Annotated in this window: 97 protein-coding genes and 2 tRNA genes; 56 read left to right on the top strand and 43 right to left on the bottom strand. The window is 50.7% G+C overall.

Annotated features, from left to right (window positions below):
• The first annotated feature begins 800 nt into the window (after positions 1-800).
• On the top strand, positions 801-1007 hold the full coding sequence (locus tag C7B82_RS21365) for a hypothetical protein (protein WP_106258419.1): 207 nt from the start codon (positions 801-803) through the stop codon (positions 1005-1007).
• Positions 1008-1409: 402 nt separating this feature from the next.
• Positions 1410-1718, top strand: a complete 309-nt coding sequence (locus tag C7B82_RS21360) for an RNA recognition motif domain-containing protein (protein ID WP_106258418.1) — start codon at positions 1410-1412, stop codon at positions 1716-1718.
• 416 nt (positions 1719-2134) lie between these two features.
• Here the strand turns inward: C7B82_RS21360 and C7B82_RS21355 are convergent, their stop codons facing one another.
• The 4 genes from C7B82_RS21355 to C7B82_RS21340 all read right to left on the bottom strand — a co-directional run bounded on the left by C7B82_RS21355 (position 2135) and on the right by C7B82_RS21340 (position 3408).
• Positions 2135-2470, bottom strand: coding sequence for a type II toxin-antitoxin system PemK/MazF family toxin (locus C7B82_RS21355; protein ID WP_106258416.1), 336 nt, complete (start codon positions 2468-2470; stop codon positions 2135-2137).
• 3 nt (positions 2471-2473) lie between these two features.
• Positions 2474-2692, bottom strand: coding sequence for a hypothetical protein (locus tag C7B82_RS21350; RefSeq protein ID WP_106258415.1), 219 nt, complete (start codon positions 2690-2692; stop codon positions 2474-2476).
• 202 nt (positions 2693-2894) lie between these two features.
• Entirely contained in the window at positions 2895-3215 is a 321-nt protein-coding gene (locus C7B82_RS21345) for a type II toxin-antitoxin system RelE family toxin (protein WP_106258413.1), read from the bottom strand.
• Positions 3196-3408 (bottom strand): hypothetical protein, encoded by a 213-nt coding sequence (locus tag C7B82_RS21340; RefSeq protein ID WP_106258411.1) that lies wholly within the window; start codon positions 3406-3408, stop codon positions 3196-3198. Before C7B82_RS21340 ends, C7B82_RS21345 begins: the two co-directional genes overlap by 20 nt.
• A 20-nt stretch (positions 3409-3428) precedes the next feature.
• On the opposite strand from C7B82_RS21340, the gene C7B82_RS31625 reads away from it, so the two are divergent.
• Genes C7B82_RS31625 through C7B82_RS21330 form a run of 3 tightly spaced genes read left to right on the top strand, consistent with a single transcriptional unit; the run spans position 3429 to position 4300 of the window.
• A complete protein-coding gene (locus C7B82_RS31625) occupies positions 3429-3614 on the top strand; it encodes a hypothetical protein (protein WP_146141234.1) in 186 nt (61 codons plus the stop codon).
• A 17-nt stretch (positions 3615-3631) separates the two neighbouring features.
• Positions 3632-3847 (top strand): hypothetical protein, encoded by a 216-nt coding sequence (locus C7B82_RS21335; RefSeq protein WP_106258410.1) that lies wholly within the window; start codon positions 3632-3634, stop codon positions 3845-3847.
• A gap of 18 nt (positions 3848-3865) precedes the next feature.
• Positions 3866-4300, top strand: a complete 435-nt coding sequence (locus C7B82_RS21330; protein WP_106258408.1) for a type II toxin-antitoxin system VapC family toxin — start codon at positions 3866-3868, stop codon at positions 4298-4300.
• A gap of 59 nt (positions 4301-4359) precedes the next feature.
• Here the strand turns inward: C7B82_RS21330 and C7B82_RS21325 are convergent, their stop codons facing one another.
• Positions 4360-7074: a tetratricopeptide repeat protein gene (locus C7B82_RS21325; protein WP_106258407.1), complete on the bottom strand. Its 2715-nt coding sequence runs from the start codon at positions 7072-7074 to the stop codon at positions 4360-4362.
• 19 nt (positions 7075-7093) lie between these two features.
• Between C7B82_RS21325 and C7B82_RS34380 the strand changes: the two genes are divergently transcribed.
• On the top strand, positions 7094-7225 hold the full coding sequence (locus C7B82_RS34380; RefSeq protein WP_281259030.1) for a hypothetical protein: 132 nt from the start codon (positions 7094-7096) through the stop codon (positions 7223-7225).
• Positions 7226-7432: 207 nt separating this feature from the next.
• Positions 7433-7567 carry a hypothetical protein gene (locus C7B82_RS34375; protein WP_281259028.1) on the top strand — a complete coding sequence of 45 codons (135 nt, stop codon included), beginning with the start codon at positions 7433-7435 and terminating at the stop codon, positions 7565-7567.
• Between the two features lie 82 nt (positions 7568-7649).
• Here C7B82_RS34375 and C7B82_RS21320 read toward each other — a convergent pair whose 3' ends face one another.
• Genes C7B82_RS21320 through C7B82_RS21310 form a run of 3 tightly spaced genes read right to left on the bottom strand, consistent with a single transcriptional unit; the run spans position 7650 to position 11550 of the window.
• Positions 7650-8048 carry a DUF2281 domain-containing protein gene (locus C7B82_RS21320; protein ID WP_106258405.1) on the bottom strand — a complete coding sequence of 133 codons (399 nt, stop codon included), beginning with the start codon at positions 8046-8048 and terminating at the stop codon, positions 7650-7652.
• A 40-nt stretch (positions 8049-8088) separates the two neighbouring features.
• Positions 8089-10650 carry an ATP-dependent DNA helicase RecG gene (recG, locus tag C7B82_RS21315; protein ID WP_106258404.1) on the bottom strand — a complete coding sequence of 854 codons (2562 nt, stop codon included), beginning with the start codon at positions 10648-10650 and terminating at the stop codon, positions 8089-8091.
• Between the two features lie 24 nt (positions 10651-10674).
• On the bottom strand, positions 10675-11550 hold the full coding sequence (locus C7B82_RS21310) for a hypothetical protein (RefSeq protein ID WP_106258402.1): 876 nt from the start codon (positions 11548-11550) through the stop codon (positions 10675-10677).
• A gap of 182 nt (positions 11551-11732) precedes the next feature.
• Between C7B82_RS21310 and C7B82_RS21305 the strand changes: the two genes are divergently transcribed.
• From C7B82_RS21305 to C7B82_RS32585, 3 genes are read left to right on the top strand one after another with little or no spacing between them, the layout of a single operon-like run.
• Entirely contained in the window at positions 11733-12968 is a 1236-nt protein-coding gene (locus C7B82_RS21305; RefSeq protein ID WP_106258400.1) for an LL-diaminopimelate aminotransferase, read from the top strand.
• Positions 12969-13027: 59 nt separating this feature from the next.
• Positions 13028-13207, top strand: coding sequence for a hypothetical protein (locus C7B82_RS32590; protein WP_181357601.1), 180 nt, complete (start codon positions 13028-13030; stop codon positions 13205-13207).
• The gene (locus tag C7B82_RS32585) at positions 13204-13590 is read left to right on the top strand and encodes a hypothetical protein (RefSeq protein WP_181357600.1); all 387 of its coding nucleotides are present in this window, start codon (positions 13204-13206) and stop codon (positions 13588-13590) included. Before C7B82_RS32590 ends, C7B82_RS32585 begins: the two co-directional genes overlap by 4 nt.
• A 27-nt stretch (positions 13591-13617) precedes the next feature.
• Here the strand turns inward: C7B82_RS32585 and C7B82_RS34765 are convergent, their stop codons facing one another.
• The 4 genes from C7B82_RS34765 to C7B82_RS21280 all read right to left on the bottom strand — a co-directional run bounded on the left by C7B82_RS34765 (position 13618) and on the right by C7B82_RS21280 (position 16052).
• The gene (locus tag C7B82_RS34765; RefSeq protein ID WP_106258399.1) at positions 13618-13851 is read right to left on the bottom strand and encodes a tetratricopeptide repeat protein; all 234 of its coding nucleotides are present in this window, start codon (positions 13849-13851) and stop codon (positions 13618-13620) included.
• A gap of 69 nt (positions 13852-13920) precedes the next feature.
• Positions 13921-14892, bottom strand: coding sequence for a tetratricopeptide repeat protein (locus C7B82_RS21290; protein ID WP_106258397.1), 972 nt, complete (start codon positions 14890-14892; stop codon positions 13921-13923).
• Positions 14893-14904: 12 nt separating this feature from the next.
• On the bottom strand, positions 14905-15453 hold the full coding sequence (locus tag C7B82_RS21285) for a caspase family protein (protein WP_106258395.1): 549 nt from the start codon (positions 15451-15453) through the stop codon (positions 14905-14907).
• Between the two features lie 77 nt (positions 15454-15530).
• Positions 15531-16052, bottom strand: a complete 522-nt coding sequence (locus C7B82_RS21280; protein WP_181357599.1) for a tetratricopeptide repeat protein — start codon at positions 16050-16052, stop codon at positions 15531-15533.
• A gap of 290 nt (positions 16053-16342) precedes the next feature.
• Here C7B82_RS21280 and C7B82_RS21275 point away from each other — a divergent pair, with 290 nt between their 5' ends.
• Together C7B82_RS21275 and C7B82_RS21270 are read left to right on the top strand one after the other, a co-directional pair.
• Positions 16343-17389, top strand: a complete 1047-nt coding sequence (locus tag C7B82_RS21275) for a glucokinase (protein ID WP_106258392.1) — start codon at positions 16343-16345, stop codon at positions 17387-17389.
• Between the two features lie 256 nt (positions 17390-17645).
• Positions 17646-18896, top strand: a complete 1251-nt coding sequence (locus C7B82_RS21270; protein ID WP_106258390.1) for a cation:proton antiporter — start codon at positions 17646-17648, stop codon at positions 18894-18896.
• 479 nt (positions 18897-19375) lie between these two features.
• Here C7B82_RS21270 and C7B82_RS21265 read toward each other — a convergent pair whose 3' ends face one another.
• Positions 19376-19621 carry a toxin-antitoxin system HicB family antitoxin gene (locus C7B82_RS21265; RefSeq protein ID WP_106258388.1) on the bottom strand — a complete coding sequence of 82 codons (246 nt, stop codon included), beginning with the start codon at positions 19619-19621 and terminating at the stop codon, positions 19376-19378.
• Positions 19618-20145, bottom strand: a complete 528-nt coding sequence (locus C7B82_RS21260; protein ID WP_245940026.1) for a putative toxin-antitoxin system toxin component, PIN family — start codon at positions 20143-20145, stop codon at positions 19618-19620. The genes C7B82_RS21265 and C7B82_RS21260 overlap by 4 nt, the downstream gene beginning before the upstream one ends.
• A 50-nt stretch (positions 20146-20195) precedes the next feature.
• Here C7B82_RS21260 and C7B82_RS21255 point away from each other — a divergent pair, with 50 nt between their 5' ends.
• The 5 genes from C7B82_RS21255 (at position 20196) to C7B82_RS21235 (ending at position 25501) form a co-directional block, all read left to right on the top strand.
• Entirely contained in the window at positions 20196-20687 is a 492-nt protein-coding gene (locus tag C7B82_RS21255) for a hypothetical protein (protein ID WP_106258386.1), read from the top strand.
• Positions 20688-20954: 267 nt separating this feature from the next.
• A complete protein-coding gene (locus C7B82_RS21250; RefSeq protein WP_106258385.1) occupies positions 20955-21989 on the top strand; it encodes an ABC transporter ATP-binding protein in 1035 nt (344 codons plus the stop codon).
• Positions 21990-22000: 11 nt separating this feature from the next.
• Positions 22001-22777: an ABC transporter permease gene (locus tag C7B82_RS21245; RefSeq protein WP_281259027.1), complete on the top strand. Its 777-nt coding sequence runs from the start codon at positions 22001-22003 to the stop codon at positions 22775-22777.
• A gap of 114 nt (positions 22778-22891) precedes the next feature.
• Positions 22892-24655 carry a GldG family protein gene (locus tag C7B82_RS21240; protein ID WP_106258383.1) on the top strand — a complete coding sequence of 588 codons (1764 nt, stop codon included), beginning with the start codon at positions 22892-22894 and terminating at the stop codon, positions 24653-24655.
• 156 nt (positions 24656-24811) lie between these two features.
• Entirely contained in the window at positions 24812-25501 is a 690-nt protein-coding gene (locus C7B82_RS21235; RefSeq protein WP_106258381.1) for a DUF4340 domain-containing protein, read from the top strand.
• A 100-nt stretch (positions 25502-25601) separates the two neighbouring features.
• On the opposite strand, the gene C7B82_RS21230 is transcribed toward C7B82_RS21235, so the two are convergent.
• Positions 25602-25955: a hypothetical protein gene (locus C7B82_RS21230; RefSeq protein WP_106258380.1), complete on the bottom strand. Its 354-nt coding sequence runs from the start codon at positions 25953-25955 to the stop codon at positions 25602-25604.
• A 301-nt stretch (positions 25956-26256) separates the two neighbouring features.
• Positions 26257-27792 carry a bifunctional aminoglycoside phosphotransferase/ATP-binding protein gene (locus tag C7B82_RS21225; RefSeq protein ID WP_106258378.1) on the bottom strand — a complete coding sequence of 512 codons (1536 nt, stop codon included), beginning with the start codon at positions 27790-27792 and terminating at the stop codon, positions 26257-26259.
• A 317-nt stretch (positions 27793-28109) separates the two neighbouring features.
• On the opposite strand from C7B82_RS21225, the gene C7B82_RS21220 reads away from it, so the two are divergent.
• From C7B82_RS21220 to C7B82_RS21195, 6 genes are all read left to right on the top strand, one after another.
• On the top strand, positions 28110-29834 hold the full coding sequence (locus C7B82_RS21220) for an iron uptake porin (protein WP_106258377.1): 1725 nt from the start codon (positions 28110-28112) through the stop codon (positions 29832-29834).
• A 170-nt stretch (positions 29835-30004) separates the two neighbouring features.
• On the top strand, positions 30005-30880 hold the full coding sequence (locus tag C7B82_RS21215) for a transporter substrate-binding domain-containing protein (protein WP_181357598.1): 876 nt from the start codon (positions 30005-30007) through the stop codon (positions 30878-30880).
• A 152-nt stretch (positions 30881-31032) separates the two neighbouring features.
• The gene (locus tag C7B82_RS21210; protein WP_245940025.1) at positions 31033-31917 is read left to right on the top strand and encodes an amino acid ABC transporter permease; all 885 of its coding nucleotides are present in this window, start codon (positions 31033-31035) and stop codon (positions 31915-31917) included.
• A 79-nt stretch (positions 31918-31996) separates the two neighbouring features.
• The gene (locus C7B82_RS21205) at positions 31997-32731 is read left to right on the top strand and encodes an amino acid ABC transporter ATP-binding protein (RefSeq protein WP_339375297.1); all 735 of its coding nucleotides are present in this window, start codon (positions 31997-31999) and stop codon (positions 32729-32731) included.
• Between the two features lie 8 nt (positions 32732-32739).
• Positions 32740-34503 (top strand): glycosyltransferase family 39 protein, encoded by a 1764-nt coding sequence (locus C7B82_RS21200; protein WP_106258374.1) that lies wholly within the window; start codon positions 32740-32742, stop codon positions 34501-34503.
• 471 nt (positions 34504-34974) lie between these two features.
• Positions 34975-35592, top strand: a complete 618-nt coding sequence (locus C7B82_RS21195) for a TMEM165/GDT1 family protein (RefSeq protein WP_106258372.1) — start codon at positions 34975-34977, stop codon at positions 35590-35592.
• A 54-nt stretch (positions 35593-35646) separates the two neighbouring features.
• Here the strand turns inward: C7B82_RS21195 and C7B82_RS21190 are convergent, their stop codons facing one another.
• Entirely contained in the window at positions 35647-36543 is an 897-nt protein-coding gene (locus C7B82_RS21190; RefSeq protein ID WP_219904619.1) for a tetratricopeptide repeat protein, read from the bottom strand.
• A 296-nt stretch (positions 36544-36839) separates the two neighbouring features.
• Between C7B82_RS21190 and rpsP the strand changes: the two genes are divergently transcribed.
• From rpsP to C7B82_RS21165, 5 genes are all read left to right on the top strand, one after another.
• Positions 36840-37088 carry a 30S ribosomal protein S16 gene (gene rpsP, locus C7B82_RS21185; protein ID WP_106258368.1) on the top strand — a complete coding sequence of 83 codons (249 nt, stop codon included), beginning with the start codon at positions 36840-36842 and terminating at the stop codon, positions 37086-37088.
• Positions 37081-37497, top strand: a complete 417-nt coding sequence (locus C7B82_RS21180) for a KH domain-containing protein (protein WP_106258366.1) — start codon at positions 37081-37083, stop codon at positions 37495-37497. Before rpsP ends, C7B82_RS21180 begins: the two co-directional genes overlap by 8 nt.
• A gap of 145 nt (positions 37498-37642) precedes the next feature.
• On the top strand, positions 37643-38602 hold the full coding sequence (locus C7B82_RS21175) for a PhoH family protein (protein WP_106258365.1): 960 nt from the start codon (positions 37643-37645) through the stop codon (positions 38600-38602).
• Entirely contained in the window at positions 38586-39767 is a 1182-nt protein-coding gene (locus C7B82_RS21170; protein WP_106258363.1) for an MSMEG_0565 family glycosyltransferase, read from the top strand. Before C7B82_RS21175 ends, C7B82_RS21170 begins: the two co-directional genes overlap by 17 nt.
• The gene (locus C7B82_RS21165; protein ID WP_106258362.1) at positions 39760-40047 is read left to right on the top strand and encodes an MSMEG_0570 family nitrogen starvation response protein; all 288 of its coding nucleotides are present in this window, start codon (positions 39760-39762) and stop codon (positions 40045-40047) included. The genes C7B82_RS21170 and C7B82_RS21165 overlap by 8 nt, the downstream gene beginning before the upstream one ends.
• Before the next feature lie 82 nt (positions 40048-40129).
• On the opposite strand, the gene C7B82_RS21160 is transcribed toward C7B82_RS21165, so the two are convergent.
• Positions 40130-41176, bottom strand: coding sequence for a zinc-dependent dehydrogenase (locus C7B82_RS21160; protein WP_106258360.1), 1047 nt, complete (start codon positions 41174-41176; stop codon positions 40130-40132).
• A gap of 364 nt (positions 41177-41540) precedes the next feature.
• On the bottom strand, positions 41541-41816 hold the full coding sequence (locus tag C7B82_RS21155) for a hypothetical protein (RefSeq protein WP_245940024.1): 276 nt from the start codon (positions 41814-41816) through the stop codon (positions 41541-41543).
• Between the two features lie 333 nt (positions 41817-42149).
• On the opposite strand from C7B82_RS21155, the gene tmk reads away from it, so the two are divergent.
• The gene (tmk, locus tag C7B82_RS21150) at positions 42150-42842 is read left to right on the top strand and encodes a dTMP kinase (protein ID WP_106258357.1); all 693 of its coding nucleotides are present in this window, start codon (positions 42150-42152) and stop codon (positions 42840-42842) included.
• A gap of 146 nt (positions 42843-42988) precedes the next feature.
• A complete protein-coding gene (locus tag C7B82_RS21145; RefSeq protein WP_106258356.1) occupies positions 42989-43975 on the top strand; it encodes a DNA polymerase III subunit delta' in 987 nt (328 codons plus the stop codon).
• A 20-nt stretch (positions 43976-43995) separates the two neighbouring features.
• Here the strand turns inward: C7B82_RS21145 and C7B82_RS21140 are convergent, their stop codons facing one another.
• A complete protein-coding gene (locus C7B82_RS21140; protein WP_106258354.1) occupies positions 43996-44643 on the bottom strand; it encodes a hypothetical protein in 648 nt (215 codons plus the stop codon).
• 237 nt (positions 44644-44880) lie between these two features.
• On the opposite strand from C7B82_RS21140, the gene C7B82_RS21135 reads away from it, so the two are divergent.
• The 4 genes from C7B82_RS21135 (at position 44881) to C7B82_RS21125 (ending at position 47940) form a co-directional block, all read left to right on the top strand.
• The gene (locus tag C7B82_RS21135) at positions 44881-45408 is read left to right on the top strand and encodes an outer membrane protein assembly factor BamD (RefSeq protein WP_181357597.1); all 528 of its coding nucleotides are present in this window, start codon (positions 44881-44883) and stop codon (positions 45406-45408) included.
• 73 nt (positions 45409-45481) lie between these two features.
• Positions 45482-46321 (top strand): DUF3153 domain-containing protein, encoded by an 840-nt coding sequence (locus C7B82_RS21130; RefSeq protein ID WP_106258350.1) that lies wholly within the window; start codon positions 45482-45484, stop codon positions 46319-46321.
• Between the two features lie 526 nt (positions 46322-46847).
• Positions 46848-47117 (top strand): hypothetical protein, encoded by a 270-nt coding sequence (locus tag C7B82_RS31615; protein WP_146141232.1) that lies wholly within the window; start codon positions 46848-46850, stop codon positions 47115-47117.
• Entirely contained in the window at positions 47107-47940 is an 834-nt protein-coding gene (locus C7B82_RS21125) for a phosphate/phosphite/phosphonate ABC transporter substrate-binding protein (RefSeq protein ID WP_106258348.1), read from the top strand. Before C7B82_RS31615 ends, C7B82_RS21125 begins: the two co-directional genes overlap by 11 nt.
• A gap of 182 nt (positions 47941-48122) precedes the next feature.
• Here C7B82_RS21125 and C7B82_RS21120 read toward each other — a convergent pair whose 3' ends face one another.
• The 5 genes from C7B82_RS21120 to C7B82_RS21100 form a co-directional block, all read right to left on the bottom strand.
• Positions 48123-48857, bottom strand: a complete 735-nt coding sequence (locus C7B82_RS21120) for a DUF928 domain-containing protein (RefSeq protein WP_106258346.1) — start codon at positions 48855-48857, stop codon at positions 48123-48125.
• 417 nt (positions 48858-49274) lie between these two features.
• Complete coding sequence (locus C7B82_RS21115) at positions 49275-51230, bottom strand: CHASE2 domain-containing protein (protein WP_219904618.1); 1956 nt, start codon at positions 51228-51230, stop codon at positions 49275-49277.
• Positions 51231-51672: 442 nt separating this feature from the next.
• The gene (locus tag C7B82_RS21110; protein ID WP_106258425.1) at positions 51673-52680 is read right to left on the bottom strand and encodes a TIGR04168 family protein; all 1008 of its coding nucleotides are present in this window, start codon (positions 52678-52680) and stop codon (positions 51673-51675) included.
• 227 nt (positions 52681-52907) lie between these two features.
• On the bottom strand, positions 52908-53219 hold the full coding sequence (locus C7B82_RS21105; RefSeq protein WP_106258344.1) for a hypothetical protein: 312 nt from the start codon (positions 53217-53219) through the stop codon (positions 52908-52910).
• Between the two features lie 512 nt (positions 53220-53731).
• A complete protein-coding gene (locus C7B82_RS21100; RefSeq protein WP_106258342.1) occupies positions 53732-54817 on the bottom strand; it encodes a S1C family serine protease in 1086 nt (361 codons plus the stop codon).
• 801 nt (positions 54818-55618) lie between these two features.
• On the opposite strand from C7B82_RS21100, the gene C7B82_RS21090 reads away from it, so the two are divergent.
• Positions 55619-56104: a methylmalonic aciduria and homocystinuria type D protein gene (locus tag C7B82_RS21090; RefSeq protein WP_146141231.1), complete on the top strand. Its 486-nt coding sequence runs from the start codon at positions 55619-55621 to the stop codon at positions 56102-56104.
• A 388-nt stretch (positions 56105-56492) separates the two neighbouring features.
• Positions 56493-56744, top strand: a complete 252-nt coding sequence (locus tag C7B82_RS21085; protein WP_106258337.1) for a hypothetical protein — start codon at positions 56493-56495, stop codon at positions 56742-56744.
• Between the two features lie 219 nt (positions 56745-56963).
• On the opposite strand, the gene C7B82_RS21080 is transcribed toward C7B82_RS21085, so the two are convergent.
• Both C7B82_RS21080 and C7B82_RS21075 read right to left on the bottom strand, forming a co-directional pair.
• Complete coding sequence (locus tag C7B82_RS21080) at positions 56964-57749, bottom strand: TrmH family RNA methyltransferase (protein WP_106258335.1); 786 nt, start codon at positions 57747-57749, stop codon at positions 56964-56966.
• 125 nt (positions 57750-57874) lie between these two features.
• Positions 57875-57958 (bottom strand) — tRNA-Leu (locus tag C7B82_RS21075).
• Between the two features lie 242 nt (positions 57959-58200).
• Between C7B82_RS21075 and murA the strand changes: the two genes are divergently transcribed.
• From murA to C7B82_RS21045, 6 genes are all read left to right on the top strand, one after another.
• Positions 58201-59607 carry a UDP-N-acetylglucosamine 1-carboxyvinyltransferase gene (gene murA, locus C7B82_RS21070; protein WP_106258333.1) on the top strand — a complete coding sequence of 469 codons (1407 nt, stop codon included), beginning with the start codon at positions 58201-58203 and terminating at the stop codon, positions 59605-59607.
• A gap of 321 nt (positions 59608-59928) precedes the next feature.
• Positions 59929-60804, top strand: coding sequence for a M48 family metallopeptidase (locus C7B82_RS21065; RefSeq protein WP_106258331.1), 876 nt, complete (start codon positions 59929-59931; stop codon positions 60802-60804).
• A gap of 292 nt (positions 60805-61096) precedes the next feature.
• Positions 61097-61543 carry a hypothetical protein gene (locus C7B82_RS21060; protein ID WP_106258329.1) on the top strand — a complete coding sequence of 149 codons (447 nt, stop codon included), beginning with the start codon at positions 61097-61099 and terminating at the stop codon, positions 61541-61543.
• Between the two features lie 302 nt (positions 61544-61845).
• A complete protein-coding gene (locus C7B82_RS21055; protein WP_106258327.1) occupies positions 61846-64209 on the top strand; it encodes a P-loop ATPase, Sll1717 family in 2364 nt (787 codons plus the stop codon).
• Positions 64210-64504: 295 nt separating this feature from the next.
• A complete protein-coding gene (locus C7B82_RS21050; RefSeq protein ID WP_106258326.1) occupies positions 64505-65041 on the top strand; it encodes a hypothetical protein in 537 nt (178 codons plus the stop codon).
• A gap of 397 nt (positions 65042-65438) precedes the next feature.
• Positions 65439-65520: transfer RNA gene (locus C7B82_RS21045), tRNA-Leu, on the top strand.
• Positions 65521-65596: 76 nt separating this feature from the next.
• Here the strand turns inward: C7B82_RS21045 and C7B82_RS21040 are convergent.
• The 11 genes from C7B82_RS21040 to C7B82_RS20990 form a co-directional block, all read right to left on the bottom strand.
• Positions 65597-67033, bottom strand: a complete 1437-nt coding sequence (locus C7B82_RS21040) for a sugar transferase (protein ID WP_106258324.1) — start codon at positions 67031-67033, stop codon at positions 65597-65599.
• A 151-nt stretch (positions 67034-67184) separates the two neighbouring features.
• Positions 67185-67967, bottom strand: a complete 783-nt coding sequence (locus C7B82_RS21035; RefSeq protein ID WP_106258323.1) for a WecB/TagA/CpsF family glycosyltransferase — start codon at positions 67965-67967, stop codon at positions 67185-67187.
• Between the two features lie 167 nt (positions 67968-68134).
• Entirely contained in the window at positions 68135-69319 is a 1185-nt protein-coding gene (locus C7B82_RS21030) for a glycosyltransferase family 4 protein (RefSeq protein ID WP_106258321.1), read from the bottom strand.
• Positions 69316-70191: a glycosyltransferase family 2 protein gene (locus tag C7B82_RS21025; protein ID WP_106258423.1), complete on the bottom strand. Its 876-nt coding sequence runs from the start codon at positions 70189-70191 to the stop codon at positions 69316-69318. The genes C7B82_RS21030 and C7B82_RS21025 overlap by 4 nt, the downstream gene beginning before the upstream one ends.
• Positions 70192-70217: 26 nt before the next feature.
• A complete protein-coding gene (locus C7B82_RS21020; RefSeq protein WP_106258320.1) occupies positions 70218-71120 on the bottom strand; it encodes a glycosyltransferase family 2 protein in 903 nt (300 codons plus the stop codon).
• Positions 71117-72370 (bottom strand): glycosyltransferase family 4 protein, encoded by a 1254-nt coding sequence (locus C7B82_RS21015; protein ID WP_106258318.1) that lies wholly within the window; start codon positions 72368-72370, stop codon positions 71117-71119. The genes C7B82_RS21020 and C7B82_RS21015 overlap by 4 nt, the downstream gene beginning before the upstream one ends.
• Before the next feature lie 5 nt (positions 72371-72375).
• Positions 72376-74286, bottom strand: a complete 1911-nt coding sequence (asnB, locus tag C7B82_RS21010; RefSeq protein WP_106258317.1) for an asparagine synthase (glutamine-hydrolyzing) — start codon at positions 74284-74286, stop codon at positions 72376-72378.
• A complete protein-coding gene (locus C7B82_RS21005) occupies positions 74271-75146 on the bottom strand; it encodes a class I SAM-dependent methyltransferase (RefSeq protein ID WP_106258315.1) in 876 nt (291 codons plus the stop codon). The genes asnB and C7B82_RS21005 overlap by 16 nt, the downstream gene beginning before the upstream one ends.
• Entirely contained in the window at positions 75146-76051 is a 906-nt protein-coding gene (locus C7B82_RS21000; RefSeq protein ID WP_106258314.1) for a class I SAM-dependent methyltransferase, read from the bottom strand. The genes C7B82_RS21005 and C7B82_RS21000 overlap by 1 nt, the downstream gene beginning before the upstream one ends.
• A gap of 29 nt (positions 76052-76080) precedes the next feature.
• On the bottom strand, positions 76081-77382 hold the full coding sequence (locus C7B82_RS20995) for an ABC transporter ATP-binding protein (protein WP_245940023.1): 1302 nt from the start codon (positions 77380-77382) through the stop codon (positions 76081-76083).
• Positions 77372-78202 carry an ABC transporter permease gene (locus C7B82_RS20990; RefSeq protein ID WP_106258312.1) on the bottom strand — a complete coding sequence of 277 codons (831 nt, stop codon included), beginning with the start codon at positions 78200-78202 and terminating at the stop codon, positions 77372-77374. Before C7B82_RS20990 ends, C7B82_RS20995 begins: the two co-directional genes overlap by 11 nt.
• 348 nt (positions 78203-78550) lie before the next feature.
• Here C7B82_RS20990 and C7B82_RS20985 point away from each other — a divergent pair, with 348 nt between their 5' ends.
• From C7B82_RS20985 to C7B82_RS20930, 12 genes are all read left to right on the top strand, one after another.
• On the top strand, positions 78551-81364 hold the full coding sequence (locus C7B82_RS20985) for a CHAT domain-containing tetratricopeptide repeat protein (protein ID WP_181357595.1): 2814 nt from the start codon (positions 78551-78553) through the stop codon (positions 81362-81364).
• Between the two features lie 230 nt (positions 81365-81594).
• Positions 81595-82458, top strand: coding sequence for a polysaccharide deacetylase family protein (locus tag C7B82_RS20980; protein WP_106258308.1), 864 nt, complete (start codon positions 81595-81597; stop codon positions 82456-82458).
• Positions 82459-82830: 372 nt separating this feature from the next.
• Positions 82831-83367 (top strand): DUF2808 domain-containing protein, encoded by a 537-nt coding sequence (locus C7B82_RS20975; RefSeq protein ID WP_106258307.1) that lies wholly within the window; start codon positions 82831-82833, stop codon positions 83365-83367.
• Between the two features lie 145 nt (positions 83368-83512).
• On the top strand, positions 83513-83653 hold the full coding sequence (gene rpmH, locus C7B82_RS20970; RefSeq protein WP_106258305.1) for a 50S ribosomal protein L34: 141 nt from the start codon (positions 83513-83515) through the stop codon (positions 83651-83653).
• Positions 83654-83679: 26 nt separating this feature from the next.
• Positions 83680-84090: a ribonuclease P protein component gene (gene rnpA, locus C7B82_RS20965; RefSeq protein ID WP_106258304.1), complete on the top strand. Its 411-nt coding sequence runs from the start codon at positions 83680-83682 to the stop codon at positions 84088-84090.
• A complete protein-coding gene (locus C7B82_RS20960) occupies positions 84080-84478 on the top strand; it encodes a PH domain-containing protein (protein ID WP_106258302.1) in 399 nt (132 codons plus the stop codon). Before rnpA ends, C7B82_RS20960 begins: the two co-directional genes overlap by 11 nt.
• 193 nt (positions 84479-84671) lie before the next feature.
• Positions 84672-86060, top strand: coding sequence for a membrane protein insertase YidC (yidC, locus tag C7B82_RS20955; RefSeq protein WP_106258301.1), 1389 nt, complete (start codon positions 84672-84674; stop codon positions 86058-86060).
• Between the two features lie 8 nt (positions 86061-86068).
• On the top strand, positions 86069-86560 hold the full coding sequence (locus C7B82_RS20950; RefSeq protein ID WP_106258299.1) for a Jag family protein: 492 nt from the start codon (positions 86069-86071) through the stop codon (positions 86558-86560).
• Between the two features lie 122 nt (positions 86561-86682).
• Positions 86683-87189, top strand: coding sequence for a YceD family protein (locus C7B82_RS20945; RefSeq protein ID WP_106258298.1), 507 nt, complete (start codon positions 86683-86685; stop codon positions 87187-87189).
• 68 nt (positions 87190-87257) lie between these two features.
• The gene (locus C7B82_RS20940) at positions 87258-88781 is read left to right on the top strand and encodes an AAA family ATPase (protein WP_106258296.1); all 1524 of its coding nucleotides are present in this window, start codon (positions 87258-87260) and stop codon (positions 88779-88781) included.
• A 40-nt stretch (positions 88782-88821) separates the two neighbouring features.
• Positions 88822-89286, top strand: coding sequence for an SH3 domain-containing protein (locus C7B82_RS20935; protein ID WP_106258295.1), 465 nt, complete (start codon positions 88822-88824; stop codon positions 89284-89286).
• 282 nt (positions 89287-89568) lie between these two features.
• Entirely contained in the window at positions 89569-89778 is a 210-nt protein-coding gene (locus tag C7B82_RS20930; protein WP_106258293.1) for a hypothetical protein, read from the top strand.
• 63 nt (positions 89779-89841) lie between these two features.
• Here C7B82_RS20930 and C7B82_RS20925 read toward each other — a convergent pair whose 3' ends face one another.
• From C7B82_RS20925 to C7B82_RS20910, 4 genes are all read right to left on the bottom strand, one after another.
• On the bottom strand, positions 89842-91806 hold the full coding sequence (locus C7B82_RS20925) for a protein kinase domain-containing protein (RefSeq protein WP_106258291.1): 1965 nt from the start codon (positions 91804-91806) through the stop codon (positions 89842-89844).
• Between the two features lie 280 nt (positions 91807-92086).
• Positions 92087-92224 carry a photosystem II reaction center protein K gene (locus C7B82_RS20920; protein ID WP_036531950.1) on the bottom strand — a complete coding sequence of 46 codons (138 nt, stop codon included), beginning with the start codon at positions 92222-92224 and terminating at the stop codon, positions 92087-92089.
• A gap of 373 nt (positions 92225-92597) precedes the next feature.
• Positions 92598-93680 carry a tRNA guanosine(34) transglycosylase Tgt gene (gene tgt, locus C7B82_RS20915; RefSeq protein WP_339375296.1) on the bottom strand — a complete coding sequence of 361 codons (1083 nt, stop codon included), beginning with the start codon at positions 93678-93680 and terminating at the stop codon, positions 92598-92600.
• A gap of 189 nt (positions 93681-93869) precedes the next feature.
• Complete coding sequence (locus C7B82_RS20910; RefSeq protein ID WP_106258287.1) at positions 93870-94328, bottom strand: hypothetical protein; 459 nt, start codon at positions 94326-94328, stop codon at positions 93870-93872.
• A 562-nt stretch (positions 94329-94890) separates the two neighbouring features.
• Between C7B82_RS20910 and cobS the strand changes: the two genes are divergently transcribed.
• Positions 94891-95646, top strand: coding sequence for an adenosylcobinamide-GDP ribazoletransferase (cobS, locus tag C7B82_RS20905; RefSeq protein ID WP_106258285.1), 756 nt, complete (start codon positions 94891-94893; stop codon positions 95644-95646).
• Between the two features lie 331 nt (positions 95647-95977).
• Entirely contained in the window at positions 95978-96208 is a 231-nt protein-coding gene (locus C7B82_RS20895; protein WP_106258284.1) for a type II toxin-antitoxin system HicB family antitoxin, read from the top strand.
• A 133-nt stretch (positions 96209-96341) separates the two neighbouring features.
• Here C7B82_RS20895 and C7B82_RS20890 read toward each other — a convergent pair.
• Positions 96342-96512: transposase (locus C7B82_RS20890; protein WP_146141230.1), on the bottom strand; the 171-nt coding region annotated here is incomplete at its 5' end.

Here is a 96512-nt window from a genome sequence, read left to right as displayed (position 1 = left end):
ACTACTATGAGGACATCCGACTTCCCATAGACCTTCAGGCTTCCTTCCGGTTTGCCGGTTGTGCTGCCCTACCCCCAAGTTGGAGGGGTCTATAGGATCTCCCGAGTTCCCGACTTTGCCATAGTGACGTGCCACGGTCTCAGACCCCGGTGGATCCTTGGGAGCCATGGCTATTGGCTCCTTTGGTGTTGCCTTCCGCTCCACTAACGGCGTCGGCATCCACAATTGATTCTGATATCGAGGCTCATTCCCTTCACGCTTTCGCATTGTGGCCCATCACCTCCTTGTGTACGCTTCGCTGGCTTCGTTACCGAGACCAGCGCAACACTCAGTTCCTGGTGCCTTGCCAGGGCTTCCAGTATGGGGACTTTCACCCCATCGACAAAGCCGAGCTTTGCTCGGCGCACTAGTGGTGCAGAAAACGGAGTGAACACCTCAGTTTTTGGCAAGCGCTTTACCCGGTGAGAACAGCAGTACTCCACGCGATCGCTCCTAAAAAGGGGCTTTAGAGGCCGAAAACGGCTTGAATTGCGACGCAAAGCAAAAAATGAGCATGAATCCTCTTGACAAGAAAACACTGTTTTTGATAAGCGTTTTGCCGAATTCATGCTATGCTAAAGAGGCATTTACATAACAATGAGAAAGAGCATCATAATTTCTGTTCTCTGCTCTCGAGAAAGAGTAAAAAGTGTTAGCTCGTTCTGATGCTTGATAGAAATTACGCTTGAAAACGCAGGGTCAAAACTTTTTGCTTTTGTGCGGTTATGTCATGGCTAATCTATTACTAAGTTGAGTCTTAATTGAAAATTCAAGCGTTAGATATTCAGATGGGCGATCGCATCATTGCATACTGCAATAATAAAATGCAGATCTGCACAGTGAGACAAGTGCTCGATCCGGGTCAGATCAATATCACCCTATCCGTTTCAACGTCAGAGCACTCTCGCAGTTCCTTTTCGCGTGTGATTCGCTTTCAACGCGATGCATTGGTTGATCTAGCAAGCTAAAACGCTTTCGTTGCGCAAAGCGGGTTAAAGCAGGAATCTACACCAGAGGGGCACCATGGCAAAAGAACAAAAGAGCAATAAAGAGTCGAAGAAGCAGAAGAAAGAGACTGATGGCGCGAAAAAGCAAAAGAAAGACCCCAAGCGGTATGATGGTTTGTCTTAGTCGTAGGGTGTCTCAAGCATTGCTGCCGTCCCTTTCAAGCGATGACTGTGTTACATATCGTTACAACGCCGCGCCCCATGTCGGCGGAAAACACTTAAGGAAGTGTTATAATAACGAGTGAGAATAAGTAATCGGTTGCAGAATTTGTTTCTAGTCTTGACGAGTTTTTCACGTTTTGTATTGGCAGGCTTCTCTCCGAAATCTCACTCTCTACGACCTTCTGATTTTGGAGCCAATCTATGTCGATTTATGTAGGCAACCTCTCATATGACGTTGCAGAAGCTGATCTGAGTTCTGTCTTTGCAGAATACGGTTCAGTCAAAAGAGTTCAACTTCCTACCGATCGCGAAACTGGACGCCCCCGTGGCTTTGGTTTCGTTGAAATGGGTACAGATGCTGAAGAAGCAGCTGCCATTGAAGCACTTGACGGTGCTGAGTGGATGGGAAGAGATTTGAAAGTGAACAAAGCGAAGCCCCGTGAAGACAGAGGTTCATCCTTTGGTGGCGGCGGCGGCGGTCGTCGTAACAACAGCTTTTCTCGCAACTAAGCCTTGATAGAGCTGGAGTTTTCCAGCCTTCAAGCCTTGCTTAAGAGAGTGTGGCGATCGCGCTAGTCGATTTTCTCACTCATCTTGAAGCTTAATAAAAAAGCTCAGACGTTAATGTCTGAGCTTTTTTTTGACCAGGTGAATTTGCTACTAAAACTGTTTGTGGACTGTAATTTTGTTTGTATTAGATCGGTTCATTTTAGGTGCCGTTGCCAGAGAGGCAAAAACACCACAGATTATTGCAGATCACAGACGATTCAATTGAGAGAACTTATCGCCAAGGCGTTACTTGCGTGACATAAAAATGGAAGTTGTAGATCCAAATAGCGAATTTTAACCGTTGAACGATCGTGGTTGTTGCCGCATCGAAGAGAGATCGATCGCCTGCTGTATCTAGCCCATGAAAGAGAGCGGGATTACCGGATGGTCTCAATCAGATTGCGCAGCGTTGTTTGAACTTGCTGAAAACCTGCGGCAGTGAGGGTTCCCAGTGAACGCTCGACTAATCGCTTCTCCAAGGTGGCTAATTTGTGGAGCCGAACGACAGAGGGAATTCTCAGTCCGGCTGCTTGCCATTCCTGAAGTTCTACATCGAATTGAGTTTGGATAAGCTGTCCTGTAATGCGGGCAACTAGGATATCGTCGTCTTCTGCATCAAGCAGGGTAAGGGCTGGACGCCGCTTTGCACCCACGGCATCGGAGAAGGGAAAAGAAAGCAGTAAAACCTCCCCAGGTTGATAAGTCGGTGCCATGCCTTAAAGCTCATCGTAGATGGCATCAACAGGGCTGTAGCCTGTCAAAAATTGAGTGGCGGTGAGTGCTTGCCATTGCTGTTGCTCTGCAACAGCATCTGTTTCGTCAATCAGCACAATGACTCTGACGGTCTGGTTGTTGAGCGATCGCGGCAGAACGCTATCGGGCAATTCTAGTTTGCCGTCAGTCGTAATGTGCGCTGGAAACTCGTAGGCTTTCATCATTAGCGCCGTTGGAAACTATTCTCATTGTACTGGCATAGATTAGCGCGATCGCCCTCCCTTCCTACACCCCACCCCCTCCTGCATCTCCCTCAACACCCCCGCGTCATTGGATCATCCGACAGTTCATCCGCGCGCTGCTCCTGGATAGCTTTTTGAAACACCTAGATCGCTTGAGTCAAACTGAAGCGATCTAGGTGTTTCAAATGAGTGGCAGCGTGATCGTTGTTGAACCAAGGAGCAAGGATTTATAGATACTGCCTCTGAAGTCAATGTCGTAGACCTGCAATGCATCGGCTTCTGAGTCGATCGTGAAAACCACTCTAACTTTCCCCACGCGCATTCGGAAGAATCCTTTCCAATCTCCCTTCAAGCTCTTGATGTCTAATTCATTAAACGGGATGATCCCTTCTGTTTCGAGCGATCGAAGGAGAGTGGCAAGTCTATCTTGGAGTTTCTCGGTTTCTTTGAGGGACAGTCTTTCTAAAAATTTGACAGCGGCTTTACTGAGGACGAGTTCCATTTTTTACCCAGTCCGTCATATTGACAAATTCTGTGTCTTTGTAGTCAGCGGGTGAACCCAATTTGGTTTGGATTTCTTGCATTTCTTTATCGCTGACGTAGGGAATGAGCACTTGACAGAGTTTCAAGCGTTCTTCTCGCAGCACTTCCCGCAGGCTGTCTTTGACCAGTTGTTTGAGTTGATTGGCTTCCACGAGATGATCTCCGATCGCGCGTGCTTTCTACTTTCAACGCTACACAGCTTCAGTCTACCTCTAGTGCAGCGACAGCGCCCTCCCCCACACCCCTCTCTCAACTCCCCCAACACCCCCTGCATCATCGGATCATCCGAGAGTTCATCCGTGCGCTGCTCCTGGATGACTTTTTCTGGCATTTTCAGGAGTTTGGTAGAATACGATAAACAGAAGCACATCCAAAATGGAAGTACTCATTGAGCAAATTTTGGCACAACTCAGCGATCTACCGGAACCGAAGCTTCGAGAAGTACTCCACTTCGTAGATCATATGAAACAATCTACCCTCAATGCTGAAACAATGACTGCCTCAGAAGAGCCGCTTCTGGCGATCGCAGGAATGCTTTCTGGAGAACCGCTATCGGCTCAAGCGATAGAAGCAGAACTCTATAACAGCTAGCGATCGCTGCCGTCCTTTATGCAGACTGATTCTTCGATTTTTATTGACACTTGGGGCTGGCTGGCTTTAGGGCATCGCGCTGATAATTATCATCAAACGGTCAAAGAAATTTATCAACACCTGCGCCAAACTCAGGCTCAGATGCATACGAGTGATTATGTGTTGGATGAATTGATTAGCTTGCTATTTGGACGTGAGCTTTTTCAAGAGGCAACGGGGTTCGTCGAAGGAATTTTTGCTGCTACAGAATTAGGTCAGCTTCAGATTCATCGGGTGACCTCCCAGCATTTTGCCCAGGCTTGGGGTTTGAGAAAACGCTTTCAAGACAAACCTTTGATATCGTTTACCGATTTAACGTCGATGGTGATGATGCAGGAGCAAGGCATTCTCTCGGTTTTGACTCAGGATGATCATTTTCTTCAGATCGGCATGGGCTTTGTGAAAGTTCCCTAGTGGACAGCGCGATCTCGTCCTCCCTTTATGCTTGATCGCCCTCCCTGACACCCCACACCCTACACCCCACCCCCCTCTTCCAACTCCCTCAACACCCCCTGCGTCATCGGATCATCCGACAGTTCATCCGATCGCTGCTCCTGGATGGATTTTTGGAGGAGGGCGCGAAAGTTTTTGGATGCTTCCTGTCTCCAGAAATGGGCTTCCTCTAACCTAGCAGACAAGATGGATAAGGATTGCAGGTACAGGGATTCTGCTTCACGATAGCGTCCTTGTAAATCGTAGAGATGTGCTAGATGACTCAGAACCCTTGCTGCTAAGGGATGTTCGGTAAAAAGCTGCTTTTGTAGAATGGAGAGCGATTGAAGAAAAAGCGGTTCAGCATCGCTGTAGCGTGCTTGCGAACGGTAAAGCCTTGCTAGATTGCTTAGACTGACTGCCACTTCAGGATGTTCTTGCCCCAAATGCTTTTGCCGGATTTCCAGTGATCGCAGATGCAACGGTTCGGCTTCCCCATATCGTCCTTGTAAAATGTATAAGTTTGCCAAGTTGTTCAGACTGACTGCTACATCGGGATGCTCTTGACTCAACTGCCGTTGCCGCATTTCCAGTGATCGCAGATACAGCGGTTCGGCTTCTCCATATCGTCCTTGAGAATGGTACAAGTTTGCCAAATTGTTCAGACTGATAGCCACATCAGGATGTTCTTGCCCCAAATGCTTTTGCCGGATTTCCAGTGATCGCAGATGCAACGGTTCGGCTTCCCCATATCGTCCTTGTAAAATGTATAAGTTTGCCAAGTTGTTCAGACTGACTGCTACATCGGGATGCTCTTGACTCAACTGCCGTTGCCGCATTTCCAGTGATCGCAGATACAGCGGTTCGGCTTCTCCATATCGTCCTTGAGAATGGTACAAGTTTGCCAAATTGTTCAGACTGATAGCCACATCAGGATGTTCTTGCCCCAAATGCTTTTGCCGGATTTCCAGTGATCGCAGATGCAACGGTTCGGCTTCCCCATATCGTCCTTGTAGAATGTACAAGTTTGCCAAATTGTTCAGGCTTTGAGCCACTTCGGGATAGTCGTTTCCCAACTGTCGTTGTCGGATTTTCAGTGATTGCAGATACAGCGGTTCGGCTTCTTCATACCGTCCTTGTGACCAATACGATTCTGCCAAATCATTCAAACTTGATGCTACATCGAGATGTCCTTGTCCCCATTGCTGCTCCCGAATCGAGAGCGATCGCACATAGAGAGGTTCTGCTTCCCCATAGCGCCCTTGTTCGTAGTGGAGTCTTGCCATCCAATGTAGACAGGTTGCCAAATTTAGCGCTTGTTCTGGTCGGGTTAACCGGTCGATAGCCGCTTGCAAGTGAGCAATCATCACTGTTGATTCCTGGATGAACGATCGCTCCGGCTTCTCTTGAACTCTCTCTGCCTCCGCAATCACTACCTGATAAAACGTCTGCTGCAATGCCGACTCATCGGCTCGGTGCGATCGCTTGGCGGCAAAAAATTCTCGCAGCAGTTGATGCAGTTGGTACATCCCCTGATCCACGCGCTTCAGCAGATGGGTGCCCAATAGCTGCCGATCGCGAAGCTCCTCCAACTCTTCCGCATCGAAAGCTGGCAAACACTGCTCTACCATCGTCCAGGGGATTTCCACCAGGGCAAACAGGCTCAACACAGCGGCAACTTGCTGTGCCGACGCGTCCAATGCCTGCCAGCTCAACTCAAACGCGGCGGCAACGCCCAATGATGCGGTCATGCCTGGTTCCGCTTGCTTAAAGGCGATCGCGTCCAGACGTTTGTCTTGCAACCGTTGCCACAGGGCGGCGAGGGAAAGATCGGGCTTGCGGGCTAAATACCGCCCCACCAGTTCCACTCCCAACGGCAAATAGCCCAACCACTCACAGAGTCGCTTTGCAGTGTCGAGACCTCCGAGGTTTTGGAAACCTCGGAGGTCTGGGCGATCGCGATCCACCAATGTTTGCAACAGCTCCAGCGCCTTCGCCTCCGACAACACATCCAGTTGTATATCCTGCACGGGTGAGCCAAAGTGCGATCGCGTGGTCAGTAACACCTTAAAGCCCGCGTCCTGCGGTGGCAGAAACAGTGCGATATCGTCGTACTGCTGCACATCATCAAAGATCAGCAGTGCGGCTCCCTCGCGCCACCGTCCCCAGCACCACCGCACCTTTTCGACTAATTCCAGGTCGTCTGGCGGCACCAACTCCAGGCACGATCGCACAAAGCTAATGATTTGCGTGCCTACATCCTCCCGTGCCCGCACCCAGCAGAGTCCACCGGGATAGTCACCCTCACGGCAGTGTTGGCGGGCATATTGCAACGCCAATTCTGTCTTGCCAATGCCGCCCATCCCCGAAAGGGCTGAAATTGCCACCGTCGTGCGCTTCGCTGCGGGACGCACTCGCTGCTGCAACTGCTGATGGATCTGCGCTAACTCCGCCTCTCGTCCCACAAAGGCAATCACACCACTGTAGGGGAGGTTCTGTGGCGTCCCGATGGTCAAGGCCTCTGGCTCAAGTGCGGTCAGTTGCGCGTCCAACGCTGCCAGTGCTGTTTCTTCAGTTTTGATTTGCTGCTGCAACCGAAACTGTTGGCTCGCGTCGGTTTCAATCGCTAATGCCTGACGCAACACACCCAACTTTTCTTGTCTCAGCGACCACTCGCTCTGGAGACGTGCTTGTTCCTGCAACTGTCGCTGCTGCTGAGCTGTAGGACGTTGGATGGCGTCATCGGGAGCGGTCATAATCGGAACCTACGATCGCATGGGTAGAGCAACGATTAACACCGTGCCCTCTTTCTTTTCTACAGGCAAAACCAAGCCTCTGCCACAGAGTGCCAGAATTTCTCTAGAAAGTGGAACCGTTGAAGAGAAACGCGCGATCGTTCTTGCTTAAAACGCGCTAGCGAAGCGTTCCAGCGGCATCGTTCTTGCTTGAGACGGGAACGATCGCGGTTCAAATAGCATCACTGTCGTTCAAAACACGATCGTTCTGCTCTCAAGCACGATCGTTCCTGTTTAAACCAGGAGCATTCCTATTTGAGATGAGAACGTTCTTGTTTGAAGTGGGAATGCTTCTGTTCGAGATAAGAACGTTCCGACTTTGAGCGACATCGTTGCAGTTCGGAACGCGATCGTTCCCATTTCAAACCGCATCATTGCCATCTTGAGTGCGATCGCTCCAACTTTAGGCAAGCACGATGAAAGCGACATCGACAGAAACCGGGTTTCTTTGTAAGTCTCTGTCGTCAAGTATCCAGGTTGCGTCCAGAAACCTGGTTTCTCTCAAGGAGCGATCGACTCCACCCACAATCACCCCTTCAAGAACCAACCTGCTTCTGTTGCTTCTGTTGCAAAAACTCTGCAAAGTTAAAGACTTCTGTAATTAAATCGTCTGGAAGTTCGTCCAGTACAGCCGTTAATTGTCCTCGTACACCTGTTGTGTCGCGCGCCGCTTTTACTAACTGCAACTGTTGAGGATAAGCCAGTTCTACGCCCAAGGTTTCCACAAACGCGCCTGGTTCGTCTGGGGTTGCCGTGACGAAATTTCCCTTTTCATTGCTTTTTACCCAACCATCGAAGAGTTCTACCAGGTAGGCTTCGCCCTCTTTCAGTACCTCAACGATGGCTCCCGGTGTACCTTCGGGTGCAAGTTCTCCGTTAGACAGCGCGATCGCCTCTGTCAACTTAACGGAATCAAAGAGTTGAAACTGAGCCATCCCTACCTCCCTAATCGTTCTCTTCTAGATTACGTTGGCGTCACGTTAAAATTGCGCCACCCATGAGGCGACGATAGCGGTAGTCTAACTCTTGCTGCATCAGTGTCCAGCGGCTCAAGGTTTCGTCCTTTGCCATCACCGTTTCGGCTGCCTGTCGTGCCAGTTCCAGGACATCTTGATCTTCCACCAAACTTGCCAGCGCGAAGTCGGGTAAGCCCGATTGACGCGTGCCCAGCACTGCACCAGGCCCCCGAAAGCGCATATCCATTTCAGAAATAAAGAAGCCATCCTGCGACTGTTCCAGCACTTTCAGCCGTTGTCGTGCGGCTTCGGTTTTGGAACTACTCATTAACAGGCAGAACGATTGCGAACCACCGCGTCCGACTCGTCCTCGTAGCTGGTGCAGTTGGGACAGTCCAAAGCGATCGGCGTGCTCGATCAGCATCACCGTTGCATTGGGGACATCCACACCCACTTCTACCACGGTGGTCGAGACGAGAATTTGCGTTTCGTTATCGCGAAACCGAGTGATAGCATCGTCTTTCTCAGCCGAGGTCATGCGACCGTGCAGCAGACCCACCGTGAATTCGGGGAAGACATTTTCTTGCAGTTCACGATGTTCGTCGATCGCCGACTTCAGATCCAGCTTTTCCGATTCTTCCACCAAGGGCAACACCACATACACCTGCCGTCCCTGGGCAATCTCGCGGCGAATCAGGTCATACGCCTGCATCCGTTCTTTCCCCGTGAGCATGGTGGTTTGAATGGCTTTACGTCCCGGTGGCAGTTCATCAATCTGGCTCACATCGAGGTCGCCATGCAGGGTCAGCGCCAGCGTCCGGGGAATGGGGGTTGCCGTCATGGTTAACACATGGGGATGCTCGCCCTTTTGCTGGAGCCGCGCCCGTTGCTGGACACCAAAGCGGTGCTGTTCGTCGATTGCCACCAGTCCCAACCGTTGAAAGTTCACCGTATCTTGAATCAGCGCATGGGTTCCCACTAACAGCGGCAATTCACCCGTTTCAAGCTGGGCATGAATGATGCGCCGTTTGGCAACTTTCGTCGAGCCGGTGAGCAGTTCTACAGGCAGATGCAGCAGGTTAAACCAACCAACCAACTTGCGATAGTGTTGCTCTGCCAACACTTCAGTGGGAGCCATCATCGCCGTTTGGTAGCCTGACTGAATCGCGGCCAGTAGTGCCACTACTGCCACCACCGTTTTGCCGGAACCCACATCGCCCTGCACGAGCCGATTCATCGGTGACGGCTTTTGCAAATCGTTGAGAATGTCGTTGATGACACGCTGCTGGGCATTCGTCATCTGAAACGGCAGGATGTCATAGAACTGTTCAATCAGTTGTCCAGTCGGCGCAATGACGGCGCTTGCCTGGATCTGTCGCTGGGTTTGACGACGCTTGAGCAAACCCAACTGCAAATAAAAGAATTCATCAAACACCAGACGACGACGAGCCGCATCCAGCGTGGTGCTATCGGGCGGAAAGTGAATGTGCGCGATCGCCTCCTGAATCTCTACCAAGCCATACTGCTCCCGCAAGGTCTCAGGTAACGCTTCTTGAAGTTGCTTGACCGCTGGCAGGGCGGCAATCACCGCGCGTCTGACCAAATCGGCACCAACCCCTTCTGTTAGTGGGTAAATGGGCACCACACGTCCGACCGTAAGGGAGTCGATCGCGTCTCCTGACTGCTGCAACACCTCAATTTCAGGGTTGTCCAGCGTCATTCCAAATTTGCTTTTTTTGACCAGACCAGAGGCCGCGATCGTGGCTCCCGGTGGATATTGGCGCTTTTGCTGCTCCTGCCAACCCCGACTGCTGTAGCGACTGCCTGCAAAAAAACGACCGAGCTTAATTTGTCCCGTGTGATCACGAACGATTAGCTCTAAAATCGTCAGCTTGGTATTGCGTGGGCTAGAGAAGCAGGTACAGCGCTTGACTGTGCCCACCAGCGTGACCGTTTCACCCTCGGTTAAATCGCGAATTTTGACCTGACGCGCATAGTCAAGGTGGTCACGCGGATAGTAAAAAAGCACGTCTCGCACCGTGATCAGCCCTAACTTGGCTAGTTTCTCCGCATTCTTAGGCCCAATCCCCGCCAGGTATGTGACCGCTTGATCAAGCGCCACCGGACGACTCGCATCCACCAGTGGCGTCGTTTTCGGAGTCTTCGCTGGCACCGTAGAGGCTGACTCCCCAACCCCTCTCCCCTCTCCCCTCTCTCCTTTCCCTTGCTCTTCCCAGGTTTGCCGTACCTGGTGCAGAAACCGTCGAGTGTCTGCGACTAAGTGCTGTCGTTGCGAGAAGGTTAATTCGGCGTAGGTTGTGAACTTAGACCCCAACTCCTGCCAGCGCTGTTGGTCGATCGCAGGCAACGCAACAGGTGCTTGGCTTAACGTCAGGCTAATAAATTCGCTAAAGCGGTGTTGTTTCCCTTCCACATCATTGAACCCACGATCAGCTTCGACAGAGAGGGCTTTTTGGAGGCGAATCCAGTCGGGCGTAGTGTGAGGTGAGAGGGGTGAGGCGAGAGGGGAACCGGGTGTTAGCGATTCGGGAGCCGCTGGCTCTTGGTCTGAGTGATTCATTTCCTACTCCCTACTACCCATTCCCTACTCTTCCGTCCAACTCGATCGCCATGCGGCCTGTGCTTCTGCGATCGACTGTTCATGCTGCTTTTTTTGATAATCCCGTCCCAGTCCTTGCAGTTGAGCAAACAGACTGCGAAGCTTACTGCGTGCTGCTGCGACAACGGGGTCAGCAAACTCAATTTCAGAACGGCGCAGGCAAATGGCAATAATCGGCATCACCGATCGCCCATCGGCTTCGTCTGATGGCTCGGTTTCAACCGTGTCATCGTCCGTTGCGACCAGCAAATTCAGCACATTGGGAGTGCCCACTCTGGCATCCGACATCTCAGCGTTGGTGGCGGCCTCCAAAATCCGTTCAGGCAACGTTTGGGGCAGCATCTGCGCTTGTTGCAGTAGACGATTAGCCGCATGAGACGCTGTTTTCAGCTCAGCCACGATCGCGTGTTCTAGCTCTTCGCGCCAGTATGCCAGATCGGTGGGAGTGAGCGATCGCGATTGAGGTGGCGGTGAAGCGATCGCCAACGGCTCATCGGGCGACCATGCTGAAATAGATGACTGGTCAGTGTCAGGCACAGGCTCTAAAGCCAGGCGATCGATCGGAGGGGCAATTGCAACGGGTTTGTGGAGTTGGGCAGCAATCTCTTCTTGCACGTGCTGCGCCAGCGTCCGCAACCGTTGCTGTAGCTGCTGGCGTTGGCTGTACGACAAACGGAGAAACGCCTCTGGATAGCCCTGAGTGCAAACGTGATAGCTGGCAAGAATCAACTGCTGACGCACTGCTTGCCCCAGCACCGCAAGATAGGTCGAGTACGCGCTATAAAATGCGTCCGCGATCGCGCTGGTCTCTTTGTCCAACGCTGCAATTTCCTGCGCAATCCGCTCAACCGCTCCGACCATTGCCAACCCTACTCTAAACAAGTCACTATACCCCAGGATAGCGAGTCCACTGAATCATCTGTCAGCCCCGATTGAGATGCGATCGTCAAGTGCTTGAACTTCCAGCACGCTCTGCTTTACTGTTTGAAGACGGCTTTACTGTTTTAAGGCGTTCAGATTTAAGGCGTTCAGAGCGATCGAACATGGCAACTATTAACGACAACTATCTCAAACTCAAAGCGGGCTATCTGTTCCCTGAAATTGGGCGACGAGTGACCGCTTTTGCGGAAGCGAACCCTGATGCGAAGGTGATCCGGCTGGGCATTGGGGATGTAACGGAACCCCTGCCAGAAGCCTGCCGTACAGCCATGATTCAAGCGGTAGAAGACATGGGCGATCGCGCCAGCTTCAAGGGTTATGGGCCAGAGCAAGGCTACGCGTGGCTGCGGGAGAAGATTGCGCAACACGATTTTCAGTCACGCGGCTGCGACATTGACGCGTCGGAAATCTTCGTCTCCGATGGCTCTAAATGTGACTGCGGCAATATTCTCGATATTTTTGGCAGTAACAACAGCATTGCGGTCACCGATCCGGTGTATCCCGTGTATGTCGATACCAATGTCATGGCAGGTCATACGGGCGATGCCAACGAGAAAGGCGAATACGGTGGCTTGGTATATCTGCCGATTACTGCCGATAACCACTTCACGGCCCAGATTCCGACTGAAAAAGTTGATTTAATCTACCTCTGTTTCCCCAACAATCCCACAGGCGCGACTGCTAGCAAAGAGCATCTGCAAGCCTGGGTGGATTACGCCCGATCGCACGGCTCTATCATCTTCTTTGATGCTGCCTACGAAGCGTTCATTACCGATCCAGCGATTCCCCATTCGATTTATGAAATTGAGGGTGCGCGGGAGTGTGCGATCGAGTTTCGATCGTTCTCCAAAAATGCAGGCTTCACAGGCACTCGTTGCGCGTTAACCGTTGTCCCCAAAACGCTTACTGCCAAAGCTGCCGATGGTGCCGATGTGGAACTCTGGAAGCTATGGAATCGGCGTCAGTCCACCAAGTTCAACGGCGTTTCATACATCGTGCAGAAGGGTGCTGAAGCCGTTTACGCACCAGAAGGACAGGCGCAAATCAAAGCGCTGGTCAGTTTCTATATGGAAAATGCCCGCATGATTCGTGAACAACTGACGGCTGCTGGATTGGCGGTGTATGGCGGTGTGAATGCGCCCTATGTTTGGGTACAGACTCCCAATGGGCTCTCTAGCTGGGATTTCTTCGATAAGCTGCTGCAAACCTGTAATGTCGTCGGCACACCGGGTTCTGGCTTTGGTGCAGCGGGTGAAGGTTACTTCCGCATTTCAGCGTTCAACAGCCGCGACAATGTGGAAGAAGCCATGAAGCGGATTACGGCAGCGTTTAAGCAGTAAGGCACTTGCCAGGAAACAACAAACTCAGTTATTACCTGCCTCATAACGGGACGTAAGGCTTGCGTCCCTACAGGGGTAACCTCTGTCTCTTATCCAATGAAATTACGATCGCGGTGAGGATGGTCGATCGTGCTGTGGCGATCGGCGGGCAGAGAAACCGGGTTTCTGGCTGCAATCTGGGGTCTCAAACGACCCGCGTCAAGAAACCCGGTTTCTGGCAAACCACGGGTCAGTCGTGAGCATCGAGGTTCTGAGGCTCATCGTTGAGCGTCTAAGCTTCACACACGAGGCTCTGAGGTTCGTCGTTGAGGTTCTGAGACTCGTGAATGACACTCTGAACCTCGTCGGTGAGTCTTTGAACCTCGTCAATGAGTTTCCGATACTCGTGAATGAGTCTTTGAACCTCGTCGTTGAGTCTTTGATACTCATAAACGAGTGTTTGATACTCGCTGCTGAGTCTTTAAGCTTCGTCGTTGAGTCTTTGATACTCGCGAACGAGTCTTGGACACTCATCAATGAGTCTTTGAGGTTCAATGACGAGACTCTGAGGTTCATCATTGAATGGTTAGAGTTCACCGTTGCCTGCTTGAGGTTCAAGTATGACCTACGATGCTTCCTCTGAGAACCCATCACCATCATCACATCGTCACTATTGCAGCGTCTTGATCTGATTCAACGCATTCTGATGCCACTCCGTGTTTCCCTGCTGTTGATAGAGATCAGCAGCTTTCTGATAATCCTCGATGGCGGCCTGCTTGTCGCCCAAGGCTTTACGGGCACTCCCCCGGCTGTAATAGGCATGAGCATAGTCGGGTTTGAGCTTGATCGCCTGGTTGAAATCCTGGATGGCGGCCTGCTGGTCGCCTAAGGCAGCGCGGGCAATCCCCCGGTTGTTGTAGGCAGTGGGAAGACCATAATAGCCAGAGCTAAAACCTCCCCAATTGTTGTTTACTTAAATTGCCTGGTTGTAATCCTGGATGGCGGCCTGCTGGTCGCCTAAGGCAGCGCGGGCAATCCCCTGGTTGTAGTAGGCAACGGAATATTGTGGTTTAAGCTTGATTGCTTGAGTGTTGTCGTCAATGGCACCCTTATTATCACCGTTTTTGATCTTACCCAGTGCTCGCTCAAAGAAGTCCTCTGCTGACATTTGACTGGTAGGAGTAGTCGCAGGACTATCAGATGGGCTAACTGACGGTTTAGGTTGAAGAGAATGCAGCGAGGAAAGAGAAATACCAATTGCTGAAACGACTGCAACACTGCCTCCTACCCAAATTAGAGGCTTGTTATTTCTACGGGCTGGGGCAGCATTGGACGTTGGAGCTTGTAATAGTTGAACTGGCTCAGGCGATCTGGTTGTAGCAGAGGGTATCTCTGTTTTTGCGGCTGGTGCAAGCTTGGGCCATCGCGGTCGGGGCTGCTGAGCCTTGGGGAGTCGAGCTTCGATCGAAGCAACGTTTTCATCTTGAAGTCCTAAAACCTTCTGGAAATACTTCAAGTCCTCACGCGTTTTTTCACTAAGCGATGATTCTTTCTGTAGCGCTTCAGCAAGCTCTTGCTCGTACCGTCGCAGTTTCTCCTCAAGTTCTCGATAAGGTCGCAAGACCTCACTCTGAATCACCTTTGCCTCTTCCGGTGACAGCCCTAATGTCTTTTGTTTTTCATCTAGCCCTTGGAGGACAATGCTAGAGAGCTGACCATTCCGTTGCTGTGCCAACTGCTCCACTTCCTTGCGGTACTCCAGCTTCGGGTCGCCCAGCGGTGCTCTCGCCCGCATGATCGTGTACCCTTCCTTTACGGCAAAGCTTTCTGGCTTCATCGCGGGTGCCGCTTCCTGCACTTTGCGCTTGGCATAGTCATGCAGTTCGTCAATGGTAATCACGCCGTTATTGTCCGTATCTGCTGCCCCTGTCTCAATGCCTTCCACAAGATAGCGTGTCTAAACCGCTGCTTCCTGTTGTTCAAACGAGACTTGCGTAGCGGTAGAAGAGGTCAGCACGGCACGACCTTCCCCGCCAAAGGCAGCAATCTCCACAGGTTGGTTAATCGATTTGGCCTTCATCCCCTCGGCAAAGGCACCGCTAAAGCAACAGTCCAGCACCAGCACTTGCCGTTTGCAAGGGCTGCGACTCATCCAGTTTTGCAGCACGCTGGCAGGCACGGCAGTTGATTGATAAATCTGGTGCGGCGATCGCTGCTCCGTGGTGCGCGTGACGAAATAGAGAGAGCCATCGTCATCCTTAAAGCCATGTCCTGAAAAGTAGAGCAGCACCAGGTCATCCCGCTGACGGTCTGCCAATAGCTTTTCGATCGCCAGTTCCATGCCACTCTTGTCAGGGTTCGGCAGCAAATCCACCTCGTCGAACCCGCCCATCTGCGGATGCTGCAACACGCGCTGCATTTCCCGGATGTCGGTCTGCGTTCCGGGGAGTGAGTTAAACCCAGACTGGTAGTCGCTAACGCCAATCAGCAGTGCAATCTTTGCCAAGCTAGCCTCCTATACAGTCGTGACAAGCTGTACATAGTTTAACAGGAGGAAAACGCCAGGTTGCGCGAACTATGACCTCACGACTGCTGAAGTTGCTGGAGTTGGTTTAACGCCCGGTCTTGCCATTTGCCGTTGAGCTGTTGCTTAAACAGAGTGGCAGCCTGTTGAAAGTCCTCGATCGCGCCTTCCTTCTCCCCCGCCTCTACCCGCAGTACACCACGCTCATAGCGAACATAGGCATTATTTGGTTTTAGCAAGATCACCTGACTGTAATCCGCGATCGCTGCACGTCGATTGTTGGTTTGAACGTACGCATAGCCCCGGTTGTAATAAGCAGGCGCATAGTCTCGTTTGAGCGTAATGGCCTGATTAAAATCCGCGATCGCGCCTTCAAAGTCCTTCTTGCTGCTTTTCGCCACGCCCCGTTTAACGAAATCTATTGGCGTCTGTGGCTCAGTTAACGGGATCACTGCCGGACTGCTTGACGTCGTCTCTGGCAGCGGCGATCGTTCCAGCGGTCGATCGTCTGCCGCAGGTGATATCACAGGTGCAATGATCACGAGCAGGGCGATCGTCGAGGCACTAAAATTCTTAGCCAAAAGTCTAAACTTCATTGATCGTCATCGCGGTGAGTGGATTGCAGTCAGGCATTCTGACTGGGGTTTCTTCATTCTATGCAGCAGGGCAGACAACGGATCCGGGGTTTGTCACGATAAGATACCGTTTGAGCGTTCAGGTCAAGCCTGGCCGTTCGCTTTTTTGCAAACCAGGCATTCGTTCTGATAGTTGGAACCCTTTGGTAAACGTATGGCTTGCCTTAGCCTGCATTAAGCTTGGGTAAATAAAATAGACGTGATGAAGCTAGTTCAGAGCATGGAGTAAGCAAAGCATGACGGTATTACTGGCTGGCGACATTGGCGGTACAAAAACAATTCTGCGCCTAGTTGAGGCAACGCCTTCAGCATCTGGAAACACGCTCAAGTCACTGCACGAAAACCGCTATCGCAGTGCCAGCTTTCCCGACCTGGTGCCAATGGTGCGACAGTTTTTGGCGGAGGCAGAGCAAGCAACCGGGAAGCCTTTTGCCCCAGAGAAGGCGTGTTTCGCGATCGCCGGCCCTGTGGTTGATGACACCTCTAAACTCACCAATCTTTGCTGGTCGCTCACGGCTTCACGCCTCAGTCAAGAGCTAGACATCGATCGCGTGTCGCTGATTAATGATTTTGCGGCTGTGGGTTACGGCGTGCTGGGGCTAGAAGCCGACGACTTACTGACCTTGCAAGTTGGCAAGCGCAATCCCCATGCCCCGATCGGCGTCATTGGCGCTGGCACAGGATTAGGACAGGGCTTCCTCATCTATCAAGAGGGCGATTATCAGGTCTATGGCTCTGAGGGTGGACACTCTGACTTTGCACCCCGATCGGGAATCGAATTTCAGCTTTCGCGCTACCTGCTCGAAAAACATAATATTCAGCGCCTCTCTGTAGAACGTGTCGTTTCTGGGCAGGGCATTGTTGCCATTTATCAATTTTTGCGCGATCGCCAGTCTGCTGAAGAATCGCCTGATGTAGGCAAAATCGTGCAAACCTGGGAGCGCGAAATCGGGCGCGAAAAGAGCGTCGACCCTGCTGCTGCGATCGCCCAAGCTGCGTTGGCAAAGAGCGATCGGCTCTCAGAACAAACTATGCACATGTTCATTGATGCCTATGGTGCCGAAGCCGGAAACCTGGCACTCAAGCTGCTGCCGTACGGTGGGCTGTATATCGCTGGCGGCATCGCACCCAAGATTTTGCCGCTCATCCAGGACAGTAGTTTCCTCAGCTCACTCATCGACAAAGGACGCATGCTGCCGTTGCTCGAAATGGTGCCTGTCCATATCGTGCTGAACCCGCAAGTCGGACTCATCGGCGCTGCCTTGTACTCTTCGAAACTTTGAGAAACGGTCTATAGCGGTCAGCTTTCAGCAATCAGCAGTCCGCTTCAACTCACTCATCTCCCAACTCAAAACTCTCTAGCTTGCCAGCGCAAAGCGTAGCCCAAAACTCAAAACTCACTACTCTCCCAACTCAAAACTCAAAACTCAAAATTCTCCTCCCTCCCGCCTCCCGCCTCATCCCCAAAATCCCCCACAGGTTGCATTACGATCGCCCACCCACTGCCTAAAGTTGAGAAGATCGCTTATCAAACTGTGTGTGGATATTTACATTCTTGACCTGTTAGTCCTTGGCTTGCTGTTGCTGCTAATCACACTGGGGTCAGGATGGATCGCGCGTTTACCGCTCTCCTATGCGCTCATCTATCTCATTGTGGGTGTGGCGCTCAGCCCCTATGGCTTCAACCTCATTCAATTACGTCCCGACGCAAAGTTTTTAGAGCGGCTGACGGAGTTTGTTGTGTTGATTTCGCTCTTTGGCTGCGGCTTGAAAATGAATCGCCCGCTTAAAGCATGGGCCTGGAATTCGACCATTCGGTTAATCGGCTTTCTGATGCCCCTTTCAATTTTTGCTGTGGCAGCGATCGCACACTGGTGTTTACAGCTAAACTGGGGCGCTGCTATTTTGTTGGGCGCAATTCTGGCACCGACCGATCCGGTATTGGCATCAGAAGTGCAGCTAGATGGTCTTTGCGATCGAGATGAATTGCGTTTTGGTTTAACCTCCGAAGGCGGCTTGAACGACGCACTGGCCTTTCCGTTTGTCTATTTCGGGTTACGGTGGCTTGAGAATGACAACTGGCAAAACTGGTTCGTGCAATGGGTTGGCATCGATTTAGTCTGGGCGATCGCTGCTGGTATGGTGATGGGTATTGCCGTTGCCAGAGCGGTTGCATGGATCGATCGACGTCTGCAGCGGTATCGTCCAGTCGATGATCTCATTGAAGACTTTGTTGCCCTTGCCACCATCCTCATTACGTACTCATTGACTGAGTTAGTGCATGGTTATGGTTTTGCCGCTGTCTTTGTAGCAGGTATTGCCATGCAGCGTCGCACAGACAACCCTGACAAATCCAACTCCCAACTTCGCTTTATTGCGCGCCTCGAAAAATTGACTGAGGTAGCAGCCATTCTACTGCTGGGTTCCATGCTGCGTTTAGAGCCGATCGTCCGCTTTGCGGCTCCAGCCCTCCTGATTGCAGGGCTACTGCTCTTTGTCATTCGGCCGTTAGGAAGCTGGCTGAGCACAATCGGCTCTCCGGTTCACCCTGCTACACGGTGGCTCTTCGGCTGGTTTGGCATCCGCGGCGTTGGCTCCCTCTATTACCTGACTTACGCCTTTGGGCATGGACTAAGTGGTGAAACAGGCGAATTAATTGCCTGGATTACCTTTATTACAGTTGTGCTTTCAGTTGTGCTACATGGGGTTAGTTCGACTCCTCTTATGAAGTGGTACGAAAAAAATATTGAGGGCAGTAATGCTTCAGAAAAAGTATTACTTGAAAAGTGAAGTGCTCACTCTAAAGTTTATTTGCTGAGCCCGATCGTGCTATTGAGGGTATTCCTAGAAAAGGCTAAAGCTGTATGTTTGACGCCCTGCTCACATTGGTGCGATCGCTCCTTCCTCCCAGAGACGCGCCAAATTTAGTTACCTGAGCTTGTAGTTACCTGAGCTTAAAATGTTTTGGTAAGAGCGATCGTGCAGAGGGGAGGAGTGATCATCAGAACAGCATCGCTAGGCGCTACAACAGAACGAGTTGTCGTTAGTCCAAAACAAGTTGTCGTCACATCCGAATTTGCTGCAATAACGACAGAACGAGCTGTCCTTACGTCTGCTCGATCGCATTAAGGTTACAACAAATCACCAATATTCTTTCCAGGCATGAACCGGGCTTGTCGCTATTCTAAGCGAGCGATCGCCGCCTTCAAAGGTGCTGGTGCGACGTCACCCATGATTCACCTGGCACCTCAAGCCATACAATCGAATGGTTAGCACTTTGGCAGTTGGTCGTAAGCTTCTGGCTCTACGTCAGGGACTTTCGTCAACACGGCTTCATATTTATCTCTGCTACCGCGTTGCGCCAACGCTTTCAAATAGGTTTCGGTTGTCAAAGCGGCTATCTTTTCCGCAACGGCTGTCGCGATGAACTGGTCAACGGTAATGCCATCTTGCTCTGCCAAAACTTGCAGATTTTTGTACAAAGAGTCAGGAAGCTGAACATTTACGTGACTCATAGCAACGCTCCAATTGCTCTCAAAAGTTCCCCAGGTGTAATTGCTTTGATGCCAAATTTCTCGGTTCCAACAAAGTCGCGGATATTATATGTCACTACGCTATCACATCCCGCCGTCACTGCCAGTTCCAACACCATATCGTCTTTTGGATCAGGGAGATACGGACGCCAAAGAAAGAAGATCCGATGTCTCTTTGCGACGGAACAGTGAAACTCAATGAAGTCCTCTATATCTATCGCACTAACATACAAGTTTGCTAATTCTCTCGATAGTACCTCTCGATATTCCAGCACTAATGGCACCGAAAGGTGAATCTCAAACTTTTTTGTGCCTACCAGGGTTAGTAACTGAAAAGCACTGCCTCGTCGAGAACGTAAGCCAGCAACGATGACGTTGGTATCAAGGACAACTTGTGGAATTGGCATAGAAGCGTCATGAGAACTCCAGGGGGAAGCAATCACCTTTTCACATATTTCATCCTCAAGCCAGTAAGTAACGGTTAAGCTTCGAGTATTGGACGGCAATGTCAGTTTCCAGTAGTTTGGAGAGATTGCTTTGCTGTATTCGTGACCTCATGCAAAAGACTCGTGCCTTCGCTCTCCTTGCTTCAGTACCAGAAATAGACTTAATGTCTGGGCTAGAAGCCATCGCTGCTCAACTGGATGCAGACGATTTGCCACCCGATCACTCACCCAAAGTTGCCTTTGGCAGCATGGCCTTTGAAGTGTTTGCGGAAGTTGAGAAACTGCGTGCTGGGAAGGCGATCGAGGTTTTCATCTACGCCGCCAACGCCAAAGGAGAGCAACCATTGAACCCCAAAGTGACCTGGCGTGGACTTTACATCGGTTCGGTCGGATCTCGGCGTGGTCGCTATCCCGACAAAGCCATCTTTCGTCCCAAATCGACAGCTACCGATCGCCCCAGTTGGGCAATTTTTTGGGAAGTGCAGGAGCTAGAGTTGCTCAAAACGCCGATCCAGATTGGCTCGTTGCGAGGGAAGAACAAGAAAGCAAATCTGCAGCCACGGTTCATCCCAGAAGAGCCGACGATAGTGGAATATCTTTAGGGTCTGGGGCGATCGAGTGAGAGCCTGTTGAAAATAGCGGTACAGGTTAGGATTGGCTATCAGCTATCAGCTATCAGCTATCAGCTTTTTTCTGACGGCTGACCGCTGACGGCTGACCGCTAACCGTTCTTATCACCCTGTAGCGATCACTTCCCCAACCTCACTCATTACCTCCAATGAAACTTAGCTTGTCCCTGTAACGCCTCAACTGATATAACCTGGGGTAGAGATGGGTAATATCAAGCTGCCCTGATTCGTGAGGTTCACATGATTGAAGTTGAGCACTTAAGCAAAGTTTACGGCTCAACCCCTGCCATTGAGGATGTCACGTTCGCGGTGGAACCAGGGGAAATTTTGGGGTTCTTGGGGCCCAACGGAGCCGGGAAGACGACCACGATGCGGATTTTGTCGGGTTACCTGCCAGCGTCAGCCGGTACGGCAAAAGTGGCAGGGTTTGAAGTCCACGAAAATTCGATGGCCGTGCGGAAGCATATCGGCTACTTGCCCGAAACGCCGCCGCTGTATACCGATATGACGGTCGAAGGCTTTTTGCATTTCGTCGCGCGCATTAAAGGCGTGAATGCAGGCGATCGCCCGAATCGAGTCCAAACTGCCATCAAACGCTGCAACCTGACCGAAAAGAGCCAGACGCTCATTCGCAAGCTGTCTAAAGGCTATCGACAGCGGGTGGGCATTGCACAGGCGATCGTTCACGATCCGCCTGCCATTATTTTGGATGAACCGACTGTGGGGCTAGACCCACGTCAGATTGCCGAAGTTCGGAGTCTGATCAAAAATCTGGCAGGCGATCATACTGTCATTCTTTCGACTCACATCTTGCCGGAAGTCAGCATGACGTGCGATCGCATTGCCATCATCAACAAAGGTCGAGTCGTGGCGACGAACACACCCGAAAACCTGATGGCACAGTTAACGGGTGGTTCTGGCTATGAACTTGAAGTCGAGGGCGATGCGGCAGATATTCAGTCTCGCTTAGTGATCTTTCTTCAGGGCTTACCAAACGTCAAGCTGGTCGAGCAAGCACCAAGTGACGTGCCGGAACACCACAAGCTGCGGGTGATTGCCGAATCTGGCACCGAGTTAGTCGGTCGAGATATCGCGAAGACGGTCGTTGGCGCGGGTGTGGGATTGTACGAAATGCGGCGATCGCAAGCCACGCTCGAAGATGTCTTTTTAGAACTGACGACTGAAGAGAAGCCTCTGGATGCCGCCACAGACCTGGAATCTGATGGCGAATCCGAGGGCGAAGAGGCTGAACCATCAGCGGGAGAAGCAGCTTAATGCGTGTGATTATGAGCAACATTCTGGCTATTTACCGCCGCGAGTTGCAGAGCTACTTTGCGTCGCCCCTTGCCTACGTGATCGCGGGTGTGTTCTGGCTTTTAGCAGGCTTTTTCTTTGTTTCGATTTTAGGCGGCATTACGCAACAGGTTGCCTATGCCGATAGTGCAGGCTACGCGTCGCCGATCGATGTGCCTTATCAGTTCTTGCAGTTTTTCTTAAGCACCCTGGGTTCGATTGCGCTATTCATTTTGCCGATCTTGTCGATGGGTCTGTATGCCGAAGAACGCAAGCGTGGCACGTTGGAGCTTTTAGCGACCTCGCCGATTACCAACTGGGCGGTTGCGCTTGGCAAGCTGTTAGGCGTGTTGACGTTTTTTGTGACGATGGTGCTGCCGCTGCTGATCTATGAGGCGATCGTCTTCAGCACCACTACACCGCCGTTCAGCTTTAGCATCGTGCTGGTGGCACATCTGGGCTTAATCCTCCTGGCTGCTGCCATTCTGTCTCTGGGGATGTTCATTTCCTCGCTCACAGACAGCACGATTTTGGCCGCGATCGGTACGTTTGGCTTAGTCCTTTTCCTCTGGGTTGTCGAAATTCTCGGTCAAAAGCTGGGTGGTCCCGCTGGCGCCGCGTTAGGACATCTGTCTTTGCTGAAGCACTACAACAATCTGACCCAAGGCATTCTCGACAGCAGTAGCCTGGTTTTGTTTGGCAGCTACATTGTCTTGGGACTCTTTTTGACGGCGCAGTCGATCGATGCGTTTCGCTTCCAGCGATCGTGAACCGCAGAAACTCGTGAACCGCAGAAACCGGGTTTCTTCACCGCACATGCCGCCAGTGCCCAATATTGCGCCCAGAAACCCGGTTTCTCTTGACTCTATTTTTCTTCTTTTGATATGAAAACGTTTTCTCCCAATCTGAAATACCTTAAATACCTCTTCTGGCTGGGGCCGATGCTGGTGGCTGCAGGCGCGATCGCGGGTCTGGTTTCTGGCTCCTTTAGTCCCATTCCGTTGGGGCTCGTCATTGCAGGCGTAGTCGTGGTTGGTCTATGGCTGGTGTTTCAGTCTACCTATGCTGAACAATCCACACAGCCGGGGTTTTGGAGCCAGCGATCGACTCAAGTTGGTGCAAATGCGCTGATCACGACGCTCTCAGTACTGGCGATTTTGGGGCTGATCAATTTCCTGGCAGCGAACCATGTGGGGCGGCTGGATTTGACGGAGAATCAGTTGTTCTCGCTGGCACCGGAAACGCAACAGTTGGTGAAGAATCTGAAGCAGCCGGTGAAGGTGTGGGTGTTTGTGCCACAGCCCAGTGCGCGCGATCGCGAGTTGTTGGAAAGTTATCACCGTCAGAGCGATCGGCTGAGCTATGAGTTTGTCGATCCAAATTCGCAGCCATCGGTTGTACAGCGGCTAGAAGTCAAGAGCAACGGTGATGTGATTGCCGAGATCCAGCCGGAAGGACGCAAGCAGTATGTACAGACGATCGCGCCCACGACGGGGGATAGTCTGGTTGGCGACGGGGGTTATCTGTCAGAAGTTAAGCTGACTGGCGCTTTGGAGCAACTGGTGAGTAATCGTCAGTCGTTTGCCTACGTGATTCAGGGACATGGTGAACACCCGATCGACCAGTCGCAGGGCGCAATTTCAGCCGCCGTGAAAGGATTGCAGGAGAAAAACTTCACCGTCAAACCGCTCAACTTGCTGGAAACAGCCACTATTCCCGCCGATGCGAATGTGCTGGTGCTAGCAGGGCCGCAAAAGCCGCTGCTCGCTCCAGAGGTCACTGCATTGGATGAATACCTTAAGAACGGTGGCAACCTGTTTTTAATGCTCGATCCTAATACGACTCCGGGTTTGGATAGCCTGCTCACTAACTGGGGCGTGACGGTAGACAAACGGGTCGTGATTGATGTCTCTGGCCGCTTATCTCAGTTGGGGCCGGCGTTTTCGTCAGTCAGCCAGTACGGCAACCATCCGATTACCAAGGATTTTGGCAATGCACTCTCGATTTATCCGCTAGCGCAGCCGATCGATGTGAAACCCCAAACCGACGTGAAATCCACACCATTATTGTTTACCAGTGAACGAAGCTGGGCCGAAAGCAACGTCAAAGCGCAACCGCTGAAGTTTGACCAGGCCAGCGATCGCCCCGGTCCCTTAGTCATCGGTTTTGCTCTCACCCGCACAGTAACGCCAGCGGTCGCGGCACCAAAACCATCGCCCAGTCCCTCACCAAGCACGTCTCCAAAACCGTCTCCCTCAGCCTCAGCGAGTCCGGCAAAGCCGTCACCCAGTCCTTCCAGTCCTTCCCCTTCTGCGTCAGCGAATCCGTCACCCAGCCCTTCTGTGGCCGCCAGTCCAACGACGACCGATCAGAAACCCAAAGAATCCAGGCTGGTCGTGATCGGCAACTCCCGCTTTGCCGAAGATGGGGGCGTGAATCAGGGCATCAATGGCGATGTCTTCATCAACTCAGTGCGCTGGCTTAGTCACGCTGATGACCAGTCCCTTTCCATTCGTCCCAAAGAAGCCAAAAATCGTCGCCTCGGCTTGTCGGGGCAGCAGGCAAGTCTGGCAACCTGGACCGCGATCGCCATTCTCCCGCTGATTGGGTTTGGCGCTGCGTTTGGGGTTTGGTGGAAGAGACGGTAAGTAGAAGGCAGAGGGCAGAGGACTGAAGGCTGAAGGCTGAAGGCTGAAGGGGTTGTTCATTGTTGGTTATTAGTGAGAAAAAAGCTGACCGCTGACCGCTGACTGCTCAAGCAGCTCAAATCTCAAAACTCAAAACTCAAAACGTTCCTTCCGGTTATGAAATTTCAAAAAACGCCGTTGATTTTGTTAGCGATCGCGCTGCTCCTGGGTGCGTTTGTCTATCTTTATGAGGTGCAGGGAAAACCTCAGCGAGAAACGGCAAAGGCTCAAACTGAGCAGCTATTTGCGTTTAAAGAAGAGGAGGTGCGATCGCTCACCCTCACCACACCGACGCAAACCCTGGCATTTGCCAAAACTCCAGCGGCACGATTGCCTGGTGCCAAGCCTGACCAGCCAGCGAAGCCTCAGCCAGCGTCACCAAAAGCGACACCAACCGAGACACTGACCTGGGCGATGACGGCACCAGAACAAACGGTGGCAAACGATGCCTCAGTCGCATATCTACTCAACCTGCTGGTAACCGGAAAGCGACAGCAAACGCTCACGGTATCCGCCGCGAAACAAGCAGAGTTTGGGTTGGACAAGCCGATCGCGATCGCTGACGTGAAGCTTGCCAGTCAGCAAACCCATCGCCTGGTGCTTGGTAAGCCGAACTTCAACCGCAGCGCTTTGTACGCTCAGGTTGATCCGCCTGCTCAGACGAAAACTGATTTGACAGTGCTACTGGTTTCCACCGATTTCGAGAATGCGGTCAATCGTCCATTAGCTGACTGGAAGGTTAAAGAACCAGCTGCCCAGTCGTCGCCAACCCCAAAAGTGACGCAACCTGGGTCTAAAAAGCCCTAAAGCGTCATGGCACGGACTTACATAGGGTCGGGACGTTACAGGTCACGTCCCGACAGAGACCAGGATGACTGGCTACTGACCGTTTATTTCTTTACACCCACTAAACTTTTCGACGAAACAGCCAACCAAAGTGTCTGCGACCGCGCGATTGATGCTGGCGACGAGCGACAGGAGTACCGTATTTACGAAACCTGGATCGTCGTTTTGGTTCGACAACTGTTGTGACCTCTTTTCCTTCTTCTTCTTCTTTTGTCTGCTTCTCTGCTTTAGTCGGCACATAGGATGCTTTAGGCTTGAGCCATGCTGCAATGATCCCGCTGGCAACGCCACCGATCGCCCCAAACGTAATGCTGAGAAGGGGACTGTACCCTAACACAGCTAAACCAAGCATGAACACTAGCCAGTACTGCACACCAGTCGCTAAGCCTACGTCGAAATCTGGTTTTTTGGACATCGCTGCTCAGTGGGGAGTGGGTGAAAGGAAGTAAGGGGAGAGGAGTGAGGGGTGAGGAGTGAGGGGTGAGGGAAGTTTTGAGTTTTGTATAGCCTTAGGCATGCAAGAAACGCTTCGCGTTTCGGTAGCGTTGGCTTCCCGCAGGATAGGAAATATTTTGAGTTTTGGGCTACGCTTTGCACCGACAAGCTAGAGAGTTTTGAGTTAATTTTGACTCCTGCCTTCTGATTCATTCTAAAAAACTTGTCTGTTCTTTCTTGTACGCCTGAAAGGCTTTAGGGCTTTAGAAGCAACAACTCCTTCAGCCTGCTGCCTGATCTAATTGTGCTTTCAGGTCTTGCGTTGTGTCTAACGTCGTAATGTAGGGTTGCTCATCGTTGCCAAACGTGTCCATACGTTGCTGTGGTAACAGGTCAGCCGTGGCATCAGAAATATCGTCGTGGCGTTGCTGTAGGCGTTCTTGTAGAACGGGTAGCGGTGCTGTGCAGTAGAGAATTTGCAGCGGTAAGTGGTGTGCGGCGGCTTGCGCGATCGCGGCTTGTCTCAGCGGTTGTCGATCGTACTTGGCATCGAGAATCACTGTGTAACCCTGGGTTGCCAGAGTGATGCCGAGTTGTAAGAGCCGATCGTACGTCTTTTGTGTCATCGCGGCGGTATAGAGATCATCGCTGCCTGGGGTGTCTAAAGGAATGCCTGCCAGATGTTTACGAACCGCATCAGAGCGAATTTGAATGCCTCCCAGCGTTTGGGCTAGATGGCGGGCTGTAGTGCTTTTGCCAGAACCAGATAAACCTGCCATCAAAATCAAGCGTCCTTTCTGTGGTTGTGTATATTCCCACGCCAGGCGGTAGTAGCGAGCCGCAGTGGCAGCAGCCTCTTGTTTGACGGGCTCTGGGACAGATGGATCGCTCAACAAAAAGGAGGTGACTTTAGCCCGCACGTAGGATTGACGGCTAAGGTACAGAGGCAACACCTGTAAGCCTTCCCAGTCGCCGGTTTGCTCAATGTAAGCATTAAGGAACAGATTGCTGAGATCGCGGCGATCGCGCGCATCCAGATCCATGATGATGTACGCAATGTCGAACATGACATCGACAAACCGAAACGGCTCGTTGAACTCGATACAGTCAAACAGCCAGATTTTTTCTTGCCAGAGAGCAATATTGCGTAGATGCACGTCGCCGTGGCATTCCCGAATCCAATTGTGTTCGATGCGGCTGTTAAAAAGGGCTTGCTGTTCCGCGAATAGGCGATCGGTGTACTGGCGCGTTTCGTCTAACTGCTGCTGGGTTTGCGGGCCACCGACGTATTGGGCCGTCTGGTCGTAGTTTTCGTCGATCGCAAGCCGAATGTTTTCGACAGTGCCAAAACTGCGGATGTAGTCATTGGTTGCTGCTTGAGCGTGAAAGTTTGCCAGCACTCGTGCTAACTGCTCCAGTAGCGATGCCGTCAACTCGCCGCGATCGAACAGTTCTGTAAATAAGCTGGACTGTGGAAACTGACGCATCTTGACGGTGTACTCAACTGCATCACCGATGCCGCCTAGCTGAAAGCGATCGCCTACTTGAGTGATGGGGCTAACGTCCAGGTACAAGGCTGCGGCACCGCGCTGGTTCAGGCGTAATTCTTCGGCACAAAAATGCTGTCGTTTCTCTAGCGTTGAGAAGTCAAGAAAGCCAAAGTTCATTGGCTTCTTTACTTTGTAGGCATAGTCGCCCGTTAGTAAGACATAAGAAATATGAGTTTGAATGCATTGAATCGGCTCCTTGACAGGATGAGGATAGAACGCTGGTGCCGTCATCTGTTGAATGAGAGCAGGAAGAAGAGCATCAGTCATGAGTCGTGATTTCGTTGAAAAGTGATCAAATCTAACAGATCTCTTGTGGTGCAAGCTTTTTAATCATAGGGTTCTCGGTTCTGATGTCAAATTTGTTTGAGTTAGGAAGCTTTGACAAGTTTCGCCCTGCTAGTTGGTTACATTTCGCAAAAACGTGTCTGGCGATCGGGTTTGTGTGTTTAATAAAAGGTTACTGAGCGCGCTTGCTCTGCGTTCGTGATGCTTTCTATGAGTCATCAGAAGTTTTAGTCATCAGCCGACCTGAATGAGACGGTGTTTGCTAATCAACTGTTTTTGTGGTGTGAGTGAGACAACATATGAAGAAGTTTTTGTTGAGCGCCCTGGGTGCTAGCGTGGCGCTGATGGGTAGTGGGCTGCTGCTTGAGCAAACAGCCTTGGCTGATGTAAAGCTGCCAGAACGTACGACTCGCCCGAATGCGGCTTTAAAGTCATCGGCAGCAGTCAGCCAGACGGCCAAATCCCTTAGTCCAGAGCCATCGCTTGAGGCAGTTACAGCGTTGCAAGAGGCCGATGCGTCGATCGCTGAGGTGGATCAAGTCACCTCTGTGTCTCAATTGACGGATGTAAAGCCGACTGACTGGGCTTTTCAGGCGCTGCAATCGCTGGTCGAGCGCTATGGCTGCATTGTTGGCTACCCCGACAAAACTTATCGCGGCAACCGTGCGCTGACCCGTTACGAATTTGCGGCTGGGCTCAATGCCTGCATGGATCGCATTAATGAACTCATTGCTGCTGGCACTGCTGATCTCGTTAAAAAAGAAGATTTGCTAGCACTGCAAAAGCTCCAGGAAGAATTTGCTGCCGAGCTTGCGACTCTACGGGGTCGTGTGGGCGCGCTTGAAGCCCGTACTGCGACTCTAGAGAAGCAGCAGTTTTCAACTACCACGAAAGTCGGCACAGAGTTGATCACCTATCTTGCCGATGCCTTTGGTGATAGTGCTGGCCCACGGAATAACGCAGCCATTGGCTACCGTCTCCGTCTCGACCTTGACACGAGCTTCACCGGCAAAGATCGACTGCGAACGCGACTGCAAGCCACAAACTTGCGGAAGTTTGATGTGGGTGACGTGTTTGGCGTGTCGCCAGTGGGTAGGGCCACCAGTGACTTGTCTGACGAAACGCGTTTTTTGGCTACCAGCACGAGTTCTAACAGCAATGTGACGATCAACCGCTTGCAGTATCGCTTTCCGGTGGGCGAGAAACTGACGGTGTTTGTAGATGCAAACACGATCGACCCCTCGATCGTCACTGATCCCATCACTCCGTTCAATGACCAGGCAACGGGATCGCCGTCAAATTTCGCCCAAATTGATCCGGTTTGGTTCCCGATCGGCAACCAGGCGGGCGTTGCCGTCAACTATGCCATTAGCCCTAATTTCCAGTTTGACTTTGGTTATCAGGGTGAAGGCGATAGCCCCAACAACCCTCAGCTTGGGCTCTTTAAGGCAGGCTATAGCGCCTTTGCTCACCTAATCTTTTACTCCGGTACGTTCAAGCTGGGCTTCTTTTACATCAACTCTTACTCGCCACAGTTTGGGGTGGATACGCTGGCTGGCAGCAACGCCGCAAAAATACTGGGAGCGGGGCCAGTGATCGGCAATGGCTATAGCGTCCAACTGGACTATCGCATCACGAGTTGGTTTGAAATCGGCGGTTGGGTGGGGCTGACCCAAGCACGCGCACTGGGCTCAGGCACTAAAGGCGATGCCGATATCTGGAACTTTTCGATCGATCTTGCCTTTCCTGACTTGGGCAAAAAAGGCAACCTCGGCGGCATTGTCTTTGGGATGCAGCCACGGCTAACCGGTACAAGCAACGCAGCGTTTGCAAGCGCGATCGGGCTTCCTGCTGGGCAACGTGAAGATCGCAGCACAGGCTACCACATCGAAGCGTTCTACCGTTATCAGCTAACAGACAATATTTCGATTACGCCCGGTGTGATCTGGCTAACGGCTCCTAACCACGACGATCGCAACCCAGATGCTGTGATTGGTGTCATCCGCACAACCTTTGTGTTCTAGGCCGTCTCTTTAAGGCACACTCGCCCCTGGTTTAAAGTTTGGCTGAGGCTATTTGTGACGCTAAGAATTATGCCAGGGGCTTTGCAAGCTGCCACGATCGTGTGAAATTTGCCTGATAGATTGACAGACCCTTGAACGCCCATACGACTCTTTGATAAGGAAAAAATTTGATGAAACGTCGATCGCTTTTAACACTGTTATTGACAACAACCGTTGCTGTCAGCGCACTGGCAAGCTGCGAACCACCCCAACCAGGGCAATCGCCTACCTCAAGCAGCGGCAAAAAGGTGCTGACGATGGTGACATCGCCTGACTATCCACCCTATGAGTTCTATGACACTGCCAGCGGTGAGCGTAAAATCGTTGGCTTTGATGTGGAGATTGCCACTAAAATTGCAGCTGAATTGGGCTACGAATTGAAGATTAGCGAATCGGACTTTAATGGCCTAGTGCCTGCATTGCAAGCGAAGCGGGCTGATTTTGTCATGGCGGGCATGACACCCACACCCGAACGCCAGAAGAACGTTGATTTCTCGACCATCTACTACGATGCCAAAAACACTATCATCGCGCTGAAGACAAGCAATCTGAAGACGACGAAAGATCTCGCAGGCAAGACGGTAGGCGTGCAGTTGGGTTCGATTCAGGAAGGCGATGCGAAAAAGATTGCCGAAAAAGTGTCTGGTATGAAGGTCAAGCAACTCAACAAAGTGCCTGATATCATTCAGGAAATCAAATCCAAGCGCATTGATGCCGCGATCGTTGAAGATACGGTTGCAAAAGGCTTTACCGATTCCAATAGCGATCTGGTCTTTAACGTCATTCCACCCGAAGGCCCCTCTGGTTCTGCCGTTGCGTTTCCTAAGGGGTCGCCGCTGGTTGCTGATTTCAACAAGGCGCTAGAAAAAATGAAAGCGAGTGGTGAAATCAAAACCCTTGCGGCGAAATGGTTCGCCACCAGTGTCCCGCCATCGCCATCGCCATCACCGTCTGGCTCTATGTCACCCTCTGGTGCCATGTCGCCTTCGCCCAAAAAATCTCCCTAGTCATCTTACAGGGATAGTTCAACGCTGTTCGTGCCTTCTGTAGGGACGTTACATGTAACGTCCCTACAGAAGCAGTTGTTTATGTCCCTCGTTTGCCCTGTTGTCTGCTGCATTGAAAGGCATTTATGTTCCTACGCTTCAATAAACGTGCTGTGAGATTCCCTGTTTTAACCCACCTGCGATCGCGCTGGGCGATCGTTGCCCTCCAAACCTTCCTAGTGATTCTGCTGGCAGGTCATCTGGTGGCACAACCGCTGCCGTCGATCGCGCAAAGTGCTACAACTGCCATTGAAAGCATTGCTACGAATGATCAGAAGACTACGATCGTCGCCCAGGCACCGCCGCCGCCCACTGATGCCCCTGCCAGCAAAGGCGGTTTCGATCTCGATTTTAGACGCATCGCCCCAGATATTCCCTTTATTCTGGCAGGCATCCCCGTCACCCTCATTTTCACCATTTCGTCTGTGCTGCTGGGTCTGGTGTGGGCTTCCGCGCTCTCCCTCTGCAAAATTTCGGGTGTCAAGCCGCTCCAATGGTTTTCGTTTATCTATACCACCATTTTTCGGGGTACACCGCTGCTGTTGCAGTTGTCGCTGGTCTACTTCGCGACCCCACAGTTGACGGGTTACAACATCACGCCCTATCAGGCAGGCGTGCTGACCTTTACGCTCAACTCTGGCGCGTATATGTCTGAAACCATTCGGGCAGGCATTCAGGCTGTGGATAAAGGACAAGCAGAAGCCTCACTGTCGTTGGGCGTCCCCTACTGGCGGCTGATGTGGGATGTGATTATGCCGCAAGCGTTGAAAAACATTCTGCCAGCTCTGGTGAACGAAACCATCAGTTTGCTGAAAGATTCTTCGCTGGTTTCCACCATTGGCGTTGTGGAAATTCTTCGCGCTGCACAAATTGTCGGTGCCAACAAGTACATCTATTTTGAGCCGCTGCTGTTTGCTGGCTTGATCTACTACGTTTTAGTCATGGGGCTGACTTACGCCGCCAGTCTACTCGAAACACGGCTAAGACGTAGCGAATGACGCAGTAATCCGTGCGATCGGTGCGCCATCCTAGTAGCAGACGTTACGCTTAAACTATTTAGATCAGGAGTTTAAAGCCGTGAGTGAAACCATTATTAAAACGGAAGGGCTGTTTAAGTCCTTTGGCAAGCTGGATGTGCTGAAAGATATTTCCACCGAAATCCGCCAGGGTGAAGTGGTGGCGGTGATTGGGCCGTCTGGCTGTGGGAAATCGACGCTGCTGCGCTGCATGAATCTGCTGGAAACACCGACTCAAGGACATATTTACTTTAAAGGCGAGGATATTACAGCGCCCAAGACCAACATCTCAAACGTGCGTCAACATTTGGGCATGGTGTTTCAGCAGTTCAACCTGTTTCCGCACATGACCGTACTGCAAAACGTGACCTATGCACCGATTAAAGTCTCAAAGCTGTCCTCTGACGAAGCTAAGCAACTGGGCATAGAACTGCTGGAAAAAGTCGGGTTGCAGGAGAAGGCGGACGTTTACCCGTCCCGGCTTTCTGGCGGGCAAAAGCAACGAGTCGCGATCGCCCGTGCTCTGGCAATGAAACCCGACGTGATTTTGTTCGATGAACCGACCTCTGCACTAGACCCCGAAATGGTGCAAGAAGTGTTGGAAGTAATGAAAGGCTTAGCAAAAACGGGAATGACGATGGCGATCGTGACCCACGAAATGGGCTTTGCGCGTGAAGTTGCCGATCGCATCTGGTTTCTCAATGAAGGTTGTTTAGCCGAAGATGCAGAACCCGACACGTTTTTCACTAATCCACAGTGCGATCGTGCCAAGCAGTTCCTCGAAAAGATGCTTTAGAGGTTGGGATGTTCCGTCAGACAGCATCGCTGAGCCAGGTTGACCCAGGTCGTCCGCTGTCTCCTGCCTGGTTACACTGGTTGGTCATTTTCCTGCTTGTTGTAGGAGTTGTCTTTCGCTTCGTCAACTTGAACCATAAAGTGTATTGGCATGACGAAGTGTATACGTCACTGCGAGCTTCTGGCTACACGGTGCAAGAAATTGGTCAGGAGATTTTCCAGAACCAGGTCTTTTCAGCGAAAGACTTACTGCGGTTCCAACAGATCAAACCAGGCAGCACTCCAGCCGACACCGTACGATCGCTAGCACTGGAAGATCCGCAGCATCCACCGCTCTATTTTTTGCTCGATCGCTTTTGGGTTCAGGCGTTGGGCGCACCAATGCAAGCGATCTTTGGCAGCCCACTCACGGCATCGCGACTGCTCCCAGTGCTGCTGAGCCTGCTATCACTACCCTTCATGTACGCCCTCGCCTGGGAACTATTTGCTTCTCAAGCGGCGGCACTGTTGGCGACGGTCTTTCTGGCTCTTTCTCCGTTTGACCTGTTGTTTGCTCAAACGGCGCGGCAGTATAGCTTGCTGACACTCGCCGTGATCGCCAGTCACTACTTACTGCTGCGAGCCATTCGGCTGTCTGGCATCCAAAAAGTTTGTTCGCGTGACGTGCTCAAACGCCCACCTACTGTCTGGAAACACTGGGGTTTATATGCCCTGGCAGTCACGCTGGGTTTATACACTCACCCTTTTTTTGCCTTGACGCTCATCGGTCATGCGGTTTACATCATTCTGGTCATAGGCACTCACAGACAGACAAGTCGTCAAAGCATCCTTCAGTTCTGGCTGGCGCTGGCGATCGCTGGTCTCCTTTACGCGCCATGGCTGTTTGTGATGTTAACGGGCTTCCAGCGCACCCTCAACACAACCAACTGGGCCGCAAATGTGCCGGGTTCAGATTACCTGGTCAAGCTGTGGACACTCAGCTTTACAGCCTTATTTTTTGATCTGGATGTTGGCTTTGACAATCTCTGGACGTTTGTACTGCGAGTCCCCATTGTGGTGCTGATTGTGCTGGCGTTCTACACGCTTTACCGACGCTGCGATCGCGGGATCTCGCTCTTCGTGTGGACGTCGACGGTGGTACCCTTTTTGGGGCTGGCACTGCCTGATCTTGTGCTGGGCAGCAAGCGATCGGCGGTGAGTCGCTACTTGATCTCCTGCTATCCCGGCGTGCAGTTGGCGGTCGCTTACTTTTTGGCAAAGAGGCTTTCACCAAAGCCCCATTACCTCAGCAGTAAACCTCAGCGGACTGGATCTTCCCGCTTTTGGCGTCTCACGCCCTATACTCTGACGTTTCTCAACCGTTGGTTTTGGCGGCTCGTTTTGCTCACTCTCTTTACTGCCAGCCTTGCATCCTGCACGGTGAGCGCAGCCTCCTTTACGTGGTGGCACAACGTACCGAGCTACTTTAACGCGGCCGTTGCTGATCGCCTTAACGCTGCACCGTCGCCGCTGCTTCTGAGCGATCGTGGCGATGATTTTACCAACCTCGGCGACTTGATTTCACTGAGCTATCGGTTGCATCCCAATGTGCGGATGCTGCTACTAAGCCAAAATGTCAATTGGGTTGCAACTCAATCATTCGCATCACAAACAGACGGTTCTACCATCTTTGCCTTCCGTCCTTCAAAACCGCTCAGAGTGGCACTAGAGCGATCTCGCGGTACACTTCAGCCCATCCTACCGGCTGCTCGCGTCTGGCAAGTGCCAGAATAATCAGTCTTTCCCCGGTTTCTTACACTATGGATCACTTGTACATAGGACTTACGCATTTGCCCCCAAACCCCCTTTCTTGTATGCCCGGTAAGGACTATATTCTGGGGGCTTTAATAAGCTCAGTTCCCCCAATCTTGGGGGCTAGGAGGCGAACTTCGACAGCTTTTGCGCAAGTGTCCTGGTACAATAGTAGTGTCCGAAGGGGAGTAGCTGCTGGTGTACCGCCAGCCCATTTGAGTCAACATACTGGCGATGAGCCTGGCTCAGATGACAAAAAGTTTTTAGTACTCAACTTTTAGCGCTCAGCTTTGATGATTGAATCATTTCCAAAGCTGAGTGTTGAAGGCTGACCGCTGACTGCTGTTTGCAAGCGAGACCTTCACTAAGTTCACATGAGTTGTGAGCTTGGTGAAGCTATTGCAGTTCTCATCAAGCTCACTTAGATAGCAAAAATCTGAGGAGTTTGATGAAATGCTGACAGCATTTACGGCTGGATTATTGTTGATTACGATGTCGGAGCTGGGCGATAAAACGTTTTTTATCGCGATGCTTTTGGCAATGCGGCATTCTCGTCGTCTGGTGTTTATAGGGGCGATCGCCGCATTAGCAGCAATGACTGTGCTGTCGGTCTTGATGGGGCAGGTCGTTTCGCTGCTGCCCAAAGCCTTGCTGCATGTCGCTGAGATCGTGGTGTTTATCGGCTTTGGCTTAAAGTTGCTGTACGACGCGAAGCAAATGTCCAGCAATGCCCTTTGCGATGAGGTGAAAGAAGCCGAAGAAACCATTCAACAGGCTGATACGGTAGCCGCAAAACAGGGGACACGACGAGGGGTTGTTATACAGGCGTTTGCGTTGACGTTTATGGGAGAGTGGGGGGATCGCACCCAGTTTGCGACAATTGCACTGGCTGCTGCAAATGATCCCTGGGGTGTTACAGCCGGTGCCATTTTAGGTCATGCCATCTGCGCAGCGATCGCAGTTGTTGGCGGACGCTTACTCGCCGCACATCTCTCAGAAAGGCTGATCACAACTCTAGGCGGACTGCTCTTTATCGTGTTTGGCATCATTGCCTGGATGGAAGGAGCGTAAGAGAAGTGGCTGTCTGAGAGCCGTTACGGGTAACGGCTCTACGGATGAAAAGCCTCAAGGAGTCCGTGCCGGAGCGCTACTTGGCGTTGGGCTCGGTGCAGCGCCCGGTGTAGCAGTCGGTGCTGGAACACTTGCTCCTGGTGAAGACGCATTGGCAAGCTGCTTAATCTGATCTTTAAACTGAGCGGGCGCTAGTTCGGCAGCGCTGGCAAAGAGTGGCTTAGCAGCATCCGTTTTGCCTTGTTCCTTCAAAATCAGCGCTTTGCCAAGGACTGGACGGAAATCTTGCTTATTGCCTTTGGTTGCTTCGTCAAAAACTGCGATCGCTTCATCAAAGCGCTTCTGAGACGCATACACCTGTCCCAAAATAACCTGCACAGACACGACATCCACGCTACCTGCCTGAATTTTGTTCACTTGAGGTGCGGTCTTGATGGTGTCTTGCAACAACCCAACTGCCGCTTCGGGGCGTTTTTGTTGCAACAACAGATTAGTCAAGCCTTGTAGCGCATTGCGATCGCCCGGTTTCGTCTTCAGAATATCCCGGTAGGTTTGAGCCGCTCCTTCTGGATCGTTGGTTTGCTGTTTCGCTTGCGCTAACAGGACGGCATACTCGGTTTCATTTGGGTTCAGTTTCGCCAGCTTCTCAAGTGGGGCGATCGCGCCCTTTACATCGCCTAGCCCCAGTTTTGCTTCCAGCAGTCCTCGCAGCGCTGTCGGGTTCTCGGGCTCTCGTTGCAGCACTAATTCATAGCCCTTCGCTTGTGCCTCTAGCTCCTCTTTCTTAGGAACAGCACTAGCAGATTGCGTCGGGGTTGGGCTAGCAGCTGTCTGACTCTGGTTGCCCTTAAAAGCGGCGTCAATCAGTGGGATCAGCGAAAAGCCCACGAAGGCAACGACTGCCAGAATTAGAACGACATTGATAATCCACCGATTGCGCTTATCAGTCACAAAGCTGCCTCGAAACTCTACTGCCATTATCGACGACAATTGCCCTTTACGATGGCAAAACGATGGCAAAAACAGGTGGAAGGTTTTAGAAAAGAGAAGATAACGCAAAAAAAGTTAGACGCCGCTTGGAAACCCGTTATAAAATATGGGCTGCGCTAGGGCATTAAAACTTGTCCGTGATAGGATGATAGGTTCCAGTAGTCTGTCGATTTTTTGCCGTTGGCTAAAGGTTGACCGCTCCCCTGAATTTCAAGTGATCCTAGACATTAAGTAATAGAAAGAATCCGCACAGCACCATGATCAAACTGCGATTGAAGCGATACGGCAAGAAGCGTGAGGTTAGTTACCGGATTGTGGCGATGAACAGCCGCGATCGTCGGGATGGACGCCCGTTGGAAGAATTGGGCTTTTACAACCCCAGAACTGACGAAACTCGGTTAGATGTACCCGCGATCGTCAAGCGATTGAAAGATGGGGCACAGCCAACCGATACGGTACGCAGCATTCTGCAAAAAGCCAACGTTTTTGAACAGGTCAATGCCTGAGACGAACGCCAAATCTGCTACCTCTGAAGCAACTGAGCCGGACTACGCAAGACTGGTCACGTTTTTGGTAGAGCCATTTTTGGAGCTACCGGAGTCGCTTAAGGTAGACTGCGAAGTGTCACCCAGCCGGGGCAAGGTTTGGGTGCGCGTAGCGTTTGAGGGTGCTGACAAGGGGCGTGTTTTTGGCAGAGGTGGTCGTAACATCCAGGCTATTCGCTCGGTGCTAGAGGCGGCGGCTCGTGCGGCTGGTTACTCCGCTTATTTAGACGTATTTGGTAGCTCCGCTCAGGGCGGTAATGATGGTGAGATCGATCGCGAGGATGTGATCGACAAGCCACCACCACGACGGTCTTCGGGAGTCAAAGAGCCACCAAAGTTGCGATCGCGCAGTAGCCCTCCCGAGGTCTAACCTTCATTGGTCACGCTGACCAAACCTGAATACATCTAACACAACGCCTGCAAGATCCAAACCTAAAGGAGCCAGGCGTTTTTGCCTTCTCATAAGCGTTGCGGATTACTCAAATTGATTGATTGGCTAACCCAAAATTGATTGCATGGTAGAGGCTGTCACCATTGAATTGCCGAGTATTGCAAGCGCGATCGCCCTCGCTGGTGAGCGAGAAGAAAATCTGAAAACGTTAGCGCGACAAACCGGCGCAACGCTAGTGCTGCGTGGGCAGGATCTACGCATTTCAGGTACAGAGAATCAAATTGATCTGGCAACGCGTTTAGTGAGAGCCCTTGAAGACGTTTGGATTGGCGGCACCGCCATTTCGGGTGTCGATATTCTGACTGCTCGTCATGCGTTGGATACCCAGCAGCAGGATGAGCTACATGAACTGCGGCATGACGTGTTGGCACACACTCGTCGTGGTGAAGATATTCGCGCCAAAACCTTTCGGCAGCGACAGTATATTCAAGCCGTTCGCACCCACGACCTGACCTTTTGTATTGGCCCAGCCGGTACGGGCAAAACCTTTCTAGCAGCCGTTCTGGCTGTGCAAGCGCTGTTGGCAAACCAGTACGAGCGCCTCATCTTGACGCGTCCGGCAGTAGAAGCAGGCGAAAAACTGGGTTTCTTGCCAGGAGACTTGCAGCAAAAAATTGATCCTTACCTGCGTCCGCTCTACGACGCGCTTTACGAGTTTATCGATCCAGAAAAGATTCCTAGCTTGATGGAGCGGGGTGTGATTGAGGTCGCACCGATCGCCTACATGCGGGGGCGCACACTCAACAACGCGTTTGTCATTCTCGATGAAGCGCAGAACACGACGCCATCGCAGATGAAGATGCTGCTGACGCGCTTGGGCTTTCGCTCTCGGATGGTGGTGACGGGTGACCTTACCCAGACGGATCTTCCCCAGCACCAGTCATCTGGCTTAGCCGTGGCACAAAAAATTCTGCAATCGGTAGAGGGCGTGGCGTTCTGTCACCTTTCCAAAGCAGATGTTGTTCGCCATCCTCTAGTGCAACGCATTGTGGCTGCTTACGAACAGCATGAGCAGCCACAGTAAGCCTCTCCGCATTGCACTGCTGACCTACTCGACCAAGCTCAGGGGTAGCGTTGTGCATACGCTGGAGTTGGCAGAAGCACTACACGCGATCGGTCAGGATGTTTGCGTCTATGCGTTGGATAAAGATGGCACCGGGTTTGATCGCCCCCTTTCATGCCCTCACACACTCATTACTGCCCAACCCGCGCCTGCTGATATTGAGGCCCTTATTCAGCAACGCATTCAAGAGTTTGTCGAGCATTTCAGCCAATCCAGCGAAACCTACGACTGCTACCATGCTCAAGACTGCATTGGTGCAAATGCGCTGTCCCTCTTGAGACAGCGACAACGTTTGACTCACGTTGTTCGTACTGTGCATCATATTGAAGCCTACAACAGCCCTTATTTACAGGCGTGCCAGGAGCGATCGATTCGTGACCCCGACCTATGTCTTTGCGTTAGTACGCGCTGGCAAACGGAGCTACAGCAGCAATACCAGATTCAGGCACCGAGGGTCATCAATGGTGTGGATACTTTACGGTTTTCTGCTGAGCAAGATGGTTCAGAACCACTATTGAAGCAGCGACTAGGCATCAAAAATGGGCTATTTTATTTAACAGTGGGTGGCATTGAACCCCGCAAGAATGCGATCGCTCTCCTGCAAGCTTTCGTTCAGATTCTGGCAGATCACCCGCAAGCCCAACTGATGATTGCGGGTGGCGCCACCCTCTTTGACTATCAGGAGTATCGCCAGGAGTTTTTTGCCCTGGTAGAGCAAACGGGTGTTCGCATTGGTGAATCGCTACTTCTACCAGGCGTGATTCCAGATGCCGAGTTGCCTGCGCTCTATCGCCTTGCTGATGCGTTTGTCTTTCCGTCAGTGAAAGAAGGGTGGGGCTTAGTGGTGCTAGAAGCGATCGCCAGTGGTATTCCCGTTATCACTGCCAACCAGCCACCGTTTACCGAGTTTCTGACCGCACAGCAGGCCTTGCTCGTTGATCCCAGGTCGCCAACGGCGATCGCTCAGGCAATGCGATCAGTTTTGGCACCAAGACTTGCCGCTTCTCTAGTGCAGCACAGCCAAACCATTCTGCCTCACTACTCCTGGAACGCTTCTGCACAGATGCATTTGGTTCATTATCATAAATTATTGACTTCTAACAACCAACCATTAACCAATGCCTGAAATCCGTTTCCAGATTGAATTACCAGATGGATCGCAAGAGGTGTGCTACTCGCCGTCACTGATCGTGAAGGACTATTTCACGTCAGGAAGTGAATATGCACTGACTGATTTTATTGATCGATCGCGCACTGCACTCAATATCGCCAGCGATCGTGTGCGGGCAAAATATGGCCGTCCTTGCGGCTTGGCGCTGGGTCAACTGGCGCAAATCGAAGCGATGGCAAGCAAGTATAGCGACGTGACTAAGCCCAAAGTCCGCCTGCTCAAATTCATTGAGTGAGGCAAGAAACCGGGTTTCTGAACACAATCCACGACACAATATTGTCTGTGGAGAAACCCGGTTTCTGTGTCAGCTTCATAAACTAGGGATAGATCAGGATTTTGTAGGTTTCGGGGCCGGGCGAGACGGCCTGTTCGACAGCGGTTGCTAGTTCTTTGAGTGGATAGCGATCGCTCACCAGGGCATCCACATCAATGCGTTTGTGAAACACAATATCCGCAGCTAGCGCCTGCACCCGATATGAGGAACTGTAGCTGCCCATTAAGTCAATTTCACGTCGATAGAGGATGTTGGGATTAATGGGAATCTCCAACTCATCAGGAAATTCGGCGAAGAATAGAATTTTGCCGCCTTTGCGGGTGCAATCAAGTGCCTGGAAAAAGGCTTTGTCGCTCGGTACGGCTAAAAGACTGGTATCCACCCCCATGCCTTGTGTGAGCGCGTTAATTTTGGCAGTCAGATCGGGATCGCGGGCGTCGAAGGCAGCGTCTGCACCCACACTGAGCGCTTTTTCAATGCGGGTGGGTAACAGGTCAGTGGCGATCGCCCGTGCGCCAAAATACTTCACCAGCATGATAAACATTAGCCCGATCGGCCCTGCGCCTGTCACTAGAACGGTTTGACCAGGAGCAATTTGCGCTTTTTTCACCGCTTTGAGGCAGCAGTTAGTCGGTTCTACAAAACTTGCCTGTTCAAACGTCACATCGTCAGGAATAGTGACCAAACCACCACTGCGGACAATATGACCCGGCACTTTAACATATTCAGCAAAACCACCACCGCTGGGAGCAAAGCCTGCAGTCGTAGTGATGTTCTTATAGACGTCGCACATCGAAAAATTGTCGTTCAGGCAGTACGCACAGTGCATACAGGGAATGTGATGCAGTACCACCACCCGATCGCCAATTTGCCAATCCTGCACGTCCGACCCGATCGCCGCGATCGTGCCTGCGGTCTCATGCCCAAAAATGCGTGGCGGGTTGTAAAGGGGATAGCGAATTTTCTTAATATCTGACTGACACAAACCCACTACCCGTACCTGCACCAGCACCTCATCGGCAGCAATCTCTGGTACCGGAATTTCTTCGTAACTAAGCTGATTGACGCCTCGAAAGACCTGCGCTTTCATGTGCTTATTCCTCAAAACCCTCCAATGCAGACTCTAGCACTGCTGACGCCTTTTCATTGCGTTGCCTGACGGTTGTAGAGCAGAAAAGAGGCTTCTCCACAGTTTCTCCGTAGTAAAGATGTATCGCTTCCGCATGACTGCACAACAAAAGTAGAGGCGCATAAATACGCCTCTACTGGTATAGAGCGTGAGGATTCGTGCTCACCTCTAACGGTACTAAAGGGACATGGCGTTAGCATGAAGCAAACGTCACGATTAATTCAGTAAAAAAGTACCGTATTCAACCAGAGGCTTTGGACATAAACAATCAGTAGCCCAGCTGCATTGCGTCGAATAGCATCAGCGCTGATCCGTCTGTTTCGTCCTAGCCTGCGACTGTATCAATCAAGCTCCACTGGCGATTATCGGCGATCGCTTGACTCACTAACTCGTACATCCGCCGACAATGGTTATTAATCTGAAGCGGTAATTCTTCGTTTTTAATCACAAAGCTCATGCGCACTTCCCGATCGGTGGCTAGCGTTTTATCAACGAGCACTTCTACCGTCACTAGTTTAGAAAAAGCAACCTTGCCGGGTACTTCACGTGCCATCAAATAGTCGCCCGTTTCGTAGATAATATCAAAATTGCAGGATTCCAAAGTCTCGCTCAGCAGGCTCTGGACGTTTCCTACGGATGCTGCAACTGTAAATAGGCAGGTATAACGAGCCATGACTAACCCCGGACGCGTGACATTAAGACTTCGCTATCATATCGTTCATTCAGCATAACAAGCTTCATCGTTTAGCGTTGTACCAGAATACTGGGTTCGACACGTCACATATGTAACCTTTAGCAAGCATAAAGTATGCATGAGCAAGACTAATTATTCAGCGGTCAGCAGTCAGCATGAGTCGTTCAGCCAACATGCCCCTCTAGTGGCTCAAGTTGCTGATCTTAAATCCCCTGTCTAAAACCTGTTTGGCGAGAAAACATGCGCGGTAAGCTGATTGTGTTTGAAGGTGTAGAAGGCTGTGGCAAAACAACGCAGCTGCGACGATCGCAGCAATGGCTCGTGGATAGCGGTTGGCAAGCGTTACTGCAAACGAAAGATTGTCTCCAGCAAATTGCCGTGACACGTGAACCAGGCGGCACCGAACTTGGTTTGAAGGTGCGTCAACTGTTGTTAGAGCCATCCACCGCCGAAGCGATCGAGAGTCGTGCCGAATTGTTGCTCTACGCGGCTGATCGCGCTCAGCATGTGGATGGCTACCTACATCCGTATCTGCTTCAAGGCGCACTGATTCTGTGCGATCGCTACACCGACTCCACCATCGCTTACCAGGGCTACGGACGCGGTATTGATCTAAATCTGATTGCCCAACTCAACCACATCGCCACCAACGGACTCGAAAGCGACCTCACCCTTTGGTTAGATTTGGACGCCGCCACTGGACTAGCCAGAACGCAACGACGGGGAGCTGCCGATCGCATCGAACAGGCTGATCTCTCCTTTCATCAACGCGTTCAGCAAGGCTTTACCGCACTAGCCCAACAGCACCCTCAACGCATCGCCCGCATTGATGCGTCTCTCAGGGAGGCTGAAGTTGCCCAACAAATTCAGACGGTTTTAGAGCAACATTTTGCTGAGTGGTACGGCGTCGAAAGGCCAAAGGATGAAGGATGAGAGATGAAAGTTAAAAGTTTTGAGTTTTGAGTAGCGCTTTGCGCCAACAAGCTAGAGAGTTTTGAGTGCCAAACAAGCCTTTGCCTCCCCTGCCCTCTTGACTCCTGGCTTTTGACGCTTCTAACGAACTAATAACGCCTTTCCCCATGCCTCCTTTCGCCCCACTCATTGAGCAAACCCAGGCAGTTGAGCTGTTGACCCAGTCAGTTGCTAAAGGCCGCATTGCGCGCATTGCGCCTGCTTACCTTTTTGCAGGACCGCCGGGTGTGGGGCGACGGCTGGCAGCGGAGTGTTTTCTGTCGCTTCTGTTTAGTCCCCCCAACGCGACGATCGCCCAAACAAACGCATTGCAGCATCGCCTACGAGCGCGCAATCATCCCGATTTACTGTGGGTCGCCCCGACCTATTTACATCAGGGGAAACGGTTGACGATCGCTGAAGCAGCAGAGGCTGGTCTTAAGCCCAAGTCACCGCCAGTCGTGCGGCTGGAACAGGTGCGCGAGATTGCGCGTTTCCTCTCACGTGCACCCCTGGAAGCATCGCGATCGATGGTTGTCATTGATCATGCCGAAACGATGGCAGAAGGGGCGGCGAATGGATTGCTGAAAACTCTGGAGGAACCGGGTCAGGCAACGCTCATTCTCATTGCACCGGGTATTGAGTCGTTGTTGCCCACGCTTGTGTCACGCTGCCAGCGGATTCCGTTCTACCGTCTGACGGTTGAGGGGATGGCGCAGGTACTCCAGCAAGCAGGACAGTCTGAAATTCTCCAGCACCCTGAGATTTTGCAGTTGGCTCAGGGTAGCCCAGGGGCTGCGATCGTGCATTGGCAACAGCTTCGGGCCATACCACCAGACCTTCTCCAAGCCATTACTCAGATGCCGCGCACCGCTCGAGAAGCGCTCAGTCTGGCTCGTGACATCGACAAAGCATTAGAGTCAGAGGCCCAACGCTGGCTGATCGATTATCTGCAACAAACCTACTGGCAGCAAAGCTGTGTCACAGCCTCACAGCTACCAAATGCTGCTCCTGTGAGTCTTCTAGAGCAAGCACGCCAGTATTTGATGCGCAACGTTCAGCCGCGACTGGTTTGGGAGGTGACGCTAATGGGCATGGTGCAGCAATCCCTGTAAAGATCTATCTGCTTCAAGAGCTATCTGGGATAGATGATGATCTGCTGCTCGGAACGGACGGCGGGCGATCGATAACGAACGCCATACTGGGGATCGATATACACTTCTGGCTCTGGGCGTGTGGTCGTTGTGATGGTTTGAGTGTTGTAGTAAGGCGATGGATAGTACGGTGTCGAGTAGTAAGAGCCTAAAGGAGTGGTGACGATCGTCGGATTGATCAACGTTGAGTTGCGAATGGGGCTGTTGATCACCGTGGGGTTAACTAAAACCGAATTGTTGATGCCTCGACGCTGAATGACGTGAGGCTGCCCATAACTATATCCCGATTGGTAAACACCTGATGGATAAACGTTAGGGGTGCCAATCTGCACCGAAAGACCGCCCCCAAAGCCAGGATGGATGGTTGTCTGAACGGGACTGTAAATTGAATTGTTGAAAGGAACTACAGCCGGGAAATTGATGACTTGCCTTTGAGTGCCATAGCCATTGCCTTGCACCGGGACACTCTGCACCTGAATATAAGGTCTAGCGCTGGCGGCAGGCATCCATGCGGCTAGAACCGCGATCGCCATTAATAGAGATGCACCAGGAAAAAAGCTAGCCCGACGCGCTCGGTGGAATGTCTGTAGAGATTCTGCGTCACGGAACTGCAAAGGTGTTTTAGCCATCGTTTTTACCACTAAGGAAGGAAGACATGAAGCGGTTGACGCAGCCTTTTAATGTCCGATCTATCCCTGTACAAAAAGGATGTCTTCGCTGAGAATCCTCTTAATCCAAGACTCCTTTCTAGCCTAACGTGTTCCGATAGAATGGAGGGAGTTTGTCCTTCTTCTCAGCTTAGACAAGGCGCTTCCACTCGCACAACTGTCAACGTATTTTTCAAGACTGTGAGTTCAGATCAAACTGTGAGTTCAGATCCACTTGACGCCGCTAAAGCAGACTACCAGGCTGGAAAAGCGGCCTTTGAACGCGGCGACTATCGTAAATCGGTGCAGTATCTGGAGTCGGCCAAGTCATCGGTGCTGCCCATGTCTCGCTTTGGGGGCGAGGTGCAAATCTGGTTGGTAACGGCTTACGAAGCCATGGGGCAGAGATCGGACGCACTGACCCTTTGCCGTGAGCTGAGTCGCCATCCCGATGCGCAAACCCGCAAACAAGGTCGTCGTCTGCTGTACATTCTGGAGGCACCCCGCTTAACGACTCGCCCAGAATGGCTGACCCAAATTCCCGATCTAACCAATCTGGGCGATGGTGATGCCCGCGATCGACCAACAGCGGCAACCATTGCATCCGCTAAGCAGCCTGAAAAGCCTGCGTTCCAGCTCGAAGCTGTCGTTGATCCGGAACAGGTGAATGTAAAAGATAACCGCTTTGTTTGGGTGGCGCTGGGAGCGATAGCACTCGTGCTGGGTGGCTTGCTCTGGTTCATGTAGCGGCACCGTTCTTTTCACGTCATCTTCGCGTATGCTGAATTTCCATAAGCTTTCGTTTCTCCCCCTGAAACTGATGACGCGAACGATCGGTGCTGTCCGATACCAGAAAACCTCTCGCCGTGATCCATTGCTCCGCCAGATAGCGCAAAGCTTGGTACAGGCGTTTCAGCGATCGCGCCAGGTTTGGCTCATGCTATTTATCTCACTCCTACTCTCTGGATGTGTTCGCTACGACGTTGGTATAAGGTTTGACAGTCCCAATCGGGGAGAGTTTACGCAACACATTCAGCTTGAAGAACGATTGCAGCGCTTTAGTGGCAGCACGGCTCAGCAATGGTTGACGTTGATTGAACAGCGAAGTCAGCAATTAGGCGGCCGGCGCGATCGCTTGCCAGATAACGATCTGCTCGTGACCATTCCGTTTACAAGTAGTGGCGATTTGCAAACCAAATTCAACCAATTCTTCAGACCATTGGAGCAGGACAGTGCAGCCGCAGCCGCCATTGCGCTACCGCCGATCGCCTCTCACTTTACCCTGGCAACCAGCAATCTACTGTTAGTCGAACGCAATCATCTTCGCTATGAATTGGATCTGCGATCGCTGGGCGTACGGTCTTCTAGCGGCAGTTTATTGCTCAGTCCTGCCTCTCTCATCGATCTGGAGTTTCGGCTACAAACCCCCTGGGGGGCTAAAAGCATCCCATCTGCCAGCAACCAACCCGAAGCAGCGCTCTCTGGCAACACGTTGGTCTGGCAATTAGTTCCTGGTGAATTGAATCATCTAGAAGTCGTATTTTGGTTGCCCAGTCCTCTAGGCATTGGCACGCTGACGATCGTCCTGCTCGTTCTGGTAGGGCGCTTTTTGAAGTACCCAAGCTCAATGGTTGCAGTGCCAGACTCGTTGCCTGATTGATTTCAGCACTGAAGCACCGCGTCTGGCACATGAGGGATCGGCTAGCAGAAAAAGCTGACCGACCGCTGACCGCTCTTTTAAACCATCAGCTTCTTTTCTAAAAGCTTCTCTCCTAATCTCCTCTTTAGGAGCGTGGATTAAATTCTTGTTCCTTAGCAACTGAAGTTTAGGCTAAGGACAGGCGGAAATAGCTCAACTCTTGGCTGGCCTTGCATGGCCTCGAAAAAAGCAAAGCAGTCAGAGTGTAAGCAGACTGTTTAGCGAGCCTCTCCTCAGGAGAAATGAGGCGTTTGTGCTACGTACACGCAACGCAACAATGACCGGGTTTAATTTTTAACTTCTATACGTTGTCAGAGGCGTTTGCATTTGTGCTTGACAAGGTTCTCTCAGTCTCTTTTGCTGAATCAAACCTGCTTGTCTTCTTTCCTTTGCTATGCCATACTGACGAAAATACGGTAAACCAATCGAGTTAATATAGTATTTTGGCATACGATTGCATCCAGACAAGTTGGTAGGAGTAGAAAGCATGACGATCGCAGGAAATCGTAGAGCGGTGCCCCTTGAGTTTCGGCTCGATAGTGCCAGGAGGCGACATACTCACGGCGTTGCAAGCAGGCTGTTGGCATGTGTTGCTGTGCTGAAGTGGAGTTGGTGGCACGCAAAATCCTATGTGCCGATCGCGGGTCTTTTACTGTTGGCTTTGGGGAGTTTGGTGGTACTGCAAGGCCACTGGTTGTACCGACGCATCACGCACCTTCCCCTGCGGCCAAAAGAAGTACTCAAAAATGTGGGTTGAATCGGCTTCGCCAACGCCTGCAAAAACGCTGAAGGCATTGACAATCGTTTCGTACCTGGCTCCTAATTGGTTCTGGTTTTATGAGGCGATCGCGGCTTCCATCAGTCAGGCCTTGCAACGTGAAATCTCTCTCATTCAGAGTTTCCACGATCCCTTGCATGATCCGCTACTGCAGCAGGATCAGGTCGATCTTGCTTTCATGTGTGGGCTACCGTTTATCCGGCAGCATCAGCGTGTGCCTCAGCAGTTCCAAGCGGTAGTTGCGCCTGTAATGGCATCGCCTCGTTATCACAATCAGCCGATCTACTTTGCTGATGTGATTGTGAATGCTGCTAGCGCCATCACGACGTTTGAACAACTGGCAGGAAGCACCCTTTGCTACAACGATGTGGGCTCAAATAGTGGCTACAATCTGCTTCGTTATCGGTTGCTTCAAAGCCATTTACATTCTTTTTTTAGTAAAACCATCCCATCAGGTTCCCATCAGGGATCGATCCAGTGGGTCGCTGATGGATTAGCGAGTTGTGCCGCGATCAACAGTACTGTGCTAGAACAAGCACTGCGAAATGATCCTCACTTGGCTCAACGTTTACGGGTTGTTGAGACGCTGGGTCCTTGCCCCATGCCGCCGTTGGTTGCAGCGCAACAGTTGGGCTCAGAGTTGATCGCTCAACTCCGGTCGTTGCTGTTGGCTCCAAATTTGATGTTGCAAGAGGCAATGGAACAGGCGCACGTCCAGGGGTTTGCAATCGTGACAGCAGATGAGTATGAAATACTTGCTGAAATGTATAGTGCCACCCTTCGAAGAGGGCACCAATTCTGAATCTAAGAAGAGTTTCAGAGAACTAATTACCTACTGCTTTTTAGTCTCACGTAGGGACGCAAGACCTTACCCTCCTACCGGAGTAAAACCTTTCTCATGCTAATTTAAATTGAAAAGGGGACACATCTTTTAGGGGCATGACAATTCTATTTAATCCACGATCCTAAGCGGTAACGTCAGGGTTATTTCTTCGTGGGTTTGGCTGGGCAAGACGCTGTGAGTGGCTCTTGGGCATAGTCTTCTAGCTTCACAGATTGCAGCAGGTGTGTCCAACTTGTGATGAGGTTCTGGTCTTGGGGATTGGTACAGCGTGCCTGTGCAAGGGTGGCGATCGCATCCTGCCAGATACCGTTAGTGGCGTAAATGGTTGAGCGATCGCGGGCACTTGCCTTTTTCAGCTGGTTCGTTAAGGTAGTCGCCGGTTTAACTCGTTGTACAACACCTTCTACAAATGGGTTAATGGATGGTTGATTGGGATCGCACAGAATAGAAAACTGCCAATAGTAATCCTTCCCAACCGTTAAGATTGATGCCGCGACACTTGTGGGCAAGCTGAAACTGAGTACGCCTGCGGCTTCCGGCAAGTTAAGCGTGGTTTTGTAGAGCGTGCGATCGGTTTCATCGAGCAGCGCGAACTCGGCTGTTTGAGCGCCTGTTTTGGGTACGTACCAAAAGAACGTAGGGCTGTTCGACACCGTTGCACTAAAACTATCGCTTGGTGTAAGGGGCATGAGTAGTTTCGGTCCACGCAGGCAAGTGCCTCGTGTTCCAGCACCTTCGCGCCGTCCAGGGATGCCTCGTTTGGGTGGGTGATATTCTTGGGCGATCGCCAGCAGTGGCACACCACATACTGCGACGCTGAGAGCACTAGACAAGCAGACGGTCAATAATTTTCGATAATCGTTTTTCTGAAGCATGTGTCGTTCGTTCTAACCGTGACAAATAGATGGCTTTATAAATGCACTGCAATAAGTCGCGTGTTTTTAGCTACTGGCTCTACACCTTAGCTTACGGAAACATTTGTCTAATTCTGCCTGATCGCTTGTAGGTAAAGCCTGTGAAGCGGTAATCTCTTACTGCTTTGCTGATGGCGATTAACGCTTCAATGTTCCCCTTGGGAGATTTCCAAGCAAAAATTTACCCTTGGGTACGGGCAGGTTTTGCCAGAATCTTGCTATCTAGCCTTTAACCTTGGGATCAAACCTACTCCTACCACGGCCCCGACTAATTGTGTGCCAAACAGCCTTTTTTGCCGTAGTAGCAGCGTTACAGATAACGGTTCTGCAACCAGTTAAATTTTGAGACAGGCAATCATCTTCAATAGGTTAAACAAGTTAAATAAGCACATCACTGGCATAGCCTAGCACCCGATAAACATCGATCATTTGCTGTTTGCCTTTGAGCGCCAATGGCCCCCACGGTTCAACAGCAAATCGGTCTTGCAAATGCACGAGCGTATCTTTGGCAATGAGGATACGACACACTTCTAACTGCTGGTCTTTGGCGTAGCTTTCTAGGCGCGAAGCGATGTTAACGCTGTCGCCAATCACGCCATATTCCAGGCGATCTTTACCACCCAGACTTCCTGCAACGATCGGCCCTGTGAAAATGCCAACCCGCATTTGGGCGGTGGGTAAGTGGCGCTGCTGCCAATCCTGGTTCAGTTCTTGCAGGCGATCGCGCATTGCCAACGCACATTCAACTGCCAGGCGCGCATCTTGAGACACTTCAATTTGTGTCAAACGGTTCATTGGCACTCCGAAGACTGCCAGCAAGCCATCGCCTGTGAATTTGTTAATAATGCCTTGATTAACTCTTACTTCCTCGGTAATCGCGCTCAGATATTCGTTCAGCCACTCCAACAAATTCTCAGGGGGCATTTGTTCTGAAAGGGTGCTGAAGTTGCGAATGTCGGTAAACAACATGGTGGCCGTTAGCCGTTGCCCTGGAAGTTTGCCAGATTTCAGCAGGCGATCGCGGCTTTTCCACAAGGCTCTGGCAATTTCAGGGGAGGTGTTTTGCCCCAGCAGCTTCATCATCATCATTTGCTGACGCTGTGCCTGTTGTGCCCGGTACGATACCACCAAAATCGCGACCGTCATGACACCGATCGCGGGTGTGGCCGTTGGTACCCAACCTTGATGCAAAAAAAGCAGGTAGCAGGTTCCTAACAGCGCTGTAATGGTGACTGTAATTGCCAGCCCTAGACCTAGTGGATGGCGAATAAACCAGGCGAGGCTGCCACCCATGACCACCCATGCCCCAATCCAGAGCACCTCCACCCAATCAGACCAAAACCAAAATAAGGGTTCGTGGTTCAAGGCCGCACCGAGAAATTGACTCACCATCTGAGCATGGATCACCACTCCTGGCATGGAGGCAGTCTGTTTTTCAGCCGTACTGTAAGGAGTGAGAAAGATGTCCCTCGCACTCCGGGCAGTCGTACCCAGCAAGACAATCTTGCCGTTCACCCAACTGGGATCGATCGTACCGCTTAACACCTGAGTGAGCGTTACCTGCCGTGCCAATTGGCTACGAGCACGATAATTCAGCAAGATCTGATAGCCGTTCGCATCGACAGATTGGTAAGCTCCAGCGGTAGGTTCCAACGGGATGAATTCGGTGTCGCCAAAGCGTAAATTACTGGGATTGAGCAGACCTGCCTGGGGTGAAATACCTTGCTGATGCAAATAGGCGATCGCCAGCCGTAGTGAAAAGGCATACAGCGTTGTTTGGTCGGTATCCACAAACAGCAAGCCGCGACGAATCACACCATCCGGGTCACTGGTAACGTCGTTAAAGCCAATGCGATCGGCGGGCACACCGGGCGGCGGCGCCACGCCTAAATCATCCGCATCCTGAACTTTGGTAATGGCAATGACGTTCGGTTGCTGCAATTGTTTGGTCAGAGCCGCCTTCCCTGGCTCCTGAGGCAGATCACGGTAGAGATCCAACCCAATGACGCTGGGCTGGAATTGCTGGAGCTTTTGTAATGCTGTAGCGATCGTCCAATCGGAAAGGGGCCAATGCTTCTGTGCCTTAATGTCTGACTCTGTAATTGCTACAAGGAGCAACCGTGAGTCAGCGTCTCGATCGGGCCGCAGACGCACCATCAGGTCATAACTAGCAAGCTCCAGAGGTTGCAGCGCACCAACCTGACGCAGGCTCAGCAAGCAGCCAGTAACGACAGCACTCGTCGTGACGATCGCCAGCGGTAAAAGCACGATTGTCGGCAGAGCCGCTAGCTGTATCCACCCGTCGCGGCAGCGTTGAAAGAATTTAGCAGTCACAGGTGCACTCAGCGTTGTGTTACCGAGGTTGAAGGTTGGGCAGACAGTGTTGATTGATTCACTCAAGACTGCTAGGCATCTAGCTAAGAAGCCCTAAGCCTTTTAATCTCTAACCGCTTTCCGTTCAAACTCCATGCAGTTGAGCGATGCACCTGGATATCTGTGAGGATGCACCACCTTCTTCTAAGGCAATACACTCTCTTCTCCACAATATCCTGACAATATAAAAAGCGAGACGACATGCTGAGCAATTCTCAAAATACTTTTCTTTACGTGCACACGAAGATTACTTGAGCAGTTGCGGCATCAATGTTCCAGACATTGCTTTGAGCCTTGGCAATTAAATATCAAATTCCTGGAAGACGGTTGAAATGTCCTTTTTCCCATTGCGCGATCGTCGCATGACCAAACTGACACACAACACTGTTCAATTAACGCTGAACTACACGATCGCTTCATAACTCTGATGAGGCTGACTGGAGAACGCTTGATTACGATAAAGCACCGTCTCTGAAACCAGCGTCATATCCTGGTCAAGCCAGACGATCGACGCCTGAGCCACAGAGCCAGCCTGGAGTGACACCAATGAGAAGTTACGCAGGCAGTTGGTGTCAGTTTTCACGATGCGGGGCACGCTGGCAGCGTTGAGATAAATCGTGCCGTTGGTCGCAACGAGGGGGACGCGCTGGTGCTGCCTGGTGTGTCGCAACTGATGGTGCATGTGCCCAAAGGCAACGAGCGGAACCGTTTTGCCCAGTTTCCGAGTGGCTTCGATCGCATCAGCAAAGTCAGGATCGCCATGATCACCGCCTGGAGGACTCCAATCTTTCCCGCAGGTGTCTTCAGCACGATCTCCCAGTCCTTTGGGGCCACAGTGTCCCAGAAAAATGACCGTATCAAGCGTGCTACTGCTGGCGGCTTGAACAATCCGTTCGGTGGATTCGGCAAAGCTGTTGATGCCGTAGCGCGATCGGTAGAACGCGTCTGTGTTCTTCCATTCTGAGCCGCCCCAACTAAAGGGACGACTGCCTACAACAGTCAGATTCAACTCTGGGAAATCGAGTTTGCCATAGCCGACATGGGTTTCTCCGAGCAAATCAAGCTGTTGCTGTACCCGGTCTTCTTTTGTGCGATCGTACGGACATTTCTTGATGCCCCATTCGGTCGCGCTGTACCAGGCATCGTGGTTTCCCAGCACGGCTGCTTTGGGGATTTCAAGTGCTGCGATCGCCCGGACGACCTCGACAGATTCGTTACCAAAATCGCCGACTAGCAGCACCAGATCTACGCCTAAGTGGTTGAGCGCGATCGCATCATCGGCATCCCAGCGATCGTGAACATCGCCAATGACGGCAATGGTAATCGCAGCAGTTGCATCTGCTGGTAAGGAGTGTCTGTTTGTCTGTGCGGTCTGTGTTTGTGGGGGTTGATTGTCCGGCAGCTGAGTCATGCGTATCCCTTTGCCCGTCTCTTCCAGCATAATCAGATTTAGAGGCTGGCGGATGTTAAACCAGTTTCTAAAAAGCGCGTGACCCATCAAACGCCTGGCTGCCTGACAGGCGTCAATACTGCCATGCTTGGGATTTGCGTCACCTCAAAGCGTTGGCCGTGAGCGCCTTACTCTGTAGCGGCCAACTAAGTTTGCCGGTCTAGGAACCCTCTGCGTCGGGCCGCGCATCATTTGCGATCGCACGCCCCAGGTAACGATGACCATTCGACAACTTGACACTTGACCGCTTCTTTAACGACATGAAGCGCTGTCAAAATAGTGGCATCAGCATCAACAATGCTGCCAGCGCCAATTTCTGAACCCGAATACAGTGTGACAACGGCATTTGCCGCTTGCTGACAATTGTGATAAGCATTGGCAGGCGTTGCTGACGTGCCTGCAGCTACTTGAGCGATCGATGGCAAAGGTAGACCAACGGCTGCAGAGCCATAAAGCAGCACAGAGGGGGTGAAAAACAGCAGTAAAGACTTGAATTTCATGTTGGTTGAATCAAGAGTTATAGCAAACGTCATCTGGGTGAGGACGGTGTATGGGGACAACTCCCTGCAAGCCCTTTCATCCCAAAAGCCTGAATACGTTGGCGACCGCTATAGGACATCACAATCCATATCGTTACCGTAGCGTTCCAAAGCAAAACATGCGATGCTTCAAAACGCAAAGATACTTAATGAGAAAAGATGGATGGCAGTGCCGTTGCGTTAGATGCAGCTTCGATGGCTTTCGTAGGGGCGTTTTGAGTTTCTTGTCTGTTGCAGCCTATCAGCCCCTACAGCAGGGATACAGGTTCACAAAGCAGTCCCAGATTTAGCCATGCCATGCCTCACACTGGCGATCGTGTTTCCCAGTCTGTCCAGCTTGAATTGCCCTGATGCTTCAACGTCCAATACCGTAAACCAGACACGTTGAATGCTATAAGCTGGACAATGATGACACCTGTGACTGGGCTATTGCAGGCATGACGCTGAAGCAGCAGCCGAGGTTCCAGTTCAACTTAGAAACGCACCTGAACGCTAGCGACGTTCTGACCACGAGCGATCGTGAACAGCGCTTGGTCAGGTTGGCGATCGAGAAATGACTGCAAAGCAGTAAAGCCGCCAATGCGGTTGCCGTTGATTGCCAGCAGTTTATCGCCCGGCCGAAACCCGCTGACCGCAGCGGCTGAACCTGGCTGCACCCGTTGCACCACCAAATTGCGGATATCGATCGTCATGCCCAAACGCCTGCCTGCTGCGGGACGATTTGTCGATGGAGCGCTCGGCTTGACTACATCCGGTGACGGTATTGGCTGCTGAGCGGGGGCTTCGGGAGCCGTCCACGTCCACTCTGTTGCAGGAGATTCAGCGATCGAAGGTGAAACGAGCGGGGCAACTGCAAGAGGCTTGGCAGCAAAAGAAGAGCCGAGTAAATTCCTGACCGCCTGTACATTGGTAGCAAAGCTAATACCTGTGTTTCTGCCCGATGGCGACTCCAAAATGGCTTTGTTGACACCAATCATCTCACCCTGTGGGTTGAGCAAAGGGCCACCCGAATTGCCTGGATAGAGCCGAATACTGGCCTGTAAGTCGCCATTGTTCCTGACCAGGCTCAGCGTACCTTCACTCAGAACACCAGGACGACCGTAAGGACTGCCGATCGCACAGACCGACTGACCAATTTCTACATCACTAGTGCTTGCCAACGGCACAATTGGAAACTGGTTTTGGGCCTCTAATTGCAGTAACGCCAAATCATTGTGGGTATCGGTTTTGATCACGCGCCCTCGATATTGTTCACCATTAGCCGTGCGAACGATGATCGGCTGACCACCTCGATCCTTGATGACATGGTTGCTGGTAATAACCAATCCCTCTGGGCTCACGATGCTACCAGAGCCTGTTTCATTGCCAGCATAAACTGTTAGCACCGCTGGGCTTTTCGTTTGACAGTTACGGTAGGTGTCTGGTGCTGTGTCTGCTTCAGGCGTGAATCGAGTCGCTGTTGTCAACCGACTGACGGCTCGGATGGGAGCCGCTATGGAAGCAGTGACACCAACTAGCCATACGGAAAACGCAAGTAGGAGTAAGTATTTAAATTTCATAGATGGCACGCGATCAAGGTTCGAAAGGGTCAAATTCGAAAGGGTCAAAATTTGGCGAGCAAGTGCATGCCCTAACTGCTGCTAGACCGCCAAAACAAGATGGCGATCAGTTAGATCAAGGTTTGCGTAGATCAATGTTTACGGGCGATTACAGACGCGGTCTCTCGAAGTCTTGTGAGTGCGTCTCTTAGGGGTACCAATGCGGGTACCACCAACTTTCGCCACTAAGAAAACAGCATCCGGATGCTTTCAATACGCACCAGCTGTGATCGCTCAAATTGTGCTCACGACGCCAAGGATCGTGGATTAATTAATCTGAACCATTTCCCTTCTGTAGGGACGTTCCATGGAACGTCCCTACAGAAAGAATTGCACCTTATTAAATCTGCGTTCCTAAGGATCGTGAATTAAATAAAACCAAAAAATTATTTGCCGTAGGGGCGCACGGCCGTGCGCCCCTACGGCAAATGCCGAGATTATTAAATTCTTGTTCCGAAGAATTGGGTATAAAGATAAGTTCATAGTTTGGGTAAGGAGGGGAAGCGGTCAGCGGTCAGCGGTTAGCACCCAGCGGTTCATGATTAAGGGTCAACGGTCAAATTTACACACCGCTGATCACTGACTCTTAACAACACCTACGTTTGAGTTATGGCCACCCTGGAAAGTTCTGCTCACAAGGGCCCTGCAATCAAGCTCTGCTTTGCTTTGGGATCGAGGTTGCAATGAGGACAGCACCAAAGTCTATGCTTCTACATCACATACTCCTGCGTAGAATGGAAAAAGCGCTTACCTGGAGTATGTGTGAACGGAGTCATCGAACAAGCACAAACTCAATACTCCGTCCATCCGCCCAGTCGGTTCGTTTGTAACCATCGGGATCAGCTGCTGCCAGATTGGTCATGTCCGGCACGATCGATGCTCATTGTGCTCCAGCCGTGCGACTGCGATTTGTTGAAGCGATCGCCCATTGCCGAAGCGCAGAAAGATAAATTACGGCGACGGTTTCTCAAGCTTGGCTATGCAATCGCTGTTCAAATCAACCGTTTGGGTTACGCCGCAGCCATCTTTGATCCTCGGACAGGCTTACCGCTGCTGGCTCGTCCTGGGAAGCTACGGTTAGATGACGTAGCGATTGTGCAAGCGACCTTAGGGTATCGCACTACTTGCAGCCACGGGTGCTCCATCGTGCTTCACCCAACATGGGGACGAGCAGTCTATCCTTCAACGCTGGTTTCATCGGCAGAACCAGCGCTGGTAGAACAAATTTTACGTGAGATAGCGGAGTAGAGAACTTGCCCTGCAATGCATCTATCGGGGTTTGTGGTTTACTCAGGCTATCTTTCCACGCCCATCTTAAAGAGAAAAGGTAGTGGTCGATCGTGACCGTTTGGTCAAACTGACTACTTGCAGCTGGCTCAAAAGCGCCCTTGACGCTATGGTAATAGTTGCCGATTTATGTCCTTAGCAAAACATGGCTTTAAATTGGGCATATTAAGGCTGAAATACTGACGACCATTTAGCTAAAGCGTTTAAAGGCACTGTTAGCGGTCGCTTACCATCATGCATACTGTCGTCACCCAACGTACTAACGAAGTTCGTGTGCTCAAACGGACAGCCCGCTACGGCATTCGCCTAGTAGTCCGGTCTTTTGATCCTTGATTTTGGAATAGCACTTATGAATCAGCGTCAGCAAAACCTACGGTATGCAGCAGCCAGAGCATTCATAGAATCGCTCGACCAGTTGCAAGAGACGCTTCAACCCGCTGATGAGGTTGTATCGCCAATGGCTCCTGAACACAATAACCCCAGTTCTACCAATGCATCCGTTGAGGATCAGTTTGACCTTAATAGCCTTGAGCAGGCCGTCGCTGATATTGAGCAATTTATTCAGAAGCGGCAGGAAGATGGAGAAGAGAGGGGTGCGTAGGGAGGGGATTCACTCAGAACCCACGGCCATTAGTCAGCAGTCCGAATCAACTAAAACTTCACCCTCTTTCCTTAGAATCGTGGATTAAATAAAATCGACAAATTATTTGCAGGTAGGGGCGCACGGCCCGCCCCTACGGGAAATGCCGGAGTGATTAAATTCTTGTTCCTTAGCCCTCTCTTGCAACTCAAAACTCAAAATTCAAAACTTTCTCACTCCTTACTCCTCACTCCTCATCCTTTGCCGTTTCGCTTCGTATAACATCAGCGCGGCCGCGATCGCCACATTTAAAGACTCCACGCCAGGGTTCAGGGGAATCGTTACTTGCTGATCGGCAATTGCAGCCAGTGCTGGAGACAAGCCTCCACCCTCATTGCCCATAAGAATCAGTGTCGGCTGTCGTAAATCAACCTCCCAGTAGGTCAGGTTTGCGGTTGGTAGGGTTGCCACAATCTGCATCCCCCGCTGCTGATAGTGAGAAAGTTCTGTTTGCAGATCAAAACTCGCCGCCATTGGCAGCTGGAACCATTGACCAGCCGACGCCCGCAACACTTTAGGATGGTCAAAGTCAACGCTATCAGCACTGAGCAATAAGCCATCGGCACCCGCGGCGGCAGCGGTGCGAATCATGGTGCCTAAATTGCCAGGATCTTGAACCGTTTCCAGCACTAAGCCAAAGCTGGTAAACGCTGGAGCAGGCGTTGAGGTGCGTTCAATCGTCGCCACAACCCCATCCGGCTCAACCGTCGTGGCGATCGCGCGCAGTACGTCCGCGCTGACTAATTCAACCCGCTCTGCCAATTGCTGCGCATGTTCCCATAGCAGGGGATATTTTGTTTGCCAGGCAATCGTATGGCAAAGGGTTATTAATGGGCGATCAACAGCCAGTGCTGCTTCTAAGAGATGAGTTCCTTCCAGCAAAAAAAGCTGTTGCTCCCGCCGTTCTTTGGTCTGGTGCAGTTTTCGGATCTGTTTAACCAGAGGGTTCTGAAGACTAGTGAGCACTTAAGATTGACTCATTAAAGTTTTATTACAAATCCTGTTCAAAGATAAGTAAAGCTGAGGAATACACGCAGTTAAAGTGATACCTCGGTTGCTGAGTTGACCCATATTATCTGTCATGATCTCAATGCGGAACCCGGGACTTGAACCCGGAAGTCCTTGCGAACACTAGAACCTGAATCTAGCGCGTCTACCAATTCCGCCAGTTCCGCTTATTCGCAGCCGAGGCCGCGATTCATAATCATGGAGTAATCGGCGACGTCTGTCAATCACTTTTGGGCAAAAATGGAGCATACTTCTGTGGTGCCCTTAACCAGCGGAGCGATCGCACTGATGACGAAAAACTGTACATTTTGAATCTTTCCGGTAAAATTTCGATGTTCGTTTTTTTAAGTCATTAGAAATGGTGGCTTCCAAAAGTGACGCTTCACGTTGACTCGTAACCCAGTATTTATTGGAGGACAGACCAATTACTCTCTCGCCTAGCCTCTCCAACACTCATTCTTCATCGGAAGAAGACAAAGCCGTCCTGCAAGTCTCGGGCGGCGCCTCTTTGCATGGTCACGTCGGTATCAGCGGTGCTAAAAATTCGGCACTGGTCATTATGGCCGGGGCCTTGCTTTGTTCGTCGCAAGATTGCCGCATCCGCAACGTGCCAGCTCTGGCGGACGTTACCCGCATGGGCGAAATTCTCTCCGCGTTAGGAGTGAAACTAGAACGGCAGGGAGATAGTTTATTAGTCAATGCCTCTCATATTGCTCAGTCGAAAGCACCCTATGAGTTGGTGAGTCAGCTTCGCGCCAGCTTTTTTGTGATTGGCCCTCTGCTGGCTCGTCTGGGTGTGGCGAAAATCCCTTTACCAGGCGGCTGCGCGATCGGGGCTCGACCAGTTGCTCTGCATGTCAGAGGCTTGCAGGCAATGGGTGCAGACGTGCAAATTGATCACGGCATTGTGAATGCTCACCTGCGCGGCAGAAACAAACGCCTGCAAGGGGCCAAAATTTATTTGGACTATCCCAGCGTTGGCGCGACTGAAACGTTGATGATGGCGGCAACGCTGGCAGAAGGCGAAACCACGATCGAAAACGCGGCACAGGAACCAGAAGTGGCTGACCTGGCAAACTTTTGTCGGGCAATGGGTGCCAAGATTCGCGGTGCTGGTACGAACACGATTACGATCGTCGGTGTGCCCAGCTTGCATACAACCGATTATGCGATCATTCCCGATCGGGTTGAAGCAGGCACCTTTCTCATCGCTGGTGCGATTACGCATTCTGAAATCAGCTTGTCCCCTGTCATTCCCGATCATTTAACGGCAGTGATTGCCAAGCTGCACGCGATCGGTGCGCAGGTCATTGAAGACGCGCCCAACCGCCTCCGCATCTTGCCTGGCTACCGCCATCTGGCAACCGATATTGAAACGCTGCCGTATCCTGGGTTTCCCACTGATATGCAGGCTCCGTTCATGGCCCTACTCACCTTGAGCGATGGCGACAGCGTGATCACCGAAACCGTGTTTGAAAATCGTCTCCGCCATGTCGCAGAGCTCACTCGCATGGGCGCAGATATCCGCGTCAAAGGCACTCATGCGATCGTCCGGGGTGTCCCGATGCTCTCTGGTGCCCCTGTCGTCGCCACTGATTTACGCGCCTCGGCGGCTCTTGTGCTGGCGGGACTTGCCGCTCGTGGTACAACGGTTATTCAGGGTTTACAGCACCTTGATCGCGGCTATGAAAACCTGGAGCTGAAGCTGCAAAAGCTTGGCGCTAACCTGAAACGGCTACCGTCTGTAGAACACCTTGAAAGCCCGTTGATCGTACCTGAAACTACGATCGCCGTTCCGGTGGCAGAACCCAGTTAAGTGCATTCCCAGTCGAACAGAGCCTCTTAGGACTTGTAAAAAAATAACTGCATACGTTTGGCTTCGCTATCAGCTATCAGCTATCAGCTATCAGCTTTTCTCTAATGGCTGACCGCTGACCGCTGATGGCTGACCGCTACAGTCCATAGCGTTATTTCTTCACAGCCCCTTAGCGGTTCGACTGCGGTAGAACCGCTAAGGGGCTGAAACATCATTGATGGGAACACCAACGCAGGATAGCAGGGGTTCTCGTTATACTGTCGGTGAGCAGTGCACGATCGCTGACTCAGGCTCCTCAACCCATCCTTGTCTTCTCACCGCATGTCTTTTCTCCAAACGCCTCTCATTGGCTTAAGAGCCGATCACTTTCGACACCCTCTAGACTTTGAAGCAACGGCAAACCTGAAGCAGTTGCCCGGTTTGGATGTGGTGATTCGGAATTTGCTTGGGCCGATCGCGGAACAGTTTTTCTACCTGGAAAATATTGCCTCTAGCGTGTTGGTGGGTGAGCAGCAGTTGCCTGATCTGCACAAGCTTTTGCTGGATGCCTGCAAGGTGTTGGATTTGGAGCCGCCTCAGTTGTATGTGCGGCAGCATCCGGTTCCTAATGCGTATACCTTTGCGATGCGAGGCAAGCAGCCCTTTATTGTGGTGCATACCTCACTGCTGGAGTTGCTCACATCTGAAGAGATCCAGGCCGTCATCGCCCATGAGTTGGGGCATCTCAAGTGTGAACATGGTGTCTACCTGACGCTGGCGAATCTGTTGGTGCTGGCGGCAGGGCAATTGCCCACGCTGGGAGGCGCGATCGCGCAAAGCTTGCAGGCACAAATTTTAGAATGGGTGCGCTGTGCCGAATTTACCTGCGATCGAGCGGCTCTCCTTGCTACGCAAGATTCCAAGGTGGTCAGCTCGGTGTTGATGAAGCTAGCAGGCGGTTCGCCAACGCTGTCGGGACAATTGAATCTGGAGGCCTTCCTCACTCAAGCACGCGCCTACGATGACATTAGCAATGACCAACTGGGCGAACTGTTGAAGCAGGCAATGACCGCACAACTCACCCACCCCGTACCCGTTTTACGTGCGCGCGAAATCGATCGCTGGGCCAGTAGCAAGGAGTACCAATCGTTGCTGCAAACTCGCCCGACACAGTCTGGCCAAGGCACCAAAACGGCAGGCGGATGGCGCAATTGGTAGTTGACACAACTACTCAACGCGATGTGCGATTTCCCTGAAATACCTGCTGAGACCGCCCTCACCCTAGCCCTCTCCCAGCAGGAGAGGGAACTGGAAACGCCTGAAAGCCCTTCTCCCTGGGGAGAAGGGTGGGGATGAGGGCAAATTTAGTTGCACATCGCGTTACTTATAGTCGAAACAACTACTTACATTGATAGATTTTTCTTCAGGCGCAACCTCCATCTACAGCACGATTTAAACGGTGAGCTGGATGAAGTAGAAATGGAATCTAATCTAAAGGAGATTGTATTCCATGAAACTGAATTATTTTACAAAACGGGTATCGACGATCGGGCGTTGGTTGACGACTGCACTGCTCTGCGTGTCGGCGATCGCGTTTACTTGGCAAGGTGCGTTTTTCTCAAGCAATGCAGCGATCGCGGCTCCTGCTAGCAACTTGATTGCGGCAGCGGATGCAGGCAGTGAATTACAAGGGAAAGCCAGTAAAGATGCTGGACGCACTAAAGGGTTCGTTCGCGACACGACCGATAAGCTGAAGAAGACAGCAAAAACCAATGCTGCCAAGGTCGATCGCGCCACAGACAACGATAGTGCCATCGGACGCAAAGCTAAGAAAGACGCCGCTAGAATTGAGCGCAAAGCTGACAAAGACTCGGCTCGCACTCAAAACGCGATTGACAAAACCAAAAATGCTGTTGAAAGCGCTGTTGACAATATCAAAGATGCCTTTGGCAACTAAATCCTAGGTGCAAAGTCAGATCTAGTAGGGTGGACACTGCTCACCCTACTGCTACTTATTAGCTGGTTTATTGCAAATCTAGCCCAAAATCTAAAAGCATTTAAAAGCTAAAGCTGAAGATCCCTGTGGTTAAAGTTTCTCGGGCGTTCTAATCAAACTCGCACTTCTGCGGCTGTGGCAGAAGTGCAATTTAAGTGAAAAGGAATTTATAAAATGTAAAGCCAGTTGGAAGAATGTTCCCAGTTTAAGTAATTGCGTTAAAATAACGCTTACAAATCGTCTCTCCTTAAGGGTTTAGCGGTATGAAAACTGGCTTCTTTGCTTACAGTAGTCAACCTAAATCATCTGGTGAATCAATTGAAGAAGCAATTAAATTGATCAATAGTTCCCAGGTTGCCTCGCTAAAATCTTGGAGAAGCCAGACCATCAACGGCAAGCTAATTATTGATGAAGTAACGAGAGCTATCGACGAAGCTGATTATTTCTGTGTCGATCTAACAGGTTTTAGCGACAATGTTATTTTTGAGCTTGGTTATGCGATGGCAAAGGATAAAGCAATATTTTTGATATTTGACAATACACATATTGAATCAGTAAGACGATACAAAGAGTTTTCAGCTTTGACAACAACTGGTTACCAAAGTTACATAAATACTACAGATATTGTGTCGGCTTTTAATTCTTTTATTTTCAATGATACCACACAAGAAAAGCAAAAAAAGAAGCAGAAGCAGGGCTTAGATAATAGTAGGCATCCTTTACTTTTTCTAAAAAATCAATTTGACAATATTTACAGCCAAGCCATATCTAATCAAATTTTAAAATATAAAATCCCTTGTAGCACAGATGATGCGTCAGAAAATAGAATACAGCCTCTTGAGTGGTATCTGCAAAAGTTGAATAAAGCCGTTTTAATAGAATTTTCTTCTATAGATCGTTCAGGTTATCAAATTCAAAACTCAAAATGTTCACTTATTGCGGGTTTTGCTCTGGGTTGTAATTTAGATCTTTTGATGTTGGCGGAAGAACCTTACGAAGTACCAATTGATTATAGAGATTTGTTAGTTAAGTATAATCGTAAAAAAAGATGTGAGGAGATTGTAGCTGATTTTCTAGCGCCTCTTAAGGATAGGCTCTTAGAATACATCTATCAACAAAAAACTAGTCAGCAGATAAAGAACGAGTTGACTAAACTCCAACAAATTAGTTTTGGTGAATTTTTAGCCGAGAATGAAAGTGAGGAATTACCATACTATTATGTCCAAAACTTTAACATTCCAGCTTTAATTAAGAACGACTACAACATAGTTATTGGAAGAAAAGGGACAGGAAAAACGGCGACTTTGTACTATTTAAAGAGCCTTTTAGAAAAAGATTCAAGAAATCATGTTTGCCTTATTAAACCTGTAAACTTTGAAATTGATGCTTTAGTTAAAATCTTGCAGGTTTCTTCAGAAGAATATGAAAAGAGTTATTTAGTTGAAAGCGCATGGAAGCTTTTAATCTATACAGAGGTTGCAAAATCTGTTTATCTTAAAATCACTTCAAAACATTCATATGCACTCACTACAACAGAAACAGCATTCAAAGATTTTATTGATAGTAATTCTGAGCTTTTCTTAAAGGATTTCTCTGAAAGATTAGAGGAAGAGATAGAAAAAATTAGCCAAGCTAATATAATAAATACAGGTGAAAAATTTTCAGAATTTAAAATAAAGTTAGCTGAGATCATGCATGATGAAACTTTGTCTAAAATAAGAAATTTCCTGGCAGAGCTATTTGACAAGGATAGAAAAATTTTAGTCCTTATAGATAATTTAGATAAATCCTGGAAAAAGGGTAACAAGTTAAATCTTCAAAGTGAATGGATTTTAGGCTTACTTGGTGTTACAGGCAGGATTGTTAGAGAACTATCATCTTTTACGGTGAAAGGACAACCCAAGAAAATTGATTTTCATCTAACTATCTTCCTAAGAAGCGATATATTTAAATACATTCTTGGTGTTGCTAGAGAGCCAGACAAAATAGAATATACGAATCTTCTAAAGTCAGGTGACAAAGATGTTTTATTTAGAATAATAGAACAAAGATTTGTCGAATTAAGTGTTAACGAACTGCTCGCCAGTACATTATGGGAGAAATACATCGTTAAGACGGTAAAAGACGTACCAGTAAAAGATTATATTTATGATAAGTTAATACCTAGACCTAGAGACATTATCTATTTCTTCAAAAATGCTCATGAGAATGCTATTTCAAGAGGACACTCGATAATTGAAGAAGACGATTTAGAAACTGCTTATGAAAACTATTCAGCTTGGGCTTTCCTCTCCATGCTGGTTGAAAATGGAGTTACCATAGATCAGCTCAAAGAGTTTTTATATCAGTTAGTTAGTTGTCCGAATATTATTGATAAAGAAACTTTATATGTGGCTATGTGTGATGCAGATCTATCAGAATCTGAAGAGTTTCTAGACAATTTAATCGAGCATTTATCAACGTTATCCATTCTTGGGAAAGAGGTTGAAAAAAATCAATTTGAGTTCGAATATGCTTTCGACAGCAAGGAGCTGATTAATGCTAGGGCAAAGAAGTTAAGCTCTAATCGCTATAAACTTAATAATGCTCTCCTACCATACCTATCTTTAACGAATGAATTTGAGTAAGCCTAAAAACACCTTTGCTCTCTAATTACAAGTTTAGCAATTTAATAAGAGAGTAGATGAATAAGCAAAAGTAGGGAATAGAAACAATTATAGGAAAGTAACCATTGCCACAATTTCTAAAGTGTCTTTAGAAATTGTGGCATAACTCCCTTTAGATCACCTGTGCATGTGAGTTTACCCAAGCATTAAAATTCCTATGGACTAAAAGAATTACGGGACGTTGTAATTATGTTTATATAGAGTAAAATAAGCTTGGATCGAGAAATATCTTAGCTGCGTGTAGTTGGAACTATAAATGATCGACTCTGATAAATATCTTTCTAAGTACTTTAATCCGGTGGAAACAGATCAAGCACTTGAACTTATGCAAGTGCTTGATACTATATTCCAGTATGAGTTTGGTTGGTTGCTGAGCGGTAAGCGCGTTGAACATCAGAATTCTGAGTATAGAGAAGAAGCTCAGAACCAAGTTAACGGGTTAACTCAAGGTGTTCTTCTCGTATATCTTTTCGCCATTTTCGACGATTATACAACTGAAAAAATGCGTGGTGAGTGGCTTACTGCTGATGAGAAAAAGTTGTTAAAAGCATATCGACATATCCGAAATGGTGTAGCCCACAAACATGGAGGAAAAAGGGCTAAAACATGGCGTAATGAATTTGAATCTATTATGAGTTCAGATCAAGCTTTTTCTAATGCTGGTCTTGTTTGGGATCGTGAGGCTGATACAATCGACCTTACTAAAGCACAGGTAGCATTGCCTTGCCACACTATGATGAGAGATTTAGCGCAAAAATTAGCGGCTCGTCTTGCAAGTGATAAAAAACCTTAAGCCTAGTAGAAAGGCTTAAGGTCTAATAAAACCATCTAAGAATCATTGCCACAGTTTTTTAAGTTGCTTTAGAAAAACTCCGGCATAACGTCCTTTAGCTCACCTGTATACCTTGCATAGTGACGACTGACCATATTTAGCGATTTATGTCCTGCCACCTTAGCAGCCGCTAACAAACCATGATTCTGTGCGATGTGGCTTAATGCGGTGTATCGAGTTTGGTAAGGCTTGCGGTATTTCACCCCTAAACCATCTAAGACAAGCTTTCTGCTGGATGTCCTAGCTTTCGATCGCTTTTCTGCCAATTTGGGACTTTTTCCTCATTTGGCAAGCAATCAAAAGTATCAGGAGCTTCTCCAAAGTTGCCCAATCCAGTATAATGATTAGACAAATACATGGGCGGATGGCGGAATTGGTAGACGCACCGCACTCAAAATGCGGCGCCGAAAGGCTTGCGAGTTCGAGTCTCGCCCCGCCCATGATCAAAAACGGCTGCTAGCTGAACCGTCAAGGGACTCTAGCAGCCGTTTTTTAGTGAGTTTTTACCCTTCAGCGTCAGTAAGCGCCTTTACCGCAAACAACGATTTTGACGGTTTCCAGCAAAATTTCAAGATCCAGGTTGAGCGACCAGTTGTCGATGTAGTACAGATCCAGCCGAGCCGCATCATTGAAAGCATCGAGGGACGATCGCCCAGAAATTTGCCAGAGCCCCGTGATGCCAGGTAGCACCTGATGACGCGTGTGATGCCAGGGGTCGAAGCGCTCGACATCTCGCAGTGGTAGTGGGCGTGGCCCTACCAGGCTCATTTGCCCCAGCAGCACATTAAACAGTTGGGGCAGTTCATCAATGCTGGTGCGCCGAAGAAAATGCCCGATCGCTGTAATCCGTGGATCGTGCCTGATTTTGAACATGACACCATCGCCTGCTTCATTCTGCTGTTCCAAGTCGGCTTGCAGGGCCGCGGCGTCCGGCACCATTGTGCGAAATTTCCACATCTGAAAGACGCGGCCGTGGAGTCCCATGCGTTCCTGACAGAAGAAAACCGCGCCAGGTGACGACAGTTTAATGACGATCGCCACTGCCAAAAACAAGGGTGAGAGCAGTATCAAGCCGACCAACGCGCCCAGACAATCAAACCACCGTTTCAGGCGATAATCCCAGCCGCCCAGCAAGGTGGCCTCCATACGCAATGTGGGGATGCCCGCTACAATTTCTGGGACACCCCTTCGATGCAGCATCTCGACGCTAGACGGAATCAGCCGCAGCGTAATGCCAGCACGACGTAACTGCCAGTAAAGCCCCGATGCCAGTTCAGTCTGCGGCAGACTTTCTGCCAATACTTCCTGTGCGCCAGAACGCAGGATCGCTTGAATTGTTTCAGCCGTGCTGGTCGTGGCAGCAAGGGCAGTCCCCACAATCTGATAGCGCGATCGTCGCTTTAGTACGTGAGCCAGCGTTGCCAGTCGCTCTGCACGTGCCAGTAAAAAGACGGTTGTTTGAGCCTGTTCAAACTGCTTAAGCATCAGACTTGCCAGTAGCCGAAAGCCAATCACCAAACTAACGCTACCCAGCCAGGCAGTAATCACCAGCGATCGCGGTGGCGCCAGTTTTGGATCATAAAAATAGCCCAGAAGCAGGGCTGCTAGATAAACGGTGCTCACCAGTTGCCCAGAGCGCACATAGTTTTTCCACTGACTAGAGGCACTATATAAGCCACTGCGTGCAAACAATAACAGCGTGACCGTCATCAAGATCCAGAACAAACCTGGCAATCCCACCCAGGTGCCCAAGACAAGTGGTGGCGGTAGCGGTGCGTAAAACTGGTTGAGGTGTGCCGCTAGGCGTCCAGCGATCGCCAGTGCCGCCACATCGCACAAGAGCAGCACGATCGCGCTATGCCAGCGCCAACGGAAGCTTTTGCGCCAATCTAACCCACGAGGGGCACGGATGTCAGTCGCTTTGGGGTACGCTGCACCAGGAGGTAGATCCATTGCAGAGAGGCTCGTGAGAAGGCAATCTGTACTGAAGTCAGCAGCAGGCTTGCAGGGCAATACGTTGAGTATTCCGCAAAGCGTACCAAAAGTTATCGCTACCGTTCAGGTTTCTGCCGCTTCCTCCACCAGTCTCCCACTCCATGCGCTTTTACAAATTGCTTTTGCGGTGATGGCATAGCCGTGCCTTTAAAAGCTGCCAACCAAAGAGAACGACAAACGCAGGGTTGTTAACTAGATAGCGCTGCCATAAGCGTTTGGGTTCCATCATGAAACGATAGAGCCATTCCAAACTCCATGCCATCATCCAGCGCGGTGCCTGCAACACCTCGCCGCTATGAAAGCTAAACGCAGCCCCCACGCCAATCATGACGGCTTGCAAGTTGCCCTGCTGTCGTACCATCCATTCTTCCTGCTTGGGACAGCCCAGACCAACAAAGACGACAGGCGCACCAGTGGCATGGATGCGATCGCGATCCGCCTGCTCCTCCTCTGGTGTCAGGGGACGAAACGGCGGCGCATGGCAGCCCGCGATCATCAGCTCCGGAACGCGTTCTTTGAGGGTTTGTTGCAGTGCGTCCAGCATCGATGGTGTGCCGCCGTAAAGGTAAATCGGCGTGCCAAGTTGCGTTGCCCGATCGCACCAAGCCAGCATTAAATCGGGACCGTAGACCCGTGTCTGGTGCTTCATGCCTAAAAGCCGTAAGCCAATCACCAGGGGCATTCCATCTGGCGTCACCAAAGCAGCACCATTGATCATACGCTGGAATGATCGCTGCCAGTAGCCAGTCATCACCACATGCACATTCGCTGCCACGATGTAACAAGACGTTTTTGCGCTTGCCCAGGTCTGAATGCGATCGCACGCATCCTCGTAGCTTGTCGCATCAACGCGAGTATTCAGGATGAAGCGGGACGGAAGGGTAGAAGACATGGAAAGTTTTGAGTTTTGAGTTTTGAATTTTGAGTTTCGCCGCTGGAGAGTTTTGAGTTCTGAGTTTTGAGTCCGGTCCTTACTAATCCCTTTATTCCCCTTGCTCCCTTCCTCACCACCCCACCACCCCACCTCTTCACCTCGCCACCTCCCCCGCCTCCCAATCCCTAGCCACTGATCACCTTCCGATACACCTCCTCGACCTGCTCAGCAACTTTTTCCCAGGTAAAGCGTGACTCGACTTTGTGTTTCCCGGCGGCTCCCATCGCGATCGCGTCAGTAGGATGCAGCAAAAGAGCAAGCAGCCGATCGGCGATCTGGTCGGGCTCTTGCGTTGTCAGTAAGCCATCGCTGCCATCGCTGATGACTTCCGCGACGGCTGGAATATCGCAACCAATGACAGGCTTACCGAAATTCCAGGCTTCGGTGTAAATGCCGCCAAAGCTTTCTTGACTGGAGGGGACACAGACCAGAGTACAGGCAGCCAGGGCATCGGTTTTGGTTTGTAAATCAACGTTGCCTAAGCGATGAATCCGACGATCGCTCACTTGAGCAAAGGCTTGCTCCGAATCGGCGACAGGCGGCCCCATGAAAACAAACTGCGCCTCTGGTACCGTTTGCCACACTAAAGGAGCGGCTTGAAGCATCTGCTGGTAGCCCTTGTACGGATAGTGCTGTCCCAAGAAGAGAACGATCGGCCCCTCCAGACTGTAGTGCTTGAGAAAGGCGATCGGATCAGCAGTGGGTGCTAGTACAGGGCCAACGCCTGTTACAGTAATGCGTTCTTCACCCACACCCAGCCCCATCAAAATTTGCTTCTCAGCCTGAGTGAGAGCAATCACGGCATCTGCCATCTGGTAAAGCTTTAGATAGGCACGGTAGCGCCAGCCAACCCAGCGGGGATGGTGTACTGGCGTCAACACAAACGGACGATCGTATCGTTGTGCAGCTTGATAGGACGCATAACTCAAGCCCTCTCGCCCAATGCGAATGTTATGGATCACGTCAGCCTTAGCGGCAAAGGGAGCAATGTGTGTTTCCAGAAGGTTGGCGATCGGTGGTAACGCCACCTGCATCAGCGGGTAATACAGCGGTATATAAGGAGCTAACCTGATTTTTTCTCGAACAGATAGCCCCAAACGATGTACCGGAATGTCGTCGATCGCATAATCTCGGCTTGTTGCAGGTGCCCGCAGCGTTGTGCCCAACAGCCAATCGGTGCGATTAGCATCCCAATGACTCACAACCTGTACGGAATGCCGTAAGTGCAACTGCTGTGCTAGGGAGTGCTGGTGGATTTGGGCACCACCGACGCTGGGCGGATAAGCAGTAAGCGTATAAAGCAACTTCATTGCATCACACGGCTAATGGGTTGCCGTAAACCCAGTTGGATGAATCGTATTGACCATTGCGTAACCTTTGCCAAGAAAATCAAACAACCGGCAACTGCACCGTACTTTTGCAGGTAATAAAAGCATTGGGTGGGCAAGAAATAAAACGATTTTTTGTGACAAAAAACGGTGCTGAGATGATGAAGGCACGATCGCTGGGAACCTGACTGATCGAGAAAATCCTCCAGTTTGGCTTTAATAACGCCTGCATGATAAATTTTGGCATCACCCAGAATGTAAGCCGGAAAGCTAGCACGAGTTGCCTTGAGGATGTACATACTATCGCCATGGTAGTGCGGAAAACGGTAGACATCGGGTAAGCCGATTTGCTGCACAACTGCGATCGGAATGCCCACACAATGCCCACTCATTTCATCCACCGCGATCATCTCACCTGGTTTAGCTGCCATCCGTTTACGTCCCTGTGCACCAGTGGCATGAAGTGTGTTGTCTTCCAGGTTATAGCAGGCGGCTCCCACGATCGACTGAGGATGCGTCTGCCAAAATGTAACCAACTGAGAGAGCGCACCGGGAGAGGGCGTGCAGTCATCATTCAGCCAGATTATCAATGCCGCCCCTTGTTGGCTGGCATACACCATCCCCTGAACGATCGCACCCGTCCACCACAAATTGCCATCGCCTTCCAAGACCGTGACATCGGGATAGGCAGTCTGAATAGCTTGCCCTGTGCCATCGGTGGAACCATCATCGATCACGACAACTTGATAGCGTCCCAGGTCGCCATTTTCCTTCAGCGTTTCTAAGCACTGTAAGGTGATGGTTTTGCGGTTGTAAGCCGGAATGAGAATAAACACCGACTGCCGTAAAGTCATAGCTGTATCGTTAGAATTGAGGCGGATTAGGAGAGAACTTTTTGCTTCCATCCTTTCATCGTTTGGAGCCAATGGAGTGGTAGCAGCCAGCGGGCGATCGTAAACAGGATGAGACGCAAATACACCTGAGCGAAGGGAATGAACGCCAAGCTGCCATAGAAACTGGTGCAGTAATGCCAGTAGGCAGAAGGGTACAGATTGGATTTGGGAGACGTGAGCAACGACCAGCGTTTGGTCATCGGAATTGCACTGGACGCCCAACCTTCTTCGAGTGGATTGAAGGCACACACGGCAGTGGCATCCCCCAAGACTTTCAGGTGATAGCCAGCTTTTTTGGCTTCCCAGGTGTAGACAATATCTGCAAGGCAATGGGGTAAGCGATCGCTGGGTGGATAGCCAATCGTTTCCACAACGGAACGAGGCAGACACACCAGATTTCCGCTCAGGCAATCACAGGCGATCGTCTGACCACGCGGCGTATGGAACAGCTCAACAGACAGCAAGGCTTTCGTTTGACCGCCATAGGTTGGTTGCTCTAACGTCCCTGACGCATAGCACTGAGCCGAAACAATGGTGTTGGGATTGTGGGTACATTCAGCGACGATCATGGCAAGGCATCCCATCGTCGGCAGCGTATCATCGTTGAGCCAGATAAAGGCGGCTGCCCCCTGTTCATAGGCATATTCCATCCCTTTTCTAATCGCTCCCGTCCACCACAACGTGCCATCGCCATTAAGTACCTTCACGGTCGGATAGAGCGATTGGATAGCGGCTGCGGTGCCATCCGTCGAACTATCATCAATGACCACAACGGTGTAGCGCTGGAGATCACCTAAGCGATCGAGTTCGCTTAAGCAGTGCAGCGTCGTGCTTTTCCGGTTGTGCACTGGAATCAGGATATAGATAGAGTGGAGTGCAGCGCTAGTCATGGTTTGGCTTGAGCAATCACGGTTTCATACACTTGGGCAAAGCGTTTGGCTTGAAGCTCCAAATTATATTCTGTTTCAATCAACTGTCGGCACGCGTCGCTCATGTGCAATCGTTGCTCCGCGTCAGTCAGCAATTGGAAGGTTCCTTTCACCAAATCGTCTGTGTTCCGGTAGGCAGCAAGATAGCCTGTTTTGTGAGATTGCAGAATATCGCCAACGCCGCCAACGTCAAAGGCAACACAAGGGGTGCCACATGCCATACTCTCCAAGATCGTGTTCGGAAAATTTTCCACCAGGGCAGGATGTAAGAAAACGTCTGCGGCTGAGTAAGCCATTGCGAGGGCGCGATCGCTGTCAGTGCTTTCCAAACGAACGGTGTGATAGCCGGAACCATCTTGCCACGTTTCTGAGTCCTGCCCCAGCACGACCAGCACTAAAGCCGGGACATTGGCGGCTGCAAGGTTTTGCATCACAGGCAGCACATAGTCGCACCCCTTGCGCACTTCGGTTGTATTCGCAGCCGCAAACAAAACCACATTGGCATCGAGTGGAAGGTTGAGAGCTGCACGGGCATCCACTTTGGGAATGGGGTAAAAGACATCCGTGTTCACTCCGTTGGGAATGCGATGGATTGGCAAATGGGACAGTAAGGGACTCTTCTGTAGCAGGCTTTCCATCCAGCGGTTTGTCACCACGATCGCCAATTGGGAGCGATGATACATCCGCTGTTTCTCACGCCAGAGGAAGGCCGTTGTATCGTGCTTCAAAGGCGGATATGAGTCTAGATGAGGACAGTGCCCACAGCCTGTTTGCCAGCGATCGCACTCATAAGAGTAAGTGCAGTGCCCGGTGAAAGCCCACATATCTGGTAGCCGCCATACCACAGGCTTTTGGCGGCTCAGTTGAGGCAGCATGCGATGGCTGAAGAAATGAGGATGCAGGTTGTAAAGCTGCACCACATCGGCTGACTGAAACCACGGGTGCTGGGCTAATGCGCTGGAGGAAGGGTAATACCAGTTCTCTAGACACAGTTGGCGATCCAGTAGTTTACGGCTCAGCGCATCACCAAACCACAACCAGGACTGGTGCTTTTGAATATCATCCACATCCCGATCGTTCGTGATCTGTTTACGAACCAGCATGTGTGAGTTCCAACCCAGGTGCCGCAAACCAGAGTGGATTTTATAGGCCGATCGCGCTGCGCCGCCGTCATTATCGGCAAAGTTTAGATGAAGGACTGAGTTTCCCATGACTATTACACCAAATCTTGCCAGGAGAAACTAGGAGCTTCAACGGAGGCTTGCTCAATAAATACTACATGCCAAAGTTGGAACATCAGCAATGTCCAGACTTGTCCGGTGTAATCGGCCTTCCCGCTCAAATGAGGTTGTACAAAGCGCGAGTAGATTTCTGGTCGAAGAATGCCCTGTCGCGCGAGGCGATCGGGTGCCAGCAAGCGTTCGACCAGGGGGCGCAATTTGTCCCGCAGCCAAAGGGTATCGGGAATGATGAAGCCGCGCTTACGTGCCGTCAACAGCGGCGCGGGTAGGAGGTCGCTGACAGCCTGTTTCAGCAGGTATTTCAGGTCGTTGGGGTGAGTACGAAGGCTGGTTGGAATGCTGAGTACCCGATCGACCAATTGGGCATCCAGGAACGGTACTCTTGCCTCCAGGGAGTGCGCCATTGAGAAGCGATCGGTCATCAGCAAAAATTCTTCCGGCAACTGAGTTTGAAGGTCTACCAGAGCCGTTCCATTGCGGATTTCGGTGGCCCCACTGGTTTGATAGAGAGTTTGTAGCCAGTCTGCTGTGTCTGTTATGCCGCTCACCTCCGATAAATAGCGACGTTTGGTGGCATCGCTGAAATAGAGGAAGTAAGCATCCATTGGAAAGCGGAATGTTCGGTAATACTCCAACCAACGTTTTTTGCGGTCAGCCCCAAGCAGCAACTCTGGCAGGTGCGACGCCGATCGCTTGATGCGATCGCGCATGCTGTGTAACGGGTGGCCCAATCTGGATAACCGATTCTCGTAATGACACCATTTGCCATAATTACCAAACAACTCGTCTCCACCCGTTCCCGTTAAGCCGACTTTCACATCCCGGCTCATAAACTGGAAGATATACCAGGAGGGCAAACCGCCACCATAGGGTTCATCGAGAGACCAGACCATGCGCACCAGATCTCGCAGCAAGTCATCGGGTGTGAGGAGAAGCTCATAGTGCTGAGTGCCCCATCGTTCGGCCATCTGACGTGCCAGGGGCAGTTCATTCCAGTCTGCTTCTTCAGCCTTTTGGAAGCCGAGGGAGTAAGTAGAGAGTCGTTCATAGCCCGCTTCTGCCAACAAGCCGACGATCGCCGTTGAATCGATGCCACCCGACAGAGAACACCCGATCGGCACATCGCTCAGTGCCCAACGCTTGACGGCTCCCCTGAGTTCATGGCGAATCATCTCGCTCCATTCGGCAATGGAATGCGTTTCGGTAGGGCTGGGGTCAGGTTGCCAGTAGCGCTCAATGGTAAAGTCTTGCGGCTCCAGGCGGTAGCGAAAGGAATGCGCGGGCGGTAGGCGCTGAATGCCCTTGAAAATGGAATCGGCACCGGGAATATAGCGCAGACTGAGGTAATGGTAAAGGCTTTGGAGGTTGAGGTGCCGTTCAACGGTCGGCAACTGCAACAGGGTTTTGAGTTCAGAAGCAAAGGCAAAGTGATTGGCAGTTTGGGTGTAATAAAGCGGCTTGATGCCAAAGCGATCGCGGGCTCCAAAAATCTGCTTGCGCTCTCGGTCATAAATCACAAACGCAAACATGCCATTGAGTTCCGCCAGCATGGCTTCACCGTAGGCTTCGTAGAGGTGCAGCAGGCATTCTGTATCGGAATGGGAGGTTTTGAAGTGGACGCCCTTTGCTTCTAACCGCGATCGCAGTTCGGGCGCATTGTAAATCTCACCGTTAAACACAATCCAAACCGAACCGTCGTGGTTGCTCATGGGTTGATGCCCACCCGACAAGTCCAGAATGCTTAACCGTCGCATTGCCAGCGCTACACCTCCCTGCTGATCACGGTACTCGCCTCCATCATCAGGGCCACGATGGTAGAGGCTCTGGTTCAGTTGACCCAAAAGCTCCGGTGCCCAGTGGCCAATTAGTCCTACAATGCCGCACATAAAGAGAAATTTGTTGGTTTAATAGCTTCTACAAAAAGCGAATCAGGCTTATAAGTAGTGCCATCTGGTTCAGTATCAAGATGCCAGTCAGACCAGTTTGGAATGTAGCTTTCAGTTGCAGTTCTCTGCATGATACTCTCTAAGCCACATTGCCTCAAAAGAAGGGATAAAGAGTAGCGATCGTACATCCAATAATGAACTTCGCCACTTTGACGAAAACGCCCAATCTCTAGAGCACTGAACTCCTGACCTAAAAGCATTTTAAGCAGAAGATCACGACGGTATTTTGGATAGCGGAAGAAGTAATAAAACGGCTTCAATAAAGATCTGAATTGCCCTTTAAAGTTCTTAGGATAAGAATCCAAATCACGCTGCCGTTGCCCCATTTCAATAATCGTCTTTATTTCGCTATTACAGCGTTTAATTACATACTCCACATTTGGAATATTTTCTTGATGAAGATAATAAAGCATCTCTCCGCCTGCTTTATTTCTGGCAGTCTGATCATACATTTCTAATAGTATCCAGTCATAGTTAGCAGCCCCTTCATGACTACCAGAAAGTGCAAGTTCTAGTGCTGCTAAATAGCTGTGAGCAATTTGCTCTAAATCGGGAACTGCGACCCTTAGAATGCCATCAGGACGTAAAACACGACAACATTCTTTGATAAATGCTTTAGCTGCCTGCTTTGAGAAATGTTCTAACAAATGGGAATGGTAGACTACATCAAATGAATTTTCAGGAAAAGGAATGCTCTGACCCAAGTCATGAGCAATAACGTCTTTAGCTGTCGAAGTAAAATCAATATTTGTCCAATCAGAGTGAAATCGACGACCGCAACCAAGATTAAGATATTTCATCAGATTTTCCGGAACTGCACATACAAGCTTTGGCCTGTCAAAAAAAAACTTACTCCAGCATTAAGAATCTTTCTAAATACAGGGAGGGTAAACCGATTAAGAAAGACTTTACCGGTAGGGTGTTTGCTGCGAAGATGGTCACGATAAGCACTCAAATAGCCTTCCGTATGATAAGGAGCTAATGGCTCAATAACAGTTTTTTCCAGTTTGATTGGGAAAAGAGATTCTAATGATTTAAAGGAACCGGCAGACCACAAAGTCATGTGGTGAGGAGGTAAGTCTAATAAGTTGTACTGGTATTTGAGAAAACTGTCTGAATTTGGTACACAACAGATTAACTTCCCTCCTGGCTTTAGCATCTGCAATGACCAATCGATGAAATCTTTGGGGTTTGTTACGTGCTCAAGCACCTGGAAACTACAAACTGCATCTAGTGATTCTTTGTACAAGATTGCTGCTTCCCTCAAATCTAAACGCTCAATAGGAATATTTTGACCTTGAGCAAACAAAGCAGCCGCTTCATTTAACTCAATGCCTCGAATTTCTAGACCTATTTCACGCCCTGATTTAACAAAATATCCCCATGCAGAACCGATTTCGATAACCTTCTGGCAATCTGATAAATCCTTTAGGGCTATTTTATGTTCCCAGCGATCGGGCATGTAATAATGACTAGTTCGCTGTAATTTTTTATATAGTTCACCTGAACCTGCTATATTAGATGGCGTGAAAAACTTTAACTGAGTTTGATTGCATTTGTAGAGATAAATTTCTTTGTTTCCATGCAATTCTTCAGTTATATCGATCTGAAAGTCTCTTGCCCAATCACGAACAAGTTGTTCTGACTGAATTGTTTTCAGTAACGTAACATCATCAGAGCCAGTGAGAGGGCTATAAATTTTCATCTCAAATTACTTATCTATAGAATGCCTTGTCAATCTTGCTGCCAGGGTAAGTCAATCATAACAACCCCTGATTTCTGATGTTGTTGGTATTTTGCCAACTTGGTTCCAGTTTCAATCACTCTAAAATGAATCAGATTTTCATGCGAATCATAGACCTGCACCATTGGCTCATGGGCTCCGATCGTGACTAAATAGGCACCCGGCATTAGAAACATGGCAGGGATTTTGATGTTTGTATCGTGAACACCAATTTCTCTAAAATTAAGGCACTCAGTATTACAGTCTGATTGATGAGTTGTAAAGACTGGTCTGCCGTCATCTGTGTCAATACGAAGCGAAAGTTCCGCATTCTTCAGTGATTGTGCGACTTCATAGGTTAAATGGATATAAAACGGATAACGAACATCAAATTCTGAACTTAATTCACCTTCTTGATTTTTAATTTGAATCGTTCTAAAGAAGATTGCTTTTTTGTCTTGCTCATCTAAACCTGATGGGTGCAGTGTCCTTGAAGCATCATTGGCAACATCAGACAAGAGATAGCTTGAAACAACAGAATTGATGTCACCAGTTTCAGAAATTTGTCCTTGTTTGAGATAAATACCCCGTGTACAAAGTTGGGTGACAATTCCCATATTATGGCTGACAAATAAAACCGTTCGTCCCTGATTTTTTGCCACATCTTCCATCTTGCCCAAACATTTTCTCTGAAACGCGGCATCCCCTACCGCCAGCACTTCATCGACCAGCAAAATATCGGGCTCCAAATGGGCAGCAACGGCAAACGCCAGTCGTACATACATCCCAGAGGAATAGCGTTTGACAGGCGTATCCAAAAACTTTTCGACTTCAGCAAACGCCACAATTTCGTCAAACTTACGCCTGACTTCAGCTTGCTTCATGCCCAACACAACACCGCTCATAAAAATGTTTTCCCGCCCGGTCAGTTCTGGGTGAAAGCCCGTGCCAACTTCTAGCAGAGAGGCAATCCGCCCATACAAAACCGCTTCCCCAGTTGTAGGCTGAACAACCCGCGAGAGAATTTTTAGCAGCGTGCTTTTGCCTGCGCCATTGCGACCAATAATGCCAACCACCTCACCAGGATAGATCTCCAGATTGATATCCTTCAGCGCCCAAAATTCCTCAGTGCGCGTTGGCGCAGCCTTACCGCCAGCGAGGCGTCCCCACGTTCCCTGTATCAAGCCCCGCGCACTCTCAAACAAGTCATCCCGCAACGTGTGATAGCGCTTCTTTTCCCCAGTGCGGATCTGGTAGGCTTTCCCCAGTCCTTTGACTGCAATGATGGGTTCCATACCTGCTTTAGATAACATCTGCAAAGCTACGCTCAATGTGCCGGAAAACCGTGGAGCCAAGCAGGAAAAAGGCGATCGCCACTCCCACCGACAGCCCCAAACCCATCCAGGGGATGCTACCCTGCCCGGTGACTGCAAACCGGGAGAGCTCGATCAACCCAGCCATTGGGTTCAAGTAATAAAACGGGCGGATTGACTCTGGCACAATACTACTGGAGTAAACCACTGGCGACGCATACAGCCAGATTTGAATCAGAAACGGTACCGTGTATTGAAAGTCTCGATACTTCACATTAAGCGCCGCCAGCAGCATCCCCACACCTGCCGACAGCACCATTGTGACCAACATGGCGATCGGCAGCAGCAGCAAACTCCAGGTCGGTCTCAGACCATACAGGTACGTCAGCGGCAGCAACACCACTAACGCGATCGCAAAGTCAATCCAGGCAGAGCCAACCGCCGCAAGAGGAATAATGAGGCGAGGGAAATAAACTTTTGTGATCAGCTTCTCGTCTGCAATGAGGCTAGTGCCCGCCCGTGATAGTCCTTCTGAGAAAAGCGTCCACAATACCAGCGCGGAGTAAACAAAAATTGCGTAGGGCAAGCCATCCGTAGCCAGCTTGGCAAAGTAGCCAAAGATGATGGTAAAAATTGCCATCGCTGCTAATGGTTGTAGCAAAACCCAGACGATACCAATAGCCGTTTGCTTATAGCGAACGCTGACCTGACGCATCGTAAGCATCCAGAGCAAATCTCGGTAGTCCCAAAATTCTTGGATGGCTTCTGCCAACGGCTGCTTGCCAGGGTGAATGATCGTCTTCTTCGACTGCGTTCTCATGGGACAGAGTCACTGGGGGCGAGTGTGAGGGGTAGAGGGGCTATCTCTAAAGTTCCCCCAACACCTCAAAGAGCGATCGCGTATTCACAACTCCTTCATCAAGGTTACGTAACGGTTGCTGAAGCTGAGGCTGATTCGTGAATCACTGTTGCTATAGCAGCGGTGTGGCCCGTGACAAAGAAGAAACGCAAAACACCCCCACAAAAGGCATCTCTCGCAGCAGCAAGGCCTTACAGCGCGTGCGATCGGTGGCTATGATGTGCTTGATGTCCAGGTTCCGTTGAGCGGTGGTAAGAGGCTATGCAAAGGTACCGACGGCTTTTGGCTCGGCTTGTTTTGAGTCTAAGTGTGACTGCACTTTGCCAGACAGTTTTGCTGCCAGCCAAAGCGGGCTCCTCTCCGGTTGCGCCCTCCGCGACTCGCACTCAAGCTACAGACACCCGTCAAGCTCAAGCGGATCAACTGCTAGAGCAAGGCATGCAACAGTATCGCACCGGGCAACCAACCGAAGCGATCGCCACCCTTCAGCAGGCATTGACCCTCTATCAAGCGTTAGCCGATCAGCCCAAGATTGTGAAAACGCTGCGGAATTTAGGCAATGCCTACTACGTGATGACCGCTTACCCTCAGGCAACAGCGTATTACCAGCAAAGCCTCGCACTGGCGCAAAAGGGGCGCGATCGGGCAGGAGAAGCGGCGGCACTGGGCAATTTGGGCGTAATTACCGTCAATTTGGGTGATGCTGCCAAAGCAACGGCCTATTATCAGCAAGCGTTGGCGCTCTATCGGGAGGTTAAAGATCGTCAGGGCGAAGGGCAAACGATCGGCAACCTGGCTGAGATTGCTTACAATAAAGGCGATTATCCTGGCGCGATCGCTGCGTATGAACAAACCATTGCGATCGCGCGTGAGCTGAACGATCGCCAGCTAGAGGCAAATAGTCTCGGCAGCTTAGGCGTGATCTACTACAGCCTGAGCAATCAAACGAAATCGATCGCCTATTCGCAGCAGCAATTGACGATCGCGCGTAGCCTAAACGATCGTCTGGGTGAGGCAGCCGCACTTAATAATCTGGGTAATAACTACTACGCGCTGGGCAACTATGGTCAGGCGATCGCTTCTTTGGATCAAAGGTTGACGATCTCGCGACAGATTCAGGATCGTCTAGGCGAGGCGCAATCGCTGGGCAACCGCAGCAACATTTACTATGACCTGGGCGATTATGCCAGGGCGATCGAAGATGCCTTTAAGGGATTAGCGATCGCTAGAGCCATTCAGAATCCATCGGTTGAAGCCTCTTTCCTGACCAAGTTAGGCAATCTTTATTACGTCTTACAAGCGTTTCCAAACGCGATCGAGTATCACGAGAAGCGTTTGACCACAGCGCGAGCGACCAACGATGCCAACAGTGCCGAGATTTCGCTCACCAACCTGGGCAATGTGTATCGCTCAATGGGTCAGTACGCCAAGGCGATCGACTATCACCAGCAGGCCTTAGTGCTGGCCCGTCAAACCAACGACAAAGCGGGGGAAAGCACGATTTTGGCAAACCTGGGTGTGGAATATGACGAGCAGGGGCAGTTTGGTCAGGCGATCGCGGCTTATCGGCAAGCGTTGGCGATCGCTCGTGCCATCCAAGACCCGGCAACCGAAGGCCTGGTGCTCAACAATTTAGGGAATACGCTCTTTCAGACAAAGCAGTTTGCAGACGCAGAAACAACCTTGCTGGCAGGGCTAAAGACCTGGGAATCGCTGCGGGCAAACCTGGGTAACAACGATCGCAATCAGATTTCGCTGTTCGATCAGCAAGCGCGTACCTATCGCCTTTTGCAACGCGTGCTGGTGGCGCAGAAAAAAACCGATACTGCCTTGGAAATTGCGGAACGGGGTCGAGCACGAGCCTTTGTGCAACTGTTGGCACGACGCTTGTCCGGCGCGGACAGCCGCTCAACGGCCTCCTCAGCCACAGTTCAGCCGCCGACGCTGGCTCAGATCAAGCAAATTGCTCAAGCCCAAAACTCAACGCTGGTGCAATATTCCATCCTCTACGAAGACAGTTTGGCGGATGGGAAAGTGAAGCCCCGTGAGGTAGAGCTTTACATCTGGGTGATCGCACCGAGTGGCAATATTACTTTCCGCCAAGTTGACCTCAGGCCTTTGGACAAAGCAGGCGCTTCACTAGAAACCCTGGTGGCGATCGATCGGGAACGTATCGGTGTCAGAAGTCGCGGTTTGGACTTAGGTCTGAGGGCAAGTGCCGCTACGCGGGCAACCAAACAAAGCCAATCACAGCAGCTCTACAACCTGCTCATTGAACCGATCGCTGATGTGTTACCCAACGATCCCAACGCCCGTGTCACTTTTATCCCACAGCGATCGCTTTTTCTGGTGCCCTTCGCTGCCTTGCAAGATCCCTCTGGTAAGTATCTCATTGAGCGTCACACCATCCTGACTGCACCATCGATTCAGGTATTGGCCTTAACGCATCAACAGAGAGTGAGAGGAGAGGGGAGAGGTGTGAGGAGTGAGGGGAGAAAACGAGCGCGTGCGTTAGTTGTTGGCAATCCGACGATGCCGTTTCTCTCGGCTCAAAATGGTGAGCGAGCAGAACAGTTAGCGAGTTTACCGGGGGCAGCATTAGAGGCAACGGCGATCGCGCCTTTATTAGGGACGCAAGCCATTACCGGCGATCGGGCAACCAAAGTGGCGATCGTCCGGCAGATGCCCCAGAATCGCATCATTCATCTGGCGACACATGGGCTACTGGAGGATTTCAAGGGCTTGGGCATACCGGGCGCGATCGCGCTAGCGCCTTCTGGCAAAGATAATGGACTGCTCACTGCCGACGAAATTCTGGATCTGAACCTAAACGCGTCACTGGTCGTCCTTAGTGCTTGTGATACGGGACGAGGACGGTTGACGGGCGATGGCGTCATCGGTCTGTCGCGATCGTTTATTGCGGCGGGTGTTCCTAGCCTGATTGTGTCTCTCTGGGCCGTGCCCGACGCCTCGACCGCGTTTCTCATGCGGGCGTTTTACCAAAACCTCAACCGATCGCCCGACAAAGCGCAAGCACTCCGACAAGCCATGTTGGCTACGCTGAAGCAATACCCGAATCCCAGAGATTGGGCTGCGTTTACACTGGTCGGGGAAGCAGAATAGGATGATAGCTGTTAGTGAGTGATAGGTGATCGGCGACTAAAAAGCATTGAACAAAGGCTAAGTTGGCGGAGCTAGTAAGGGCTTTGCGAGCAAATTGTCTTCCAGCGTAGCAGCATGGCACTGCTATGCCGCTAACAGACAGAATTCGTGGTTGACTGGTACTTTGTTTCTGCGCCTGTTCCTACGTCCATCGGTTGAAACTTAATCTGATTTCTTAAAGCTCTGTTCGTATGAAATTTTCTCTCTTCTTTGTGCTGCTCATGGCTGGGGGGCAAGTGCTGCTGGGCAGCCTTTTGCCATTGAACGCTCACGGGCTATCTTCTACCAATCCACTTGAAATGGCGTTAGGAGCAGTAGCGATCGATCGGGTTTCTCTGTCGCCAAAACCACCCTCCAACGATCGCGTCCGGCTTGAAACCAAAACGGTGACGTTGATCCGTGGCAAAAAGGGGCAGGAGTATCCAAATTACAAAGAAGCCACTATCAAATATCCGCAGGTGACGGGTCTGGCCGATCAGGCACTGTTGCAAAATATCCAGTCAGCGGTCAGCCTCAAAAGCGTTTTTGGGCAGTCCCTGGAAGAATTGCGCACAGAGTTTCTAGAAAGCTGGTGGCTGAGCGAAATTGATTATGCGGTGAACTACAACCAGAACTCCTTACTGGATGTGACCTTTACGATTAGCGGCGTGGGCGCCTATCCCAGTACCTATGAAAAACATCGGCTGGTGAGTTTGAAAACAGGCAAGGTGCTGAGAGCGACGGATGTCTTTAAGATGCAAGCGTTTGGCACGATCGCGGTGATGGTCAACAAAGCCATGCAGGCTGAAATGAAGGAGGCGATCGCAAACGGCGACAAGGAGGGAGCCGATCTTCGCGATCAGCTTAGCAAGCAACGCTTTCAAATCAGAAATCTGAATAGTTTCTCGATTAGCGATCAAGGAATCACGTTTCGCTACGATTTTGACTTCCCCCACGTGATGAAAGCGCTGGAGCCAGCGGGCAGATACTTTTTCAGCTACCAGCAACTCAAACCTTACATCAAGCCAGATGGGGCGCTTGGCTTTGTCTTGTCCTCAGCAGGCACTAAAGGCTAGAGAAACCCTATGCTCGATCAACTGTAGGGCACTTTTTGTCGAGTTTCACCGTCCGTTAGCTTGATGCCCCTTTAGCGGCTACGACGGTCTTCAAAGCGGGCTCATCAAGAGGTGTTACGAACAAGGGTAGCGGGCCACAATTGCCGGTCTAGCTTTGCTCCACTGACGGACGAGGCGACTGCGAACGCTGTTTGCCCTTGACCTTATTTGCCTCTACTCTGAAAAACAGGACTTTAGGTTCTAGAATCTAGAATCCAGATCGTTAAAGCTGATCGGTGCCATGAGTGATCTGACTCACCAATCCTGATACAGTCTGTGTAGCGTGAAGATCAACGAACGTTTACTAATCTCTGCCAATTGAGTAATCCGACTATGTTTCCTAGATCCTTTGTTAAACGCGCCGTCTCTGGGCTGGCGATCGCAGGCCTCCTGGTTGCAGGGCTTCCACTGCTGAGTGCTGCCCAGGGGTTACCTGGACTAACCATTTTTGGTGGTGTTAAAGGTGAAGACAACCTGAACTACCGCCTAGATTTTGGCGGCAGAGCTGGAGTGAGCGGTGAGCGCTACCGTTTGAGAATTCCTGCCAAAAAAATGAAGCTGGCAGTGGCTCAGTTTTCCATCGCCTATCCCGATTACTTCAAAGGCCAATTCGACACGAAGGATGTCGAAGTAATCGTGAAGAACAAATCAGTGCCGCTTCAAGAAGTGAATTGGAACAAGGAAAACAACTTCATCGAGATTTTCCCGACTGATCCCGTCCCGGCAGGCAGCAGCGTCGAAATTCAGCTTGCTAACGTGCGCAATCCCAATTCGGGCGTGTACTATTTCAACTGCCAGGTGCTATCGCCTGGCGATACACCACTCCTCCGCTACATCGGTACCTGGGTTATTTCTATCGACAACAACTAGCCTGAGCACTGCTTCACCTGTTGCTGGCGATCGTGGGCTCATCAAAGGATACGAATGAATGTGCTTTGATGAGCCTGAGGAATGGTATAGTTAGAAGCTGTGGCTTTTTAGAGCCTCTAATGGGGAACTGCGGGAGACGCGAACAATGACAAAACGAACTTTAGGCGGCACCAGTCGCAAACGCAAAAGAACCTCTGGGTTTCGTGCTCGCATGAGGACTGCAACCGGTCGCCGGGTAATTCAAGCACGCAGAACCAAAGGACGCTTCCGTCTGGCCGTCGCTTAGGTCGGCTTTGTAGCACTGTAGAGGACGTGGCACTATCCAAAGCGAACCGTCTCAGGTCCAGACAGGACTTTAATGCTGTTTATCGTAAAGGCAGGCGACGAAAGTCTAACTTCTTGACGATAATCGTGCTGCGGAAAGCAGCTATCGGCGACGCCAAGCAGAGCAACGACGGGACGGAAGCATTAGCTGCCGTTAAGGTAGTCCCGCACACACGGGTAGGGATCTCTATTAGCCAGAAGGTGAGTAAACGCGCTGTTGTCCGCAATCGTATTAAGCGGTGGCTTAAGGTAGCAGTGCGTTCGTTGCTGCCCGGGTTTCCAACCGGTTGGGACATTGTGGTAATCGTTCACCCAGAGGCAACACAGTGCGATTATCGACAATTTCTGCAAGAATTAGAGCAGTTACTGGTAAACGCTGAGGTATGCGATGGGCATTAGCGAAGACATTTACTATGAAGGTGGCCCCCATGTGGGCGACCTGATCGTAAATTTACTATTAGGCTTTACGGTGATTTGCTTACCGTTGACGGTCGGTGCAGTTGTCAGAGCATTCTGGCTACGCTATCGCATTACGAGTCGGCGTATTTCAGTTATCGGCGGCTGGATGGGGCGCGATCGTGCAGACATTATCTATTCCGAAATTGTTAAAGTCGTCACGGTTCCCCGTGGTTTGGGTCTTTGGGGTGATATGGTCATTACACTCAAAGACGGTAGCCGCTTAGAGTTACGATCACTTCCCAATTTCCGCGCTACCTACGACTACATTAACGATAAGCGCACCCCTAGAGCGCAATCTGCTAGCGGTGCGCTAGGTGGGCAGGGCTAGGAAGGCAGTTGCAGAAAAAAAGCAGTTGCGATCGCTTCCGTTGGTGTATTACCCCTACTTGCCGATCGTTCATTGCGTACCTGTATGCTGAACGAATGTAGGTTGGGTGAAACTAACTCTATAAGATTGACTACATTTAGATTTAAACTGCTAGATTCAAACTGCACAACGTACGAGAGGCGACATTCGGCGCATGGACTTCGGTATTGGGTTTATTTCCAACAATATAATGCTGCCGATCCTGGATTTTTTCTACGGGATCGTGCCGAGCTATGGATTAGCAATTGTCGCTTTGACGTTGGTCATTCGCTTTGCACTCTACCCCTTGAGTGCAGGTTCGATTCGCAGTATGCGCCGTATGAAGGTTGTGCAGCCTGTGATGCAAAAGCGGCAGCAGGAGATTCGCGATCGCTACAAGGATGATCCTGCCAAGCAACAAGAAGAAATGGGCAAGGTCATGAAGGAGTTCGGTAATCCCTTAGCCGGATGCCTGCCCCTTCTGTTCCAGATGCCTATTCTGTTTGCGTTATTTGCAACCCTACGGGGATCGCCATTCTCAGATGTACCGTACTCAATTAATCTGCAGATCTTGCCGAAAGAGCAGTTAGAGCAGATTCAACCCCAGGCATTCACGACGCCACCACAAAATATCTACGTTTCGGAAGGCGTCCATGCGCCCGTTACAGCACTGCTTCCAGGCGGCAGTAAACTGGCGGTCGGTGAAAAGACAAAAATTGATTTTCAAACGGTTGAGGGCAAGTCGTTACAAACTCTTCTGGACGAATACCCTGAGACGAAGCTGGCTCCACGTTTTGAGGTGGCGAGTGGTGCAGAGCGCGTCAAGCTAAACGATGATGGGACGATCGAAGCGTTGCAGCCCGGTGATGTCACGCTCAAAAGTATCCTCCCCGGTCTTGCAGCCGACAAAGGGTTTTTGTTTATCGATAAGCTGGGGCGGGTTGGTGCGATCGATCCTGATGGCGTCATTCATTGGGATATCGTTGGCATGATCGTCTTCTTCGGTCTCAGCCTCTATGTCAACCAATTGCTTTCGGGGCAGGGTAAAAGCGCTAACGCCAACCCTCAGCAAGAAACCATCAATAAGATTACGCCAGTCCTGTTTTCAGGCATGTTCTTCTGGTTCCCCTTGCCGGCTGGGGTACTGATGTACATGACGATCGCCAACGTCTTCCAAACGGCTCAAACCTTCGTGCTATCGCGAGAAGCATTACCGGAAGAGATCCAGAAGCTTGTAGAGGCGGAAGAAAAGGCAAACGAAAGCAAGGCTACTGTGCTGCCATTTGAACCGGGGAAGACAAAGAAAGAGCCTGATGCTAAGGCGACGCCTAAGAAAGGCACGGAAGCCAAAGTCAAAACGTCGAGGGTGAAGGCAAAGGAGTCGAAAGTAAAAGAGTCTAAGCCTATAGACGTTAAGGCTGAAGTCGTTGCGGAGAAGCCTGCTCCTACAACTGCTACTGATCACTCAAAACATAACTCTGACCATAAGAGCACTGTTGAAGTGGCAGACAGTGTAGATTCTGTACCGTCTCCTGAACTAGAGCGTTCAGAAAAAGAAGCCTGAGGTAGCGTATGGATGTCAACCAAATGCAGCGTGGACAGCAGTGGCTGGAAGAGTTGCTGCGTTTGTCTGGTTTACCCGCAGTAGTCACAGCTGAGCTAAATTCAAGCTTTGCTGAAGAGAGTTACTGGCTCACGATCGATGAAGCAGCATTGAGCCCTGACCAAATTGAACTGATTACAGGCCCCGGTGGTTCTGTCCTGGATTCGATTCAATATTTGACCAACGCGATTCTGAATCTGAGTCAAGAGCGTGATCAGCAGAAAGCTTTTACAGTGGAGTTGGCAGGTTATCGACTACGCCGCTACGCTGAACTTAAAGATATTGCCGATCAGGCAGCAGCAGCAGTGCGAAAGACGGGCACAGAGTTTGAGCTTAAGTCACTCTCGTCTGCCGAGCGTCGTCAGGTGCATACGATGTTGAAGGAATATGGTGATCTAGAAACCTTTAGTCGTGGTCAGGAGCCCGATCGTCGTCTGGTCATCCGTCCTTTACAAGGTTGATCGGTATAAGCCTGCGCGCTTGTGTGGGTTCAGTCAGTGAGAGCATTGATGCATGGGTGCTTGTAGTCAAAGCAACTTGACTAACTCAGGAGCACCTCATTGGTTAGAGGAGAAGCCAACCGATGGACAAAATCCACATTCCGCAGTTGACCAGGGCACCCCAACAAACTGAGGTCATCAGCTTCAACGAATTAGTGCCTGGACTTGAAACCCTTACCCCTGTGCAAGGACAGATAAAAGTCACTCATCAGGGTAGTTATCTCGACGTGTCAGCCAAAGCAGAGACGATCGTGACCCTCATGTGCCATCGGTGCTTGCAACAATATAATTACCGTCTATCGATCGCACCCTCTGAACTCATCTGGCTTGATGAAACGACTGATGCGATCGAACCCGTACTATTAGACCGAGATATCGCTCCCGAAGATCTGATTGAAACATTGTCGCCGAAGGGGGACTTTGACCCCACTACCTGGCTTTACGAGCAATTGTGTTTGGAAATTCCTCAGCGACAGTTGTGTGATCAAGCCTGTAAGGGCATTGAGCTAACCACCATCGATACGCCTACCCCAACGGTCGATCGTCGCTGGGCGTCCCTGGAAACCTTTAAGGATCAGCTTCGCCATTAGATCCTCAACCGACGATCATCAACAAAGAGTCCACGCGCTATCAATTTGCCCTCTTGAGTGAGTCTGCCATGAGCTTCAGCGATGAGTTTGAGTTGTTGCTACGGGCACGGTACACGCTCATTTACATTCCGACCCGTGAAGAAGAGCGTATTGAAGCCGCGATCGCCCAATCTGCCAAACACCAGGGTAATCGCGCTGTGTATATTTGGGATTTTGTTGATGGCTATCAAGGGAACCCTAACGATGCTGGTTTTGGCAAGCGCAATCCGTTACAAGCATTAGAATTTGTCGAGAAACTTCCAGCCGCAGCCGCAGCCATCTTTATCCTGCGTGACTTTCAGCGGTTTCTGGAGGATGTTGCCATTTCACGTAAGTTGCGCAATCTAGCGCGTCTGCTGAAGGCACAGCCTAAGAACATTGTGATCTTGTCCTCGCAAATCACTATCCCTGATGAGCTGAGTGAAGCGCTCACCATTCTGGAATTTCCGCTGCCTGCCGCTGCCGAAATTCGGCTTGAGGTGGAGCGGTTGCTCGCCGCCACAGGTCGATTGCTGGAGAATCGTGTGTTGGATGAGTTGGTGCGTTCCTGCCAGGGCTTGTCTATGGAGCGGATTCGTCGCGTACTGGCGCGAGCGATCGCCACTCATGGCGAACTTCTACCCGAAGACGTAGACCTGATTCTAGAAGAAAAGCGGCAGACTATCCGCCAAACCCAAATTCTCGATTTTTATCCTACCACTGCGAACATTTCTGATATTGGTGGCCTGGATAACCTAAAAGACTGGCTGTTGCGGCGCGGTGGTGCCTTTTCAGAACGTGCACGGCAGTATGGGTTACCCCACCCTAGAGGCCTGTTACTGGTTGGCATTCAAGGTACGGGTAAGTCGCTTACAGCCAAGGCGATCGCGCATCACTGGCACTTACCGCTACTGCGCTTGGATGTGGGACGGTTATTTGCTGGTCTGGTGGGTGAATCTGAGTCTCGCACTCGCCAGATGATTCAACTCGCTGAAGCGTTGGCTCCCTGCATTTTGTGGATTGACGAGATTGACAAAGCGTTTTCTGGCGCTGATGGTCGAGGGGATGCGGGTACGACCAGTCGCGTCTTTGGTACGTTTATTACCTGGCTTGCCGAAAAGACAACCCCTGTTTTTGTGGTTGCCACTGCTAACAACATTCAATCCTTGCCCGCAGAAATGCTCCGCAAAGGCCGGTTCGACGAAATCTTCTTTGTTGGCTTGCCCAGTCAGGAAGAACGGCAGGAAATCTTTTCCGTCCACCTATCGCGGCTGCGCCCACAAAACTTGAAACAGTACGATTTGGAGCGCCTGGCCTATGAAACCCCTGATTTCTCTGGAGCCGAAATTGAACAGACGTTAATCGAGGCAATGCATCTTGGGTTTAGTCAAACCCGGGACTTTACGACCGATGATATTTTAGAGGCAGCTAGCCAGACAGTGCCGCTCGCTCACACGGCTCAAGAACAAATTCAGTTTCTACAGGAATGGGCGGCGGCAGGTAAAGCACGCCTCGCTTCGAAACACAGTAGCTTGAGTAACCGAATTCAGCGACAGATGCACCAACCGGATTGAGAGACGATACAATGCTGCCAGCGCTAGAGGTCTGAAAGCGATGAGTTGGGCAGATTTAGTCAAAGTATTGAGTGGGGTTTTTCTGGCGATCGCGCTGATGGTCGGTGGGTGTTTCTTCGCTGCACAGTACGTCATCGCTCAGTTCACGGCTCCACCTCCAAGACCGACCTTCCCAAACGACAATGCGACGGCTAAACCAAAAGCTCAGCCCAAACCTTCAGTCACCCCAGTGGCTACGCAAGCTTCGCCTCAACCTAGCGTGAGCCCAAAGCCCTCACCGAAGCCGAGCGAAACGGTTGGCTTCCGCGCACGCATTACGCTATCGCAGGGTTTAAATTTGCGTGAAAGCCCCAGTCGGGACGCTGCCCGCATCGGTGGTGTTGCAAGCAATGCCCGCATTACGGTGCTGGAAGAAAGTCCCGATCGAGAATGGCAGCGCGTTAGATTGGAGGGTGGTCGAGAAGGATGGGTTAAAGCTGGCTATACCGAACGAGTGAACCAGTAAGGTACTGGCACAATTCGTAGGGTGCTGTACAGCCTTCGGCCTTCAAGAACAGTGATAATGGGCACCAGAACAAGCGCCAGTCATTAGCGCTCGATACATAACTAAAACTGATAACTAAATTTCTCGCCTCTACAAGCTATAAGCCTTGTATGACGGCGTTAGGCGCTTAAAAATTGATATTCTAAGGGTTCAGCATATCGGATATCTAGGTGTGACTGCCTTTCTCTGGGGCACGTTTAGATCTAGACCGTTTAAAGCTAATGTCGAGTGGAAGTCAGAGAGATGTATGTTATTCAAGTAAACGATCAAGATTGGCTAGTCGGTATTTGGCGAGGTTGGTTGACATTATCGCTTAGCCCTTCGGCGGCTCTGGTGTATCGATCGCTAGCGGCGGCTGAAAATGCGATCAGTTACTATAACGAAGTGGCTCCGGGAAGAGACTATGCGGTGAAACCTGCATGTGTAGCGATCGAGCCACTTCCACAACGATAAAGGACAGAAGCCATCAGAGGAAACAGTCTAGGTAACAGTCGTAGCGTTATCGATTCGAGACCTTTAAACTTGCTGCCGCCAAATTTTCACTGTAGCATCCCAACTCCCGCTGACAATGACCTTTCCAGGTGTTGTGTTAACGTCGGTCTGAGCAAGCGAACTCATTGCCACTGACCAGACCCAGTTTGTGTGACCCGCTAGAGAGTCCAGCAGAACTCCAGTAGCCAAAGACCAAAGCTTAATGGTGGTATCTTGACTGCCACTAACTAACGTGGTGCCATCTGGGTCGATCGCTAAAGCGTTAACCGCACCTTTGTGATCAGAAAGTACCTGCTTGAGTTTTCCAGTTGGCAAATCCCACAAGCGAATGGTGCTGTCGTCGCTGGCACTAGCGAGTGTGCGCCCATCAGGACTAATGGTGATCGCGTTGACAGCATCCTGATGACCTTCTAGCAGGTGAACTAAGGTGCCTGCGCTGGTGTCCCATAGACGTATGGTTTTGTCGCGACTACCGCTTGCGATCATCTTGCCATCGGGGCTAAAGGCGACGGCAATGACCCAGTGCGTGTGTCCCACAAGGACTTGTTTCACGTCTCCGGTTGGCAGTTGCCATAGTCGGATCGTTTTGTCTTGACTACCACTGGCAAGCAGGTGCCCATCGGGACTAAAGCATACCGCACGAGCCCAATCAGAATGACCATCAAGCGTTTGCAGACGTTCGCCTGTCTCCCAATGCCACAGCACGAGGCGTCGATCGTTATTACAATTCGCGAGGGTTTGCCCATCCGCACTAACCGCGATCGCCCGCACCCATCCTGCATTGGCTGATAGCGTCCGCAGTAAAGCGCCCGTTGCTAAATCCCAGATTTTGATGGTGCGATCGCCACTACCGCTGGCAATGCTTGTTGCATCAGGATGAATAACGACCGATCGTACCCAGCTTGAATGATCCGTCAACGTCTGCGTACAAACCCAGCTTGCAGCTGCTTGCAGCCCAGACAATTGAGTCACGGGGGCCGTTGTTTCAAGTGCCACCGGAGAGGTTGTTGAGGGGCTGGGCGATCGTGCTAACTCTGCGCTGTGAGCAGGCTGAGCAGTTTGCGTCGGCAAACGGTAGCCGTCTGTCGAGAGATGGAGTGCGTCCATTACTACTGGTGAATTGAGGTCGCGCAACACATCGGCTGCTAATTGATAGCGCCGTTTTACCGCACCTTGCAGCATTTTATTCAGAATCTTGCCCAACGCCCCACTCACTGGATGCTTGAGGTATCGCTGCCATTGCCAGTTGCCTTCCTCCGTATCAAACAAGTCTGCCGGTGGTACCTGAGTCAGCAGATAGATACAGGTCACGCCTAAACTATAAAGGTCGCTGGCAAAAATGGCCTTCCCGATCGCCTGCTCTGGTGCGGCAAACACAGGACTACCAATACTCGTTCCAGTTTGCGAGACATCAGAGCCTGTCATCGTTTTAGCCGCACCAAAATCAACCAGCACAAACTGCTGCGTTGCAGCACGACGAATAATGTTCTGCGGTTTGATATCCCGGTGAATGACTTGATGGCTATGAATAAACGCGATCACGGGCAGTAGATCGTTCAACAGCTGCCAAACCTGCTCTTCGGTAAAGGCGCCCCTTCTAGCGGTTTCCTGCAGGAGATTGGGGCCGTCAATAAACTCTTGTACCAAGTATTGATACTCTGCCTGCTCAAAATGCGCCAAAAGCTGCGGAATTTGAGGATGTTCGCCTAAGGCTTCTAACTGCACCGCTTCACGCCGAAACAAGGCCCGCGCGTGTTCAGGGTCGTAAAAACTACGGTTCTGCGGAAAAAATTGTTTGATGACGCACGACGGTTGTGATGGTTTGTACTCATCTACGGCTAAAAATGTTCTGCCGAAACCACCCCTTCCAATCGGTTGTAACGCTCGGTAACGATCGCCCAGCAGCAGTTTAAATCCACAGGTCGAGCAGAACTTGGCCGTATCAGGGTTCTGGGGTGCACGACAGTAAGGGTTAAGACAGTAGCTCATACTGAGGAGCAAAAAAGCGTTTATGTCTATCGTAGATGCTGGTAAGCTTTCCTACTCACCGGAACGCTTTATAGAATTGTCAAAGGAGGCTGGTTAGATGCAATCGTCAGTGACTATTGATCGATTTAGCGTGCCGCGATCGCGAACAGCCAGGAAATTGCACACATTTTGAGATCTGGCTGTTTTGTACCCAGACTGCATCAAAAAATAGACTAATTAAAAAAGGCAGACCAGTAGCCTGCCCTTACAAAACCTTTTGATGTCGTTTTGCTCAATGCAATTATCTAAAACCGACGGCTGCCTGCCAAACAAACGCCAGCAGCAGGAAGAAGACTGGAATCACTGGTAAAACGTCCACCAGTGGATCGAAAATGGCATAAGCTTCGGGCAATTTTGCTAAGAGCAAGGCTGCTTCCATGTTATAAATGACCTCTTCAGCAAGAACTTCAGAATTTCTCCTGATTTTACCATGCTATGAGTCTTGCATCAGAGTCAAGCTTAAAGGAGTGTTGAGAAAAATTAAACGACGATCAAATGGCGATCGTACAGCGGTCTATAGAAGTGAGTTTGCTCTCAAGCAGCAGTAGAGCGATCGCGGAGCGCCACACACCTACGACTGGCTAACTTTGCAGCGAACGTCGTTTAGAAGGTGTTTGAACAATCCTCGCTCATGGCGTCACCTGCCCGTGATTGAAAATCACGGTCTCACTGGGCAAAGTCGACTAAAAGAACTAAAAGCTTGATCGAGCAAGCGTTTAATCTGTGATCGTCTAATGTCTTCTAGTCACCGACTAATAGGTGCTTGCCGACAGCCAATGTCCAAACTCGGCTGTAAAACTGCCGTTGAAAATTGCGCGACGAATGGCTTGGGTGAACTGCACCAGCTCAGTAATGTTATGAATCGAAAGCAGCGTGTACGCGAGTAACTCTTGCGATCGCAACAAATGACTGAGGTAAGCACGACTGAAGTTTTGGCAGGTGTAACAAGCACAGGATGCATCTAAAGCCGTAAAGTCTTCGCGAAATTTAGCGTTACGCAGATTCCAGCGATCGCCCTGCACCAGAGCATTGCCATGCCGCGCCAACCGTGTTGGGATCACGCAATCAAACAGATCGACGCCAGCCGCGATCGCCTGCACCATTTCTCGATAGGTGCCAACGCCCATCAAGTAGCGGGGCTTGTCTGGTGGCAGCAGTGGCGTTGTGGCCTGCACAATGGCCTCGATCAGCTCAGCGGGTTCCCCTACGCTCACGCCTCCGATCGCGTAGCCTGGCAAATCAAGTTGTGCCAGTTGTGCCGCTGCATTGTGTCGCAGCTCAGGGTACACGCCACCCTGAACGATACCGAAAAGCGCCTGATCAGAGCGTTGATGTTCTGCCAGGCAGCGTTTTAGCCAACGATAGGTGCGCTCTGTAGAATCCATCACATTATCGTAACTGGCTGGATAGGGCGGACATTCGTCAAACGCCATGATGACATCCGCTCCCAGAGCATTTTGGATGGCGATCGAGCGCTCCGGTGTCAGGTGAATCATCTGCCCATCACGGGGAGATCGAAACGTCACCCCCTCTTCGGCGATCGTTCGCATTTCGCTCAGGCTAAACACCTGAAAACCGCCCGAATCCGTCAAGATTGGGCCATCCCACGCCATGAAGCGATGTAGTCCGCCTGCTCGTGCCACAATATCTTCTCCAGGTTGGAGATGGAGATGATAGGTATTTGCTAAAACGAGCTGTGCCCCAGTCGCCCGCAACTGTTCAGGTGTCACTGTTTTGACATTTGCCAGTGTACCAACGGGCATAAAGCGGGGTGTTTCCACTAGCCCATGCGGCGTTGCAAAGATTCCTGCCCGTGCCTTAGTTTTGCAGCACAAAGCTTGGCACGTAAACGAAAAGCCAGTAGTCAAGAGTTCGTGAATGTGAAAGGATCGCTAGAAGTATGAAAAAAGACGCGTTATCAGAAACCCTCAAACAAAAGTAAGGTCAGCAGCCGGTTGTGTCAACGAGCGAAGAGCTGCAATCACGGGCTCCACTCGTCTAATAACTGCTGTTTGCAAAAGCTGCTAGAAAGAAAAGTGCTCTTCATCATCAATTTGAACATCCCAATTGGCTGACAGCACCTCTGCAACCACCGCTTCTAAGGCGGCTACGTTGAGGCGGTGATGATTTTGCTCAATCATTGGGTTAGAAAGCGGAATGAGGCGGAGTTGACGACCATCTTGGATGAGGTTGAACCAGGGCTCTTGTTCAACTGATTTACCGAGCTCCAAATAGTCAAAGCTATGGACATTCAGATAGAGTGCATGATTCGCAATCAGAGTAGACCGTTGCGGATCGGCGAAAACTTCCAGTACATGGCCCTCGCCTTCGCTGGTGAGTGTGCCATCCTGCGTATGAATATAACGGACGCGGCTCAGGTCTGCCAGCAGCCGCAGCATGTCCTGCTTATTAACAATGGTTCCGGTGTCAACAATGCAGGGAGCAGGCAACTGTTCACTGCGAAAAAACTGATCGTGACTCATAAAGAGAACGCCTCTGGTCTAGGTGAGCCGATGGCTCAGATAGCGAATGTGTAACAGCGGGATAACAAATTTGAAAAATTTCAGCGCTGGAGGCTGAGTAGAACGGTGAAAAATTAGAATGCAGCGATCAATCCTGCCTAGTGGAGGAGAGGATGAAGCACCGAGAGCGGTATAGAGTAATGTTAAAAAACCTCTATGAATAAGGTCTTCGGGGCAAGAACGATTGACTCAAAGGCAGATTCTGCGGGGGCTAGCGTACGCTGAGAAAGCATGGTTCAGTAGTGTATGAAACAATTCTATCCTAAGTTTTTCAGCTCGCTCCTGATGAAATGTACTGAATTGGCGAAGCGCTCTCCCTCATTGCGGAACGCAAAGGTAGGACGAATCTTTTAATTATGTCTATAAACCACGATTGAGCGCGTCAGCCAGACCACGGAAACATCAAGATTTCATAACACAAGCACTGATCTAGAACACTGATCTAGCAGTTCACAAGCAGCTTGTAAGCACTTTCTTCATGAGCTTTAAGCTGTACCCACTCATCTCAATCAAGCTGGGAGTAATGGTAAAGCAACTTTCGACGTTTCTTGGAGCGATCGCCTTCTATACCTGCCTTCCCGTGCCCCAGTACTGGCTACTCACCTTTAGCGGTATTGCCCGATGGGCACCGCTTGTGGGCTTGATGATCGGCAGCCTATTGGGACTGCTTGACCGCGGTCTGTCTATTTTGACCATGCCCATGCTAGCCCGTAGCGCGATCGTCGTAGCTGTTTGGGTTGCCCTTACAGGAGGGTTGCATTTAGATGGCGCAATGGATACTGCCGATGGGCTAGCCGTTCTCGACCCAAAGCGTCGTCTCCAGGTGATGGCAGACAGCCGCACGGGTGCCTTTGGAGCAATGGCAGCAGTCATCATCCTGTTGCTCAAAGTTGCAGCATTTGCTGATATAACCTCTCACCGCTGGCTTGTGCTGATGCTAGTAGCGGGTTGGGGGCGTTGGGGCCAAGTGGTCGCGATCGTTCGTTATCCCTACCTCAAGCCCGAAGGAAAGGGTGCCTTTCACAAAGCGGGACTGCGATCCCCGTGGGAGGCCGCACCCACCCTGGTGCTGTTGCTGGCATGCAGTGGGTTGCAAGGATGGCTCAGTCCAACACCCTGGTTTACAGTCGGTTTAACGAGCTTGAGCGGCGTCGCGATCGCGCTGTTCACTGGAGCCTGGTTCAACCAACAACTGGGTGGACATACAGGCGATACCTATGGCGCTGTTGTCGAATGGACAGAAGCGTTGTTGTTGTGTTTGATGACGATCATTGTTTAAGAAATCCTGGGTGCTTTCTGAGAAAAAAGGTACCGCTTGGTAGAAGGCAGGTTTTGCCTCCAGCCGATCGCTTTGGTGTCAAATCTACCTCTACGGGTCTTTTGTTTGCTAGAAATCTCCTAAGATCTCGATGAAGACGAGCTTTTCATCATCGGAATAGTGCAAGATCACTTGTCAATCGTTTTCGCCTAGGCGATCGGCTCATCGGATAGTTCGACCAGCAGCGCATCGACCTCTTTGCCATAGCGAATCTTTTTCCATAGCGGCTCTGCCCTATTCCCGCCTCCCTCCAAGCTACGTTAATCTGTTACTAGCTAAGGAGTTTCACGTCATGACTACAAAATTTATTCTCAGTGATTATGTCGATCGGGGAATGGCTCAAGCGGCTTATGACAAGCTAGAAGATCTGACGTTTGCTGGTCGTATTCCAGCCTGTAAAGGTGTGATCGCGTTTGGTGAGACGCTGAGAGCCTGTGAAGATGAGCTGCGATCGACCTTAGAAGATTGGATTGTGGTTGGTCTGAAATTGGGGCACCCGTTGCCAATATTGGATGGCATTTGAAGCTCAGAAACCGGTTTTTTTGAGACGCACATCGCAAGGCTCTAAGTTGCAGTCAGAAACCCGGTTTCTCTTAACGTTGCCATCTACTGTCGCTTGTCTTCTTTAGAACCTGTTTGAAAAGTTTGAGGACAGCTTACCCAGCGTGAGTTTCAGGCTTTAAGCGTCGCACCATGAGATGTACCATAGCGGCATAAAGCATCACTTCGCTAGTCGTTGCCAAAAATTCATAGTCTTTGCTTAAGCGACGGTAATGACCAAACCAAGCATAAGTCCGCTCCACCACCCATCGTTTCGGAATCACCGT

This window comes from Stenomitos frigidus ULC18, from assembly GCF_003003795.1.
GTDB lineage: Bacteria > Cyanobacteriota > Cyanobacteriia > Leptolyngbyales > Leptolyngbyaceae > Stenomitos > Stenomitos frigidus_A.
The sequence above is the reverse complement of the archived record's forward strand: the minus strand, read 5'-3'. Positions and strand labels throughout refer to the sequence as shown.

Bases quoted from the DNA above. Each gene is read 5' to 3' on its own strand.
- C7B82_RS21360 (WP_106258418.1), top strand. From the start codon at position 1,410: ATGTCGATTTATGTAGGCAACCTCTCATATGACGTTGCAGAAGCTGAT.
- C7B82_RS21355 (WP_106258416.1), bottom strand. From the start codon at position 2,470: ATGGCACCGACTTATCAACCTGGGGAGGTTTTACTGCTTTCTTTTCCC.
- C7B82_RS21350 (WP_106258415.1), bottom strand. From the start codon at position 2,692: ATGAAAGCCTACGAGTTTCCAGCGCACATTACGACTGACGGCAAACTA.
- C7B82_RS21345 (WP_106258413.1), bottom strand. From the start codon at position 3,215: ATGGAACTCGTCCTCAGTAAAGCCGCTGTCAAATTTTTAGAAAGACTG.
- C7B82_RS21335 (WP_106258410.1), top strand. From the start codon at position 3,632: ATGGAAGTACTCATTGAGCAAATTTTGGCACAACTCAGCGATCTACCG.
- C7B82_RS21330 (WP_106258408.1), top strand. From the start codon at position 3,866: ATGCAGACTGATTCTTCGATTTTTATTGACACTTGGGGCTGGCTGGCT.
- C7B82_RS21325 (WP_106258407.1), bottom strand. From the start codon at position 7,074: ATGACCGCTCCCGATGACGCCATCCAACGTCCTACAGCTCAGCAGCAG.
- C7B82_RS34380 (WP_281259030.1), top strand. From the start codon at position 7,094: ATGGGTAGAGCAACGATTAACACCGTGCCCTCTTTCTTTTCTACAGGC.
- C7B82_RS21320 (WP_106258405.1), bottom strand. From the start codon at position 8,048: ATGGCTCAGTTTCAACTCTTTGATTCCGTTAAGTTGACAGAGGCGATC.
- recG (WP_106258404.1), bottom strand. From the start codon at position 10,650: ATGAATCACTCAGACCAAGAGCCAGCGGCTCCCGAATCGCTAACACCC.
- C7B82_RS21310 (WP_106258402.1), bottom strand. From the start codon at position 11,550: ATGGTCGGAGCGGTTGAGCGGATTGCGCAGGAAATTGCAGCGTTGGAC.
- C7B82_RS21305 (WP_106258400.1), top strand. From the start codon at position 11,733: ATGGCAACTATTAACGACAACTATCTCAAACTCAAAGCGGGCTATCTG.
- C7B82_RS21275 (WP_106258392.1), top strand. From the start codon at position 16,343: ATGACGGTATTACTGGCTGGCGACATTGGCGGTACAAAAACAATTCTG.
- C7B82_RS21265 (WP_106258388.1), bottom strand. From the start codon at position 19,621: ATGAGTCACGTAAATGTTCAGCTTCCTGACTCTTTGTACAAAAATCTG.
- C7B82_RS21255 (WP_106258386.1), top strand. From the start codon at position 20,196: ATGCAAAAGACTCGTGCCTTCGCTCTCCTTGCTTCAGTACCAGAAATA.
- C7B82_RS21250 (WP_106258385.1), top strand. From the start codon at position 20,955: ATGATTGAAGTTGAGCACTTAAGCAAAGTTTACGGCTCAACCCCTGCC.
- C7B82_RS21245 (WP_281259027.1), top strand. From the start codon at position 22,001: ATGAGCAACATTCTGGCTATTTACCGCCGCGAGTTGCAGAGCTACTTT.
- C7B82_RS21240 (WP_106258383.1), top strand. From the start codon at position 22,892: ATGAAAACGTTTTCTCCCAATCTGAAATACCTTAAATACCTCTTCTGG.
- C7B82_RS21235 (WP_106258381.1), top strand. From the start codon at position 24,812: ATGAAATTTCAAAAAACGCCGTTGATTTTGTTAGCGATCGCGCTGCTC.
- C7B82_RS21230 (WP_106258380.1), bottom strand. From the start codon at position 25,955: ATGTCCAAAAAACCAGATTTCGACGTAGGCTTAGCGACTGGTGTGCAG.
- C7B82_RS21225 (WP_106258378.1), bottom strand. From the start codon at position 27,792: ATGACTGATGCTCTTCTTCCTGCTCTCATTCAACAGATGACGGCACCA.
- C7B82_RS21220 (WP_106258377.1), top strand. From the start codon at position 28,110: ATGAAGAAGTTTTTGTTGAGCGCCCTGGGTGCTAGCGTGGCGCTGATG.
- C7B82_RS21215 (WP_181357598.1), top strand. From the start codon at position 30,005: ATGAAACGTCGATCGCTTTTAACACTGTTATTGACAACAACCGTTGCT.
- C7B82_RS21200 (WP_106258374.1), top strand. From the start codon at position 32,740: ATGTTCCGTCAGACAGCATCGCTGAGCCAGGTTGACCCAGGTCGTCCG.
- C7B82_RS21195 (WP_106258372.1), top strand. From the start codon at position 34,975: ATGCTGACAGCATTTACGGCTGGATTATTGTTGATTACGATGTCGGAG.
- rpsP (WP_106258368.1), top strand. From the start codon at position 36,840: ATGATCAAACTGCGATTGAAGCGATACGGCAAGAAGCGTGAGGTTAGT.
- C7B82_RS21180 (WP_106258366.1), top strand. From the start codon at position 37,081: ATGCCTGAGACGAACGCCAAATCTGCTACCTCTGAAGCAACTGAGCCG.
- C7B82_RS21175 (WP_106258365.1), top strand. From the start codon at position 37,643: ATGGTAGAGGCTGTCACCATTGAATTGCCGAGTATTGCAAGCGCGATC.
- C7B82_RS21170 (WP_106258363.1), top strand. From the start codon at position 38,586: ATGAGCAGCCACAGTAAGCCTCTCCGCATTGCACTGCTGACCTACTCG.
- C7B82_RS21165 (WP_106258362.1), top strand. From the start codon at position 39,760: ATGCCTGAAATCCGTTTCCAGATTGAATTACCAGATGGATCGCAAGAG.
- C7B82_RS21160 (WP_106258360.1), bottom strand. From the start codon at position 41,176: ATGAAAGCGCAGGTCTTTCGAGGCGTCAATCAGCTTAGTTACGAAGAA.
- tmk (WP_106258357.1), top strand. From the start codon at position 42,150: ATGCGCGGTAAGCTGATTGTGTTTGAAGGTGTAGAAGGCTGTGGCAAA.
- C7B82_RS21145 (WP_106258356.1), top strand. From the start codon at position 42,989: ATGCCTCCTTTCGCCCCACTCATTGAGCAAACCCAGGCAGTTGAGCTG.
- C7B82_RS21140 (WP_106258354.1), bottom strand. From the start codon at position 44,643: ATGGCTAAAACACCTTTGCAGTTCCGTGACGCAGAATCTCTACAGACA.
- C7B82_RS21130 (WP_106258350.1), top strand. From the start codon at position 45,482: ATGACGCGAACGATCGGTGCTGTCCGATACCAGAAAACCTCTCGCCGT.
- C7B82_RS31615 (WP_146141232.1), top strand. From the start codon at position 46,848: ATGACGATCGCAGGAAATCGTAGAGCGGTGCCCCTTGAGTTTCGGCTC.
- C7B82_RS21125 (WP_106258348.1), top strand. From the start codon at position 47,107: ATGTGGGTTGAATCGGCTTCGCCAACGCCTGCAAAAACGCTGAAGGCA.
- C7B82_RS21120 (WP_106258346.1), bottom strand. From the start codon at position 48,857: ATGCTTCAGAAAAACGATTATCGAAAATTATTGACCGTCTGCTTGTCT.
- C7B82_RS21110 (WP_106258425.1), bottom strand. From the start codon at position 52,680: ATGACTCAGCTGCCGGACAATCAACCCCCACAAACACAGACCGCACAG.
- C7B82_RS21105 (WP_106258344.1), bottom strand. From the start codon at position 53,219: ATGAAATTCAAGTCTTTACTGCTGTTTTTCACCCCCTCTGTGCTGCTT.
- C7B82_RS21100 (WP_106258342.1), bottom strand. From the start codon at position 54,817: ATGAAATTTAAATACTTACTCCTACTTGCGTTTTCCGTATGGCTAGTT.
- C7B82_RS21085 (WP_106258337.1), top strand. From the start codon at position 56,493: ATGAATCAGCGTCAGCAAAACCTACGGTATGCAGCAGCCAGAGCATTC.
- C7B82_RS21065 (WP_106258331.1), top strand. From the start codon at position 59,929: ATGTCTTTTCTCCAAACGCCTCTCATTGGCTTAAGAGCCGATCACTTT.
- C7B82_RS21060 (WP_106258329.1), top strand. From the start codon at position 61,097: ATGAAACTGAATTATTTTACAAAACGGGTATCGACGATCGGGCGTTGG.
- C7B82_RS21055 (WP_106258327.1), top strand. From the start codon at position 61,846: ATGAAAACTGGCTTCTTTGCTTACAGTAGTCAACCTAAATCATCTGGT.
- C7B82_RS21050 (WP_106258326.1), top strand. From the start codon at position 64,505: ATGATCGACTCTGATAAATATCTTTCTAAGTACTTTAATCCGGTGGAA.
- C7B82_RS21040 (WP_106258324.1), bottom strand. From the start codon at position 67,033: ATGGATCTACCTCCTGGTGCAGCGTACCCCAAAGCGACTGACATCCGT.
- C7B82_RS21035 (WP_106258323.1), bottom strand. From the start codon at position 67,967: ATGTCTTCTACCCTTCCGTCCCGCTTCATCCTGAATACTCGCGTTGAT.
- C7B82_RS21030 (WP_106258321.1), bottom strand. From the start codon at position 69,319: ATGAAGTTGCTTTATACGCTTACTGCTTATCCGCCCAGCGTCGGTGGT.
- C7B82_RS21025 (WP_106258423.1), bottom strand. From the start codon at position 70,191: ATGACTTTACGGCAGTCGGTGTTTATTCTCATTCCGGCTTACAACCGC.
- C7B82_RS21020 (WP_106258320.1), bottom strand. From the start codon at position 71,120: ATGACTAGCGCTGCACTCCACTCTATCTATATCCTGATTCCAGTGCAC.
- C7B82_RS21015 (WP_106258318.1), bottom strand. From the start codon at position 72,370: ATGGGAAACTCAGTCCTTCATCTAAACTTTGCCGATAATGACGGCGGC.
- asnB (WP_106258317.1), bottom strand. From the start codon at position 74,286: ATGTGCGGCATTGTAGGACTAATTGGCCACTGGGCACCGGAGCTTTTG.
- C7B82_RS21005 (WP_106258315.1), bottom strand. From the start codon at position 75,146: ATGAAATATCTTAATCTTGGTTGCGGTCGTCGATTTCACTCTGATTGG.
- C7B82_RS21000 (WP_106258314.1), bottom strand. From the start codon at position 76,051: ATGAAAATTTATAGCCCTCTCACTGGCTCTGATGATGTTACGTTACTG.
- C7B82_RS20995 (WP_245940023.1), bottom strand. From the start codon at position 77,382: ATGTTATCTAAAGCAGGTATGGAACCCATCATTGCAGTCAAAGGACTG.
- C7B82_RS20990 (WP_106258312.1), bottom strand. From the start codon at position 78,202: ATGAGAACGCAGTCGAAGAAGACGATCATTCACCCTGGCAAGCAGCCG.
- C7B82_RS20980 (WP_106258308.1), top strand. From the start codon at position 81,595: ATGAAATTTTCTCTCTTCTTTGTGCTGCTCATGGCTGGGGGGCAAGTG.
- C7B82_RS20975 (WP_106258307.1), top strand. From the start codon at position 82,831: ATGTTTCCTAGATCCTTTGTTAAACGCGCCGTCTCTGGGCTGGCGATC.
- rpmH (WP_106258305.1), top strand. From the start codon at position 83,513: ATGACAAAACGAACTTTAGGCGGCACCAGTCGCAAACGCAAAAGAACC.
- C7B82_RS20960 (WP_106258302.1), top strand. From the start codon at position 84,080: ATGGGCATTAGCGAAGACATTTACTATGAAGGTGGCCCCCATGTGGGC.
- yidC (WP_106258301.1), top strand. From the start codon at position 84,672: ATGGACTTCGGTATTGGGTTTATTTCCAACAATATAATGCTGCCGATC.
- C7B82_RS20950 (WP_106258299.1), top strand. From the start codon at position 86,069: ATGGATGTCAACCAAATGCAGCGTGGACAGCAGTGGCTGGAAGAGTTG.
- C7B82_RS20945 (WP_106258298.1), top strand. From the start codon at position 86,683: ATGGACAAAATCCACATTCCGCAGTTGACCAGGGCACCCCAACAAACT.
- C7B82_RS20940 (WP_106258296.1), top strand. From the start codon at position 87,258: ATGAGCTTCAGCGATGAGTTTGAGTTGTTGCTACGGGCACGGTACACG.
- C7B82_RS20935 (WP_106258295.1), top strand. From the start codon at position 88,822: ATGAGTTGGGCAGATTTAGTCAAAGTATTGAGTGGGGTTTTTCTGGCG.
- C7B82_RS20930 (WP_106258293.1), top strand. From the start codon at position 89,569: ATGTATGTTATTCAAGTAAACGATCAAGATTGGCTAGTCGGTATTTGG.
- C7B82_RS20925 (WP_106258291.1), bottom strand. From the start codon at position 91,806: ATGAGCTACTGTCTTAACCCTTACTGTCGTGCACCCCAGAACCCTGAT.
- C7B82_RS20920 (WP_036531950.1), bottom strand. From the start codon at position 92,224: ATGGAAGCAGCCTTGCTCTTAGCAAAATTGCCCGAAGCTTATGCCATT.
- C7B82_RS20910 (WP_106258287.1), bottom strand. From the start codon at position 94,328: ATGAGTCACGATCAGTTTTTTCGCAGTGAACAGTTGCCTGCTCCCTGC.
- cobS (WP_106258285.1), top strand. From the start codon at position 94,891: ATGGTAAAGCAACTTTCGACGTTTCTTGGAGCGATCGCCTTCTATACC.
- C7B82_RS20895 (WP_106258284.1), top strand. From the start codon at position 95,978: ATGACTACAAAATTTATTCTCAGTGATTATGTCGATCGGGGAATGGCT.